Annotated in this window: 102 protein-coding genes and 2 riboswitches (2 of these 104 only partly in view); of the genes, 47 read left to right on the forward strand and 55 right to left on the reverse strand. The window is 70.6% G+C overall.

Going from position 1 to position 114,625, the window contains the following annotated elements:
• The 5 genes from sdhA to trpS all read left to right on the forward strand — a co-directional run.
• Positions 1–232, forward strand: partial view of a succinate dehydrogenase flavoprotein subunit gene (gene sdhA, locus RWH44_RS02075; RefSeq protein ID WP_298874361.1) — the end only. It extends 1,598 nt beyond the left edge of the window; 232 of the gene's 1,830 nt are visible here — the last part of the coding sequence; the start codon falls outside the window, past its left edge; it ends in the stop codon at positions 230–232.
• A gap of 1 nt (position 233) precedes the next feature.
• The gene (locus tag RWH44_RS02080; protein WP_058623471.1) at positions 234–1,019 is read left to right on the forward strand and encodes a succinate dehydrogenase iron-sulfur subunit; all 786 of its coding nucleotides are present in this window, start codon (positions 234–236) and stop codon (positions 1,017–1,019) included.
• A gap of 247 nt (positions 1,020–1,266) precedes the next feature.
• Positions 1,267–2,466 carry a YihY/virulence factor BrkB family protein gene (locus RWH44_RS02085; protein ID WP_316003283.1) on the forward strand — a complete coding sequence of 400 codons (1,200 nt, stop codon included), beginning with the start codon at positions 1,267–1,269 and terminating at the stop codon, positions 2,464–2,466.
• A 46-nt stretch (positions 2,467–2,512) separates the two neighbouring features.
• Positions 2,513–3,361 carry an exodeoxyribonuclease III gene (locus tag RWH44_RS02090; protein ID WP_316003284.1) on the forward strand — a complete coding sequence of 283 codons (849 nt, stop codon included), beginning with the start codon at positions 2,513–2,515 and terminating at the stop codon, positions 3,359–3,361.
• A 217-nt stretch (positions 3,362–3,578) separates the two neighbouring features.
• Positions 3,579–4,583 (forward strand): tryptophan--tRNA ligase, encoded by a 1,005-nt coding sequence (trpS, locus tag RWH44_RS02095; protein WP_298874353.1) that lies wholly within the window; start codon positions 3,579–3,581, stop codon positions 4,581–4,583.
• 503 nt (positions 4,584–5,086) lie between these two features.
• Here trpS and RWH44_RS02100 read toward each other — a convergent pair.
• Positions 5,087–6,160: a DUF559 domain-containing protein gene (locus RWH44_RS02100; RefSeq protein WP_316003285.1), complete on the reverse strand. Its 1,074-nt coding sequence runs from the start codon at positions 6,158–6,160 to the stop codon at positions 5,087–5,089.
• Here RWH44_RS02100 and RWH44_RS02105 point away from each other — a divergent pair.
• From RWH44_RS02105 to RWH44_RS02145, 9 genes are all read left to right on the forward strand, one after another.
• A complete protein-coding gene (locus RWH44_RS02105) occupies positions 6,086–6,646 on the forward strand; it encodes a GNAT family N-acetyltransferase (protein WP_316003286.1) in 561 nt (186 codons plus the stop codon). The two genes, RWH44_RS02100 and RWH44_RS02105, sit on opposite strands and share 75 nt — an antisense overlap.
• A gap of 48 nt (positions 6,647–6,694) precedes the next feature.
• A complete protein-coding gene (locus RWH44_RS02110; protein WP_316003287.1) occupies positions 6,695–7,558 on the forward strand; it encodes an Fpg/Nei family DNA glycosylase in 864 nt (287 codons plus the stop codon).
• Between the two features lie 223 nt (positions 7,559–7,781).
• Positions 7,782–7,931: riboswitch (FMN riboswitch) on the forward strand.
• Between the two features lie 56 nt (positions 7,932–7,987).
• Positions 7,988–9,061, forward strand: coding sequence for a bifunctional diaminohydroxyphosphoribosylaminopyrimidine deaminase/5-amino-6-(5-phosphoribosylamino)uracil reductase RibD (gene ribD / locus RWH44_RS02115; RefSeq protein ID WP_316003288.1), 1,074 nt, complete (start codon positions 7,988–7,990; stop codon positions 9,059–9,061).
• Positions 9,061–9,717 (forward strand): riboflavin synthase, encoded by a 657-nt coding sequence (locus RWH44_RS02120; protein ID WP_316003289.1) that lies wholly within the window; start codon positions 9,061–9,063, stop codon positions 9,715–9,717. Before ribD ends, RWH44_RS02120 begins: the two co-directional genes overlap by 1 nt.
• Positions 9,714–10,982 (forward strand): GTP cyclohydrolase II, encoded by a 1,269-nt coding sequence (gene ribA, locus RWH44_RS02125; RefSeq protein ID WP_316003290.1) that lies wholly within the window; start codon positions 9,714–9,716, stop codon positions 10,980–10,982. The genes RWH44_RS02120 and ribA overlap by 4 nt, the downstream gene beginning before the upstream one ends.
• Positions 10,982–11,455: a 6,7-dimethyl-8-ribityllumazine synthase gene (ribH, locus tag RWH44_RS02130; RefSeq protein WP_316003291.1), complete on the forward strand. Its 474-nt coding sequence runs from the start codon at positions 10,982–10,984 to the stop codon at positions 11,453–11,455. The genes ribA and ribH overlap by 1 nt, the downstream gene beginning before the upstream one ends.
• Before the next feature lie 405 nt (positions 11,456–11,860).
• Complete coding sequence (locus RWH44_RS02135) at positions 11,861–12,214, forward strand: Fe-S protein (RefSeq protein WP_298874335.1); 354 nt, start codon at positions 11,861–11,863, stop codon at positions 12,212–12,214.
• A 248-nt stretch (positions 12,215–12,462) separates the two neighbouring features.
• Complete coding sequence (locus tag RWH44_RS02140) at positions 12,463–13,917, forward strand: MFS transporter (protein ID WP_298874332.1); 1,455 nt, start codon at positions 12,463–12,465, stop codon at positions 13,915–13,917.
• Between the two features lie 193 nt (positions 13,918–14,110).
• Positions 14,111–15,985, forward strand: coding sequence for an ABC transporter ATP-binding protein (locus RWH44_RS02145; RefSeq protein WP_316003292.1), 1,875 nt, complete (start codon positions 14,111–14,113; stop codon positions 15,983–15,985).
• 361 nt (positions 15,986–16,346) lie between these two features.
• Here the strand turns inward: RWH44_RS02145 and RWH44_RS02150 are convergent, their stop codons facing one another.
• On the reverse strand, positions 16,347–18,236 hold the full coding sequence (locus RWH44_RS02150) for a phosphoenolpyruvate carboxykinase (GTP) (RefSeq protein WP_316003293.1): 1,890 nt from the start codon (positions 18,234–18,236) through the stop codon (positions 16,347–16,349).
• A gap of 117 nt (positions 18,237–18,353) precedes the next feature.
• On the opposite strand from RWH44_RS02150, the gene RWH44_RS02155 reads away from it, so the two are divergent.
• On the forward strand, positions 18,354–19,793 hold the full coding sequence (locus RWH44_RS02155; RefSeq protein ID WP_298874325.1) for an XRE family transcriptional regulator: 1,440 nt from the start codon (positions 18,354–18,356) through the stop codon (positions 19,791–19,793).
• 308 nt (positions 19,794–20,101) lie between these two features.
• Here RWH44_RS02155 and RWH44_RS02160 read toward each other — a convergent pair whose 3' ends face one another.
• Together RWH44_RS02160 and RWH44_RS02165 are read right to left on the reverse strand one after the other, a co-directional pair.
• The gene (locus tag RWH44_RS02160) at positions 20,102–21,574 is read right to left on the reverse strand and encodes an NAD-dependent succinate-semialdehyde dehydrogenase (protein WP_316003294.1); all 1,473 of its coding nucleotides are present in this window, start codon (positions 21,572–21,574) and stop codon (positions 20,102–20,104) included.
• A 369-nt stretch (positions 21,575–21,943) separates the two neighbouring features.
• On the reverse strand, positions 21,944–23,788 hold the full coding sequence (locus RWH44_RS02165; protein ID WP_316003295.1) for an FAD-dependent monooxygenase: 1,845 nt from the start codon (positions 23,786–23,788) through the stop codon (positions 21,944–21,946).
• Between the two features lie 97 nt (positions 23,789–23,885).
• On the opposite strand from RWH44_RS02165, the gene RWH44_RS02170 reads away from it, so the two are divergent.
• Entirely contained in the window at positions 23,886–24,590 is a 705-nt protein-coding gene (locus RWH44_RS02170) for an IclR family transcriptional regulator (RefSeq protein ID WP_316003296.1), read from the forward strand.
• Between the two features lie 203 nt (positions 24,591–24,793).
• On the forward strand, positions 24,794–26,452 hold the full coding sequence (locus tag RWH44_RS02175; RefSeq protein WP_316003297.1) for a thiamine pyrophosphate-binding protein: 1,659 nt from the start codon (positions 24,794–24,796) through the stop codon (positions 26,450–26,452).
• Positions 26,453–26,520: 68 nt separating this feature from the next.
• Here the strand turns inward: RWH44_RS02175 and RWH44_RS02180 are convergent, their stop codons facing one another.
• Positions 26,521–27,903: an MFS transporter gene (locus tag RWH44_RS02180; RefSeq protein ID WP_298874307.1), complete on the reverse strand. Its 1,383-nt coding sequence runs from the start codon at positions 27,901–27,903 to the stop codon at positions 26,521–26,523.
• A 117-nt stretch (positions 27,904–28,020) separates the two neighbouring features.
• Here RWH44_RS02180 and RWH44_RS02185 point away from each other — a divergent pair, with 117 nt between their 5' ends.
• From RWH44_RS02185 to RWH44_RS02210, 6 genes are all read left to right on the forward strand, one after another.
• A complete protein-coding gene (locus tag RWH44_RS02185) occupies positions 28,021–29,547 on the forward strand; it encodes a fumarylacetoacetate hydrolase family protein (RefSeq protein WP_316003298.1) in 1,527 nt (508 codons plus the stop codon).
• Complete coding sequence (locus RWH44_RS02190; protein ID WP_316003299.1) at positions 29,547–30,284, forward strand: GntR family transcriptional regulator; 738 nt, start codon at positions 29,547–29,549, stop codon at positions 30,282–30,284. The genes RWH44_RS02185 and RWH44_RS02190 overlap by 1 nt, the downstream gene beginning before the upstream one ends.
• A gap of 83 nt (positions 30,285–30,367) precedes the next feature.
• A complete protein-coding gene (gene hpaE / locus RWH44_RS02195; protein ID WP_316003300.1) occupies positions 30,368–31,888 on the forward strand; it encodes a 5-carboxymethyl-2-hydroxymuconate semialdehyde dehydrogenase in 1,521 nt (506 codons plus the stop codon).
• Positions 31,889–31,936: 48 nt separating this feature from the next.
• Entirely contained in the window at positions 31,937–33,091 is a 1,155-nt protein-coding gene (hpaD, locus tag RWH44_RS02200; RefSeq protein WP_316003301.1) for a 3,4-dihydroxyphenylacetate 2,3-dioxygenase, read from the forward strand.
• 116 nt (positions 33,092–33,207) lie between these two features.
• Entirely contained in the window at positions 33,208–33,993 is a 786-nt protein-coding gene (locus tag RWH44_RS02205) for a fumarylacetoacetate hydrolase family protein (RefSeq protein WP_316003302.1), read from the forward strand.
• Positions 33,978–34,778, forward strand: coding sequence for an HpcH/HpaI aldolase family protein (locus RWH44_RS02210; protein WP_316003303.1), 801 nt, complete (start codon positions 33,978–33,980; stop codon positions 34,776–34,778). Before RWH44_RS02205 ends, RWH44_RS02210 begins: the two co-directional genes overlap by 16 nt.
• Positions 34,779–34,967: 189 nt before the next feature.
• Here the strand turns inward: RWH44_RS02210 and RWH44_RS02215 are convergent, their stop codons facing one another.
• The 3 genes from RWH44_RS02215 to glyA form a co-directional block, all read right to left on the reverse strand.
• A complete protein-coding gene (locus RWH44_RS02215; RefSeq protein WP_316003304.1) occupies positions 34,968–35,453 on the reverse strand; it encodes a cytochrome C5 in 486 nt (161 codons plus the stop codon).
• Positions 35,454–35,687: 234 nt separating this feature from the next.
• Positions 35,688–36,569 (reverse strand): bifunctional methylenetetrahydrofolate dehydrogenase/methenyltetrahydrofolate cyclohydrolase, encoded by an 882-nt coding sequence (locus RWH44_RS02220; RefSeq protein WP_298874281.1) that lies wholly within the window; start codon positions 36,567–36,569, stop codon positions 35,688–35,690.
• A gap of 378 nt (positions 36,570–36,947) precedes the next feature.
• On the reverse strand, positions 36,948–38,222 hold the full coding sequence (gene glyA / locus RWH44_RS02225; RefSeq protein WP_316003305.1) for a serine hydroxymethyltransferase: 1,275 nt from the start codon (positions 38,220–38,222) through the stop codon (positions 36,948–36,950).
• A gap of 57 nt (positions 38,223–38,279) precedes the next feature.
• Positions 38,280–38,365: riboswitch (ZMP/ZTP riboswitch) on the reverse strand.
• Positions 38,366–38,753: 388 nt separating this feature from the next.
• On the opposite strand from glyA, the gene RWH44_RS02230 reads away from it, so the two are divergent.
• From RWH44_RS02230 to RWH44_RS02240, 3 genes are all read left to right on the forward strand, one after another.
• Positions 38,754–39,140, forward strand: a complete 387-nt coding sequence (locus tag RWH44_RS02230) for a YrdB family protein (protein ID WP_316003306.1) — start codon at positions 38,754–38,756, stop codon at positions 39,138–39,140.
• A 59-nt stretch (positions 39,141–39,199) separates the two neighbouring features.
• Positions 39,200–40,549: an FAD-binding oxidoreductase gene (locus RWH44_RS02235; RefSeq protein ID WP_316003623.1), complete on the forward strand. Its 1,350-nt coding sequence runs from the start codon at positions 39,200–39,202 to the stop codon at positions 40,547–40,549.
• A gap of 124 nt (positions 40,550–40,673) precedes the next feature.
• Complete coding sequence (locus RWH44_RS02240; RefSeq protein WP_316003307.1) at positions 40,674–42,074, forward strand: L,D-transpeptidase family protein; 1,401 nt, start codon at positions 40,674–40,676, stop codon at positions 42,072–42,074.
• Between the two features lie 302 nt (positions 42,075–42,376).
• On the opposite strand, the gene RWH44_RS02245 is transcribed toward RWH44_RS02240, so the two are convergent.
• Together RWH44_RS02245 and RWH44_RS02250 are read right to left on the reverse strand one after the other, a co-directional pair.
• Positions 42,377–44,596, reverse strand: coding sequence for an NADP-dependent isocitrate dehydrogenase (locus RWH44_RS02245; protein WP_316003308.1), 2,220 nt, complete (start codon positions 44,594–44,596; stop codon positions 42,377–42,379).
• Positions 44,597–44,720: 124 nt separating this feature from the next.
• Complete coding sequence (locus RWH44_RS02250) at positions 44,721–45,227, reverse strand: hypothetical protein (protein WP_316003309.1); 507 nt, start codon at positions 45,225–45,227, stop codon at positions 44,721–44,723.
• A 365-nt stretch (positions 45,228–45,592) separates the two neighbouring features.
• On the opposite strand from RWH44_RS02250, the gene RWH44_RS02255 reads away from it, so the two are divergent.
• Positions 45,593–46,045 carry a GNAT family N-acetyltransferase gene (locus RWH44_RS02255; RefSeq protein WP_298871654.1) on the forward strand — a complete coding sequence of 151 codons (453 nt, stop codon included), beginning with the start codon at positions 45,593–45,595 and terminating at the stop codon, positions 46,043–46,045.
• 314 nt (positions 46,046–46,359) lie between these two features.
• Here the strand turns inward: RWH44_RS02255 and RWH44_RS02260 are convergent, their stop codons facing one another.
• From RWH44_RS02260 to RWH44_RS02305, 10 genes are all read right to left on the reverse strand, one after another.
• Positions 46,360–48,177: an ABC transporter ATP-binding protein gene (locus RWH44_RS02260; protein ID WP_316003310.1), complete on the reverse strand. Its 1,818-nt coding sequence runs from the start codon at positions 48,175–48,177 to the stop codon at positions 46,360–46,362.
• On the reverse strand, positions 48,174–50,093 hold the full coding sequence (locus RWH44_RS02265) for an ABC transporter ATP-binding protein (RefSeq protein ID WP_316003311.1): 1,920 nt from the start codon (positions 50,091–50,093) through the stop codon (positions 48,174–48,176). Before RWH44_RS02265 ends, RWH44_RS02260 begins: the two co-directional genes overlap by 4 nt.
• 285 nt (positions 50,094–50,378) lie before the next feature.
• Positions 50,379–50,876: a methylated-DNA--[protein]-cysteine S-methyltransferase gene (locus tag RWH44_RS02270; protein WP_316003312.1), complete on the reverse strand. Its 498-nt coding sequence runs from the start codon at positions 50,874–50,876 to the stop codon at positions 50,379–50,381.
• Positions 50,873–52,681 carry an AlkA N-terminal domain-containing protein gene (locus RWH44_RS02275; RefSeq protein WP_316003313.1) on the reverse strand — a complete coding sequence of 603 codons (1,809 nt, stop codon included), beginning with the start codon at positions 52,679–52,681 and terminating at the stop codon, positions 50,873–50,875. The genes RWH44_RS02270 and RWH44_RS02275 overlap by 4 nt, the downstream gene beginning before the upstream one ends.
• A 288-nt stretch (positions 52,682–52,969) precedes the next feature.
• The gene (locus tag RWH44_RS02280; RefSeq protein WP_316003314.1) at positions 52,970–54,994 is read right to left on the reverse strand and encodes a hypothetical protein; all 2,025 of its coding nucleotides are present in this window, start codon (positions 54,992–54,994) and stop codon (positions 52,970–52,972) included.
• Between the two features lie 97 nt (positions 54,995–55,091).
• Positions 55,092–56,159 carry a glycoside hydrolase family 130 protein gene (locus RWH44_RS02285; RefSeq protein WP_316003315.1) on the reverse strand — a complete coding sequence of 356 codons (1,068 nt, stop codon included), beginning with the start codon at positions 56,157–56,159 and terminating at the stop codon, positions 55,092–55,094.
• A 2-nt stretch (positions 56,160–56,161) separates the two neighbouring features.
• Positions 56,162–56,989: a carbohydrate ABC transporter permease gene (locus RWH44_RS02290; RefSeq protein WP_298871637.1), complete on the reverse strand. Its 828-nt coding sequence runs from the start codon at positions 56,987–56,989 to the stop codon at positions 56,162–56,164.
• The gene (locus tag RWH44_RS02295) at positions 56,986–57,960 is read right to left on the reverse strand and encodes a carbohydrate ABC transporter permease (protein WP_298871635.1); all 975 of its coding nucleotides are present in this window, start codon (positions 57,958–57,960) and stop codon (positions 56,986–56,988) included. Before RWH44_RS02295 ends, RWH44_RS02290 begins: the two co-directional genes overlap by 4 nt.
• Position 57,961: 1 nt before the next feature.
• The gene (locus RWH44_RS02300) at positions 57,962–59,245 is read right to left on the reverse strand and encodes an extracellular solute-binding protein (RefSeq protein ID WP_316003316.1); all 1,284 of its coding nucleotides are present in this window, start codon (positions 59,243–59,245) and stop codon (positions 57,962–57,964) included.
• Between the two features lie 38 nt (positions 59,246–59,283).
• The gene (locus tag RWH44_RS02305; RefSeq protein ID WP_316003317.1) at positions 59,284–60,309 is read right to left on the reverse strand and encodes a LacI family DNA-binding transcriptional regulator; all 1,026 of its coding nucleotides are present in this window, start codon (positions 60,307–60,309) and stop codon (positions 59,284–59,286) included.
• 238 nt (positions 60,310–60,547) lie between these two features.
• Here RWH44_RS02305 and RWH44_RS02310 point away from each other — a divergent pair, with 238 nt between their 5' ends.
• Positions 60,548–61,975, forward strand: coding sequence for a dihydrolipoyl dehydrogenase family protein (locus RWH44_RS02310; RefSeq protein ID WP_316003318.1), 1,428 nt, complete (start codon positions 60,548–60,550; stop codon positions 61,973–61,975).
• A 302-nt stretch (positions 61,976–62,277) separates the two neighbouring features.
• The gene (locus RWH44_RS02315; RefSeq protein ID WP_316003319.1) at positions 62,278–62,793 is read left to right on the forward strand and encodes a DUF1697 domain-containing protein; all 516 of its coding nucleotides are present in this window, start codon (positions 62,278–62,280) and stop codon (positions 62,791–62,793) included.
• A 57-nt stretch (positions 62,794–62,850) separates the two neighbouring features.
• On the opposite strand, the gene RWH44_RS02320 is transcribed toward RWH44_RS02315, so the two are convergent.
• The 5 genes from RWH44_RS02320 to RWH44_RS02340 form a co-directional block, all read right to left on the reverse strand.
• Positions 62,851–63,801 carry a DMT family transporter gene (locus tag RWH44_RS02320; protein WP_316003320.1) on the reverse strand — a complete coding sequence of 317 codons (951 nt, stop codon included), beginning with the start codon at positions 63,799–63,801 and terminating at the stop codon, positions 62,851–62,853.
• Between the two features lie 375 nt (positions 63,802–64,176).
• Positions 64,177–65,787: a bifunctional phosphoribosylaminoimidazolecarboxamide formyltransferase/IMP cyclohydrolase gene (purH, locus tag RWH44_RS02325; RefSeq protein ID WP_316003321.1), complete on the reverse strand. Its 1,611-nt coding sequence runs from the start codon at positions 65,785–65,787 to the stop codon at positions 64,177–64,179.
• A 67-nt stretch (positions 65,788–65,854) separates the two neighbouring features.
• The gene (gene purN, locus RWH44_RS02330) at positions 65,855–66,454 is read right to left on the reverse strand and encodes a phosphoribosylglycinamide formyltransferase (RefSeq protein ID WP_298871615.1); all 600 of its coding nucleotides are present in this window, start codon (positions 66,452–66,454) and stop codon (positions 65,855–65,857) included.
• 201 nt (positions 66,455–66,655) lie between these two features.
• On the reverse strand, positions 66,656–68,128 hold the full coding sequence (locus tag RWH44_RS02335) for a cell division protein PerM (protein ID WP_316003322.1): 1,473 nt from the start codon (positions 68,126–68,128) through the stop codon (positions 66,656–66,658).
• Positions 68,129–68,306: 178 nt separating this feature from the next.
• Entirely contained in the window at positions 68,307–68,744 is a 438-nt protein-coding gene (locus RWH44_RS02340) for a nitroreductase family deazaflavin-dependent oxidoreductase (RefSeq protein WP_103206611.1), read from the reverse strand.
• Between the two features lie 79 nt (positions 68,745–68,823).
• Between RWH44_RS02340 and RWH44_RS02345 the strand changes: the two genes are divergently transcribed.
• Positions 68,824–70,275, forward strand: coding sequence for an NCS2 family permease (locus tag RWH44_RS02345; RefSeq protein WP_316003323.1), 1,452 nt, complete (start codon positions 68,824–68,826; stop codon positions 70,273–70,275).
• 322 nt (positions 70,276–70,597) lie between these two features.
• On the opposite strand, the gene sucD is transcribed toward RWH44_RS02345, so the two are convergent.
• The 12 genes from sucD to RWH44_RS02405 all read right to left on the reverse strand — a co-directional run bounded on the left by sucD (position 70,598) and on the right by RWH44_RS02405 (position 83,909).
• Positions 70,598–71,500 carry a succinate--CoA ligase subunit alpha gene (sucD, locus tag RWH44_RS02350; protein WP_316003324.1) on the reverse strand — a complete coding sequence of 301 codons (903 nt, stop codon included), beginning with the start codon at positions 71,498–71,500 and terminating at the stop codon, positions 70,598–70,600.
• A 19-nt stretch (positions 71,501–71,519) separates the two neighbouring features.
• Positions 71,520–72,683, reverse strand: coding sequence for an ADP-forming succinate--CoA ligase subunit beta (gene sucC / locus RWH44_RS02355; protein ID WP_076674037.1), 1,164 nt, complete (start codon positions 72,681–72,683; stop codon positions 71,520–71,522).
• Between the two features lie 378 nt (positions 72,684–73,061).
• Entirely contained in the window at positions 73,062–73,472 is a 411-nt protein-coding gene (locus RWH44_RS02360; protein WP_316003325.1) for a hypothetical protein, read from the reverse strand.
• A gap of 783 nt (positions 73,473–74,255) precedes the next feature.
• Positions 74,256–76,658 carry a beta-ketoacyl-[acyl-carrier-protein] synthase family protein gene (locus RWH44_RS02365; RefSeq protein WP_316003326.1) on the reverse strand — a complete coding sequence of 801 codons (2,403 nt, stop codon included), beginning with the start codon at positions 76,656–76,658 and terminating at the stop codon, positions 74,256–74,258.
• Complete coding sequence (locus tag RWH44_RS02370; RefSeq protein WP_298871594.1) at positions 76,655–77,635, reverse strand: aminomethyl transferase family protein; 981 nt, start codon at positions 77,633–77,635, stop codon at positions 76,655–76,657. The genes RWH44_RS02365 and RWH44_RS02370 overlap by 4 nt, the downstream gene beginning before the upstream one ends.
• Before the next feature lie 59 nt (positions 77,636–77,694).
• Positions 77,695–79,740 carry a GNAT family N-acetyltransferase gene (locus tag RWH44_RS02375; RefSeq protein ID WP_316003327.1) on the reverse strand — a complete coding sequence of 682 codons (2,046 nt, stop codon included), beginning with the start codon at positions 79,738–79,740 and terminating at the stop codon, positions 77,695–77,697.
• Between the two features lie 9 nt (positions 79,741–79,749).
• Positions 79,750–80,196: a 3-hydroxyacyl-ACP dehydratase FabZ gene (gene fabZ, locus RWH44_RS02380; protein WP_316003328.1), complete on the reverse strand. Its 447-nt coding sequence runs from the start codon at positions 80,194–80,196 to the stop codon at positions 79,750–79,752.
• Complete coding sequence (locus tag RWH44_RS02385; protein ID WP_316003329.1) at positions 80,193–80,477, reverse strand: acyl carrier protein; 285 nt, start codon at positions 80,475–80,477, stop codon at positions 80,193–80,195. Before RWH44_RS02385 ends, fabZ begins: the two co-directional genes overlap by 4 nt.
• 22 nt (positions 80,478–80,499) lie before the next feature.
• Complete coding sequence (locus RWH44_RS02390; protein WP_316003330.1) at positions 80,500–81,237, reverse strand: SDR family NAD(P)-dependent oxidoreductase; 738 nt, start codon at positions 81,235–81,237, stop codon at positions 80,500–80,502.
• Positions 81,227–82,135: an ACP S-malonyltransferase gene (locus RWH44_RS02395; protein ID WP_316003331.1), complete on the reverse strand. Its 909-nt coding sequence runs from the start codon at positions 82,133–82,135 to the stop codon at positions 81,227–81,229. Before RWH44_RS02395 ends, RWH44_RS02390 begins: the two co-directional genes overlap by 11 nt.
• Positions 82,135–83,013, reverse strand: coding sequence for an ABC transporter permease (locus RWH44_RS02400; RefSeq protein WP_316003332.1), 879 nt, complete (start codon positions 83,011–83,013; stop codon positions 82,135–82,137). The genes RWH44_RS02395 and RWH44_RS02400 overlap by 1 nt, the downstream gene beginning before the upstream one ends.
• Positions 83,010–83,909 carry an ABC transporter ATP-binding protein gene (locus RWH44_RS02405; RefSeq protein ID WP_316003333.1) on the reverse strand — a complete coding sequence of 300 codons (900 nt, stop codon included), beginning with the start codon at positions 83,907–83,909 and terminating at the stop codon, positions 83,010–83,012. Before RWH44_RS02405 ends, RWH44_RS02400 begins: the two co-directional genes overlap by 4 nt.
• 382 nt (positions 83,910–84,291) lie before the next feature.
• Between RWH44_RS02405 and RWH44_RS02410 the strand changes: the two genes are divergently transcribed.
• Both RWH44_RS02410 and RWH44_RS02415 read left to right on the forward strand, forming a co-directional pair.
• The gene (locus tag RWH44_RS02410) at positions 84,292–84,714 is read left to right on the forward strand and encodes a helix-turn-helix domain-containing protein (RefSeq protein WP_298871571.1); all 423 of its coding nucleotides are present in this window, start codon (positions 84,292–84,294) and stop codon (positions 84,712–84,714) included.
• Between the two features lie 8 nt (positions 84,715–84,722).
• Positions 84,723–85,151 (forward strand): ImmA/IrrE family metallo-endopeptidase, encoded by a 429-nt coding sequence (locus tag RWH44_RS02415; protein WP_316003334.1) that lies wholly within the window; start codon positions 84,723–84,725, stop codon positions 85,149–85,151.
• A 132-nt stretch (positions 85,152–85,283) separates the two neighbouring features.
• On the opposite strand, the gene RWH44_RS02420 is transcribed toward RWH44_RS02415, so the two are convergent.
• The 4 genes from RWH44_RS02420 to RWH44_RS02435 all read right to left on the reverse strand — a co-directional run bounded on the left by RWH44_RS02420 (position 85,284) and on the right by RWH44_RS02435 (position 87,865).
• Entirely contained in the window at positions 85,284–85,805 is a 522-nt protein-coding gene (locus RWH44_RS02420; protein WP_316003335.1) for a GNAT family N-acetyltransferase, read from the reverse strand.
• A gap of 20 nt (positions 85,806–85,825) precedes the next feature.
• Positions 85,826–86,428, reverse strand: coding sequence for a response regulator transcription factor (locus tag RWH44_RS02425; protein ID WP_298871565.1), 603 nt, complete (start codon positions 86,426–86,428; stop codon positions 85,826–85,828).
• Complete coding sequence (locus tag RWH44_RS02430; protein ID WP_316003336.1) at positions 86,425–87,585, reverse strand: sensor histidine kinase; 1,161 nt, start codon at positions 87,583–87,585, stop codon at positions 86,425–86,427. The genes RWH44_RS02425 and RWH44_RS02430 overlap by 4 nt, the downstream gene beginning before the upstream one ends.
• 64 nt (positions 87,586–87,649) lie before the next feature.
• Positions 87,650–87,865 (reverse strand): hypothetical protein, encoded by a 216-nt coding sequence (locus RWH44_RS02435; protein ID WP_316003337.1) that lies wholly within the window; start codon positions 87,863–87,865, stop codon positions 87,650–87,652.
• Positions 87,866–87,999: 134 nt separating this feature from the next.
• Between RWH44_RS02435 and RWH44_RS02440 the strand changes: the two genes are divergently transcribed.
• From RWH44_RS02440 to RWH44_RS02465, 6 genes are all read left to right on the forward strand, one after another.
• Positions 88,000–89,040 carry a phosphodiester glycosidase family protein gene (locus RWH44_RS02440; protein WP_316003338.1) on the forward strand — a complete coding sequence of 347 codons (1,041 nt, stop codon included), beginning with the start codon at positions 88,000–88,002 and terminating at the stop codon, positions 89,038–89,040.
• A 9-nt stretch (positions 89,041–89,049) separates the two neighbouring features.
• Positions 89,050–90,213 carry a glycosyltransferase gene (locus tag RWH44_RS02445; RefSeq protein ID WP_316003339.1) on the forward strand — a complete coding sequence of 388 codons (1,164 nt, stop codon included), beginning with the start codon at positions 89,050–89,052 and terminating at the stop codon, positions 90,211–90,213.
• Positions 90,210–90,860, forward strand: a complete 651-nt coding sequence (locus RWH44_RS02450) for a DUF4956 domain-containing protein (RefSeq protein WP_316003340.1) — start codon at positions 90,210–90,212, stop codon at positions 90,858–90,860. Before RWH44_RS02445 ends, RWH44_RS02450 begins: the two co-directional genes overlap by 4 nt.
• Positions 90,857–91,699, forward strand: coding sequence for a polyphosphate polymerase domain-containing protein (locus RWH44_RS02455; protein ID WP_316003341.1), 843 nt, complete (start codon positions 90,857–90,859; stop codon positions 91,697–91,699). The genes RWH44_RS02450 and RWH44_RS02455 overlap by 4 nt, the downstream gene beginning before the upstream one ends.
• Complete coding sequence (locus tag RWH44_RS02460) at positions 91,684–93,255, forward strand: carbohydrate-binding domain-containing protein (RefSeq protein ID WP_316003342.1); 1,572 nt, start codon at positions 91,684–91,686, stop codon at positions 93,253–93,255. The genes RWH44_RS02455 and RWH44_RS02460 overlap by 16 nt, the downstream gene beginning before the upstream one ends.
• Positions 93,256–93,494: 239 nt before the next feature.
• A complete protein-coding gene (locus tag RWH44_RS02465) occupies positions 93,495–94,157 on the forward strand; it encodes a hypothetical protein (protein WP_316003343.1) in 663 nt (220 codons plus the stop codon).
• Positions 94,158–94,208: 51 nt separating this feature from the next.
• Here the strand turns inward: RWH44_RS02465 and RWH44_RS02470 are convergent, their stop codons facing one another.
• The 3 genes from RWH44_RS02470 to RWH44_RS02480 form a co-directional block, all read right to left on the reverse strand.
• Positions 94,209–94,517 (reverse strand): putative quinol monooxygenase, encoded by a 309-nt coding sequence (locus RWH44_RS02470; RefSeq protein ID WP_316003344.1) that lies wholly within the window; start codon positions 94,515–94,517, stop codon positions 94,209–94,211.
• Between the two features lie 98 nt (positions 94,518–94,615).
• Entirely contained in the window at positions 94,616–94,981 is a 366-nt protein-coding gene (locus tag RWH44_RS02475) for a hypothetical protein (RefSeq protein WP_316003345.1), read from the reverse strand.
• Positions 94,982–95,037: 56 nt separating this feature from the next.
• Positions 95,038–95,310, reverse strand: a complete 273-nt coding sequence (locus tag RWH44_RS02480; RefSeq protein ID WP_316003346.1) for a hypothetical protein — start codon at positions 95,308–95,310, stop codon at positions 95,038–95,040.
• Positions 95,311–95,520: 210 nt separating this feature from the next.
• Between RWH44_RS02480 and RWH44_RS02485 the strand changes: the two genes are divergently transcribed.
• Positions 95,521–96,021 carry a small multidrug efflux protein gene (locus tag RWH44_RS02485; protein WP_316003347.1) on the forward strand — a complete coding sequence of 167 codons (501 nt, stop codon included), beginning with the start codon at positions 95,521–95,523 and terminating at the stop codon, positions 96,019–96,021.
• An 83-nt stretch (positions 96,022–96,104) separates the two neighbouring features.
• Positions 96,105–96,566: an SRPBCC family protein gene (locus tag RWH44_RS02490; protein ID WP_316003348.1), complete on the forward strand. Its 462-nt coding sequence runs from the start codon at positions 96,105–96,107 to the stop codon at positions 96,564–96,566.
• 41 nt (positions 96,567–96,607) lie between these two features.
• Here the strand turns inward: RWH44_RS02490 and RWH44_RS02495 are convergent, their stop codons facing one another.
• Positions 96,608–98,023 (reverse strand): carboxylesterase/lipase family protein, encoded by a 1,416-nt coding sequence (locus RWH44_RS02495; protein WP_316003349.1) that lies wholly within the window; start codon positions 98,021–98,023, stop codon positions 96,608–96,610.
• A 105-nt stretch (positions 98,024–98,128) separates the two neighbouring features.
• The gene (locus RWH44_RS02500) at positions 98,129–98,425 is read right to left on the reverse strand and encodes a hypothetical protein (protein ID WP_298871541.1); all 297 of its coding nucleotides are present in this window, start codon (positions 98,423–98,425) and stop codon (positions 98,129–98,131) included.
• Positions 98,426–98,572: 147 nt separating this feature from the next.
• Here RWH44_RS02500 and RWH44_RS02505 point away from each other — a divergent pair, with 147 nt between their 5' ends.
• Both RWH44_RS02505 and RWH44_RS02510 read left to right on the forward strand, forming a co-directional pair.
• Positions 98,573–98,782, forward strand: a complete 210-nt coding sequence (locus RWH44_RS02505) for a DUF1653 domain-containing protein (protein ID WP_298871538.1) — start codon at positions 98,573–98,575, stop codon at positions 98,780–98,782.
• A 245-nt stretch (positions 98,783–99,027) separates the two neighbouring features.
• Complete coding sequence (locus RWH44_RS02510; RefSeq protein WP_316003350.1) at positions 99,028–99,429, forward strand: four-helix bundle copper-binding protein; 402 nt, start codon at positions 99,028–99,030, stop codon at positions 99,427–99,429.
• A 47-nt stretch (positions 99,430–99,476) separates the two neighbouring features.
• On the opposite strand, the gene RWH44_RS02515 is transcribed toward RWH44_RS02510, so the two are convergent.
• On the reverse strand, positions 99,477–99,689 hold the full coding sequence (locus RWH44_RS02515; protein ID WP_316003351.1) for a nuclease: 213 nt from the start codon (positions 99,687–99,689) through the stop codon (positions 99,477–99,479).
• A gap of 239 nt (positions 99,690–99,928) precedes the next feature.
• Positions 99,929–100,138, reverse strand: coding sequence for a hypothetical protein (locus RWH44_RS02520; protein WP_316003352.1), 210 nt, complete (start codon positions 100,136–100,138; stop codon positions 99,929–99,931).
• A gap of 268 nt (positions 100,139–100,406) precedes the next feature.
• Between RWH44_RS02520 and RWH44_RS02525 the strand changes: the two genes are divergently transcribed.
• Both RWH44_RS02525 and RWH44_RS02530 read left to right on the forward strand, forming a co-directional pair.
• The gene (locus RWH44_RS02525) at positions 100,407–100,817 is read left to right on the forward strand and encodes a MerR family transcriptional regulator (RefSeq protein WP_316003353.1); all 411 of its coding nucleotides are present in this window, start codon (positions 100,407–100,409) and stop codon (positions 100,815–100,817) included.
• A complete protein-coding gene (locus RWH44_RS02530) occupies positions 100,814–101,218 on the forward strand; it encodes a carboxymuconolactone decarboxylase family protein (RefSeq protein ID WP_316003354.1) in 405 nt (134 codons plus the stop codon). The genes RWH44_RS02525 and RWH44_RS02530 overlap by 4 nt, the downstream gene beginning before the upstream one ends.
• Positions 101,219–101,226: 8 nt before the next feature.
• Here the strand turns inward: RWH44_RS02530 and RWH44_RS02535 are convergent, their stop codons facing one another.
• Both RWH44_RS02535 and RWH44_RS02540 read right to left on the reverse strand, forming a co-directional pair.
• A complete protein-coding gene (locus tag RWH44_RS02535) occupies positions 101,227–101,484 on the reverse strand; it encodes a nuclease (RefSeq protein WP_316003355.1) in 258 nt (85 codons plus the stop codon).
• Positions 101,485–101,609: 125 nt separating this feature from the next.
• Positions 101,610–103,316: an AAA family ATPase gene (locus RWH44_RS02540; protein WP_316003356.1), complete on the reverse strand. Its 1,707-nt coding sequence runs from the start codon at positions 103,314–103,316 to the stop codon at positions 101,610–101,612.
• Between the two features lie 316 nt (positions 103,317–103,632).
• On the opposite strand from RWH44_RS02540, the gene RWH44_RS02545 reads away from it, so the two are divergent.
• From RWH44_RS02545 to RWH44_RS02555, 3 genes are read left to right on the forward strand one after another with little or no spacing between them, the layout of a single operon-like run.
• Positions 103,633–105,021, forward strand: coding sequence for an MFS transporter (locus RWH44_RS02545; RefSeq protein WP_316003357.1), 1,389 nt, complete (start codon positions 103,633–103,635; stop codon positions 105,019–105,021).
• Between the two features lie 5 nt (positions 105,022–105,026).
• Entirely contained in the window at positions 105,027–107,192 is a 2,166-nt protein-coding gene (locus tag RWH44_RS02550; protein WP_437127266.1) for a molybdopterin oxidoreductase family protein, read from the forward strand.
• The gene (locus RWH44_RS02555; protein ID WP_316003359.1) at positions 107,185–108,795 is read left to right on the forward strand and encodes an FAD-dependent oxidoreductase; all 1,611 of its coding nucleotides are present in this window, start codon (positions 107,185–107,187) and stop codon (positions 108,793–108,795) included. The genes RWH44_RS02550 and RWH44_RS02555 overlap by 8 nt, the downstream gene beginning before the upstream one ends.
• A gap of 30 nt (positions 108,796–108,825) precedes the next feature.
• Here RWH44_RS02555 and RWH44_RS02560 read toward each other — a convergent pair whose 3' ends face one another.
• The 5 genes in view from RWH44_RS02560 to nirB are tightly spaced (each overlapping or abutting the next) and all read right to left on the reverse strand, a layout consistent with a single transcriptional unit that may run on beyond the window.
• Positions 108,826–109,512 carry a sirohydrochlorin chelatase gene (locus tag RWH44_RS02560; protein ID WP_316003360.1) on the reverse strand — a complete coding sequence of 229 codons (687 nt, stop codon included), beginning with the start codon at positions 109,510–109,512 and terminating at the stop codon, positions 108,826–108,828.
• Positions 109,509–110,648 (reverse strand): uroporphyrinogen-III synthase, encoded by a 1,140-nt coding sequence (locus tag RWH44_RS02565; protein WP_316003361.1) that lies wholly within the window; start codon positions 110,646–110,648, stop codon positions 109,509–109,511. Before RWH44_RS02565 ends, RWH44_RS02560 begins: the two co-directional genes overlap by 4 nt.
• Positions 110,645–111,907: a uroporphyrinogen-III C-methyltransferase gene (gene cobA, locus RWH44_RS02570; RefSeq protein ID WP_316003362.1), complete on the reverse strand. Its 1,263-nt coding sequence runs from the start codon at positions 111,905–111,907 to the stop codon at positions 110,645–110,647. The genes RWH44_RS02565 and cobA overlap by 4 nt, the downstream gene beginning before the upstream one ends.
• Positions 111,904–112,344: a nitrite reductase small subunit NirD gene (nirD, locus tag RWH44_RS02575; RefSeq protein WP_316003363.1), complete on the reverse strand. Its 441-nt coding sequence runs from the start codon at positions 112,342–112,344 to the stop codon at positions 111,904–111,906. The genes cobA and nirD overlap by 4 nt, the downstream gene beginning before the upstream one ends.
• On the reverse strand, positions 112,341–114,625 hold the 3' portion of the coding sequence (gene nirB / locus RWH44_RS02580) for a nitrite reductase large subunit NirB (RefSeq protein WP_316003364.1). The gene runs 298 nt beyond the window's last position; 2,285 of the gene's 2,583 nt are visible here — the last part of the coding sequence; its start codon lies off the right edge, out of view — the gene reads right to left on this strand; it ends in the stop codon at positions 112,341–112,343. The genes nirD and nirB overlap by 4 nt, the downstream gene beginning before the upstream one ends.

Genomic DNA, 114,625 nt, shown 5'->3' on the forward strand with positions numbered 1-114,625 from the left:
GGTGGTCGTCTACTCGGCGCAGAACCGCGAGGAGAGCCGCGGCGGTCACATGCGCGACGACTTCCCGACGCGCGACGACGAGAACTACATGCAGCACACCATGGCGTACCTGTCGGGCGACCCCCACTCGTCGCACCCCGCCGATCACATCGAACTCGGCTGGAAGCCCGTGGTCTTCACCAAGAACGAGGCCGGGGAGCTGCGCTACCCGCCGCTGGAGAGGAAGTACTGAGATGGCATCCACCGTCATCGAGCAGGTCGACACCTCGGACGAGGTCGAGCAGACTCCTGAGGACACCGGCATCCAGTCGTTCCTCGTCACCTTCAACATCCGCCGCTTCGACCCCGAGGTCGACGACGAGCCGCGCTGGGTCGACTACGACGTGGAGCTGTACTCCACCGACCGCGTGCTCGACGCCCTGCACAAGATCAAGTGGGAGGTCGACGGGTCGCTGTCGTTCCGCCGCTCGTGTGCGCACGGCATCTGCGGCTCGGACGCGATGCGCATCAACGGTCGCAACCGCCTGGCCTGCAAGACGCTGATCAAGGATCTCGACATCTCGCAGCCCATCTACGTCGAGGCGATCAAGGGTCTGCCCCTCGAGAAGGACCTCATCGTCGACATGGAGCCGTTCTTCGCCTCCTACCGCGAGGTGCAGCCGTTCCTGATCTCGAACTCGAAGCCCGAGCCCGGCAAGGAGCGCGTCCAGTCGATCGTCGACCGCGAGGTCTTCGACGACACGACCAAGTGCATCCTCTGCGCCGCGTGCACCTCGTCGTGCCCCGTGTTCTGGACCGACGGGCAGTACTTCGGCCCCGCCGCGATCGTCAACGCGCACCGCTTCATCTTCGACTCGCGCGACGACGCGGGCGATGTGCGCCTCGACATCCTCAACGACAAGGAAGGCGTATGGCGCTGCCGCACGACCTTCAACTGCACCGAGGCGTGCCCCCGCGGCATCGAGGTCACCAAGGCCATCGCCGAGGTCAAGCAGGCCGTGCTGCGCGGCGGTCGCTGACCTCTCCCCCCTCAAACGGCGGGTGCGCTCCGGCGCCCCGCCGTTCGGCGTTCCCGGCATCGCGTGTGCGGGAGCACAGGGTCGCGGGAGCGGCGACGCGGCCGGGGCCGGATCTCGCAGATCGCAGCGAAGGCGGATGCCGCGCGCCCAGCGCTGCGAGAACGGTGCGCTTTCGCGAGCGCGGGGGCGGATGCCGCGAAGCACCGCGGTCCGCGGAGGGGCGGCATCCATTCATTAGGCTCGACGGGTGACCGAGACGCACGCCGACCCACGACCGCTGCCCGCGGTGCGTGACGACGACACGTCGCTGCGCGACCGCCTCGAAGCCGCGCAGAGCGCCGTGCTCGAGCGTCTGGATCAGCCCATCGCCCGGGCCGCGAGGATCGCGCGATGGTTCCCCATCCGGGTCTGGCGGCATTTCCTGCGGCACAACGGGTTCCTGCTCGCCGCGGGGATGAGCTACCAGGGGCTCTTCGCGGTGTTCTCCGCCCTGTACCTCGCATTCGCGGGGGTGGGGATCTGGCTGGGCGGAAGCACGGCCGCGATCGACGGTCTCATCCGCATCATCAACAGCTACGTCCCGGGGCTCATCAGCGAGAACGGCCTCGTCGATCGAGATCAGGTCGAGGCCGTCGCTCAGGACAGCGGACGTCTGCTGACCATCACGGGCATCGTGGCCGTCGTCGTGGTCGTGTGGACGGCGATCGGCTTCGTCACCTTCACCCGGCGGGCCGTCCGCGACACCTTTGGGCTGCCGTTCGACCTGCGCAACTACGTCATGCTCAAGGCGCGCGACTTCCTGGCATCCATTCTGTTCGGGATCTCGCTGCTCGTCGGAGCCCTCCTGGGCTCGATCACCACCGGCGCGGTCGATCTCGTGTTCGGGCTGATCGGGTGGGACCGGGAGACCCTCGGCTGGTCGATCGGAGCACGGCTGGTGTCGCTGGTCGTCGCGTTCGGGATCAACACCGTCGCGCTCGCCTCGCTGTTCCGCTTCCTCACCGGGACGACGTTGACGTGGCGTCGCGCCTGGCCGGGAGCGCTCGTCGGCGCGACGGGGATCGTCGTTCTGCAGGTCGGTGCGGGTTTCCTGTTCGTCTACACGCCGTCGAACCCGCTGCTGGCGACGTTCACGGTGCTCATCGGCTTCTTGCTGTGGTTCCGCTTCATCGGCATCGTCATCCTCGTGGCCGCCGCCTGGATCGCGGTGGCCGCGGGCGATCGCGACGTTCCGCTGCGCTCCCCCGAGGACCGCCGGGCCATGGAGCAGGCCGCGCTGGTCATCGCCGCGCAGGTGGGCGTGCGCGAAGCCGAACGCGCTGTCGCCCTGGCGCGGTGGCCGTGGCGATGGCGGGCTCGGCGGCGTCTCGTCGCCGCGCGGAAGACGCTGGCCCGCGCCGAGGCCGACGTGCCCGCGCCGCGGCGGGTGTCGCTCCTGCCCGACTGACCGCGGGCGATGAGCCGATGTCGGAGGTCGCGATTAGGCTCGTCGGGTGGCTCGTTCCGTGCGTATCGTCTCCGTCAACGTCAATGGCATCCGTGCCGCCGTCCGCAAGGGCATGACCGAGTGGCTAGACGCCTCGGGCGCCGACATCGTCGCCCTCCAAGAGGTCCGGGCGACCGCCGACCAGCTCGCCGAAGCCCTTCCCGGGTGGGAGATCGTCAACGACGAGGCCCTGCAGAAGGGCCGCGCCGGCGTCGCGATCATCAGCCGCCTCCCGGGCGTCGAGACGCGCACGCACCTCGGCCCCGAGCCGCTCGACGCCTCGGGCCGGTGGATCGAGACCGACTTTGACATCGACGGCGAGACCGTCACGATCGTCAGCGCCTACGTGCACAGCGGCGAGGTCGACACCCCCAAGCAAGATGCCAAGTGGCTGTTCCTGGATGCCATGGAGCGTCGCCTCGCCGAACTCAGCGCCGAGCGCGAGCTGGCCCTCGTCGCCGGCGACCTGAACGTGGGACACCGCGAGCTCGACATCAAGAACTGGCGTGGAAACCGCAAGAACGCCGGCTTCCTGCCGCGCGAGCGCGCGTACTTCGATCGCTTCTTCGGCCCCGCCGGCGACGAGGTCGAGGGCGTCGACGGGTCGACCGGCACGGGACTGGGCTGGATCGACGTCGGCCGTCGCGCGATGGGCGAGGTCGACGGTCCGTACACGTTCTGGTCGATGCGCGGGAAGGCGTTCGACACCGACAGCGGCTGGCGCATCGACTACCACGTCGCCACCCCGGCCCTGGCCGAGCGGGTCACCTCCTACCGCGTCGACCGCGCGCCCTCGTACGACACGCGCTGGAGCGACCACTCCCCCGTCATCGTCGACTACACGCTCGGGACCTGACCGTCGCCTAGCGACCGCCGCAGAGCGCCGTCGGGCCGTGCGGACCCCTCGCCCGCAGCCCGGCGCCCGAATCCGTCGTGGTCGTCCGGGGCCTGTTGCCGCCCCGAGGTGGAGCCCGAGCTGTGGTCGGCTTCGATCGATCTCACCCCGGGCACCGGCATCCGCCCGCCCCTCGCCTCGGCGGGTGCGCCCAGCCGACGACGCCTAGGATCGTACGGTGACCACCGAGCGCCTCTACTCAGGAATGCAGCCCTCCGCCGACAGCCTTCAGATCGGCAACTACATCGGGGCTCTGCTGCAGTGGCGCGACCTCCAGGACCAGTACGACGCCTTCTTCTCGGTCGTCGACCTGCACGCCCTGACGCAGCCCGGCGACCCCGCCGAGCGCCGCGAGAAGACCCGCCGCACCGCCGCCCAATACATCGCCGCGGGCATCGAGCCGTCGCGCTCGACGCTGTACGTGCAGTCGCACGTGCCCGCGCACGCGGAGCTGCAGTGGGTGCTGTCGACGCTCACGGGCTTCGGCGAGGCCGGGCGCATGACCCAGTTCAAGGACAAGTCGGCCCGCTACGGCACGGATGCCACGAACGTCGGACTCTTCACCTACCCGGTGCTGATGGCCGCCGACATCCTGCTTTACCAGACCGACGTCGTGCCGGTCGGTGACGACCAGAAGCAGCACATCGAACTGACCCGCGATCTCGCGGAGCGCTTCAACCAGCGCTACGGCCAGACCTTCACGGTGCCCAAGCCGGTCATCCAGCGGGAGACCGCGCGCATCTACGACCTCCAGAACCCGACGTCGAAGATGTCGAAGTCGGCGGAATCCGATGCGGGTGTGCTGTGGCTGCTCGACGACCCGAAGGTCAGCGCCAAGAAGATCATGCGCGCGATGACCGATTCGGAGGGCTCCGTGCGCTTCGACCGCGAGGCCAAGCCGGGCGTGTCCAACCTGCTGGTGATCTACTCGGCCCTCACCGGTCGCGAGATCACCTCGATCGAAGACGAGTACGCCGGCCGCGGGTACGGCGACTTCAAGAAGGGCCTCGCCGAGGTCGTCGTGAACGAGTTCGAGCCGGTGCGCGAACGCGCCCTCGAGCTGCTCGACGACCCGGCGGAGCTCGACCGCGTGCTCGCCGTGAACGCGGGGAAGGCGGCATCCGTCGCCGAGAAGACCCTCTCCGACGTCTACGACCGCATCGGACTGCTGCGCCGCGGCTGATCCGATCCGTTCCACGCCCGCCCCGCTCCCCCGAGCGGCGGCGGGCGTCGGCGTTCCGCCGACCATGCTGGACACGAGCTGCGTGCGATATACCGCGTGTCGCGCGCACAACTCCTGCAATTCGGCGCACCGCGCACGCCACCGCCCGCCTCCTGCACCGAATTGCAGGAGTTCTGCGCATCGAACGACCTGCGCTCGGGGGGCCCGCCCGACGTCGCTCGCGCGCGGCCGAGCGTCCGCCGGTCGTCCCGGCTTCAGCACAACTCCTGCAGATCGGCCCGCAACGCAGGCTCCCAACCACGCCGGCCCCGAATTGCAGGAATTGTGCGGGCAGCGCGACCTCGCGCATGCCTCGTCCGTGTGCCCTTTCGCGCGCTCGGCCCGAAGAACGCGGACGCCGGACCACCTCGGATCCCGCCGACGCGGAGTACGTCGACACCTGAGCCCGCGATGCGGGAATCGCGTGGGGACGGAGCAGGGCCGCGCGGTCCGCGGCCGCGGCGTCAGCGTCGAAGTCGCGGCTTGAGCCCCGCGATCGCCGCACGAACAGCCTCCGGCTTGTACAGGATCTCCTCCGCGATGAGGCGGAGGGTGACGTAACCCGCCGCTGCGGCGGCGCGATCGCGACGACGGTCCTCACGCTGAGCCTCCCAGGACGCGTGATGGGCCTTGCTGTCGCATTCGATGATGAGCCACCCCTCCACGACGAAGTCGACTCGACCCACGTGCGGAATCTGCACCTGCGCTCTCCACCGCAACCCGAGACCGCGGAGCATGAGCCGCACCAGCGTCTCGGGTCCCGACTCTGCCGATGGATCCACGAGGTGCCGCGGGCGCCGGAAGCGGCGCGGGAGCGCACGGAAGATCTTTCCCAGATTCGCCTCGTCGATGAGTCCACGGTTCCAGGCGCTGTCCAGCGACGCGACCAGGCTCCGCGGTGGTTGACACGCTGCCGACTGGACGAGAGCCTCGATGATCGGTGTATGCGTGGCTCGAGGAAGTGCGGTGCTCGACCGCCAGTGGCCCCGTACGTCACTCCCCCGCACCGGCAGGCGACTCGCGACACGATCGAATTGCACGTGCAGGCACCTGACATCGTGCGCGAACACGCCGCGTTCGTGGAGCAGGGACAGGCAATCCAAACGACCCCCGTGCTGTACCGCGCGCAGCACGGGGGCCGATACTCCGGCCGGTAGATACGTGTCCCGTCGTGCGCGCAGCAGATGACCCGCTCGGACCGCCCGTTCGATCTCGCCACGGGTCATTCCTTCGGCACGGAGGTCGCGGAAGGAAGCCGAGGCGGAGGACACGGATCGAGGGTCCTCCACCTGGAGCGGCCACCGTGGGCTCACGACGACTTCTGGGGATAACTTCCCTCCGGGGCGCGAGCGGCACAACTCCTGCAGAACCCGCCGATCGGGCCCGCATTCCTCCTCGACGTACCGAATCGCAGGAGTCGTGCTCGTCGACAGCACCGCCCGGCGGGCGGGTAGCGTGGCCGGATGGAACCCCCGGTCCTGCGCACCGCCCGCCTCGAGCTGTCGGCACCGGGCGACGACGACGTCGCCGCGATCCATGCCGAATGCCAGGATGCCGCGATCCAGCGACTCACGACGGTCCCCTCGCCCTACCTCCCGGCGGACGCCCAGACGTTCGTCGACCTCACGCGCGCCTGGTGGGTGGAAGGGTCCGAGGCGACGTGGGCGATCCGCCTCGAGGGACGACTCGTCGGCATGGTGGGACTCGCGAAGCTGCCGAGCGGCGGGCCGGAGATCGGCTACTGGGTGTCGTCTCGCGTGCGCGGTCATGGCATCGCGACCGAGGCGGCGTGTGCCGTCGTCGACTGGGGATTCGCGCCCGAGCGTCCCGCGATCGAACGGATCGAGTGGCGAGCCGTGGTGGGCAACACGGGCTCGGCGCGTGTCGCCCGCTCGCTGGGGTTCCGCTACGAGGGATTGCTGCGGCGAGCGCACGTCAACTCGCTGGGGCGCTCCGACCTGTGGATCGGCGGGCTGCTGCGCGACGACGACCGCGCACCGGTGCCGTGGGCGGTGCTCGGCTAGCACGCAAGGCCCGGCCCCGATGTCGGAGGGGCGTGGCAGCATGGGCACATGCCGGAGATGCCAGAGGTCGAGGGGCTCGTCGAGTTCCTGCGCGGGCGGATCACGGGGCTGCGCATCGACAAGGCGACCGTGTCGGCGATCAACGCCCTCAAGACGTTCGACCCGCCACTGTCGGCCCTGGTGGGCGCTGCGGTGACCGACGCCCGGCGGCACGGCAAGTTCGTCGACCTCACGACGGATGCCGGCATCCATCTCGTCTTCCATCTCGCCAAGGCGGGGTGGCTCCGGTGGTACGACGCGCTGCCGTCGACGATCATCAAGCCGGGCAAGACCCCCATCGCCCTGCGCGTCGGCTTCGACGACGGGGCGGGATTCGACCTCACCGAGGCGGGCACCAAGAAGTCTTTGGCCGTATACGCGGTCCGCTCGCCCGATGACGTGCCCGGCATCGCGCGCCTCGGGCCCGATCCGCTCGACGACGACTTCGGCCGCGAGCGATTCGGAGCGCTTCTGGCCGGCCGCCGCACGCAGATCAAGGGCGTGCTGCGCGACCAGTCGATCATCGCGGGCGTCGGCAACGCCTACTCCGACGAGATCCTGCACGCGGCGAAGATGTCGCCCTACGCCCTCGCGGCGAACCTGTCCCAGCCCGAGGTCGATCAGCTCTTCGAAGCCATGACGACGACGCTCACCGAAGCGATCGAGGCCGCGCGCGGCAAGCCCCCGGCCGAGCTGAAGGATGCCAAGAGGCGGGGGATGCGCGTGCACGGGCGGCGCGGCGAGGCGTGCCCGGTGTGCGGCGACGAGGTGCGCAGCGTCTTCTTCGCCGACAACTCCCTCGAGTACTGCCCCACGTGCCAGACGGGCGGGAAGCTGCTCGCCGACCGGCGGTTGTCGCGCCTGCTGAAGTGAGGTCGTCCGCGGCCGTCGCCGGGATGCCGGGCCACGGCGTTCCCGACCCCAGCGGGCGCGCGAGGTCGGGGAGGCCCGTCCACGGTTCTGCGGAAGAGGGAAGACGGGCTGGAGCCTCGCCCCGACTGCGGGCGTCTCTGCCGTCGTCCATACCGCAGAACGTCGCCGGATGACGGGGAATGAAACCGCGAACCCCGCGTTGACTACACTTCGAAGAGCAAACAACGTGCTCCGGGGTCGGTGAGAATCCGAACCGGCGGTGATAGTCCGCGAACCCCTCCGCATCACGCGGTGGGGCCGATCCGGTGGAATTCCGGGACCGACGGTGATGCGGGGGTCTCCCCTCGCTAGTCCGGATAGGAGGCAGCACGGACGGCGCGACGCGCCTTCCCGCTGGCCCTGCCCCGACACCGCGGGAAGGACAGGGAAATGGCATCCGCCGTCGAGATCGACGCCATGCGGCGAGCGCTGCAGCTCGCCCGGCGCGGCCCGCGCGGGCTCAATCCGCAGGTCGGTGCCGTCATCCTCTCACCCGCCGGCGAGATCCTCGCCGAGGGACACCACCGCGGCGCCGGGACCCCTCACGCCGAGGTCGACGCGCTTTCTCAGCTGTCTCCCGGAGCGGCGCGCGGAGCCACCGCCGTCGTGACCCTCGAGCCCTGCAATCACACCGGTCGCACCGGCCCCTGCGCCGTCGCCCTGATCGAGGCCGGGGTCGCTCGCGTCGTGTACGCGCTCGACGATCCCACCGACGCCGCGGCCGGAGGGGCCGACCGCCTCCGCGCAGCCGGGATCGACGTCGAGACCCGGATCGAGACGGATGCCGCGCGCTCGCTCATCGCGGACTGGATCCACCTGCAGCGCACCGGTCGACCGCACGTCACGGTGAAGTGGGCGCAGAGCCTCGACGGTCGTGCGGCAGCGGACGACGGCACGAGCCAGTGGATCACCGGCCCCGAGGCCCGTCGCGACGTGCACGCGCGACGCGCGCAGGCGGACGCGATCGTGGCCGGCACGGGCACCGTACGCGCCGACGACCCGGCGCTCACCGCGCGAGCCGCCGACGGCACGTTGCTCGAGGATCAGCCCCGGCCCGTCGTGATCGGCGAGAGCGAAACGGCTCCGGATGCCGCGGTGCGCCGTCACCCGCGCGAACCGCTGTTCTACGCCACCCACGACCTTGCGGCCGTGCTGGCCGATCTCGCCGAGCAGGGCGTCCAGCGCGTGTTCGTCGAGGGCGGCCCGACGCTGGCGAGCGCCTTCGTGCGCGAGGACCTCGCCGACGAGCTGCTCGCCTACGTCGCCCCCGTGCTGCTCGGTGGATCCCGTCTCGCCCTGGGAGATGTCGGGGTGCCGAGCATCGATGCGGCGAGACGGCTGACGGTGGCATCCGTCCAGCCCCTCGGCGATGACCTGCTGATCGTCGCCCGCCCGGTCGAGACCGGGATCCGAAGCCCCGAGACTGTGCCCGCCGCCGCGGGCGAGAACGAAGGAGACGCCTGATGTTCACCGGAATCGTCGAAGAGATCGGCGCCGTCACCGCCGTCGAGCCGTCGGGAGACGGCGTGCGGCTGACGCTGCGCGCCCCGCTGTCGGTGTCGGACGCCGGACACGGCGACTCGATCTCGGTCAGCGGCGTGTGCCTGACGGTCATTGACCAGGGGGATGACTGGTTCACCGCCGACGTCATGAAGCAGACCCTCGACATGTCGACGCTCTCCGACGTGGCGCCCGGTCGCGCCGTCAACCTGGAGCGGGCCACCGCCGCGCACGGGCGTCTCGGCGGCCACATCGTGCAGGGGCACATCGACGGCACGGGCACCGTGCGCGAGGTGCGTCCGGGAGCGCAGTGGAGCGTCGTGCGCGTCGGCATCCCGGTCGAGCTCGCGCCGCTCGTCGTCGACAAGGGCTCGATCGCGATCGACGGCGTCTCGCTCACCGTCAGCGCCGTCAGCCCCGCCGCCGAGGCGGAGCCCTGGCTCGAGGTCTCGCTCATCCCCGAGACGCTCGCGGCCACCACGCTGGGCCGCGCCGAGGCCGGCACGCCCGTCAACCTCGAGACCGACATCCTCGCGCGCCACGTGCGGCGCATGCTCGCCTTCCGTACGACAGAGAACCCCGCGGCCACCGCCGCATCGACCGAGAGGGGCTCCGCATGAGCCTGTCCACCATCCCCGAGGCCCTCGAGGCCCTGCGTCACGGGCGCCCGATCCTGGTCGCCGACGACGAGAACCGCGAGAACGAGGGCGACGTCATCATCTCGGCCCAGCTCGCGACCCCCGAGTGGCTCGCCTGGACCGTGCGGTGGTCGAGCGGCTACGTCTGCGCCCCCATGCCCGGCGAGTGGGCGGACCGCCTCGACCTGCCCCCCATGGTCGAGGTCAACCAGGACGCTCGGGGCACCGCCTACACGGTGAGCGTGGATGCCGCGTCCGGCGTCACCACCGGCATCAGCGCCGCCGACCGCGCGCGCACCCTCAACGTGCTGGCTGATGCGGCATCGGTCCCGACGAGCCTCATCCGCCCCGGTCACGTGCTGCCCCTTCGTGCCGTCGACGGCGGTGTTCGCGAGCGCGCCGGTCACACCGAGGCGGCTGTCGATCTCATGCGTCTCGCGGGTCTCGAGCCCGTGGGCGCGATCGCCGAGGTCGTCGCCGAGGACGGCAGCATGATGCGCCTGCCCGGACTCTTCGAGCTCGGCGAGCGCGACGGCATCCCGGTCATCACCATCGAGCAGCTCATCGCCCACCTGAACGAGACCGACCCGCTGCCGGAGACCGCCGCGCCGAAGCGTCGCGTGAGCCTGCGCGCCGAGTCGAACGTGCCCACCTCGCACGGCACCTTCCGCTTCCTCGCCTACAAGGACCGCATCACCGGCACCGATCACCTGGCGGTCGTCTCCGGCGACCTCACCGAGAGCGCGCCCCTCGTGCGCGTGCACTCCGAGTGCCTGACCGGCGAGGCCTTCGGGTCGCTCAAGTGCGAGTGCGGACCGCAGCTCGAGGCCGCCCTCGACACGATCGACCGCGACGGCGGCATCGTCATCTACATGCGCGGTCACGAGGGTCGCGGCATCGGCCTCATCAACAAGCTGCGCGCCTACAACCTGCAGGAGCGCGGCATGGACACGGTGGATGCCAACCTGGCCCTGGGACTCCCCGCCGACGCTCGCGATTACGCCGCCGCCGCCGGCATCCTGACCGATCTCGGTGTCGACAAGGTGCGCCTGCTCACCAACAACACCGACAAGGTCGCGCAGCTGCGCGGTTTCGGTCTCGACGTCGTCGAGCAGGTGCCGCTCCTCGTGGGCGTCGGCCCCAACAACCACCAGTACCTCGAGACGAAGCGCGACCGGATGGGTCACATCATCGCCGAGGACGACCTGCGCGACGCCCTCGCGCACATGAAGGAAGAGAGCGTCTGATGGCCGGTAGTGGAGCACCCGAGACCGGGGGTATCGACGCCTCCGGACTGAACGTCGTCGTCATCGCCGGCACCTGGCACGAGGTCATCATCGACGGCCTCATCGCCGGGGCGAAGCGCGTGCTGGATGCCACCGGGGCGACCTATCGCGTCGTGCGCGTGCCGGGTTCGTTCGAGCTGCCCGTGGCGGCCAAGGCCGCGCTCGACGCCGGGGCGGATGCCGTGGTCGCGCTGGGCGTGATCATCCGGGGTGGGACGCCGCACTTCGACTTCGTGTCGTCGGCCGCGACCGATGGCCTGACCCGCGTCGCCCTCGACACCGGCAAGCCGGTCGGCTTCGGCGTGCTCACCCTCGACGACGAGCAGCAGGGTCTGGATCGCGCGGGGCTTCCGGGCTCGAAGGAGGACAAGGGCGAGGAGGCCGCGGATGCCGCGATCCGCACCGCCCTCGTGCTGCGGGAGCTGCGCGGCTGACCTGGGGTGTGCTGTGGGCCCGGCGACCGCCAAGGTCGCCGGGCCCGTTCTCGTCTGCGGCCGGGGTCGGAGGGGGCTGAGCCCGTCGTCACCGGCGGGACGCAGCGGAGGGGGCTGAGCCCGTCGAAGTCACCGGGCACCCCGCGGGCCGGGGCGGACCCTTCGACAAGCTCAGGGACCTCTCCGCGCCAGCGCGAAACCCGCGAACACAGGGGGCTGAGCCCGTCGAAGCCACCGGGACCCGCGGGCCGGGGCGGACCCTTCGACAAGCTCAGGGACCTCCCACCGGGCTCAGGGGCCTTTGCGCGGGGGTCGGCGGCCGATCGCGGCACTCGGGAGCCGGGGCCGCGCGCGGTGAGGGCCTCCTTGCTGGCGACGCGGGCGCGGCATCCTTACCCTGACCGTATGGAGATCCTGCGCAGCGTCGTCGTCCTCGTGCACCTGATCGGCTTCGCGGTGCTGTTCGGCGCGTGGGTCGTCGAGGCGGTGGCCCGGCGCGCGCGCGTGACGCCGCTGATGAACTACGCCCTCGTGATCTCCCTGGTCACCGGTCTCGCGCTGTCGGCACCCTGGGGACTCGACCACGACCTCAACTACGCCAAGATCGGCATCAAGCTCGTCGTTCTGCTCGTGATCGGCGCTCTGCTGGGTATCGGTTCCGCACGCCAGAAGCGCGCCGGCTCGCTCTCCCCCGCGATCTTCTGGCCGATCGGCATCCTGGCTCTGCTCAACGCGGGTCTCGCGGTCATCTGGCACTGACCGCGCGGGAGACGGTCGCTAAGACACGGCGACGGTGCACGGCGCCCACGCACGGCACACGACGGTCGGTGCGCGGGGACGGACCGCGCTCAGCGCGCGCATAGACTGGAGGGTCTAGACGCCCCTCACTCGGGGACGTCGCCGGTGCCTCCGCCCGTGCGCTCTCTCACCACCACCCCCGTGACCGCTGCGCGCCACCGCTGCGCCCCATCCCGGACGCGATTGAAGACTCTTCCCGTCAGGCCCTCATGACCACGTCATCCCCCTCCACCCGCTCGACCCCCGCCGCACCGGCGAACCCCCGCTCGCGTGTCATCACCGCGAGCCTCATCGGCACCACGATCGAGTTCTACGACTTCTACGCGTACGCCACGGCGGCCGTGCTCGTGTTCCCGATCCTCTTCTTCCCGACCGGCAACGAGACCACCTCGTTGCTGCTGTCGTTCAGCGTCTTCGGCGCCGCCATGGTCGCGCGCCCCCTCGGCGCCGTCGTCTTCGGCCACTTCGGCGACCGCTTCGGTCGCAAGGCGACCCTCGTGGCATCCCTGTTGACGATGGGTGTCGCGACCTTCCTGATCGGACTGCTGCCGACCTTCAACGAGATCGGCGTCTGGGCGGCGATCCTGCTGCTGATCATGCGTCTCGCCCAGGGCTTCGCGCTCGGCGGCGAATGGTCGGGCGCAGCGCTGGTGGCCACCGAGAACGCCCCGAAGGGCAAGCGCGCCCTGTTCGGCACGTTCCCGCAGCTCGGCGCCCCCATCGGCTTCATCATCGCCAACGGCATCTTCCTCATCATCAACTTCGCCCTGCCGCACCCCGACGGCACCGCGCAGCGCTCCGCGGAATTCCTCGCGTGGGGCTGGCGCGTGCCGTTCCTCTTCTCGGCCGTGATGGTGATCGTCGGCCTCTGGGTGCGTCTCAAGCTCGTCGAGAGCGAGTCGTTCGCGAAGGCGGAGAAGAGCGGCGTGATCCGCAAGTTCCCGCTGGGCGAGGTGATCCGCCGCAACTGGAAGCAGCTGATCCTCGGCACGTTCATCATGCTGGCGACCTACGTGCTCTTCTACCTCATGACGAGCTTCACCCTCTCGTACGGCACCAAGCCCACCGCCGAGACCGCGGCCGCTGCGGCCGAGAAGGCCGGTACGGCATTCGACGCGGCCGCGTACGTTCCGGGCCTGGGCTTCGGCTACACCGACTTCGTCATCATGCAGATCATCGGCGTGGTGTTCTTCGGTGTCTTCACGATGCTGTCGGGCCCCCTCGCGGACCGTTTCGGCCGCAAGCGCCTGCTCATCGGCGTGACCCTCGCGATCATCGTGTTCGGCTTGACGTTCGCCTTCTTCCTTCTCCCCCAGGCCGACGCGACGCTCACCCACGTCTACGTGCAGGCGTTCCTGATCATCGGATTCCTGCTCATGGGCTCGACCTTCGGTCCCATGGGTGCCGTGCTGCCCGAGCTGTTCCCCACGAACACGCGCTACACGGGCTCGGCGATCTCGTACAACGTCTCGTCGATCCTGGGCGCGGCCCTCGCGCCGATCGTCGCCGTCGCGTTGTGGGCCGCCGGCGACGGCAACCCCTGGCTGGTCGGTGTCTACCTGTCGGCGATGGGCGTGCTGACCCTCATCGCGCTCGTGCTCTCGCCCGAGACGAAAGACGTCGACTACGACGACAACATCGCCGCGGGAGCGACCGCGCCGTAACGCGGTCCGGTTCGCGACGACGGATGCCACGGGGCCTCGGCCTCGTGGCATCCGTCGTCTCCGCGGGCGCACGCACGGCTCCTCCCCACGGGCGCTTCGGCGCGGGTTCTCCCCCCTTCCACCGCGCGAGGGCGAAGCGCATAGCGACGGAAGGTACGGTCGAAGTACCCCGATCCCTTTCCCGAGGATGAGCATGTCTTCACCCGCTCCCGCGCGCGGTCGGCGCGGCCGCCGCGCCCCCGAAGGTCCGCGCGCGTCGTTCCGTCAGCTGCTGCCCTTCCTGCTCGAGCACAAGCGCACGCTCGCCGTGGTCGCGGTGCTCAGCGTCCTCGGAGCGGCGGCGACGCTCGCCCAGCCGCTGCTGGTCGGCCAGGTCATCACGCGCGTGCAGAACAGCGTCCCGCTCGGCGCCCTCGTCTGGCTGCTGGTCGCGTTCGTCGTGCTCTCGTCGGTGATCTCCGGCTTCCAGCACTACCTGCTCCAGCGCACCGGCACCGCGGTCGTCTACTCGTCGCGGCGGCGCCTGATCGCCCGCATCCTGCGCCTGCCCATCAGCGAGTTCGACGCGCGTCGCACCGGCGACCTCGTCTCGCGCGTGGGCACCGACACGACGCTCCTGTACGCCGTGCTCACGCAGGGGTTCGCGGATGCCGTGGGCAATGCGCTCATTCTGCTCGGCGCCATGATCGCAATGGCGTTCATCGATCCCCTCCTGCTCGTGCTCATCGTGGTGGTCGTCGGAGCATCGCTCGGTGTCGTGGTGCTGCTCAGCACGCGCATCCGCGCGGCATCCGCGGTGCAGCAGGAGAAGGTCGGCGAGCTGTCGTCGGGTGTCGAGCGCGCGGTGGGGTCGATCCGCACCATCCGCGCGTCCGGCGCGACCGAGCGCGAGACCGCCGCCGTGACCGAGAACGCCACCGCCGCGTACGAGGCGGGAGTCCGTATCGCCCGCGTGTCGGCGCTGATCGTGCCCATCGCCTTCGTCGCCCTGCAGGTCTCTCTGCTCGTCGTGCTGGGCGTCGGCGGATACCGCGTGGCATCCGGGGCCATCGACGTCGCCTCTCTGGTCACGTTCGTGATCTTCCTGTTCCTGCTCGTGCAGCCGCTCGCCTCGGCCATCGGCGCGATCACCTCGGTCAACCAGGCCCTGGGTGCTCTCGGGCGCATCCAGGAGGTCCTCGACCTCCCGCTCGAGCAGGACGGCGACCGAGCGGGCACCGTGCAGCCCGAACCCGATGCGGCCGCGATCGAATTCCGCGGCGTGCGGTTCCGCTACCCCGACCACGTCGTCAGAGCCCGCGAGGCGGCGGCGAAAGAGGCGCAGTCCGTGCTCGCCGAGGTGCACCTCGACGCCGCCGCGCCGGACGCCCCGGCCGACGAGGCCGACCGCGAGGTGCTGCGCGGGGTGTCGTTCACGGTGCCGCACGGCGCGCGGGTCGCATTGGTGGGCCCTTCGGGGGCGGGGAAGAGCACGATCCTCTCCCTCGTCGAGCGCTTCTACGACCCCACCTCGGGGGCGATCCTCGTCGACGGCGTCGATGTGCGCGATCTCGCGCGCGACGATCTACGCGCGCGCTTCGGCTACGTCGAGCAGGACGCCCCGACCCTGGCCGGCACGATCGCCGACAACCTGCGCCTGGCTTCGCCCGAGGCGTCGGACGCCGAGTGCGAGCGCGTGCTGCGCGCCGTGAACCTCGGTGACGTGCTGGAGCGCAACCCGCTCGGCGTCGACGCCCCCGTCGGCGAAGACGGCGTGATGCTCTCCGGCGGAGAACGCCAGCGCCTGGCGATCGCGCGGTCCCTGCTGGCCGCTCCCCCGGTGCTGCTGCTCGACGAATCGACCTCGTCGCTCGACGGTGTGAACGAACAGCGCATGCGCGAGGCGATCGACGCCGTGGCCGCCGACCGGACGCTGCTGGTGATCGCGCATCGCCTCTCGACCGTCGTCGACAGCGACCTGATCGTGGTGCTCGAGAACGGCCGCGTCGTCGGCCAGGGCACGCACAGCGAGCTCGTGGCATCCACTCCCCTGTACCGCGACCTGGCGAAGCACCAGTTGTTGGTGTGACGTGTGGCGCGGTTCCCGTGCGGTGCCGCGCCGCACAGAGCCGCGGTGTGCGGTGTCGCAGCGCACCGGAGCTGCGCCGCACGGACCCGCAGTGTGCGGTGTCGCAGCGCACGGGGCTGCGCCGCACGGGGCCGCGCGCAGGAGGGGGTGCCCCGCCCTTCGAGAAACGCTCGCTGTGCTGAGAAACGCGCACTGCGGGCGTTCCTCGCTAGAGCGGGCGTTTATCGGCGTGGGGGCGCGGGCGGACCCGCCCCACGCCGGGAGCGGACACACCGACGCCCCTCCCGCGCGCCAAGAACGGGAGGGGCGTCGATTCCGGGGCTCGCCCGCTGCGCGAAACGGCGCGCGAGGCGAGCCGGTCTCAGGGGCGCTGCAGGCGGTAGCGCAGCGACGCCAACTCGGCGCGCAGGGCGGCCGGGAGGTGCGAGCCGAAGGTGTCGTAGAACTCCTCGGTGAGGTCGGCCTCGGCCAGCCACGACTCGCGGTCGATCGCGAAGAGCTCCTCGAGGTCGGCGGCGGGCAGGTCGAGGCCCGTCAGGTCGAGGTCCTCGGTGCGCGGCAGGCGTCCGATCGGGCTGTCCACGGCATCCACCTGTCCGTCGACGCGGCGGATGATCCAGTCGATGACGCGGGCGTTGTCGCCGAAACCGGGCCAGAGGAAACGACCGTCGTCGCCTTTGCGGAACCAGTTCACCTGGAAGATGCGCGGCGCGCGGTCGAACCGCAGCTTCTGGCCCACCTTGAGCCAGTGGCCGAAGTAGTCGCCCATGTTGTATCCGCAGAACGGGAGCATCGCGAAGGGATCGCGGCGGAGTTCGCCGACGGTGCCCTCCTGAGCGGCCGTCTTCTCGCTCGAGACGGTCGAGCCGAGGAACACCCCGTGCGACCAGTCGGTGGCCTCGAGCACGAGGGGGACGTTGGTGGCCCGGCGTCCGCCGAACAGGATGACGTCGAGGGGAACGCCCTCGGGGGCCTCCCAGTCCTCGGCGATCTGGGGGCACTGCGCGGCACCGACGGTGAAGCGCGAGTTGGGGTGCGCGGCGGGGCGGCCCGACGCGGGCGTCCAGGGCTTCCCCTCCCAGTCGATGAGGTGCGGGGGCGCCTCGTCGGTCAGCCCCTCCCACCACACGTCGCCGTCGGGACGCAGCGCCACGTTGGTGAAGATCGTGTTGCCCCACAGCGTCTCGATCGCCGTGACGTTGGTGGATTCGCCGGTGCCGGGGGCGACGCCGAAGAAACCGGCCTCCGGGTTGATGGCCCAGAGGCGCCCGTCGTCGCCGGGGCGGATCCAGGTGATGTCGTCGCCGAGGGTCTCCACGCGCCAGCCGGGGATCGTCGGGCGGAGCATCGCGAGGTTCGTCTTGCCGCACGCCGAGGGGAACGCGGCGGCCACGTGGTACGCCTTGCCCTTCGGGTCGATGACGCGGATGAGCAGCATGTGCTCGGCGAGCCAGCCTTCGTCGCGACCGATCACCGACGCGATGCGCAGGGCGAAGCACTTCTTCGCCAGGATCGCGTTGCCGCCGTATCCCGAACCGAACGACCAGACCTCGAGCGTGTCGGGGAAGTGCACGATGTACTTCTCGTCGTTGCAGGGCCACTCGACGTCGGCCTGGCCCGGCGCCAGCGGCGCGCCCACCGAGTGGACGGTCTTGACCCACGGCGCACCCTGCGCGATCTGCTCGGTGACGGCCGTGCCGACCCGCGTCATCACACCGATGGATGCCACCGCGTAGGCGCTGTCGGTGATCTGCACGCCGATGTGGCTGAGGGGGCCGCCGACGGCGCCCATCGAGAACGGCACGACGTACATCGTGCGACCGCGCATCGAGCCGTCGAAGACGCCGTCGAGCGTCGCGCGGATCTCGGCCGGAGCGATCCAGTTGTTGGTGGGCCCGGCGTCCTCTTCGCGCTCCGAGGCGATGTAGGTGCGCGACTCCAGGCGCGCGACGTCGCCGGGGTGGGAGCGGGCCAGGTACGAGCCCGGGCGCCACTCGGGGTTGAGCTTGATGAGCTTGCCCTCGTCGACCATCTCGCGCAGCAGCGCGTCGTTCTCGGCCGCGGAACCGTCGACCCAGTGGATGCGGTCGGGCTTCGTCAGGGCGGCGACCTGGTCGACCCAGGCGGTGAGAGCGGCGAGGCCGGGACCGTCGACGGCCGGCTTCACGCCGTGACCGGGGCGGGCGGGGGCGGGGGCGACCGCGGCGGCGCGGCCGGTGGAGCGGGAAGCGAAGATGTCGGCGAGAGCCATGTCGTTCTCCTCGGTTGAGAGCGAATTCGGTGTTCTCCCCCATCATGAGCGCCTCCACCCCGGTCTTTCGGAGGATATTGCGTGTAAGAAACCCCCTTCTTTCGATATGGTCAAGGAATGGCCTCGTCCTTCGAACTCACCACGCTCGGTCATCGCATCCGGCATCATCGGCTCGCTCGGGGATACACCCTCGACGAACTGGGCGCCCTCGTCGGCGTGGCCGGGAGCCAGCTGAGCCTCATCGAGAACGGCAAGCGCGAGCCCAAGCTCTCCCTCCTGCAGGAGATCGCGCGCGCGACCGAGACCGAGGTCACCGAGCTGCTCTCCCGAGAACCCCCGAACCGGCGCGCGGCGCTGGAGATCGAGCTCGAACGGGCGCAGACCAGCCCGTTCTTCCGCCAGCTCGGCATCCCGCCCGTCAAGGTGACCAAAGGGACCAGCGACGAGACCATCGAGGCCGTGCTCGGCCTCCATCGCGAACTGCTCAGGCGCGAGCGCGCGACGATCGCGAGCCCAGAGGAGGCGCGTCGCGCCAACACCGAGCTGCGCCTGCGCATGCGGGAGACCGCGAACCACCTCCCCGAGATCGAGCGCCTCGCCGAGAAGCAGCTCAAGGCCGCGGGCCACTCGACGGGAGCCCTGACCCACCGCACGGTCAGCATCATGGCCGAGCAACTGGGCTTCGAGCTGATCTACGTCGCCGACCTGCCGCACTCGGCGCGTTCGGTCACCGACCTGGAGCACGGGCGCATCTACCTGCCGCCCGCCTCGATCCCCGGCGGCCACGGCCTGCGGTCGATGGCGCTGCAGGCGATGGCCCACCGCCTGCTCGGACACCGCCCGCCCACCGACTACGCCGACTTCCTGCAGCAGCGCCTCGAGATCAACTACTACGCCGCATGCTGCCTCATGCCCGAGACCAGCTCCGTGGCGTTCCTGACGCAGGCGAAGAAGGACCGCAACCTCGCCGTCGAGGACTTCCGCGACGCGTTCGGCGTCACTCACGAAGCGGCCGCGATGCGCATGACCAACCTCATGACGACGCACCTCGGCATCCGTCTGCACTTCCTGCGCGTCGACGGCGACGGCGCGATCTCGCGCGTGTACGAGAACGACGGGCTTCCCCTGCCCACCGACGTCACCGGCAGCGTCGAGGGGCAGGTGGTGTGCAAGAAGTTCTCGGCGCGCTCCGCCTTCGCCGAGCACAACCGCACCACCGAGCACTACCAGTACACCGACACCCCCGCCGGGACGTTCTGGTGCTCGACCCAGACGGGCACGACCAGCGACGGCGATTTCTCGATCACCGTGGGCGTTCCCTTCGACGACGCCCGGTGGTTCCGCGGACGCGAGACCGCCAAGCGCGGCATCTCGCACTGCCCCGACGAATCGTGCTGCCGTCGTCCCGACACGGAGGCCGCCGAGCGCTGGCAGGGCAAGGCCTGGCCGAGCGCGCGGGTGCACCGCCACATGTTCTCGCCGCTGCCGCGGGGCATGTTCCCCGGCGTCGACGACGCCGAGGTCTTCGCGTTCCTCGACCGGCACGCGGACGGCTGAGCGTCCGCGGAGCCGGCGCAACTCCTGCAGGATCCGTGGATCGCAGCTGAGAGAGGCGCAAACGGACGGCATTGCAGGAGTTGTGCACGGATGACCGCCGAGAAGCCCCCTGATGTCGGCACCCCGGCGAACCCGAACACGCGGCGAACCTGCAGCACAACTCCTGCAGGGCTGACGGGATGGAGCCAAACGGGAGCCGAACCGTCGGATCTGCAGGAGTTGTGCACAGACGACCGCACCGGATGCCACGACCCCGGGCCCTCGTGGGGCGCCGGGGTCGTGGCATCCGGTGTCTTCGGCTCAGTCGGTCAGGCGTAGGGGTTCGCCGTCAGCGTGTACTTCGTCTGCAGGTACTCGTGGATGCCCTCGTCGCCGCCCTCGCGGCCGAGTCCCGACTGCTTCCAGCCGCCGAAGGGGGCGGCGGCGTTGGAGACGACGCCGACGTTGAGGCCCATCATCCCGGTCTCGAGCTTGTCGATCATGCGCTGACCGCGCGCGAGCGACTCGGTGAAGACGTAGGAGACGAGGCCGTACTCGGTGTCGTTCGCCAGGCGCACGGCGTCGTCTTCGTCGTCGAAGGGGATGATCGCGAGCACGGGTCCGAAGATCTCCTCGCGGAGGATGTCACTGCCGGGCTTCACGTCGGACACGACGGTCGGCTCGAAGAACGTGCCGGGTCCGTCGATGGGCGATCCGCCCGTGGTGACGGTGGCGCCGCGCTCGACGGCATCCCCCACCAGGGTCTTGGCCTTGTCGACGGCGCGGTCGTCGATGAGGGGGCCGATCTGCACGCCCTCCTCGGTGCCGCGGCCGATCTTCATGCCCTGCACGCGCTCGGTGACACGTCGGGTGAACTCCTCGACGACGCTGCGCTGCACGATGAAGCGGTTGGCCGCGGTGCAGGCCTGTCCGATGTTGCGGAACTTCGCGAGCATCGCACCCTCGACCGCCTTGTCGAGGTCTGCGTCGTCGAAGACGACGAACGGCGCGTTGCCGCCGAGCTCCATCGAGGTGCGCAGGACGCCCGGAGCGGCCTGCTGCAGCAGCTTCACGCCGACCGGGGTGGACCCGGTGAATGAGAGCTTGCGCAGGCGCGGGTCGGAGATGATGCGCTCCGAGACCGGGCCGGTGTTGGTGGTCGTGACGACGTTGACGACGCCGGCGGGGAGCCCGGCATCCTGCAGGATCTGGGCGAAGAAGAGGGTCGTCAGCGGCGTGAGGGTGGCGGGCTTGATGACGACCGTGCAGCCGGCGGCGAGCGCGGGGGCGATCTTGCGGGTGGCCATCGCGAGGGGGAAGTTCCACGGGGTGATGAGGTAGCAGGGCCCCACGGGGTGCTGTGAGACGATCATGCGGCCGGTGCCCTCGGGGTTGGCGCCGTAGCGGCCCTGCGTGTGCGCGGTGACCTCGCTGAACCAGCGGAGGAACTCGCCGCCGTAGCCGACCTCTCCGCGGGCCTCGGCGAGGGGCTTGCCCATCTCGAGCGTCATCAGCAGCGCGATGTCTTCCTTGCGCTCCTGGAGCAGGTCGAACGCGCGGCGGAGGATCTCGGCGCGCTCACGCGACGGCGTGGCCGCCCACGACGGGAACGCCTCGGCCGCGGCATCCATCGCCGCCACGCCGTCGTCGATCGACGCGTCGGCGATCTCGAGCAGGACGTCACCGGTGGCGGGGTCGTTCACGGCGACGGTCTTGCCGCCCTCGGCCGAGCGCCATTCCCCGTTGATCAGCAGACCGGTGGGTACGGATGCCAGCAGCTCGCTCTCGCGCGGATCGGTCATGTGTCCTCCTGGATCGGGGCGGGGTGTCCCGCCCATTCTCGTCAGCACGCGAAGCGGTGCCGATATACGTCGTGTACAAAGCAGATGCAGGGATTGCCATCGTGGACACCGAGGGACGTCGCACGGCTGCCGGCGCCCCCGCCGCGCCGTCGTGAGGCCCCGCCGCGCCGCTCGGCGCCGCGCCGCTCGACGCCGCACTGCCACGCTCGGCGCCGCACTGCCCCGCGCGGCGCCGCACTGCCCCGCTCGGCGCCGCACTGCCCGGCGATAAACGCCATCCCTGTGCGGAAACGCGGCAACGCTGCGTGTCTCGCGAGGATCGGCGTTTATCGCGAGGTTCGGCGACCGCGCGGAGCAGCACCGGGCGCGTCAGTTCGCCTCAGCCACCGCGGGCACCGCCATCACCCCGGACAGGAAGCGCTCCAGGCCGGCGGGGTCGCGGAGGGGCAGCACGTGCGCGACGTACTGGTCGGGGCGCACGAGCACCACCGCCCCCTCGGCGTCGATGCCCCGCTCGGCGAAGATGTCGGCGCTCGTCCACGCCGAGGGCGCGGCGGCGAACACCTTCTCGAGGTCGGTCAGCCCCAGCGGCCCCGACTGCGGGCGGAAGAGCGCGGGCACGTCGACGACGTCCTCCCAGCGCCCGGGGAAGATCGCCTTCACGTCGAACACCGCGTCGAGGTCCGCCCCGGCGGGGGTGAAGCGCTCGACGATCGGCAGCGCGGCCTCGGCCCACTCCCGCAGCGCCGAGCCCTCGGCATCCGCGAAGGCGTAGATCCTCCAGCGCCCGTCGGCCTTCGCGTGATGACCGAGGTGCACGGCGTTGCCGTCGCATACCCGCACGACCTCGACGCTGTGGAAGCGTCTCCCGACGGGGAAACCGGATGCCAGCTCCTGCGTGGGCGCGTCGGAGACCAGGGCCGAGGGCGCGTACCGCGTGCCGAAGCCGGAGGGGAACTCCGCGGTGGCGAGGTAGTAGGTCGCGAGCTCGTCGGGGTCGGTGATCTCGCCGGGCTTGCGCGCCATGAGCGACGACCACTCGCGGTCGAAGTCGATGAGCTGCTGCGCGACCGGGCGGCGCTCGTCGTCGTAGGTGCGCAGGAGCGACGCGGGCGCGAGCCCGGTGAGCACGTGGCCGAGCTTCCAGCCGAGGTTGAAGCCGTCCTGCATCGAGACGTTCATGCCCTGGCCCGCCTTGGCGCTGTGGGTGTGGCACGCGTCGCCGGTGAGGAAGACCCGCGGGCCGTCGAGGTCGTCGACGAACTGGTCGGTCACCCGGTGCCCGACCTCGTAGACGCTGGACCACGCGACCTGCTTCACGTCGATCGAGTAGGGGTGCAGGATCTCGTTCGCCCGGCGGATGACCTCCTCGATCGGCGTCTGCCGCACGCGATGGTCGTCGTCCTCCGCCACCTCGCCGAGGTCGATGTACATGCGGCTGAGATATCCGCCCTCACGAGGGATGTGCAGGATGTTCCCCGCCGCCGCGTTGATCGCGCACTTGATGCGCCAGTCGGGGAAGTCGGTCTCGACCAGCACGTCCATCACGCCCCACGCGTGGCGGGCGGCCGCGCCGACGTGCGTCCGGCCGATCGCCTGGCGCACGCCGCTGCGGGCGCCGTCGCATCCCACGACGTACCGCGCGACGATCGTGCGCTCGCCCTCCGCGGTGCCGACGCGCACCTCGACGTCGTCGGCGCGCACCTTCAGGCCGAGGAACTCGACGCCGTAGTCGGGGGTGATCCGCGCCGGTCCGTGCGCCGCGGCCTCGGCGAAGTAGTCGAGCACGCGCGCCTGGTTGACGATGAGGTGCGGGAACTCGCTGATCTTCAGGCCGTAGTCCTCCGTGCGGGTCGTGCGCATGATCCGATCGGGGTTCTCGGGGTCGGGTACCCAGAAGTTCATCCAGCCGATGTTGTACGCCTCGGCCGTGATGTGGTCGGCGAAACCGAAGGCCTGGAACGTCTCGACGCTGCGGGGTTGGATGCCGTCCGCCTGACCGAGCGCGAGCCGCCCGTCGCGCTTCTCGATGAGGCGCGTCGTGAGCTGCGGGAACTGCGACATCTGCGCGGCGAGCAGCATGCCGGCCGGGCCGGAGCCGACGATGAGCACGTCGACCTCGTCGGGCAGTTCGGCGGGCCGATCGAGACCCGTGCCCGCGGCGTTCTGCACGCGCGGGTCGCCCGAGACGTAGCCGTGGTGGTGGAACTGCATCGTTTCTCCTGACGTCGATGTCGGGGTTGCCTCGGCAGTCGTCGTGTTCTATATTCGAACACAGCGTTCTGCTATCGAACGAGAGGCTAGCCGCTCCATGCCCGCACGGCAAGACTCCTCCCCCGCCTCGCAGACGCTTAGCCGTGGCATCCGCCTGCTCGAACACCTCGCCGACGCCCGCACGCCGCTCACGATCGACGAGCTCGCGCAGCGCGTCGACCTGCACCGCTCCGTCGCCTACCGGCTGCTCCGCACCCTCGAGGACCACGGGCTGGTGACGAGGGATGCCGCGGGCGCGGTGCGCCTGGGAACGGGACTCGCAGCTCTCGCCGCGGGCGTCGCCGCCGACCTGCAGGCCGAGGCCCTCCCCGAACTCACCGCGGCGGCGAACGACCTCGGCATGACGTGCTTCCTCGTCGTGCTCGACCACGACGAATGCGTCACGCTCACGAGCGTCGAGCCCCGCCACGCGGTCACTGCGGTGGCGCAGCGGCCGGGGGCGCGGCATCCGGTCACCCGGGGAGCCCCGGGACGCGCGATCCTCGCGCAACTGCCGCCGCGGAGGTGGCCGGATGCCGTCGACGCCCGCCTCGCGGCCGAGGTGGCGGATGCCGCGGAGCGCGGATGGGCGACGAGTCACGACGAGGTCGTCCCGTCGCTGCGCGCGGTTGCGGTCGCGTTGTCGGTGCAGGGTCGCGAGCCCGCGGCCGTGGCGGCGGTCCACGTGAGCAGCGATCTCAGCGACGCCGCGATCGCGGAGCGGCTTGCGGCTGCGGCGGAGGCGATTCGCGGGACGCTCTGACCACCGCCTCCCCCGCGCGAGTCGCCACGATCTGTCGCCTCCCCACCCGCTGAAGCGACGAATGTTGGCGACTCGCGCCCCTATACTCGATCCCGTCAGGCGCACGAGGTCGTGCGTCGCTGCTCGAAAAAAGGGCACGTAGCGGAGTCCCCGCGAGACACATACGGCATCCATCCCGTTCGTCTCGAAAGGCCTTCTTCGCCATGCCCACCGTCTCCGCGCACGTCGCGCACACCCTCGCCCGCCACATCGACACCGTCTTCGGCGTCATGGGCAACGGCAACGCCTACTTCCTCGACGCGCTCGGGCGCGACACCGGCTCGGGCTTCGTCGCCGTACGGCACGAAGCGGCCGGAGTGGTCGCCGCCGACGCGCACTATCGCGCCTGCGGACGTCTCGCCGCCGCCACCGCGACCTACGGCGCGGGCTTCACCAACACCCTCACCGCGCTGGCGGAGGCCGTGCAGGCGCGCACGCCGCTCGTGCTGATCGTGGGCGACGAGCCGACCTCGGGCCCCCGGCCGTGGGGCGTCGATCAGATCGCCCTCGCCGCGGCGGTCGGCGCGCGCACCTACACGGTCGGCCACCGCGACGCGGCGGCGACGATCGTCATCGCGATCGAGCACGCCCTCACCTATCGCCTTCCCGTGGTCATCGGCATCCCGTACGACGTCGCGACCCGTGAGGCCGGACCGATCCCGGATGCCACGGCCCCCGGCGCCGAGCCCCAGGTGACGCCGGAGCACCCCCCTCTCGGCGCCTACGCCGACGCGGTCATCGACCAGATCGCCGACGCCTTGGCCACCGCGGAGCGGCCGCTGCTGCTCGGCGGACGCGGTGCGTGGCTCGCCGGGGCGGGCGCCGCCCTCGACGACATCGCCGCTCTGACCGGCGCCCTCACCACCACCAGCGCCCTGGGCCGCGGTCTGTTCTCCGACTCCGCGCGCGACCTCGGCGTGGCGGGCGGCTTCGGCGCGCCCGGCGCGATGGAGCTCGTGCGTCGTGCCGATGTCGCCGTCGTCTTCGGCGCGGGACTGAACCAGTTCACGATGCGGTTCGGCGAGCTCTTCGCCCCCGGCACGCGCGTCTTCCAGGTCGACCTCGCGCCGACCGCGACGCACCCGCACATCGGCGGGTACGTGCGAGGGGATGCCGCCGACGTCGCCGCCGAGATCGGGCGCCGTCTGCGCGATCGCGGGGCGACCCCCTCGTCGTGGGGACGCGGCCTCGACCTCGTCGCGGCACGGCGCCAGCCCGAGGGACACGGCCGCGGCCCCGACGGACGCCTCGATCCTCGCACCGCGGCCGCGCGCATCGCAGAGCTGCTGCCCGAGGACCGGGTGGTCGTCTCCGACGGTGGGCACTTCCTCGGCTGGTCGAACATGTACTGGCCGGTGGCCTCGCCCGACCGCATGATCATGGTCGGAACGGCCTACCAGTCGATCGGCCTCGGCTTCCCGAGCGTCCCGGGGGCCGCGGTCGCCCGCCCCGACTCGACCATCGTGCTGACGACCGGCGACGGCGGCGGGCTCATGGCCCTCGCCGACCTCGAGACGGCGATCCGTGTCGCCGGGGGCCGTGGCATCGCCGTGGTCTGGAACGACGCGCAGTACGGCGCCGAGGTGCTCAACTACGGCGTCAAGGGTCTGCACCCCGACCCCATGCTCATCCCCCAGGTCGACTTCGCCGCCGTCGCGCGCGGATTCGGCGCCGAGGGCGTGGTGGTCGAGTCCGTCGACGACCTCGAGGGCCTGGCATCCTGGGTCGCCCGCGGGGTCGAGGAGCGGCGGTTCCTTATGCTCGACCTGCGCGTCAGCGCGGCCGTGGTGGCGCCGTTCTGGGAAGAGATCGCCGCCCGCTGAGCGCGCGGGGGTGCGCAGACGAACGACCCCGCCGCACCGGAGCGCGACGGGGCCGTTCGACCCGCGACTCAGACCTTCGACAGCCCCCGCACCGGGCTGACCGCCTGCTCGGCCTCGTGGTCGGGACCGAGCGGGATACCGCTGCGGTCGCGCAGCAGCAGAGTGGCGATCGCGCCGAGCACGACCATGCCCGCGAGGTACCAGGTGACCGAGGTCGTCGACCCGGTCGCCTTGACCAGTGCCTCGGCGATCGTCGGGGCGAACGCGCCGCCCAGGATCGCGCCGAGCGCGTACGAGATCGACACCCCCGAGAAGCGGATGGATGCCGGGAACAGCTCGGCGTACAGCGCCGCCTGGGGTCCGTAGGTGAGACCGAGGCCCACCGTCAGCACGACGAGGCCGAGGGTGAGCAGGGCGATGTTCGCGGTGTTCACGAGCGGGAACAGCAGGAACACGCCCACCAGCAGCGCCGCCCAGCCGACGAGGTAGGTGGTGCGCCGACCAATGACGTCGCCGATCCACCCGCCGATCCACGTGAAGACGAGCCACGACACCGCCGAGATCGTCACGGCGCCGAGCACGTCGGCGGTCGCCAGGCCCACCGGGCCGTCGGGGTTGGTCGCGTAGCGCTGGATGTACCCGCCGGTGGTCATGTACCCCACCGCGTTGTTGCCGGCGAACACGAACGCGGCGATGATCACGAGCAGCGCGTGCGTGCGGAACAGCTGCACGATCGGCATCCGCGTCTTCTCCTTGCGCTCGGCGAGCTCGACGAACACCGGGCTCTCCTCGACCTTCCGCCGCACGTAGAAGCCGATGAGGATCAGCACGAACGACAGCAGGAACGGCACGCGCCAGCCCCACGCGAGGAACGCGTCACCGGGGGCGACCACGGCCATGAGACCGAGCATGCCGCTCGCGAGCAGCAGGCCGAGGGGCACACCGAGCTGCGGCGAGGCCCCGAAGAGGCTGCGCTTGGTCTTGGGGGCGTGCTCGACGGCCATGAGCACCGCGCCACCCCACTCGCCGCCCGCCGAGATGCCCTGCAGCACGCGCAGCAGGATCAGCAGCACGGGAGCAGCGACCCCGATCACCTCGTAGGTCGGCAGCACGCCGATCAGGGTCGTCGAGGCGCCCATGAGGATCAGCGTGATCATCAGCACGACGCGGCGGCCGTACTTGTCGCCGAGGTGCCCGGCCAGGAACGCACCGAGGGGCCGGAACAGGAAGCTCAGACCCACCGTCAGGAACGACAGGATCTGCGCGATACCGGGGCCGGCGGGGGCGAAGAACAGCTGGCCGAAGACGAGACCCGCGGCCGAGGCGTAGAGGAAGAAGTCGTACCACTCGACGGTGGTGCCGACCACCGTGGCGAAGACCACGCGGCGGCGATCGGCGGAGGTCGAGATGGTGCCGGTCGGCGTGAAACCCGGCGGCTGGGAACGGGACATGGGGGCTCCTTCGAGACGTCATCGTCGTGGCCCCGGACGTCGTCGTCGGTGACGAAGCACGTGTTGCTGGGGCGTTCGTCATCGTATACGATTTCAAATACGACGCAAGGGAGCTTCATGAACGACACCACCGACCCCCGGTTCACCGTCCTCGGCGGGCGCCCGGGCAAGATCGTGGCCGTCCATCTCTCGTACGGCTCGCGCGCCGATCAGCGCGGACGCCGCCCGGCGTCCCCGTCGTACTTCTTCAAGCCGTCGAGCTCGCTCGCCCCCTCGGGCGCCGAGATCGTGCGCCCCGCCGGCACCGAACTCCTGGCGTTCGAGGGAGAGATCGCGCTCGTCATCGGCGAGCCCGCCCGATGGGTGACCCCGGATGCCGCGTGGTCGCACGTGGCATCCGTCACCGCCGCAAACGACTTCGGCCTCTACGACCTCCGCGCGAACGACAAGGGCTCGAACGTGCGCTCCAAGGGCGGCGACGGCTACACGCCCCTCGGCCCCGCGCTCATCGACGCCCGCCAGGTCGACCCCACCGCCCTGCGCCTGCGCACGTGGGTGGACGGCGAGCTCGTGCAGGACGACACCACGGCCCGGCTCATCTTCTCGCTCGCCCAGATCGTCGCCGACCTCTCGCAGCACTTCACTCTCGAGACCGGAGACGTCATCCTCACGGGCACGCCCGCGGGCTCCTCGGTCGTCATGCCCGGCCAGGTCGTCGAGGTGCAGGTGGATGCCGAAAACCACTCGACCGGGCGCCTGCGCACCACGGTGGTCGAGGGCGAACGATCCTTCGACGCCGCGGTCGGCTCGCTCCCCGCGGTCGACGACACCCAGCGCACCGAGGCGTGGGGCTCGGCCGAGGCGGCGGCCGCCGGGGCCCTCGCCGCAGCACGCGATCACGCGGAAACAGCGCCGCGCGCCGCCGAACAGCCTGTTCCCGCCGACGCCTCCCCCCTCTCCCCCACCCTGCGCGACAAGCTCTCGCGCGTCCCGGTCGCCGCCCTCAGCGGACAGCTGCGCAAGCGCGGCCTGAACGACGTCACGATCGACGGCGTGCACGCCCTCACCCTGGGCAGCCGCTTCGTCGGCACCGCCCGCACGCTCCGCTTCCTCCCCCACCGCGAAGACCTCTTCGCGGCGCGCGGCGGCGGTCAGAACGCCCAGAAGCGCGCGTTCGACGCGGTGGAGGAGGGCGAGGTCCTGGTCATCGAGGCCCGCGGCGAGCGCGGCTCGGGCACGCTCGGCGACATCCTCGCGATCCGCGCCCACGCGCGGGGCGCCGCGGCGATCGTCACCGACGGCGGAGTGCGCGATGCCGAGGCCGTGGCCGCGGTCGGCATCCCGGTGTTCACGGCCGGTCCGCACCCGGCGGTCCTGGGTCGGCGGCACGTGCCCTGGGAGACCGACGTGGCCGTCGGCTGCGGCGGCACCACCGTCGAGCCCGGCGACATCCTCGTCGGCGACGGCGACGGTGTGATCGTCATCCCGCCCGCGATGGCCGAGGAGGTGGTCGACGCCGCCCTCGCCCAAGAGGAGGAAGACGCGTGGATCGCCCGGCAGGTGGCATCCGGTCACCCCGTCGAGGGACTGTTCCCGATGAACGCGGAGTGGCGCGCCCGCTTCGAGAACGAGAGGCAGAACTGATGGATGCCGCCACCCCCGCGACGCCGATCGGCTCGCGCGCCGCGCAGCCCACGTCAGCCCCCGCGAGCGCGCAGAGCAAGTCGCAGCAGGCGTACCGCTGGATCAAAGACCGCATCGCCTCGCAGGAGTTCACCCCCGGCTACCGCCTGGTGCTCGGCACCATCGCCGGCGAGCTCGACATGAGCGTCGTGCCCGTGCGCGAGGCGATCCGCCAGCTCGAGGCCGAGGGCCTGGTGATGTTCGAGCGCAACGTCGGCGCGCGCGTCTCGATGGTCGACGACACCGCCTACCGCTTCAGCATGCAGGCGCTGAGCCTGCTCGAAGGCGCCGCGACCGCTCTGTCGGCGCGGGCGCTCACCGTCGACGACGTGCGCCGCGCCCGTCAGGTGAACGAGCTGATGGTCGAGACGCTAGAGCACTTCGACCCGCGCGCCTTCACGGCGCTCAACCAGGAGTTCCACTCGATCCTCTTCGAGAGATGCGCCAACCCGCGCATGCTCGAACTCGTCCGGGCCGAGTGGGCGCGCCTCGGACACCTGCGCGACTCGACGTTCAGCTTCGTCCCCGGCCGCGCCGCCGAGTCGGTGCGCGAGCACGAGAACATCCTGGTGCTCATCGAGACGGGCGCCCCGCTCGCCGAGATCGAGAAGGTCTCGCGCCGCCACCGCTCGGCCACCCTCGACGCCTACATGATCCACGAGCACCCCGACGAGGTGCTCGGCCTGCCCGCTTTCTGACCCCGGATGCCGCCCACCCCCGCGACGTCGCCGTCACGGAGCCGAGGTCCCGGCATCCACCCCTCTTCACCGAAGGAGCACTCATGACCACTCCGCTGACCACTGCCCGCCGCATCCCGGCCGATCTGCCCGAGCGCATCCGGCACTACATCGGCGGACGCTTCGTCGACTCGGTCGACGGCGACACGTTCGACGTGCTCGACCCCGTGACCAACCAGACCTACGTCACGGCCGCGGCCGGCAAGAAGGCCGACGTCGACCTGGCCGTCGCCGCCGCGCGGACGGCGTTCACCGAGGGGCCGTGGCCGCGCATGCTCCCCCGCGAACGCTCGCGCGTGCTGCACCGCATCGCCGACATCGTCGAATCGCGCGACGAGCGCTTGGCCGAGCTCGAGTCCTTCGACTCGGGGCTGCCGATCACCCAGGCGCTCGGGCAGGCCCGCCGCGCGGCGGAGAACTTCCGCTTCTTCGCCGACCTGATCGTCGCCCAGACCGACGACGCGTTCAAGGTGCCCGGACGCCAGCTCAACTACGTCAACCGCAAGCCGATCGGCGTCGCGGGCCTCATCACGCCGTGGAACACGCCCTTCATGCTCGAGTCGTGGAAGCTGGGGCCCGCGCTCGCGACCGGCAACACCGTGGTGCTCAAGCCCGCCGAGTTCACTCCGCTGTCGGCGTCGCTGTGGGCCGGGATCTTCGAGGAGGCGGGCCTTCCCGAGGGCGTGTTCAACCTCGTCAACGGTCTCGGCGAAGACGCCGGCGACGCGCTCGTGAAGCACCCCGACGTGCCGCTCATCTCCTTCACCGGCGAGAGCAGCACCGGGCAGCTCATCTTCGCGAACGCCGCGCCCTTCTTGAAGGGGCTCTCCATGGAGCTCGGCGGCAAGAGCCCCGCGATCGTGTTCGCGGATGCCGACCTGGATGCCGCGATCGACGCGACCATCTTCGGCGTCTTCTCGCTCAACGGCGAGCGTTGCACCGCGGGCAGCCGCATCCTGGTCGAGCGCTCGGTGTACGACGCGTTCGTCGAGCGCTACGCCGCGCAGGCCGATCGCGTGAAGGTCGGCTACCCCGACGACCCGGCGACCGAGGTCGGTGCCCTCGTTCACCCCGAGCACTACGCCAAGGTCATGTCGTATGTCGAGCTCGGCAAGACCGAGGGGCGCCTGGTCGCCGGCGGCGGCCGACCCGACGAGTTCCCCGAGGGCAACTTCGTGCGCCCCACCGTGTTCGCCGACGTCGCCCCCGACGCCCGCATCTTCCAGGAGGAGATCTTCGGCCCGGTCGTGGCGATCACCCCCTTCGACACGGATGCCGAGGCGCTCGCCCTCGCGAACGACACCCGGTACGGCCTCGCCGCCTACGTCTGGACCAACGACCTGAAGCGCGCGCACCTCTTCGCGCAGAACGTCGAGGCAGGCATGGTGTGGCTGAACTCCAACAACGTCCGGGACCTCCGCACCCCCTTCGGCGGGGTGAAGGCCTCGGGCCTCGGGCACGAGGGCGGGTACCGCTCGATCGACTTCTACACCGACCAGCAGGCCGTGCACATCACCCTCGGCGGCGCCCACAATCCCACCTTCGGCAAGGCGCCGGCGCACTGACGCCGGCCGACCCCCGAGACGCCGACACACACGCAAGGACGCGAACCCATGGCAAAGCACACCGAAGAACAGAAGACCTCCTCCGGATTCTGGGTGACCCAGGAGGCCCCCATCGTCTCCGACGACCCCATCCCCACCCCCTCCTCCCCCGCGCCCGACATCCTGCGCTGCGCGTACATGGAGCTCGTGGTCACCGACCTCGCGGCATCCCGGGTCTTCTACGTCGACGTGCTGGGCCTGCACGTCACCGAGGAGGACGACGAGGCGATCTACCTCCGCTCGACCGAGGAGTTCATCCACCACAACCTGGTGCTGCGCCGAGGCGATGCCGCCGCCGTCGCCGCGTTCTCCTACCGCGTGCGCTCGGCCGACGACCTCGACAAGGCCGTCGCGTTCTACGAGGAGCTCGGTTGCGACGTGCGCCGCGAGCCGAACGGCTTCACCAAGGGCATCGGCAACTCGGTGCGCGTGGTCGACCCGCTCGGCTTCCCGTACGAGTTCTTCTTCGACACCGAGCACCAGGAGCGTCTGTCGTGGCGCTACGACCTGCACTCCCCCGGTGAGCTCGTGCGTCTCGACCACTTCAACCAGATCACCCCCGACGTGCCCCGCGCGGTGAACTTCATGCAGTCGCTGGGCTTCCGCGTCACCGAGGACATCCAGGACGAAGAGGGCACGGTCTACGCCGCCTGGATGCGCCGCAAGCCCACCGTGCACGACACCGCCATGACCGGCGGTGACGGCCCGCGCATGCATCACGTGTGCTTCGCCACGCACGAGAAGCACAACATCCTCGCGATCTGCGACAAGCTCGGCGCCCTCCGCCGATCGGATGCCATCGAGCGCGGCCCCGGCCGCCACGGCGTCTCGAACGCGTTCTACCTGTATCTGCGCGACCCCGACGGCCACCGCGTCGAGATCTACACGCAGGACTACTACACCGGCGACCCCGACAACCCCGTCATCACCTGGGACGTCCACGACAACCAGCGCCGCGACTGGTGGGGCAACCCCGTCGTGCCCTCCTGGTACACCGACGGCTCCCTCGTGCTCGACCTCGACGGCAACCCCCAGCCCGTCCGCGCCCGCGAGGACTCCAGCGAGATGGCCGTGACCATCGGCGCCGACGGCTTCAGCTACACCCGCGCCCCCGAGCCCGCGGCATCCGCCCCCGCCGAGTTCAAGCTCGGCAACCAGCTCTGACCCCCCTCCGACCGGACGATGTCCCACTTATGGCTGGTTGAGCCCCTCGCAACCGACCACGATCGGGACACGCACCGCCATAAGTGGGACGAGGGTCGTCATGTGGAGAGGAACACATGCTCACCGAACAGCAGATCGACGCCATCGCCGCCGAACTCGCCGAGGCCGACCGGGCGCACGCGGTCATACCGCGCATCACCGCGCGGTATCCGGATGCCACGGTCGACGACTCGTACCGCATCCAGGGCCGTTGGCGCGATACGCAGCTCGCCGCCGGTCGCACCCTGGTGGGGCGCAAAATCGGCCTGACCTCCAAGGCGATGCAGCAGGCCACCGGCATCACCGAGCCCGACTACGGCGTCATGTTCGACGACACCGTGTACCGCTCGGGAGATGAGATCCCCGTCGCGCTGTTCTCCAACGTGCGCATCGAGGTCGAGCTGGCCTTCGTGCTGAAGACCCCGCTCGAGGGACCCGACTGCACGCTGGATGACGCCCTCACCGCGATCGACTACGCCGTCCCCGCCCTCGAGGTGCTCAACTCGCACATCGAGCTCGAGGGGCGCACGATCGTCGACACCATCAGCGACAACGCCGCCTACGGCGCGATGGTGCTCGGCGACGTGCACAAGCGGCCCGACGAGATCGACCTGCGGTGGGTGCCCGGCGTGCTGAGCCGCAACGGCGAGATCGAGGAGACCGGCGTCGCCGCGGGCGTCCTCGGCCACCCCGCGACGGGCGTCGCGTGGCTGGCCAACAAGTTCCACCAGCACGGCGCGCGGCTGGAGGCGGGCGAGATCATCCTGGCAGGATCGTTCACACGCCCGATGTGGGTGGCGCAGGGCGACGACGTGCTGTGCGACTACGGACCGATGGGAACGATCTCGTGCCGCTTCGTCTGAGCCCCACCTTCCGGGCCGCCCTCGCGGCATCCGGTCGTCCTCTGGCCGGCATGTGGGTGTGCTCGGGCAGCGCGACGGTGACCGAGATCGCGGCGGGCTCGGGCCTGGACTGGCTGCTCATCGACATGGAGCATTCCGCGCTCTCGATCGAGACGGTCCTGGTGCAGCTGCAGGTGGCCGCCGCCTACCCCGTGACCCCGGTCGTGCGCGTGCCGTGGAACGACCCCGTGCTCATCAAGCAGGTGCTCGACGCGGGTGCGCAGAATCTCATCGTGCCGATGGTCTCCTCCGCCGCTGAAGCCCGCGCCGCCGTCGCCGCCACGCGCTACCCGCCCGCCGGTGTCCGCGGGGTCGGCAGCGCCCTCGCCCGCAGTGCCCGCTGGAACCGCGTCGACGGGTACCTCGCCGACGCCGCCGACCACGTGTCGCTCACCGTGCAGATCGAGACGACGGCGGGCGTCGCCGCCGCCGCCGAGATCACGGCCGTCGAGGGGGTGGATGCCGTCTTCGTCGGCCCCAGCGACCTGTCGGCATCCATGGGGCTCCTGGGACAGCAGTCGCACCCCGACGTGGTCGCCGCCGTGCACGCCGTCTTCGCCGCCTGCCGGGATGCCGGGACCCCGGTCGGCGTGAACGCCTTCGACCCCGCGGTGGCCGAGGCGTATCTCGACGCCGGGGCGGACTTCGTGGCGGTCGGCGCCGACGTCGCGCTGCTGGCTCGCGCCTCCGAGGCACTCGCCGCGCGCTTCGTCACCGCGCGCGGGGAGCAGCGCGACAGTTACTGACGCAGCCCCGGCAGCGCGACCGCGTACCGAACTCCGGTGTTCCAGGCGCCGGTCGCGCGCTTTTGCCGCCCGGGCCCGGTGCGGCGCCCCATTCTCCGGAGTTCGGCACGCGCCACTCGCGGCGGGCGACACCCGGGAAACGCCGACGGGCCGGACGATCTCTCGCCCGGCCCGTCGTCGTATCGAGGATCAGTCCTCGTCGTCGTCTTCCTCATCGTCGTCATCGCCGATGATCTCGATGTCCTCGATCTCGAGCTCGGGCGTGAGCTGCACGTGCACCAGGGCGTCGGGGAACGAGGTCTGTCCGGCGAAAACCACGATGATCGCGTCGGCGAACACGCCCACGCCGATGGCCTCGAGGTCGGTGCGCAGGTCGACGTCGGCATCGAGCTCTCCGTCGTCGAGGGCGTCTTCGATGTCGCTCGCGACCTCTTCGACGATCGCACGCCAACGCTCCTCGCCGACCGAGAGGATGTCCTTCAGGCCGGTCATGATCGCGTCGAGGTCGGGCTCGTCTTCCTCATCGATCTCGGGGTCGAGGTCGACCTCGACCTCGACGCCGGCGGCATCGAGGTGGCCCGCACCGATGACGCTGTCTTCGTCGATCTGGGCGTCGTCGAGAAGGCCGCTCTCGGTGACGCGGCGGAGGAGGTCGTTCAGCACGGACTCAGTCATGTACAAACTCTGACACGTCCGGAGGGCTCTCGCCTCCCCCATTGCGGGCGACGCTCCGTGTGTTCAGCCGGCGGCAGGTCGTGGTTCACCGATCGACGGTGGCGCGGGGGCGGATCGCGCACGGCCTCGGCCCGGCGTGCGCCGTATCCGAGTTGGGGTGCAATCCGAGGCGTCACCGCACGGGCAGGCCCCCGCGTTCGTTCCCGCGGCGGGACCGCCGGGTCGGCGGCCGTGTCAGGCCGACGCGCGCTCCGCCGCCTCCACGACGTTCGTCATCAGCAACGCCACGGTCATCGGGCCTACGCCCCCCGGGTTGGGCGAGAGGAAACCGGCGACCTCGGCCACGTCGGGGTGCACGTCGCCGTACACGCGCGACTTCCCCGTCTCGGGGTCGGTCTCGCGCGTGACCCCGACGTCGAGAACGGCGGCGCCGGGCTTGACGTCTTCCGCGCGGACGATGTGCTTGACGCCCGCGGCCGCGACGATCACGTCGGCCTGGCGCAGGTGCGTCGCGAGGTCGGCCGTGCCGGTGTGGGTCAGCGTGACGGTCGCGTTGATCTCGCGACGGGTCAGCAGCAGGCCGATGGAGCGGCCGATCGTGACGCCCCGGCCCACGACCACGACCTCCTTGCCTGTGAGGTCGTAGTCGTTGCGGAGCAGCAGCTCGATCACGCCGCGCGGCGTGCAGGGCAGCGGGGTGTGGATGGGCGCGTTGACGTTGAGCACGAGGCGACCGAGGTTGGTGGGGTGCAGGCCGTCGGCATCCTTCGCCGGATCGATGCGCTCGAGGATCGCGTCCGTGTCGATGTGCTTCGGCAGCGGCAGCTGCACGATATAGCCGTGACACGCGGGGTCGGCGTTGAGGCCGTCGATGACCGCCTCGACCTCCTCCTGCGTCGCTTCGGCGGGCAGCTCGACCTGGATCGAGTTCATGCCGATCGCCTCGGACTGCTTGTGCTTCATGCCGACGTAGAGCTGCGAGGCGGGATCGGCTCCCACGAGCACCGTCGCGATGCCCGGGACGATGCCGCGCTCGCGCAGAGCGGCCACCCGCTCGGTGAGCTCGGCCTTGATCGCCGCCGATGCGGCCTTACCGTCGAGAATCGTCGCCGTCATGGCATCCCTCGTTCTGTGTCTGTCGTTGGTGTCGTGTCCGTGCCGCCGCGGCGCTGTACCGCAGCCGCGCTGTGCCGCCGCCGCGCTGTGCCGCCGCCGCGCTGTGCCGCCGCCGCGCTGTGCCGCCGCCGCGCTGTGCCGCCGCCGGCCCCGCGATAAACGCCGATCCTGTCGAGACACGCGGCGTCGCACCGTGTCTCGGCAGAATGAGCGTTTATCGCGGCTCTATGCCACGCACATGCCGGGCCGCGGACCCGCGCGGCGGAAGCCGGGCACCGGATGCCGGGGCGGATGCCGCGACCCCGGCGCCGCGCGACGCCGGATGCCGGATGCCGGGACGAGACCGCGAGAGAACCGCGACCCCGCCCCGGCCGGGGCTCACTGCTTGAGGTCGGGGTACAGCGGGAAGGCGTCGGCCAGCGTCGCGACGCGCGCGCGCAGGGCCTCGACGTCGGCGCCGGGGATCAGCGCGAGCGCGATGATGTCGGCCACCTCGGTGAACTCCGCATCGCCGAAGCCTCGGGTCGCGAGCGCCGGGGTGCCGATGCGCAGGCCCGAGGTCACCATCGGCGGGCGCGGGTCGTTCGGCACCGCGTTGCGGTTGACGGTGATGTGGATGTCGTGCAGCAGGTCTTCGGCCTGCTTGCCGTCGATCTCGGCCTCGCGCAGGTCGACGAGCACGAGGTGCACGTCGGTGCCGCCCGAGCGCACGGCGATGCCGGCGTTCTTGACGTCGTCCTGGGTGAGGCGGTCGGCGAGGATCGAGGCGCCGCGGAGTGTGCGCTCCTGACGTTCCTTGAACTCCGGCGTCATCGCGAGCTTGAAGGCCGTGGCCTTCGCGGCGATGACGTGCATGAGCGGGCCACCCTGCTGTCCGGGGAAGACCGCGGTGTTGATCTTCTTGGCCAGGTCGGCGTCGTTGGTGAGGATGAGGCCCGAGCGGGGGCCGCCGATCGTCTTGTGCACGGTGGTCGAGACGACGTGCGCGTGGGGGATGGGCGAGGGGTGCACGCCCGCTGCCACGAGACCGGCGAAGTGCGCCATGTCGACCCAGAGCAGAGCGCCCACCTCGTCGGCGATCGCGCGGAAGGCGGCGAAGTCGAGCTGACGGGGGTACGCCGACCAGCCGGCGATGATGACCTTCGGCTTGTGCTCGACGGCGAGGCGACGCACCTCGTCCATGTCGATGACGCTGGTCTCGGGGTCGACGCCGTAGGCGACGATGTCGTACAGGCGGCCCGAGAAGTTGATCTTCATGCCGTGGGTGAGGTGGCCGCCCTGGTCGAGGGCGAGGCCGAGCAGCGTGTCGCCGGGGCGGGCGATCGCGTGCAGCACGGCGGCGTTCGCCGAGGCGCCGGAGTGCGGCTGGACGTTGGCGAACCCGGCACCGAAGAGCTCCTTGGCGCGCTCGATCGCCAGCGACTCGGCGACGTCGACCTCTTCGCATCCGCCGTAGTAGCGGCGACCCGGGTAGCCCTCGGCGTACTTGTTGGTGAGCACCGAGCCCTGCGACTGCAGCACCGAGACGGGCACGAAGTTCTCGGAGGCGATCATCTCGAGATAGCCGCGCTGGCGGTCGAGCTCGCGCTCGAGCACCTGGGCGATCTCGGGGTCGACCTCCGAGAGCGGGGCGTTGAAGTACGGATCGGTCATGCGATCTCCTTGACGATGGTTCCGGATGCCGCAGACTCGGCGAGTCCGCGGAGATACCGCATCGACCCAGGCGTGCGGTCGAATACCGTCAAGCGGTCGCTCCCCGGTGGTGTCCCACCTCAACGCCAGTCGCGACGGTGCCACTTTAGCGTGTAAAGCCCGCCCGGCCCCGCGTGTCTCGGCATCCACCGTTCCTCCACAGGTTCCGCGCGAAGCAGAGGCGGCTGCAGTCGTCGGAGCCGCCGGGGTCCGCGCGGGTCCGGTCCCTTCGACAGGCTCAGGGACCTTCGACAGACTCAGGGACCTCCGGCAGGCTCAGGGACCTCCGACAGGCTCAGGGACCTCCGACTGGCTCAGGGACCTCCGACGGGCTCAGGGACCTCCGACGGGCTCAGGGACCTCCGACAGGCTCAGGGACCCTGGACGGGCTCAGCGACCTTCGACAGCCCCGGGGACCTCGGTCGCGGCGCGGTCGGCTCGACACCGAGCCATCCCGGATGCCGACTTCCCTCACCCGCGTAAAATGGCGGCGTGACCGACTCCCCCCACGTCCGCGCTCAGGCGCCCCTCGCTCCCGGCATGCGCCCGCGGCCGTCGGCGGTCGAGATCGGCAGCGTCGTCTGCGGCCTCTTCGCCTTCGTCACCCTCGCGATCTGGGGCTTCACCGCGTGGCCCCTGCCGTGGAACATCGTCGCCGGCATCGGCGCCCCCGCCCTGGCCGTGCTCGTGTGGGCGCTGTTCGTCTCGCCCCGCGCGGTTCTCGCCGTGCACCCCTTCATCCGCGCGATCGTCGAGCTGTTCGTCTACGCCGCCGCGACCATCGCCTGGTGGAGCATGGGACAGGCCTGGATCGGGCTCGGCTTCGCGATCATCGCCGTCACGTTCGGCGCTCTGAACGGCCGCCGGCGCCTGGGGTGACCCCCGAGACGGCGGGCCCCTCGCCGTCCCCGCACGCGCGGGGCGCGGGCGAGGACGCTCTGGCGCTGCTGCGGGCCGAGCTCGGCGCGCGCGTCGACACCTCCCCCGCGGCCCTCGACGCGGCTCGAGCCGACAAGTCGGGCCATGCCGCCCAGGGACTTCCGCTCGCGGTCGTGAACGCGGCATCCGTCGCCGACGTGCAGGCGGTGATGCGCATCGCCACCGCCACCCGCACCCCCGTCGTGCCGCGCGGAGCGGGGACGGGGCTCGCCGGCGGAGCCAACACGGGCGGCGGCGAGATCAGCCTGTCGGTGCGGGCCATGGACCGCGTGCTCGAGGTGCGCCCCGACGATCTGCTGGCCGTCGTCGAACCCGGCATCCTGAACGCGGATCTCAACGCCCAGCTCGAAGCCCACGGCGTCTGGTGGGCACCCGACCCCGCGAGTCGGGCCATCTCGACGGTCGGCGGCAACATCGCCACCGGGGCCGGCGGGCTGCTCTGCGCGAAGTACGGCGTCGTGCGCGACGCGGTGCTGGGCGTCGATCTCGTGCTCGCCGACGGGCGCCTCCTGCACCTCGGACACCGCAGCGTCAAAGGTGTGACCGGGCTCGACCTCACCTCCCTCGTGATCGGGTCCGAGGGCACGCTCGGCGTGGTCGTCGGCGCGACCCTCAAGCTCCGCCGCCTGGTCGAGGGCGAGCGCGTGACACTCACCGCCCTCTTCGACGGCGTGCGCGCCGCCGCCGTCGCGTGCTCCGCGGTCACGGCATCCGGAGTCCAGCCCGCGATCATGGAGCTGATGGATGCCACGAGCCTGGCCGCAGCGCACCGTCTGCTCGCGCTGCCCGTCCCGCCCGCGGGGGCTGCGCAGGTGACGATCCAGACCGACGGCCCCGCCGCGACCGACGAGGCACGGGAGATCGCCGCAGTGCTGCAGGCCGCGGGCGGACGCGTGTCGGTTGCCACCGACGCCGCCGAGGGCGAGGACCTGCTCGCCGTGCGGCGCGCGATGCACCCCGCGATGGAGACGCTGGGCACGACGCTCATCGAAGACGTCTCGGTCCCGCGCAGCGCGCTCCCCGACATGTTCGACGAGATCGCGCGCATCGAGCGCCGGTACGGTCTGGTCATCCCCGCCGTCGCCCACGCGGGTGACGGCAACCTGCATCCGAATTTCGTGTTCGACGGACCCGAGGTCCCCCCGGTGGTGTGGGAGGCGGCGGAGGAGCTGTTCCGCGCGGCGCTCGCCCTCGGCGGCACCCTCACCGGAGAGCACGGCATCGGCGTCCTCAAGCGGCGCTGGCTCGCCGACGAGCTCGGAGAGGACCAGTGGGCACTGCAACGCGACATCGCCCGCGTCTTCGACCCGCACGGCATCCTGAATCCGGGCAAGGTCTTCGCCCCCTGAGCCGTCGTTCGCGGGCCGAACGGCCGCGTCACGTCGGCGGCGTGATCAGACCGTGATATTGCTCAAGGCAGACGCGCAGCGCGCGCCCTTAGCATGGGAAGACTGACTTCCGGGGGGTTTGACTATGACCGACGGCGCACCTGGCACCGACGGCGCGACGTACGCCTGGGCTCCCGCCGAGCCCAAGCCGCGCAAGAACCGCTCCGGCCTGTGGATCGGCATCCCCGCCGGCGCCACGGCCGTGGCCCTCATCGCCGCCTCGCTCGTGCTGATCGCCCCCGGCGCCTCCGTCGCCGGCGTGCAGATCGGCGGCCTGACGGCCGGAGCCGCAGCCCAGGCCATCGAGTCGCGCCTCGCGCAGACGTCGGTCACCGTCGAGAGCCCCGCGGGCGAGGTCGTCGTCACCGGCGCCGACCTCGGCGCGACCGTCGACGCGGCCGCCCTGGCCGACAAGGCGTTCGCCGACAACCCGATGTGGAAGCCCGCGTCGTGGTTCCCCGAGGGAACGGGCGTGACGGTGCAGATCGACGAGGCCGAGGCCGCCGCCGTGCTGCGCGACAAGGCTCCCGGCGCCTACCGCGCTCCCGTCGACGCGACCGTCGCCTACGACGCCGGATCGCAGGCGTACGTCACGACCCCCGCCGAGGCCGGCGAGGGCATCGACGTGGCCACCGTCGCCGCGGCCCTGCAGTCGGCGTTCGACGCCGGCACCGCCTCCACCACGGTCGAGGCCACGCTCGTGCCCGTCGACGCCCCCGTCTCCACCGACGAGGCCGCCGCCGCGGTCGGCACGCTCAACGGCATCCTCGATTCGGCCGGCTTCTACATCGGCGACGAGCGCACCGTCACCGTCGACCGCGCCACCGCCGCGTCGTGGCTCACCGTCACGCCCGACGGCAAGGGCGCCTTCGCGATCTCGGCCGACGAGGCCGCCATCCAGAACGTGGTCGGGGGCCTCACCGCGGCCGTCGACCGCGGCGCCGTCAACGCCGACGTGATCGTCGACACCGGCGGCGAGGTCATCCACACGATCACCGAGGGCCAGACCGGACGCACGCTCGGCGACACCGCCGGCATCGCCGCGGCCTTCGCCACGCAGCTCGCCGAGGGCAACGGGCGCTACGCCCTGACCGTGGCCGAGACGCCGTTCGAGACGACCAAGACCGAGCGGCGCATCGACGTCAACCTCAGCACCCAGACCACCACGCTCTGGCAGAACGGGCAGGTGTACCGCACCTACACGATCTCCTCCGGCGCGGGCGACCACGCCACCCACACCGGCGAGTTCCGCATCGGCTGGAAGACCGCCATGCAGGACATGGGCTGCGTCCCGGGCTACGACTACTGCACGAAGGACGTCCCCTGGGTCGCCTACTTCAACGGCGACGAGGGCTTCCACGGCACCTACTGGCACAACAACTTCGGCACGCCCATGAGCCACGGCTGCATCAACATGACCATCGCCCAGGCGAAGGAACTGTACGACTGGGCCTACCGCGGCACCGAGGTGTCGGTCCACTACTGAGTTCGGACCCTACGGAGGGGCGGATGCTTCGGCATCCGCCCCTCTGTCTTTCGTCACGGCAGGCCGGCGTCATCGCGTCCTGCGTCGCCCCACTGCGACGACGTCTGCCCTGCGACCTGCCCCGACACCCCGCTTCCGGGGCCCCGGGCGCATAACTCCTGCAAAACGGCCCGACCGGGCCCTCCGCAGCGACCGAGAGCCGCGGATTGCAGGAGTTGTGCCACGCCGACGAGCCGAGTCGCGGCCCGGACGTGCAGAAGGGGCGGATGCCGTGTGGCATCCGCCCCTTCTGGGTCTCAGGCTCAGCGCAGGGCGTCGACCACGGCGTTCAGCGTGGCGGAGGGGCGCATGACCTTCTCGACGAGCGCGGCGTCGGGACGGTAGTAGCCGCCGATCTCGGCGTGGTGACCCTGGACCGCGTTGAGCTCGGCGACGATCGTCTGCTCCTCCGAAGCCAGCTTCTCGGCGACCGGGCCGAAGACGGCGGCGAGGTCGGCATCCGTCGACTGCTGCGCCAGCTCCTGCGCCCAGTACAGGGCGAGGTAGAAGTGGCTGCCGCGGTTGTCGATCGTGCCGAGCGCACGGCCGGGCGACTTGTCGTTCTCGAGGAACGTGCCGGTCGCGGCGTCGAGCGTCTGCGCGAGCACACGGGCGCGGTCGTTGCCCGTGGTGTCGGCGAGGTGCTCGAGCGAGGCCGCGAGCGCGAAGAACTCACCCAGCGAGTCCCAGCGGAGGTAGTCCTCCTCGACGAGCTGCTGCACGTGCTTGGGGGCGGAGCCACCGGCTCCGGTCTCGAACAGGCCGCCGCCCGCGAGCAGCGGGACGATCGAGAGCATCTTGGCGCTCGTGCCCACCTCGAGGATCGGGAACAGGTCGGTGAGGTAGTCGCGCAGCACGTTGCCGGTGACCGAGATGGTGTCTTCGCCCCGACGGATGCGCTCGAGCGAGTAGCGGGTGGCATCGGCGGGCGCGAGGATCTCGATCGTGAGGCCCTCGGTGTCGTGGTCGGCGAGGTACTCGTGCACCTTGGCGATGAGGTTGCGGTCGTGGGCGCGGCTCTCGTCGAGCCAGAACACGGCCGGAACACCGGTGGCGCGAGCGCGCGTGACGGCGAGCTTCACCCAGTCGCGGACCGCGACGTCCTTGGTCTGCGTCGCGCGCCAGATGTCGCCCGCCTCGACCTCGTGCTCGAGCAGCACGTCGCCGTTCGACGCCACGACCTGCACGCGGCCGGCCGCGGGGATCTCGAAGGTCTTGTCGTGGCTGCCGTACTCCTCGGCCGCCTGCGCCATCAGACCGACGTTGGGGACCGAGCCGATGGTGGCCGGGTCGAGCGGACCGTTCGCGATCACGTCTTCGATCGTGGCCTGGTACACACCGGCGTACGAGGAGTCGGGGATGACCGCGAGGGTGTCGTCCTCTCCCCCGTCGGCGCCCCACAGCTTGCCGCCGTTGCGGATCAACGCGGGCATCGACGCGTCGACGATCACGTCGCTCGGCACGTGCAGGTTGGTGATGCCCTTGTCGCTGTTCACGTACGACAGGCGGGGGCCGGATGCCAGAGCCTCGCGGATCTCCGCGGCGATGGCGTCGCCGCCCTCGACGTTCGACAGACCCGCGAGGATCGAGCCGAGGCCGTCGTTGGGGGTGAGCCCGGCGGCCGCGAGGGCATCGCCGTGACGGTCGAAGACGTCGGCGAAGAACGCCTTCACGACGTGACCGAAGATGATCGGGTCGCTGACCTTCATCATCGTGGCCTTGAGGTGCACCGAGTACAGCACGTCGTCGGCCTTGGCCTCGGCGAGCGTGTCGGCGAGGAACGCGTCGAGCGCCGCGGCCGAGAGGAAGGTGGCATCCACGATCTCGCCCTGCAGGACCTTGAGGCCCTCCTTCAGCGTGGTCGTGCCGCCGTCGGCGGCCACGTGCTGGATCGTGAGCACGTCGTCCTCGGCGATGACCACCGACTTCTCGTTGGAGCGGAAGTCGTCGTGACCGAGGGTCGCGACGCGGGTCTTCGAGCCCTCGCCGAACGCCTTGTTGCGGTGCGGGTGCTTCTTCGCGTAGTTCTTCACGGCCAGGGGCGCGCGGCGGTCGCTGTTGCCCTCGCGCAGCACCGGGTTGACGGCCGAGCCCTTGATGCGGTCGTACCGCGCGCGGATGTCTTTCTCTTCGACGCTCGACGCCTCGTCGGGGTAGTCGGGGATGTCGTAGCCCTGCGACTGCAGCTCGGCGATCGCGGCCTTGAGCTGGGGGATGGATGCCGAGATGTTCGGCAGCTTGATGATGTTCGCCTCGGGCAGCGTCGCGAGACCGCCGAGCTCGGCGAGGGCGTCGCCCACCTGCTGCTCCGGGGTCAGACGCTGCGGGAAGGCCGCGAGGATGCGGCCGGCGAGCGAGATGTCGCGGGTTTCGACGTCGACACCCGCCTGCTTCGTGACGGCCTGCACGATGGGCAGGAACGACGCGGTGGCGAGAGCCGGCGCCTCGTCGGTGTACGTGTAGATGATGGTGGAATCGGGCACGTCAGATCTCTCCGTAGAGGCGGCCAGGGTTGCGTTTCAGCCTATCGCACGTGGGCAAAGTCTCTTGATGTCGAGATAGTTCGCGGCATCCGCCGTCCCCGTCCGGAGGCCGACGCGCGTGCCGTCAGCGGAGCAGACCGTGCTCGCGTGCCGTCTTGGGATGACCGATGTTCTCGCGCGGGAGGTCCACCGAGCGGGTCCAGCCCGGCCCGTCGACGGGGATGCCGCGCGCGATCAGGCGGTCGATGACCGCGTCGACCGCGCCGGTGATCACCGGTGCGAGCTCGTCGCCGGCGAGCATGGATGCCGTCACCTCGGCATCCTCCCCCGACGGCGCGGCGTGGACCACGACGATGGCCTTCACGGACAGCGGGCCGATGCGCTTGGTGATCAGCGTGAGGCCGGTGCCGTTCAGGATGGTGTCGCCGATCACACTGCCGCGGCGCAGTACAACGACACCGTCTGGAGCCTCCGCGAGGGTGAAACCCTCGGCGCGGAGGGCGTCGGCCACGTCCTCGATCGCCTGAGGCGCGATGTCGGGCGCGACCACGAAGCGGCACGCCGCACGGATCTTGTGCGCACCGAAGAGGGAGTCCCGCCACCGGGGCGGGTTCCGTGGAGCGGCGGTCATGCGGGCCACCCCGCCGCCAGGTCTGCTTCGAGGCGCTCCACGTCGCTCACCCATTCGTCCAACGCCTGCCACACGGCATCCTGGATCGTGTTCATCCGCGTCATCCTCGTCGACCGATCCGCGTGCGCGGACGCACAGGCGGACCGAGCGTCGCCCGACCAGTCCGCGCGCATTCCACCAGCCTAAGCAGGGGCATACGCCGCGGGCGAGCTGGAGCGCCGAATCGGCGCCCCCGGTGTGGACGCGCCCGGGGTTCGCTGCGCGGGCATGGGCCCTCCAGCGGGGACCACCGCGGACCCGCCCGGGGACGCATGCGCGGGCATGGGCCCTTTGGGCCGGGACGACGGTGCCGCTAGCCTGGGCCCATGGCTGACCTGCGTCTCGTCGAACTGTCCGCCGCCACGATCGTGGCCGTGAACAACCTCTCGCTCAAGCCCGGCCAGGAGCAATTCCTGGCACCGGTCAGCTACGGCATCGCCGCGACCGTGATGAACCCGTCGACGTCGTGGCAGCGTGTGGTGCTCGACGGCGACGAGGTCGTCGGTTTCGTCAGCGCCAACTTCGACAGCGAGGCGCCCGAAGAGCACTTCCGCTCCGTGCTGTGGCGCATCAACGTCGACGCCGACGACCAGGGCCGCGGCGTGGGCAGCTTCGCGCTCAGCCAGCTCATCGACGAGGCGCGCCGTCGCGGCATGGACCACGTCGACGTCATCTACGAACCCGGCGTCGGCGGCCCCGAGGCCTTCTTCCAGCGGGTGGGCTTCGAGCCGGTCGACGAGACGGAGTACGGCGAGGTCATCGCGCGCGTTCGCGTGTGAGGGTAAAGAACGCTGCTTCTCGGGTGAGCTTCGAGCTCTCGAGCGCTCCTGGCGCGCGCTGTTTCCTCCCGTGTCTCCATGACCGGACCGTGGTTCTCCATCCCCTTCGGAGTCGCACTCGCGGCCTAGAGCCTCGTTCAGCTGGGCTCAGACCCGCAGTGGTGGAACATCGCCACCACGACCATCCTGCTTTTCGCGGCCGCGGCATCCATTCTGCGCGGCGTCCTGGACCTGCGAGCTCGCCGCCGCACATCGCGTGACTGACGACGGATGCCACGCCCCGGCGGGGACGTGGCATCCTGTGCCTGCGCGGGTCAGACCAGCGACTCGCGCCAGGCGGCGTGCAGCTGCGCGAACTTGCCGGTGCCGGCGATGAGCGCGGCGGGGGTGTCGTCCTCGATGATGCGGCCGTGCTCCATCACCAGCACGCGGTCGGCGATCGCCACCGTCGACAGGCGGTGCGCGATGATGATCGCCGTGCGGTCGGCCAGAAGCGTCTGCAGCGCGTCCTGGATGAGACGCTCGCTCGGGATGTCGAGCGACGCCGTCGCCTCGTCGAGGATCAGCACTGCGGGGTCGGCGAGGAACGCCCGGGCGAACGAGATCAGCTGACGCTGCCCCGCGGAGACCCGGCCACCGCGCTTGTTCACGTCGGTGTCGTAGCCGTCGGGCAGCTTCGAGATGAAGCCGTCGGCCCCCACCGCGCGGGCGGCCGCGCGGATCTCGTCCATCGTGGCGTCGGGCTTGCCGAGCGCGATGTTGTCGGCGACGGTCCCGCTGAACAGGTACGCCTCCTGCGTGACCATGACGATGGCACGCCGAAGATCCTTCGGGTGAAGGCGGCGGAGGTCGACGTCGTCGAGCGTGACGGCGCCCCGCGTGGGGTCGTAGAAGCGCGAGATGAGCTTCGCGAGCGTCGTCTTGCCGGCACCGGTCGTACCGACGAGGGCGATCGTCTGCCCCGCGGGGATGTCGAGCGTGAAGTTCGGCAGGATGACGCGACCCTCGGTGTAGCCGAAGGTGACCTCGTCGAACCGGACGTGACCGCGGGCGCTCCACAGGTCGATCGGATCGGTCGGATCGGGAACCGTCGGCTCCTCCTCCAGCACGCCCGACACCTTCTCGAGCGCCGCCGTCGCCGACTGGTACGAGTTCAAGAAGAACGCGACCTCCTGCAGCGGCGAGAAGAAGTTGCGCACGTACAGCACCGCGGCGGTGAGCACACCGATCTCGAGCGGTCCGGCGATGACGCGACCGCCACCCCACAGCAGCACGACCGCGACGGAGACGGCGGCGACCGCCATGATGCCCGGCTCGAACGTTCCGAAGAGGCGGATGGAGCGCATGTTGACGTCGCGGTAGTCGGCGGCGAGCTTGCCGAACTCGGCGTCGTTGCGGGGCTCTTTGCGGAACGCCTTGACCGCGCGGATGCCCGTCATCGTCTCGACGAACTTGACGATGACCTGGGCGCTGATGACCCGCGACTCGCGGTAGATCACCTGCGAGCGCGTGTAGAACCACCGCATGAGCAGGTACATCGGGATGCCCATGAGCGTGAGGATCAGGCCCGACTGCCAGTCGATGAGGAAGAGCGCACCGAGCGTGAACAGGCCGTAGAGCACGCCCGACACCAGTTCGTTGAGCCCACCGTCGAGCAGTTCGCGGATGGTGTCGAGGTCGCTCGTCTGGCGCGAGATGATGCGCCCCGAGGTGTAGGACTCGTGGAACTCCAGGCTCAGCTTCTGCGTGTGCAGGAAGATGCGCTTGCGCAGGTCGAGCATGATCGCCTGCGTCAGCCGCGCGGCGACGACCACGTACCAGCCGATCAGCACGGCACCGCCGATGCCGGCGAGCAGGTACACCCCGACGACGCCGTAGGTCGGCATCCAATCGCTGCGCTCGATGACGGCCGGCAGCGCGTTGTCGATGCCGTAGGCGATCAGGGCCGGGCCGGCCACGCGCAGCGCCGTCGAGACGACGAGCACGGCCGCGGCGAGCACGAGCTGCCACCGCAGCGGCGAGACGAGCGAGCCCAGCAGGCGGAGGGAGCGCTGGCGGATGGCCTTGCTCTCGGCGCGCGTGTAGTCGGAGCGGTCCTCGCCGCTGGTTCCGGACACGGTCGCGGTGCTCATCGGGTCGCCTCCTTCTCGGTGAGGGCGTCTTCGGTGGGGGTGTCCCCGGATGCCGCGGCCCGGCGCCGGTCGGCATCCGTGAACTCCTCGTCGGGCGCGATGATCGAGATGGCTCCCGTCCGCGCCTCGCGCTCGGCCTCTTCGAGGCTCGAGATGACGTAGCGGTAGTGGTCGCTCTCGCGCAGCAGGTCGGAGTGGGTGCCGACGGCGGTGATGCGCCCGTCCTCGAGCAGAGCGACGCGGTCGGCCAGGGTCACCGTCGAGGGCCGGTGGGCGACGACCAGGGCCGTCGTCTCGCTGAGGACCTCGCGCAGGGCGTCTTCGACGAGGGCCTCGGTGTCGACGTCGAGCGCCGACAGGGGGTCGTCGAGCACGAGCACGGCGGGGCGGGCGGCGACCGCTCGGGCGAGCGCGAGACGCTGACGCTGACCGCCCGAGAGGCTCAGGCCCTCTTCGCCGATGACGGTGTCGACGCCGTCGGGCAGGTCGTGCACGAACTGGGCCTGCGCGACCTGGAGGGCTTCGCGCAGGATCTCCTCCGCCTCGGGCGAGCCGGGGGCGAGGTCTTCGCGCCCGAGGAGCACGTTGTCGCGCACCGTCTGCGAGAACAGGGTCGCGTCCTCGAAGGCCATGCCGACGTGACGCCGCAGCTCGGCGAGCGACAGATCGCGCACGTCGACGCCGTCGAGCAGCACGCGCCCGCCCGTGACGTCGTACAGCCGACCCGGCAGGGTGGTGAGCGTCGTCTTGCCGGACCCGGTCAGTCCGACCAGCGCCATCGTCTCGCCCGGTCGCAGCGTCAGGTCGATGCCGTCGAGCAGGTCGGGCTCGGTCGCGGCGGCATCCTGATACCGGAAGTGGGCGTTCTCGAACGTGAGCTCGCCGCGCGGGACCGCGATCGACCGCGGGTTCTCCGGGTCGACGATCGTGTTCTGCTCGTCGAACACCTCGAAGATGCGGTCGGTCGCGGTGCGCGCGTCGAGCAGGAACGAGAAGAGGAAGCCGATCGATTCCATCGGCCAACGCAGCACCGTCGCCATGGCGAAGAAGGCGACCAGCTCGGCGACCTGCAGCTGGCCGAGCTGTGCGAGCACGATTCCCGCTCCGAGGCACACGGCGAAGGCGATGTCGGGCAGCAGGACGAGCCAGAACCAGATCCAGCCGACCGCGCGGGCCTTGTCGATCTCGGTCTCGCGCAGCGACTCGGCCTGACGGGTGAACTTCTGCAGCGCGTGCTTGCCGCGGCCGAAGGCCTTGAGCACGCGGATGCCGTGGACGCTCTCTTCGACCGACGTCGCGAGGTCGCCGGCCTGGTCCTGGCTCTGGCGGGTCAGGGCGCCATAACGCTTCTCGAAGCGGAAGCCGACGTAGATGACGGGGGCGGAAGTGACGAGGAACAGCGCACCCAGCAGCCAGTGCCACCGGAAGAGCAGGACCGCGCCGATCGCGATCGTCAGCATGTTGACGACGAGGAGGATGACACCGAAAGCGAGCCACCGACGCAGCATGCTGATGTCCTGCATCATGCGCGACAGGAGCTGCCCCGACTGCCAGCGGTCGTGGAAGGCGACGGGAAGGCGCTGCAGGCGCGAGTAGAACGACTGGCGCAGGTCGTACTCGACCTTGGTCGCCGGTGCGAGCACGAACCAGCGGCGCAGCCAGACCATCGCCGCCTCGGCGAGACCCAGTGCGAGCACGGCGAGCGAGCCCCACACGAGAGCGGCCGGGTCGAGCGAGGCGATGGGACCGGCCACGATCTGCTCGAGGACGAGCGGGATGGCGAGCGCGAGCAAGCTCGCGATGAGCGCCGTGACGGCGCCCGCGAGGAGGCGGGGCAGCACCGGCCTCGCGATGGGAAGCAACCGCGCGAGCGCGCGCGGCGTGGAGAGGCGTTTCGGGGTCGTCGAGGTGGTCATGATCCTCATGGGTTCGAAGCGGGCGCCGGGATCGGGCGCGGACAGGGAGGCCGAGGGCGCGACGAGGGTCGTCGTTCCGGGCGGAGCGGGAGCGCCGGAGCGCGGACGCGGGCCCTAGGAGCGTCGGCCGGGACGCGCAGCGACGGAGAACGCGGCGGCCGGGGCGACGGGGGCGTCGATCTGGTCCATGGCATCCTCCTTGATCTGGTGAAGCCATCGCCGGGGGAACGACAGCCCTCCAGACTATCCCTGTGAGAACCCTGAAGGCAAGAGTGTCTTCGCCGCTCAGGCCGCTGCTTCGCGCGCGAGCAGGCTCCGCTTGACCTCGGTGCCCCAGGCGAACCCGCCCATCGTGCCGTCTCCGCGCAGCACGCGATGGCAGGGGACGAACAGAGCGACAGCATTGCGGGCGCAGATGGATGCCGCCGCCCGCACCGCGGTGGGAGAGCCCAGTGCCGCAGCGAAGCCGGTGTAGGTCAACGGGGCGCCGGGCTCGATACGGCGCAGGCCCCGCCACCCGGCGAGCTGCAGGGTCGTACCGTTCTGGGCGACCTCGACGTCGTCGATCGCCGCGAGGTCGCCGCCATAGTACGCCCGGACGGCCTCGGCGGCGGCGGTGTCGCCGTGGATCACCCGGTCGGGCCGACGGTCGGGCCGCAGGCGCGCGAGGACGGCGTCGCGGTCGTCGGTCCACCCCGAGACGATCACGCGATCGTCGGCGTCGGCGAGGATCGCGAAGGCGCCGTCGGGGGTGTCGACGAATTGCAGGGTGGCCGTGGTCATGCGGGGGTCTCGCTTTCTGCGTCGGGGAGCGTGGTCGGTGCGGGCCGGAGCGTCGCGGGGGCGGCCGCCGCGGGCACGGCGCCCGCAGAGACCGATGCCGCAGCGACCGGTGATGCGGGGGCGGCTGCCTGGTGGCGGGCTGCGGCGGCGTGGGAGCCGCGCGGCGTCGGCGCTCCGGACGCGCCGCGCGCGGGCGCCGCGGCATCCGGGTCGGGGGCGTGGTCGTCGACCGCGGCGACGACGTCGTTCGCGACGACGTCGACCACCGCCGCGCGGCGGCTCGGCCGGGCGACCGCCGCCGCGGCCGCCGTCTCGGCGGGAGAGCGCCACGCCTGGGTCACCGGCGCGGCGTACCAGTAGTGCGCCATCGCGTAGCTGCGCCACGGAGCCAGGCGCTGCGACCACGCGGTGAACCCGGCGGGGTCGGAGGGCAGGCCGAGCTGCGCCGCGCCGGCGCGCGCCGCGACGTCGCCGGGGAGGAGCACGTCGGGGTCGCCGAGGACGCGCATGCGCACGTAGTCAGCCGTCCACGGACCGATCCCCCGCATCGCGAGCAGCCGCTCCCTCTGCTCGGCGCCGTCGTCGCCGGGCCCGATCTCGAGCGATCCGTCGGCCAGGGCCCCGGCTGCCTCGACGATGGCGCGCATGCGCGCCGCCGGTCCGCGCAGCACCTCGAGTCCGCGCTCGGCGATCACCGCCGGCGGAGGGAAAAGCGTCATCGGCTCGGGAGCCACGCTCGCGGGCTCGCCGAGCTCCGCGGCGAGCCGCCCCTGCATGGTGCGGGCCGAGGCGACGCTGATCTGCTGGCCGATCATGGCACGCAGCAGCATCTCGTCGGCATCCATCGCCCCCGGCACGCGGACGCCGGGGATCGCCGCGACCGCGGGAGCGAGCTCGGGATGCCGAGCCAGGGCGTCGTCGATCGCGAGCGGATCGGCGTCGAGGTCGAACAAGCGCCTGACCCGCGCGATGAGCGTGCCGAGGTCGGCGAGCGCGGTCAGTCGCGCGCGCAGGCGCAGCTTGTCGTCGTCGGCGCGGCGCACCTCGAACCATGCGGGCCCGCCGGGCAGGCGCACCACGCGTGCGAACGACCGATCGCCGCCCTCCTCGACGCCGGGGATCGCGTGGGCGCGCATCCACCCGAAGAGCCCGACCGTGTCGATGGGCCCCCGCACCGGCAGCGCCAGGTCGATCTCGCCCGCCGCCACCTCGGTGCGCGTGGCGGCGGAACGGCGGGATCGCAACGCGCTGGGCGTCATACCGAAGACCTCGCCGATGGTCTCGCTGAACTGACGGATGCTGGAGAACCCGGCGGAGAAGGCCACGTCGGCCGACGACAGGTCGGTGCCCACCAGCAGGGCCCGCGCGGTGTGGGCGCGATGGGCCCGCGCGAGCGCGAGGGGACCCGCGCCGAGCTCGGCGGAGAGCAGTCGCGTGAGGTGGCGCGAAGAGTAACCGAGACGGCGCGCCAAGCCCGGAACGCCCTCGCGGTCGACCACGCCGTCGGCGATGAGGCGCATGGCGCGCGCCACGACGTCGCCCCGGACGTCCCACAGGGGCGAACCCGGAGCGGCCTCGGGCAGACACCGCTTGCACGCGCGGTAGCCCGCCTCGTGCGCGGCGGCGGAGGTGGCGTAGAAGGTGACGTTCTCTTCCTTCGGGGTGCGCGCGGGACAGCTCGGACGGCAGTAGATGCCCGTCGACCGCACGGCCGTGACGAACTGCCCGTCGAAGCGGCGGTCGCGCGACTGGATCACGCGGTAGCGCTCGGTGAAGCCCGGTGCGTCGGCGGTGGTGGGGGTCATGGCATCCACCCTGCCACCGACCTCCGACATCGGCTGGCGGAAATCGGACACGGCCGTGGCGGCGGGCCGAACGTCTGCTCACGCGGATCCCGAACGCACGCGGTGTCCCGGCGATCGCGGGGCACGACCGTCGCGGTCACCGACTCCGCGCGGCCGCCACCGGGTCGCGGCCACGACCACGGTCGAGCGGCGACCCGGTTGAACCCGCAGCCCCGACCGGGCACCCGCACGTCCCCGGCGGGAACCCGCATGACCCGGCCGGGGCCGCGTGCGTCCGACGCCCCTTCTTCAGCCCGTCGCGACGGCGAACCCGCCCGCCGGCACCACGACCGTGACCGCACCCTTCGCCGACGTCGTGCGCACGAGCGAACCCGAGGCGTCGTAGACGTCGACGGTCGAGACGACGCCGTCGGCGCCGATCGTCGTGGGCTGCGCCCCGGGCGCACTGGAGAGCACCAACTCGCCCCGCGCGTCGCCGCCGAGGACGGTTCGCGAGATCCAGGGACGCACGATCAGACCGTCCAGCGTCAGCGTGCCGCGTTGCACGCGCACGCTCACCTCCGAGCCGTTCACGGGAGCGGTCAGGGCGGCGGGGAGGAGCGCCCCCGGAGCGGGTGAGATCCCCTGCTCGGGGCCCGTGAGTCGAAGGGATCCCCCTCCGCGCCAGCTCGAGTGCGTCTGCGCCCCCGGGGTGCTCCACACCACCGGTTCCACCCAGCGGCGCGTGTCAGAGCTCCCGATGTCCCAGGTCGCGCTCTGCTTCGGCGCGAGGGTGAGACCGTCGCCCGACCAGCTCGACTCCCCGGTCCACGACGACGTCGGGGTGAAGACCGTGCCGTCGGTGCGGGCGGCGTCCTCCGCCTCGACGTACTCGAGGCCGACGCGCGACTCCACCGTGGTCAGCGCGGTGGCGCGCAGCGCCACCGCGGGATGGGCGTCCAGGGCCAACGCCGTCAGGAGGCCGTGGATGGTCGACTCCGCCCCGCTGTTGCGGTTGATCGCGCCGTCGGGCTGCAGCCCGTCGAAGGTCACCCCGGTGGCGGGGTCGTACATCTGCGCTCCGGCGTGATTGGCGCCGAAGAACCACGCCGCCTGCAGGCCCGCGAGTTCTGTGAACGCGGACGAGCCCGTCGCGTCGGCGAGGGCGAGCAGCGATTGCACGCGCGAGTCCGCCCCGTAGGCGATCTGAACCCGGTCGGTGGGACTCGGGTACCAGCCGTTGTCGGGCCCGCCGGCCGTGAGCAGCGTGGTGGTGAATCCCGTGGCATCCGCGATCGCCGGCCTCAAGAGGGCGTCGTCGTCGAACAGGTCGCCGGCCACGGCCAGCGCCGCGGGCATCTGCGCACCCCACGCGTGCCACATCGCGGGCGACTGCGCCCAGGGCAGCACGGCCCCGTAGGGCCACTGGCGGGCGCTCCCGGATGCCATGGCCGCCACGCCCTCTGCGAGCTGACGCGCCGCAGTGGCCGAGCTCTCGTCGCCCGCTCTCACGGCCGCGGCGAGCCCCAGCACCGCTTCGGCGGAGGCGTCGGCTCCGTCGACGATCAACCACGCGGGCACGCGCACGCCGTCCGCGGAAACGTATCGCCCGTAGTTCGACAACACGTCGCGCTCGATCGCGCCGCGCGAGAGCGCAAGTCGGTCTTCGAGGAACGCCGCGAACTCGGGGTCGTCGTCGACGAAGGCGGCGTAGCCCTCCCCCAGGGCCCAGATGGTGCGGGCGGTCCAGTAGCTGGGCCCGGAATCGGAGGGGTCGGGCAGTTCGACGGGTTCGGCCGAGGGGTTCAATTCGCCGTCCGGTTGCATCCAGAGCACGACGTTTCCGGCGGAGGGGCCTACGGTGCTCTGGTGATAGGCGACCGTGCGCAGGAGTTCGTACGCCTTCTCACGGCTGTCGGCGTCTCCGGTCAGCTCCCAGTGGCGCGTGTAGACGACCGCGGCGCGGGTGGTGTCGTCGGCATTGAACGCGCCCTGACCCCAGTCGCCGGTCGTCGGGTCGAGCGGCCCACCGCCCACCCGCTGGAACGTCCCCCCATCGCGTGCGTCAGCGTAGGTCCACGGGGCGAGCAGGGTGGGCTCCTCCTCCATCCGGTAGGTCGAATGGCCGGCGACGTTCGCAGGAGGGGTGACCTCGTCGAGGAGGAAGTCGAGGTGGTCGAGGTTCGTCACCGGCGCTGCAGCGGCGTCCGCCGATGCCACAGCGCGTGGTCCCGCGGTCAGGGGGCCCGCGGTGGCGGGCGCCGCCGTGAGTGGGACGGCGAGGGCGGTGGCACCGACGACGGCCGTGACGCGCGCACTCCATCGTGCGTTCATGGGGGGATCCTTTCGATGGGGGTGAGCGCGACCCCCGCGGGCAGCCCCTCCGCCTGGCGGTGGAGGCGACCATCCCGCGGGGGTCGCGACGGGGGGCTCAGTCGGTGCGCTCGAGCAGGGCGACGCCGATCTTCGAGTCGGCCATGCCGTAGAACACGAAGTGGCGGCCGTCGATCTCCTCGATCGCGGTCGGGAAGACGACGTTGGGCACGATGCCGCTTCGCTCGTCGTCGGTCTCGGGCGCCAGCAGCGGCTCGGGCGTCCGGGCGATCACGCGGCTGGGGTCGTCGGCATCCAGGATCAGGGCTCCCGCGGCGTAGTTCACCTTCTGCTGCTGCGAGAACGCGCTGTCGATCACGCCGGTCACACCGTGGTGCAGCACGAGCCAGCCCTCGGGGATGCGCAACGGCGGCGGTCCCCCGCCGATCTTCACCGCCTCGAACGGGAACGCAGGTCCCGCGACGAACCGGTGCTGCCCCCACAGCGCGAGGTTCGCGAGGTCTTCGCGGACGGATGCCACGGGCACGTAGCTGATCCAGATGGACTGCCGCTCGTCCTCGATGCCGGCCGGCACCCGCACGCCCTGTCCGGCCTTGGTCTCGCCGAGGTCCCACATGGGTCGGTGCAGTACCGCGAACGCCTCGCTGCCGTCGGGGGCCGTGACCGTCTCGGGGAAGAAGACCGTGTCCTTGTTGTGGAACAGGTTCAGGTCCATGTCGAGGTCGTCCTGGTAGCGGAACAGAGCCGGGCCCAGACGCCGCCACTCGCGGAGGTCGTCCGACACGGCCACGGCCGTACGCGGACCGAGCGGGCCGTAGGCGACGTATGTCATGACGTGCAGGCCGAGGGCCTCGATCCACGTCGTGCGCGGGTCTTCGGTGCCGGCGTTGTCGGCGCCGCGCTCCCACCCGCGGTCGGGCTCGAGCACGACGCCCTCGCGCTCGACGGAGACGGGGATGCCGTCCTCGACGACGACGCGGGCCAGGCCCACGCGCGAGACATTGCCCTCGGCGACCAGACGCGGCAGCAGGTAGAGCTCGCCGTCCGGGCCGCGGCCCGAGGCCGGGTTGAGCACGCCCTCGGCTTCGTCGGCGTTGCCTGGCTCGGGGGTCATCACCACACCCACACGTGTGAGGCGGTAAGGGACGGGGGATTCGGGGGTCATTGTCATCCTTTCACTCCGGATCCGAGGTCATTGGAGGTGAAGTAGCGCTGGAAGATCAGGAACAGCGCCACCGCGGGGGCGGCGAGCACGACGGCGCCCGCCATCATCGCGCCGAAGGGATTGGTCGTGGAGGCTGCGATGGTCGAGATGAAGTTCGCCAGCGACACCGCGAGCGGCTGCATGGTGGCGTCCTTCGTGATGAGGAAGGGCCACAGGAACTCGTTCCACGGACCGATGAAGGTCAGCAGAACCGCCGTGAGCAGCGCAGGACGCACGAGCGGCAGGGCGACGCTCCACAGCAGCCGGAACTCGTTCGCGCCGTCGATCCGCGCGGCATCGAACAACTCCTTCGGCAGCTGCAGGAAGTACTGCCGGAAGATCACGACCGCGGTGGAGTTGATGAAGAACGGCAGGATCATGCCGAGGTAGCTGTCGCTGAGGCCGTAGTCTCGCGCGATCATGACGTACAGCGGGATCATCAGCAGCTGGAACGGGATCACCTGAACCAGCAGCACGAGGGCGAACGTCGCCGAGCGGCCTCGCCATTTCAGCACCGCCAGCGCGTACCCGGCGAGCACCCCGAACACGATGGTGCCGAGGATCACTCCCCCGGTGAAGATCCCCGAGTTGACGAGGCCCTTCAGCAGGTTGATCCGTCCGTCGATCGCCGTGTAATTCTCGACCGTCAGGTTCGACGGGTGCGGGAACGCGCCCGCGATCGAGGTGTCGGGGCTCGTCTGCAGCGAGCCGACGACCATGTAGTAGAACGGGAACAGGAACGCCAGGGCGCCGAGCGTCAGCACGCCGTACGTGACGACCTTGGTCCTCATGATTCCTCCCTCCCCACGAACCGGCGCTGGAGCGCCGCGATGATCAGCACGAATACGATCAGCACCACGCCGATGGCCGCGGCCACGTCGGGGTTCTGCTGCTCGATGCCCTTCTGGTAGATCAGCAGCACGGGCGAGGTCGATGCCCCGTTGGGGCCGCCGCCGTTGGTGAGCAGGTAGGGCTCGGTGAAGAGGTTGGCGCCGGTGATCGTCGCGAGCAGCACCACGAGGAACGTCGCGGGGCGCACGCCCGGGACGGTCACCGAGAAGAACTGGCGCAGGCGCCCGCCGCCGTCGACCGCGACGGACTCGTACAGCTCTCGCGGGACGTTCTGGAGGGCGGCGAGGTACAGCAGGATGTAGAACCCCAGACCCTTCCACGTCACGAACAGCGCGATCGTGGGCATCGCGAGCGCCGAGTTGACCAACCACGACGGTGTCGGCGCGAGCGGACCGAGGGTGTTGTTGATCAGCCCGTCGTTCGAGAACAGGAACAACCACACCGCGACCACCGCGACGGACGCCGTGACGTAGGGCACGTAGAACGCCACGCGGAAGAACGCGCGAGCCCGTACCACCCGGTCCAAGGCCGTGGCCAGCACGATCGAGAGCACGACCGTCAGCGGGACGTTGATGAGCAGGAAGATCCCGACGTTGCCGAACGACCGCCAGACGGCCGGGTCGCTGAGGGCGGTGACGTAGTTGTCGAGGCCGACGAACGGCCGCTCGACCTGTGCGCCCGGTGCGGTGAAGAAGTAGTCGTGGAACGACATCCACACCGCGAACACGATCGGGTACGCGAAGACGACCGCGATGAAGATCAGGTACGGCGCGGAGAACAGGATGCCGAGCGGCTGCGCCCCGAGGAGGCGGCGCCGCGCCTTACCGGCATCCCCCGCTCCCCCCGCACGACCGGACCGGCCGGGGTCGCCCCCGGTCCGACCGGGCGTGCGGGTGAGATCGGCGGTCATCTCACTTCCCCGCCGCGAGCTGGTCGATCTGCTGCTGGGCGTTGGAGAGGAAGGTGTCCACGTCCTCTTCGCCGAAGATGACCGCTTTGGAGTACTCGTCGCGGAACGCCTGCCAGATCTCGACCGAGCTGACGACGTTGGGCACCTCGACGGTGCGGGCGGCCTGGTCGCCGAACTGCTGGTAGGCCGGGTTGGCGCTGAAGTAGTCGGAGTAGGTGGTGGTCAGGTCGGTGCGCAACGGCATCTGGCCCGTCTCCTCGAGCCAGGTGCCGTCCTGCTCCTGGCTGGTGGCGAACTTCAGCACCTCCCACGCGGTGCCCTTGTTCTGGCACGCGGTGAACAGGCCGACGTTCTTCGCGTCGCTGAAGGTCCACGTCTGGTCGGCCGAGGTGCCCTTCTCGGTCGGCACGGGGACCGAGCCCCAATTGACCTTGTCCTTGTAGACCGACACGGCCCACGGCCCGACGATGGCCATCGCGGCCTTGCCGTCGGCGAATGCGTCGCCCTGGTACTGCTCGTTGCCGGCGAGCCCGTCGGTGTAGATCGTGCGCCAGAAGTCGGCGACGGCCTGACCGTCGGCGTCGTTGAAGGTGGCCTTGCCGTCCTCGACGAGCTGCTTCCCGCCGGTCTGCGCGGCGTACAGGGGGTAGAAGTCGAACCACGACTGGAAGAACTCGCTCGTGGGCGCCGGGTTGATGGCGTAGTCCGAGACGCCCGCCGCCTTCAGCTTCTGCGAGGTGGCGAGGAACTCGTCGTACGTCGACAGCTGCGGGTTCTCGGCGTCGAGACCGGCCTGGGCGAAGAGGTCCTTGTTGTAGAAGATCATCACCGGGTTGCTCTTCCACGGCAGCTGGTAGAAGCCGCCGTCGTCGGAGCGGTACTGGTCGGCGAGGTCGCCGCTGCGCTCGGTGATGTACTGCTCGCCGTCGGGGAAGTCCGACAGGTTCACCAGGCCGCCCTGACGCTGGAATCCCGGGACCGCCGCGGGCGAGGTGTTGAACACCAGGCACGGGGCGTTGCCGGCGGTGATCGCGGCACCGATGACTTCTTCGCTCGACGATCCGGCCGGGATCTCCTGAGCCGTGATCTGCTCGTCGGGGTGGTCGGCGTTCCACGCCTCGACCATCTGCTGACCCCACGAGATCTCCGCCTCATTGTTGGAGTACCAGATGGTGATGGGGCCCTTGGCATCCATTCCGGATGCTGCGCCACCGCCCCCGCTGCACGCGGAGAGGGCGAGGATGCCGGTGGCGGCTACTGCTGTGGCGAGAATGCGTCGTCGCATGTCTTCCTCCTTGTGGGGCGGGCGGGGGCCCGCGGGTGTCAGCTTCGGGTCGGGGGCGCGGTGGAGTCGCGCACGCACAGTTCCGGGTCGGCGAGGGCGAGCGCCTCGGGCACGGCCCCGGCGATGGCCTGCAGCAGAGCGCGGGCCGCGGCCGCTCCCCAGCCCCGCGCGTCGGTGGAGACGCTCGTGAGGGCGGGGAACAGGTGCCGGCCGAGTTCGGTGTCGTCGAACCCGGTGATCGAGAGGTCGCGAGGCACCGACAGGCCGCGGCGCTGCGCCGTGCCGAGCCCCGCGACAGCCATGTTGTCGTTCGAGTACACGATCGCCGTGGGCGGGACCTCGGCGTCGAGCAGGGCCGTGGTGGCCCGCGCCCCGTCGGCCGCGCTGAAGTCGGTCTCGACGGTACGGGCACGGATGCCACGCGCTCGCGCCGCGTCTTCGAACGCGGCCGCGCGGTGGCGTCCGTGCAGCATCGCGAACGGGCCCGCGACGTGCGCGATGTCGGTGTGCCCGAGGTCGGCGACGTGATCGACCGCGAGCCGGATGCCGGCTCCGTCATCGACCGAGACCGAGGTGAAGGGGCTGTCGATATCGGGGACGCCGAGGGTCACCGCGGCGATGCCGAGGCCCGAGACGAGCTCGATGCGCGGATCGTCGGCGCGGAGGTCGGACAGGATCACGCCGTCCACGCGGCGGTCGGCCGCGAGTCCGCGGTAGGTCTCCTCCTCGTGGCGGCCGGGGGTGGCGGCCGCGAGCACGAGCACCTGGCCCGAGACGGAGAATTCATCCTCGACGCCCGCGATGAACGACGGGAAGAAGGGGTCCGCGGCGATGACGTCGGGACTGCGACCGATGACGAGACCGCACGCGAAGGCGCGACCGACGCTCAACGAACGGGCACGCAGGCTGGGGCTCCAGCCCATGTCGGCGGCGACGGTGAGGATGCGCTCACGGGTGTCCGCGGAGACGCCCGGCCGACCGTTCAAGGCGAACGAGACGAGGCCCTTGCTCACGCCGGCGCGGCGCGCGACATCGGCGATGGTGGGTCGCGTGTCGTTCGTCATCCGTCACTCCGTCGTGTGGGCTGTTCCTGAACCGGTTTAGTAACGAAACTCTAAACCGGTTCAGGTCACGGCGTCAAGACTCCGGAGCGATCGCGCACGAGAGAAGAGTGCGGGGTGCAGAACGAATCCGACCCCGGTACAGGGCCCCGGAGCCACCGAGCGCGCACCGAACCGACCGATCCCGCACCGCCCACCGCAACCCCTCCCCGATGTCGGTGGGCGTCGCTAGCGTGAGGGCATGAGCGAACGCGAATACGACCTGATCGTCATCGGTGCGGGCCCCGTGGGCGAGAACGTCGCCGACCGCGCCGTGCAGGCCGGCCTCACCGCCGCCATCGTGGAGTCCGAGCTCGTCGGCGGCGAGTGCTCCTACTGGGCGTGCATGCCGTCGAAGGCGCTGCTGCGCAGTGGCGCGGCCCTGCGTGCGGCGCGCGACGTCGACGGTGCGAAGCAGGCGGTCACGGGCGATCTCGACGTGGCCGCGGTTCTGCGGCGCCGCGACACGATGACGAGCAACTGGGATGACTCGGGCCAGGTGCAGTGGCTGCAGGGGGCCGGCATCGACCTCGTCCGCGGACACGGGCGCCTCACCGGCGAGAAGACCGTGAGCGTCACCGCCGCCGACGGCTCGACGACCGATCTCGTCGCGCGCCACGCGGTCGCGGTGTGCACGGGCTCGGCGGCGCTCCTCCCCGACATCCCCGGCCTCGCCGGCGTCTCGCCCTGGACGAGCCGCGAGGCCACCGCCGTGGAGCAGATCCCCGGCTCGCTGGCCATCATCGGCGGCGGGGTCGTCGGCGCCGAGATGGCCACGGCGTTCCAGAGCCTCGGCGCACAGGTCACGATCATCGCGCGCTCCGGTCTGCTGGGCGGGAACGAGCCGTTCGCCGGCGAGCTGGTCGCCTCCTCCCTCCGCGACCGCGGGGCGACCGTGAAGACGGGGGCGGATGCCACCTCCGCGCGTCGCGACGACGACGGTCGCGTCGTGCTCGAGCTCTCCGACGGCACGACCGTCACCGCCGACGAGGTGCTCGTCGCGACCGGACGCGTCCCGCGCACCGACGATCTCGGGCTGGATGCCGTCGGCCTCACCCCCGGCGAGTGGATCGACGTCGACGACACCCTCCGCGTGCGGGGTTCGGACTGGCTGTACGCGGTCGGAGACGTCAACCACCGTGCGCTCCTGACCCACCAGGGCAAGTACCAGGCGCGGGCCGCGGGCGATGTGATCGCGGCGCGCGCGCAGGGCGACGAGGTCGACGACGCCCCGTGGGGCGCTCACGTCGCCACCGCCGACCACGACGCGGTGCCGCAGGTCACGTTCACCGATCCCGAGGTGGCGTCCGTCGGTCTCACCGCAGCGAAAGCCGAAGACCGGGGCCTGAACGTGAAGGTGCTCGACTACGACCTGGCGAGCATCGCCGGCTCCAGCGAGCAGTCCGACGCATACGTCGGCAAGGCCCGCGCGATCGTCGACCTCGACCGGGGCGTGCTCGTGGGGGCGACCTTCGTCGGCCCCGACATCGCCGAGCTGCTGCACTCCGCGACGATCGCCATCGTCGGCGAAGTGCCCGTGAAGCGCCTCTGGCACGCGGTGCCGTCGTACCCGACGGTCAGCGAGGTGTGGCTGCGGTTGCTCGAGACCCTGGGCCGCGATTCGGCGTGAGCCGCGACCGGAGCGCGGCTCGCAGACGACGGTGAACCGCGCGCCGAGCGCGGTGCGCGGTGCGCGGTGCGCGGTGCGCGGTGCGCGGTGCGCGGTGCGCGGTGCGCGGTGCGCGGTGCGCGGTGCGCGGTGCGCGGTGCGCGGGCGGCCACGCCCCACGCGCAACCCGCAGGCGACGGTGAGCCACGACCCGAGCGCGGTGCGCGAGCGACCGTGACGGGCAGGCGATGAAGGCGTCCGACAGCCCCGACACCTACGCCGCAGGGCTGCCGCATCGGCCGTCTCCGGCATAGGGTCGCACCATGTCACGCATCGTCGCGCTCATCCGCGGGGTCGGCGGTTCCACGGCCCTGAAGATGCCGGCGCTGCGCGAGGCGCTGGCATCCGCCGGTCTGGGAGAGGTCGAGACGCTGCAGGTGGCCGGCAACCTCGTGATCGACGACGGCGGTCGCTCCCCCGACGACCTCGCGACGGTGATCCGCGACACGGTTCGGGGTGCCTTCGGTTTCGATCTGCCCGTCATCGTGCGCACGCATTGCGAATTCGCCGATGCACGGGCGCGCAATCCCTGGGCCGATGCGGCCGAGGGGCGGTGGGTGCAGACGGTGTTCCTCGACCGCGCGCCGACGACACCGCTCGAGCTGCCGCACGGCATTCCCGAAGAAGCGGTGCTCGACGACCGCGAGGTCTTCGTGCGGTATCCCGAGGGAATCGGCGGGTCGAAGCTGCAGGCCGGATGGTTCGAGAAGCGTCTCGGCGTCGTCGGCACCGCGCGGAACAACAACACCGTCGCGAAGCTCATCGAGATGAGTGCGTGAGCGCAGCGCGAGCCGTCGCGCGGGCGAGGCTCGTCGAGATGCGCGCGCGAGCGGAGCTCACCGGGATGAGTGCGTGAGCGCAGGAGCACCGCTCACGCCACGAGACGGCGTGCTCGTGGGTGTGGACGAGCGCTGACGGACCGTCACGGCGATCGCCGCGCACGCGATCACCGCGAGACCCCCCACGACGGTCAGGACGCTCAACTGCTCCCCGAGCAGCAGAGCCGCCCACGCGAGTGAGAGCACCGGTTGAGCGAGCTGCAGCTGGCTGACGCGGGCCATCGGCCCGATGGCGAGTCCGCGGTACCAGGCGACGAAGCCGAGGAACATGCTGACGACGGCCAGGTAAGCGAACGAGCCCCACGCGACCGGATCGGCGGTGACCGGCGTGCGCAGGGCGGAGAAGGCGGTCAGGCCCACCATCATCGGGCTCGACAGCACCAGGGCCCACGAGATCGTCTGCCAGGCGCCGAGTTCGCGCGACAGCACCCCGCCTTCCGCGTACCCGACGGCCGCGGCCGCGACGGCACCGAGGAGCAGCAGGTCGGACACGTGCAGGCCGCCGGATCCCCCGGCGAGGGCGAACGCCACCGCGACGACCGCCCCGACGACGGCGGCGATCCAGAATCCCCGGCCCGGCCTCTCACGCGTGCGCACGACCGCGGCCACCGCGGTGGCGGCCGGGAGGACGGCGATGACGACGGCGCCGTGACTCGCCGGCGCCGAGGTCAGCGCGAGCGACGTCAGCAGCGGGAAGCCCAGCACCACTCCCCCGCCGACGATCGCGAGTCGCGCCGCCTGACCCCGTGTGGGCCGCCGCGACCGGGTGACCGCCAGGGCGACCCCGGCGATCACAGCGGCGACCACCGCACGCCCGGCGCCGACGAACAGCGGATCGAGCTGCGCGACGGCGAGGCGGGTGAAGATCACGGTGAACGAGAACGCGAGCACCCCGACGCCTCCCCACACGAGGCCGCCGCGGGGCACGGCACCGGGCACTGTCTGCATCCGCCCACTCTGCGGGTTCGCGCTGCCGCGTCGCGCGGTCCACTCGCCGTCGCGTGGCATCCCTCGCTCGAAGGCGACCTCGGGTCGCTGCTCCGTGCGTTCCGTTGCTCTCCCTCGGGCGGCGGGCTCGGGTTCGGGGCGCGTTCGTTCGTTTGGGGCGTGATTCGCCCGCCCCAACCGGAGAAAGCCGCCCCGAACCCGACCGAGCACCGCCGGCCCGCCACGCACCGACCCCGAGCACCGCCGGCCCGCCGCGCACCGACCCCGAACAACGCCACCCCCGAACAACGCCACCGCCGAGCACCGCCCCGCGCGGCCGCGCGAACACGACGACGCCGCCGCAACCGAGGCTGCGGCGGCGTCGAGGAGTGCGCGTCAGTGGAAGAAGTGACGCTCCCCCGTGAAGAACATCGTCACACCGGCCGCGCGCGCGGCGTCGATGACCTCGGCATCCCGCACCGAACCTCCGGGCTGGATGATCGCCGAGATGCCCGCGTCGATCAGCACCTGCGGGCCGTCGGCGAAGGGGAAGAACGCGTCGGATGCCGCGATCGAACCGCGGGCGCGGTCGCCCGCACGCTCGACGGCGAGACGGCACGAGTCGACGCGGTTGACCTGGCCCATTCCGATGCCGACCGTGGCCGAGGCCTGGGCGAGCACGATGGCGTTGGACTTCACGGCGCGGCACGACTTCCACGCGAAGATCAGGCTCTCCATGTCGGCCTCGGCGGGGCGCTCGCCCGAGACGAGCTCCCAGTTCTTCGCGACCGACTCGATGTCGTCGGGGAAGCGGTCGGCATCCTGCAGCAGCAAGCCGCCCGAGACCAGGCGCACGTCCATGCGCTCCTGCTGCCAGTCGGTGGGCAGCTGCAGGACGCGCAGGTTCTTCTTCAGCTTGAACACCTCGAGCGCCTCGGGCTCGAAGTCGGGGGCGATGATGACCTCGGTGAAGATGTCGCGGAGGTTCTCGGCCATCTTCAGCGTCACGGTGCGGTTGGCCGCGATCACGCCGCCGAACGCCGAGACGGGGTCGCACTCGTGCGCGCGCAGGTGCGCCGAGGCGATCGGGTCGAGGGCGTTGGGAGCGGCGACGGCGATGCCGCAGGGGTTCGCGTGCTTGATGATCGCGACGGCGGGCTTGACCATGTCGAAGGCCGCGCGAAGCGCCGCATCGGCGTCGACGTAGTTGTTGTACGACATCTCCTTGCCCTGCAGCTGCGTGGCCTGGGCGATACCGTGTCCGCCGACGCGCGTGTAGATCGCCGCGCGCTGGTGCGAGTTCTCGCCGTAGCGCAGAGTCGACAGGCGCTCGGCCTGGATCGTCAGGTGCGCGGGCAGGTCGATGTCGTCGCCCAGCGTCCCCTCGGCGAACCACGTCGACACCGCCGTGTCGTACGCGGCGGTGTGCGAGAACGCACGGGCCGCGAGCTCGCGGCGCTGCACGAGGTTCGTTCCGCCCTGGGTCTGCAGGGCGTCCATGATCGCGGGGTACGACTCGGGCGAGACGACGATGGCGACGTTGGCGTGGTTCTTCGCCGACGCGCGCACCATCGCGGGGCCGCCGATGTCGATCTGCTCGACCACGTCGTCGCCCTCGGCCCCGGATGCCACGGTCTCGACGAACGGGTAGAGGTTCACGACCACGAGCTCGAAGGGACGGATGCCGAGCTCGCCCAGCTGCGCCTCGTGCGAGGCGAGGCGCAGGTCGGCGAGCAGGCCCGCGTGCACGTTCGGGTGCAGCGTCTTCACGCGCCCGTCGAGCGACTCGGGGAACCCGGTCACGGCGGAGACGTCGGTGACCTCGTACCCGGCGTCGCGCAGCAGCGTGGCCGAGCCGCCGGTCGAGACGATCTCGACACCGGCGGCCGCGAGGGCCTCACCGAGGGCGAGAAGACCGGTCTTGTCGCTCACCGACACCAGCGCGCGCCGGATCGGGACGACATCGCGGGGGCGGTAGTCGGCGGGGTCGTGTCGGGGTCCGGCCATGGCGTTCGGCTCCTGTGTCTCGAGTCGGGTTCGATCGCGGCGGACGAGCACCCGCCGCATGGTCAAATCAGGCGGTTCGGGATGCCGAGGCGGCGAGGTCGAGGTCGCCCTCGGCGATGCGGCGCACCACGTCGATCAGCAGTCGTCGTTCGACGGGCTTGATGCGCTCGTGGAGGCTGTCTTCGTCGTCGCCGGGGAGCACGGGGATGCGCTCCTGGGCGAGGATCGGACCGGTGTCGACGCCGGAGTCGACGACGATGACGCTCGCCCCCGTCTGCTCGACGCCCGCGGCGAGCGCGTCGCGCACACCGTGCGCACCGGGGAACTCGGGCAGGTAGGCGGGGTGGGTGTTGATGATGCGCGGCTCCCACGCGGCGACGAGGTCGGCCGGCAGCAGGCGCATCATGCCGCTGAGCACGACGAGGTCGGGGTTCCAGACGGCGAGCTGCTCACCGAGTTCCGCCCCCCACTCCTCGCGCGTCGCGAACGAGCGGAAGGGAACGAGGAAGGTCGGGATGCCGAAGTGCTCGGCGTGCGCGAAGCCCTCGGCCTCGCGATCGGCACCGACCGCGACCACGCGCGCCGGGAAGTCGGGGGCGGCAGCCGCCTCGAGCAGGGCGCGGAGGTTGGAGCCGGCGCCGGAGATGAGGACGGCGACCGTGAGCACGGAGGTCAGTCTACGCAGGTGCGCCGGAGCCCGCCGAGCCCGGGCCCCGGGCTCGCGAGGGCGGGTTCCGGGAGACCCCGCCGAGCGCGGGCGCGGGGCCGGTGCGGACGGGTTCCGACGGGTGCCCGTGGCGCGCCGGGGCGCCCGGCCTCGACGCAGCGCGAGACGACGGAGCCGCTCCGCGCGTATCTCGGGCTCGGCTCAGCGGCGTTGTTCGTCGTCGCCCGGCTCGGCCCAGGCGGCGCGGATGCGCGCCCGCACCTCGTCGTCGCCGGCGGATGTGTCGGCGTCGTCGGGTCCGCCGTAGGCGCGGGGCCACACGTCGTGCGCGATCCCGGTGCCGGGGGCCGACGCGGCCGGGGTGGGACCCGTCGCGTGCTCGTCGCGGTCGAACGGCACCTGTTCGCGCGGCGTGAACGAGAACGCCGGAGAGTCGTCGCGACGCGGGGCGGCGACCTCGGCGCGATCGGAGCCGGCGCCGAAACGCGGGCTCAGCAGAAGGATCGCCAGCCCGACCAGCACCTCGAGCCCGAGCGCCAGGGCCAGCGGACCGGGCTGCGGGCCCGTGTCGGCAAGCCGGCCGGGCCCGATCGCCCCGGCGGAGGCCAGCGCGGCGAGCGCGCCGACCCCACCGGTCAGCACCGCGACGGCGAGGGCCACGATCAGACGCGGCGCGAGCGGTTCGGGCTCGACGGTCGACGGCATCCGTGATCGCAGGATCCACCCGGTCAGCGCACCGACGCCCACCGGCAGCAGCACGAGCAGCAGAAGCCACGACGACGTCGAGTCGGGCACCGCGCCCAGCACCGGGATGCCGGGGAGGGCGCCGACCTGCGTCGCGGCGGGCGTGACGGCGGTGTCGGTGCCGAGCGCGAACCCCGGCCCCGCCGTGAAGGCGACCGCCCACAGCACGAGGGTCGGCAGGTACACGAGCTGGCCGAGGGCGATGACGGTCGCGCCGATGCCGTCGGCGTTGCTGGCCTGGTAGAGCCCGATCACCTGGGTCGATCGCGCGATGAGACCGGCGACCACGACCACGCCGCCGACGGCGACGAGGCCGAGCGTGGTGAGAGCGAGCCCGCGCAGCACGAGCCCGGGCACGGGCGCCCAGGCGGCCGGCATCCGTTCGATCCGATCGCGGACGGCGTCGACGGGTCCGTCATCGCCCACCCGCCAGGCACCGATGACCGCGCCGATGAACGACGGGACGAGGAACAGCAGCGCCGGCAGCAGGATGGCGAGCCACGTCTCGGATGCCACGAGGTCGGCGTTCGCGGTGAGCGCGACGATGCTGGCCACCCCGGTGAACACCAGTGATCCCGACAGCCAGCCGGTGAGCGCTGCGCCGGCCTCCCCCGCGCGGACGCCCGACCGGGCGGCGAAGAGGGCTGTGAAGGCGGCGAACGCCAACGGGGCGAGCGAGAGGGTGAAGGTGGCGAACGACGGGTCGATGCCGGTGGCGGCGAGGTACGCGTCGGGCAGGGTCACCGTCACGGGGACCAGATGTCCGAGATGCCAGACGGCGGCCGAGGCCGGCCACAGCGCGCCCCAGTCGGGGGCTCCCAACCCGAAGACCCACAGCAGGGTGAGGGGGGCGAGCACGACGGCGATGCCGCCCGCGGCGGCCAGGACGGCGTCGAGAGCGGCCAGGAGGGCGACGAGGAGACGATGCATGGGCGAGTGCGACCCTACCCGCGCCGCCCCGGAGCGCCGCTGAGGCGCGGCGGCGATGCGCGTGCACGACGGGGTCCGCGGCGCTCAGCGGTGTCGAACGTCCACGACACGCCGCATCCCGCGCGGCGCAGCGGAGTGTCGTGGACGCTCGACAGGGGCGGCTCAGTCCCCGGGGGACTCAGTCGACCGGCTCGAGGACGAACAGCTCGATGCGCCGCTCGGTCTTCTTCTGGTACTCGTCGTAGTCGGGCCAGACCTCGGTCGCGTAGCCCCACCACTCCTCGCGCTCGGCACCCTCGGCCTGGTGCGCGTCGTACTCCTTCTTCACGTCGCCGTCCTGGAGGGCCACGCGGGGGTTCTTCACGAGGTTGTAGAACCACGCGGGATGCTCCGGAGCACCACCCTTGGATGCCACGACGGCGTACTTGCCGTCGTGCTCGACGCGCATGAGGGCGGTCTTGCGCAGGCCGCCCGTTTTGGCGCCGACGGTGGTGAGGACGATGATGGGAACGCCCCGCATGTCGGCGGACTCCTTGCCCCCCGTGGCTTCGAACGTCTCCGCCTGCTGGCGGGCCCATTCGCTGGTGCTGGGTAGATACTCTCCTGAGAGTGACATAGCTCACACGATACGTCGGCGTCTCCCCCTCCGGTCCAGACCCCTCCCCCTGTTTCCTCCCCTGTTTCCTGGAGCCTTCATGAGCGCTTCCGCTCCCGAGACCACCGCCGCCCCCGCCCCGAAGAACCGTCTCGACCGGTTCTTCGAGATCACCGCCCGCGGCTCCACCGTGAGCGCCGAGGTGCGCGGCGGCGTCGTCACGTTCGTGACGATGGCGTACATCGTCATCCTGAATCCGATCATCCTGTCGGGCACCCCCGACGTGGCCGGCAACGCCCTCGGGTTCCCGCAGGTCGCCGCGGTGACCGCCCTCACGGCGGGTGTGATGACCATGCTGTTCGGTCTGGTGACGCGGATGCCGTTCGCCTTCGCCGCGGGCCTGGGCATCAACTCGTTCCTCGCCGTCGGCATCGTCGGCGAGGTCACCTGGCCCGAGGCGATGGGCCTGGTCGTCATCAACGGCCTCATCATCGTGCTGCTCGCCGTCACGGGCCTGCGCCGCATGATCTTCGAGGCCGTGCCCCTGGCCCTGAAGACCGCGATCACCGTCGGCATCGGCCTGTTCATCGCCTTCATCGGCTTCGTCGACAGCGGCCTCGTCACCTCGACCGGCCTGAACTCGCCGCCGGTCGGCCTGGGCGTCGGCGGGTCGATCGCGACGATCCCCACTGCCCTGTTCGTGCTGACCCTCGTCATCACCGCCGTGCTGCTGGTGCGCAAGGTCAAGGCCGCCCTGTTGATCGGTCTTCTCTCCGGAACGGTGATCGCCGTGATCGTCGAGGCGATCATGGGCCTCGGCGCCAAGGCCGACGGCAACCCCGGCGGCTGGGGCCTGAGCGTGCCGACGCTGCCGTCGCAGTGGGTGAGCCTGCCCGACCTGTCGCTCGTCGGGCAGGTCGACCTCGCCGGATCCTTCGGCCGGATCGGCGCCCTCGCCGCCCTCATGCTCGTCTTCACGCTCGTGTTCACCAACTTCTTCGACGCGATGGGCACGATGACCGGCCTCTCGCGCGAGGCGGGCCTCGCCGCCCCCGACGGCACCTTCCCGCGCCTGCGATCGGCGCTGGTCATCGAGGGCATCGGCGCCGTGGCCGGAGGCGCCACCTCGTCGTCGTCGAACACGGTGTTCATCGAGTCGGGCTCCGGCATCGGCGAGGGCGCGCGCACGGGCCTGGCGAATGTCGTGACCGGTGGACTGTTCCTGCTCGCGATGTTCTTCACGCCGCTGACGAGCATCGTCCCGACCGAGATCGCCGCCGCGGCCCTGGTCATCGTCGGCGCGCTGATGATGGCCCAGATCCGCCACGTCGACCTCAGCGACATGTCGGTGCTGATCCCGGTGTTCCTCACCGTCACCGTCATGCCCCTGACGTACTCGATCGCCAACGGCATCGGCGCGGGCTTCGTCAGCTGGGTGCTGATCCAGGCACTGTCCGGCCGCGCCCGGCGGGTGAGCCCGCTGCTGTGGATCGTCGCCGCCGGCTTCGTCATCTTCTTCGCCCGCGGTCCGGTGGAGGCGCTGCTCGGCTGAGCGTCGCGCTCTTCGGGGGCCCGGATGCCACGGCATCCGGGCCCCTTCTCGTCGCTGCCGCGGTGGCGCGTCGCGCCCCGAACGGCGAGAAGACCCGAGATTCCCCGGATGACCCGCCATGGCGATGAATCGCGGGTGGTCTCGGAAGACCCGCATCATCTCGGCGCCGGGGTCCGCCCGTCGGCCGCCCAGCCGCCGCGGTGGCCGCGAGAGCCTGCGGTCCTGCGCGGGTGGCGGACCGCCGCGCGGGCACCGGAAGCGCGGCCCCGGGCACGCGAAAGGGCCCGGATGCCGTGGCATCCGGACCCTCAGAAGCGGAACGTCAGAGCGCTTCGATGATCTCGCGCATCAGCGACGCGGTCTCGGACGGCGTCTTGCCGACCTTGACGCCGGCGGCCTCGAGGGCCTCCTTCTTCGCCTGAGCGGTACCGGCCGAGCCGGACACGATGGCGCCGGCGTGGCCCATGGTCTTGCCCTCGGGAGCGGTGAAGCCCGCGACGTAGCCGACGACCGGCTTGGTGACGTTGGCCTTGATGAAGTCGGCGGCGCGCTCTTCGGCGTCTCCGCCAATCTCACCGATCATGACGATGGCCTTGGTCTCGGGGTCGGCCTCGAACGCCGCGAGGGCGTCGATGTGCGTGGTGCCGATGACCGGGTCGCCGCCGATGCCGATGGCGGTCGAGAAGCCGAGGTCGCGCAGCTCGAACATCATCTGGTAGGTCAGGGTGCCCGACTTCGACACGAGGCCGATCGGTCCCTTGCCGGTGATGTTCGCGGGGGTGATGCCCACGAGGGCCTCGCCGGGGGTGATGATGCCGGGGCAGTTCGGGCCGATGATGCGGGTCTTCTCGCCCTTCGACTTCGCGTAGGCCCACGCCTCGGCGGTGTCGCCGACGGGCACGCCCTCGGTGATCACGACGAGGAGGGGGATCTCGGCGTCGATGGCCTCGACCATCGCATCCTTCGTGAAGGCGGGGGGCACGAACGCGATCGACACGTCGGCGCCGGTCTCGCGCATGGCCTCTTCGACCGAGGCGTAGACGGGGAGCTCGACGTCGTTGCCGGCGGCATCCTTGTGCGAGACGGTCGTTCCGGCCTTGCGGGCGTTCACGCCACCGACGACCTGCGTGCCGGCCTTGAGCATGAGGGCGGTGTGCTTCGTGCCTTCGCCACCGGTGATGCCCTGGACGATGACCTTGGAGTCCTTGTTGAGGTAGATCGACATTTCTCTCTGTCCCTATCCCTTACGCGTTGGCCAGTTCGGCGGCCTTGTCGGCGCCCTCGTCCATACCGGCGGCGAGGGTGACGAGCGGGTGGTTGGCGGCGGCGAGGATCTCGCGACCCTCTTCGACCTGGTTTCCGTCGAGGCGGACGACCAGCGGCTTGGTCGCGGTGTCGCCCAGGATCTCGAGGGCCTTCACGATGCCCTCGGCCACGGCGACGCACGAGGTGATGCCGCCGAAGACGTTGACGAAGACGCTCTTGACCTGCTCGTCGCCGAGGATGACGTCGAGGCCGGCGGCCATGACGGTCGCCGAGGCGCCACCACCGATGTCGAGGAAGTTGGCGGGCTTGACGCCGCCGTGCTTCTCACCGGCGTAGGCGACGACGTCGAGGGTCGACATGACCAGGCCCGCGCCGTTGCCGATGATGCCGACCTGACCGTCGAGCTTGACGTAGTTGAGGTCGTGCTGCTTGGCCTTGGCCTCGAGCGGGTCAGCGGCGTCCTTGTCTTCGAGCTCTTCGTGCTCGGGGTGACGGAAGCCGGCGTTCTCGTCGAGCGAGACCTTGCCGTCGAGGGCGATGATGTCACCGTCTTCACTCTGGATGAGCGGGTTCACCTCGACGAGAGTGGCGTCCTCGCCCTTGTAGACGTTGAAGAGCTTCACGAACACGTCGGCGACCTTGGGCGCCAGCTCGTCGTCGAACTTCGCGGCCTTGGCGATCTCGAGGGCCTTCTCGGGGGTGATGCCCTCGAGCGGGTCGACCTCGACGCGGGCGAGCGCCTCGGGACGCTCGACGGCGAGCTCCTCGATCTCCATGCCGCCCTCGACGCTGGAGAGCGAGAGGTAAGAGCGGTTGGCGCGGTCGAGCAGCACCGAGAAGTAGAACTCCTTGGCGATGCGGGCGCCGGCGGCGACCATGACGCGCTTGACGACGTGACCCTTGATGTCGAGACCGAGGATGGCCTGGGCCGCCTCGAACGCCTCGTCGGGGTTCTTCGCGACCTTCACGCCGCCGGCTTTGCCGCGGCCTCCGGTCTTGACCTGAGCCTTGACGACGACGACACCACCGAGCTTCTCAGCGGCCGCCTTCGCCTCCTCAGGGGTGTCGGCGATGATGCCGGCGAGCACCGGCACCTCGTACTTTTCGAACAGATCACGTGCCTGGTACTCGTAGAGATCCACGGACAATCCTTCGCTGGGCGATCGGTGGTGGGAGGAGGCGAAAGTCTCTCGATATCAAGAGATCTGCGCCAATCGTCCACCCTACCGGACGGGGGTGAAACCGCCCGACCCTTGTCCCTTCGATGGGAGGGGGTGCGGATGCCGCTGTGCCGGCGGAGCGAGGTGTGAGCAGTGCGACGCGACGATCGACTTCGCGCTCACGTGCCCGCCCGCGTCGTGACCTGATCCGTCCGCTCGCTCCGCCTCGGCCGCGCCGGCTCACTTCTCCGGACTCCGCCCAGCGCACCACGTCGCTTCGGCCTGCGAGGTTCGTTTTTTGAGCCGCGCCGTGAGGCACGAGATGACCGCTTCGGCGAGAGGACCCCCGGGCGTCGAGCCCTATTGGCCGGTCGCCGGGGCACCGCCCCCGCAGCCCTCGGCAACCTTTCGCCCCGGCAGAGGACGCTGCCCGCACCACGAGACGACGATGAGCACGAGGGCCCCGCCCGACAGCAGGCCATCGGCGATGCCCGCCGGGAGCATGAAGATCATGAGAACGAGGGTGACGAGGCACATCACCGCAGTCACGACGAGACCCCATAAACGGTTCCGAAGAATACCGACACCCCCGAGAACCCGAAGGACGCCGAAAATCCCGCTCATGACCATGAGGAGATAGAGGTTGTCTTGGAAGTATCGCAAGGCGAAGTGGAAGTGTTCGCCGATTCCGCTCTCGTCTACGTCCAGCATGACGAGGACCGGCATTGCGAGGAAGGCTCCGACCTCCATCACCGCTCCCTGCGCGATCACGAGCCACGCCGCGACGCGATACTGCGCACTCAGTCGACCTCCGTCATCGAGCAGATCCCGCCCGGGGGGCTGCGGTCGTGCAGTCATGGGAGGAGAGCCGAAGTGGATTGCCGCATACCCGGATGCTAGGGACTGCTCATCTCGTTCCCCCTCGTCGCCTCGCCTCACGCCGTTCATTCCGCGATTCCCCCGCGCCACCTTCATCCATGGGTGAGATGGGCGGGGAGCGCACCTCACTCCCCGGAGAGCATCGCGCGAGATCGGCGCGACACCGCCAGCGACCAGACGTAGCCTCCGTTCGACTCGGATGAGTGAACCCACCAGGATGCGTCGGCGCTGAGCTGCCACCCCGAGCCCGTCGCGAAGGGAATCGGGATGAGGTCGACCCCGAGGAGGGGCACGGGACGGGTGGCCTTCCAGATCGCCTCGGCTTGAGTCCATTGTCGAGCGCTGCGGATGGGCGATGCGCACCACCGACTCGCGGCGCGGAAAGCGGCAGGCCGCTGACGGTCGGTCCGCTCGACGTCGATGCCGCAGGGGAACGCGGATCGACTGACCATCGCACGACCCGGAGTTGCCGTTGTACTCCAGTGCATTCCGCATCCCGGACACACCCACCGTCCGCTCGCCGCGGCGTGGGGTCTACAACGCCCTCCACCCTCGCAAGGCGTCACCTTCACGATCTCTCGCAGGACGCGTGAAGCAGACGGTTCGAGCAATCGGCCGAGCGCGTCGGTTGGAGAGGGACGGGCCTCGACGGACCACACCGCCGCTTTCAGACCCTCAGGCGTCGCGAGACCGAACGACGACGGACTGATAGCTGCCTCCCACCTCGTACGACGAGACGATCGCCCGCCTCGGTAGTGAACGGCCCGGGCTCGCTCGCGCTTTTCGATCGAGGGCGCCGTCGTCCGTCTCCTCGCTCATCCAGAGCGCGTGAGCGACACCGAGCAACGCCGACGAGGCCCCCGCGTCGCCGAAGATCTCCTTGGGTGCCGAGAGGACGGCCGAACTCAGACCGGCATCCCGGACCGCCGTCGTCTCGGTGTCGTCGATCGCAGCGCGACCGCACGCCGCCGAGACGACGACGTCCACGTCGCACGCGGCGACTCCTGCGTCGACCAGAGCACTCCGGAACGACCGCGACCAGCCGTCGCTCGAGGCCTCGAGTCGTCCCGGGCCACTCGCGTCCCCGGTCATGCCGAATCCCTCGATCCATCCCATCGTCTTTTCCTGCGGAGCCGTCGCGGCCGCCTCCAGAAGAACGGCCACGCCGGCTCCGCCGAAGACCTTGCCCGAGTTCCGGAACGGGAGACAGCGTTCCCGCGAGAGGAATCCATCGATACGCGCGTGCGCCGCCAGCATCGCCACGGGCGCCTCGTCCGCCGAGAGCACCATCATCCGGTCCGCCGCTCCGCGCTGGATAAGACGGGTGGCGAAGTGAAGCGCGGAGATGCCGGACGTCCCGCCCGCGCAGATCGTGGCCGTGGGTCCCTGAAGCCTGTTGAGCAGGGCGACGTGGCCACCGGCCGCGTTCATCACGGTATTCGGGAAGAGACGCGTGTTGCCGGACCCTGTCTGGATGAGTTCTCTCTGAAAGGCCTCCACCGTTGACAGGGGGCCCGTTCCGGTGGCGAAAATCAGCCCCGTCCGCGAGGCTTCGTCGCGGCTCAGCTTGCGCTCGCGCAGCAGGTCCGCCACCACGACCGCGGCTCGGCGTCCGAGATTGTCGATGCGTCGCAGCATCTGCGGGTTCACACCGCGCGTGAGGTGCTTCTCCGGGATCTCCGCAACCGGGAAATCGCCATAGCCCTCCAGCGTGACCCGTTGCGTTCCGTACGCCGGCTTCCACGCCCGGAGGAGGGCTCGCACGTCGGCCGAGTCTTTCGCATCCGCCGCGATGGCTGCGGTACCGGTGATGACGACGGGGCGCTCCGTCGACGCAGACGACTCCCCCCGAGCAGCGGGGTCGTCGCGGGTGAGCAGAAGGGATGCGTTGTTGCCGCCGAACGCGAAGGAGTTGGACAGCGCCGCTGACAAAGCACCCGTTCGTCCAGCCGCGGGGACGATATCGAGGCCATGCGGCGCGTCCATCGCATCGGGCGGAACGACCGTCGGGGGGAACACGCTGTCACGAAGCGCGAGCACGGCCGTGACCGCTTCCACGGCTCCGGCAGCGCCGAGCGTGTGCCCGATCATCGACTTGGTGGAGCTGAGGGGAGGCGGGTCGGACGGACGCAGCTGAGCGATGGCCCGCGTCTCCGTGCTGTCGTTCGCGGGTGTGCCCGTGCCGTGTCCGTTCACGTAGTCGACATCGTCGGGCGACAATCCGCCCATGTCGAGCGCGGCTCTCATCGCGCGAAGCGCACCCCGCCCGGTGGGATCCGGAGCGGTGGGGTGGTGCGCGTCCGCGCTGAGGCCATAGCCCCGGACCACGGCGAGAACGGGGATGCCGCGCGCCTGCGCCAAAGCCAGCCTCTCGAGCACGACGACGCCGGCCCCCTCGCCGAGGTTGAGACCGCTGCTGCGCGTGTACGGGGCGCAGTGCAGGGGGTCCAGCGCCTCGAGGCAGGAAAAGCCGCCGAACGAGAAGTAGGCGAGAGGATCGACCCCTCCCGCGATCACGACATCCGCGTGCCCGCTCTCGATGAGTTCCACGCCGTAGGCAATGGCGACCGCCCCCGCAGCGCATGCATTCGACTGCACGGTTCGAGCTCCGGTGTAGCCGAATTGCTCAGCGATGTAGTCCGCGACCGAATGGAGAGGATATTGGCGGAGGAGGCTCGCGTCCGCACGTCGCAACCCCTCTTCGAGCCACTGGCGGTGAAAGGCCTCACCGGAGCGTGCGCCACCCAACGATGTACCGAACGAGATGCCCACGCGCTCCGGTGCATAGTCGGCCGCCGCGAGACGGGCACCGGCGACGGCCTCCTCGGTCGCATCAAGCGCCATGGCATGGCATCGGTCGACCCTACCCCGCCCGGCTCGGCGCGGCACAGCGGCCTTCCAGTCGGAACCCCCGGGCAGTTCCCCCGCGAGTTGCGAGATGAAGCCGTCGGCGTCGACCGACGTCACACGGGAGATGCCGGAAGAACCTGCTGCGATGGCGGCCCAGCTTCGCTGGGCGTCGAGGCCGACAGCCGCGAGCAACCCGACCCCGGTGACGGCGACGTCGGAGGCGATCATCCGATGGTCTCGGTCCAGGAGACGGGCTGGACCGCCGGCCGCGACACTGTTCGGATCGTCCGACCGTCGGCGGTCAGCTCCAGCCCGGGGACGTCGAAGGGGGTATCGAGCAGGGCGAGGGCATAGCCGCCCTCGCCGTCGATATCGGCCGCGCAGAGATGGATGCGACCCACCGTCACCCCGCCGGCCTCGACCGCGCTTCCACGCTCGAGGGAACGGGTCGCTCGAACGGCAACGAGTCGGCGTTCAGGCGGGACGGCGTGACCGGCTCCACGGTACGGGTCTTCGCGACCGACACCCGCCGCCCACCCGGCCCCCGCCTCGGGCACGGTGATGCCGTCGAACTGGTCGGGCACCACCGGATGGTTCACCTCGATCCGCGCCCGGAGGAGAGCCTCGGGGCCGACGAATGCACCCCCGACCTGGGCCAGTCGGGGCCGGAAAACGTCCATGAGCACTCCCGGGCCCACATTTGCGACGACGACGTACCCGTACTCGGCCGTCGTGCCGGTTCGCGCGAGAAGCGCGACCGACGCCCCCGGGATCTCGACGGGCTGCCATTCGTTCAGGAGCAGGGTCGCGATATCGTCTGCGGCGAGTCCACCGACGACTTCCCACGAGCGGGGGCCCTCGATGGCGAGGACTCCCCAGCCGGTGAGGACGTCGACCGTCACATCGTGGATTCCGAGCGAGAGCGCGACCGCGCGCATGTCCTCGCCGGCATCCGGGCGATGCTCCGAAATCACGAGGGTGCGGTCCTCATCGAGAACGGCGAGCACGAAGTCCACGACCCGGCCATCGTCATCGAGCACGAGCGAGTCGACGACCGATCCTGGTTGGGCGAACTCGGTCGGCCGGGCGATGACGTGCGACAGAAGGGCGCCGCGGCCCGCACCTCCGATCGAATGGATGGTCGTGCCGCGCGCGTAGGCGCCCGCGGTTCGACGAAGCGAGAAGTACTCCGAGCTCGTGGACATGATTCTCCTTGAAAGGTCGTCGGTCGAGTTGTCTGCGTCTGCGAAGGGGACGACCGCGGTCATGACGCCTCCCACCGGAAGCGCCACACCGTCGCCGTGGGCTTCGAGGAGAGTCGCGAGTAGGCGGCGATCAGCACGCCCTGCGGGGTGGAGCGGATCAGAATCTCGGGAGAGGCTCCGCACACGGGTGCGAGGTGAAGCCACCCCTGGTCCATCTGGAAACCCGCTTCCCGCGTCCACGTGCGCCACGGTCCCGGGGACACATCCAGGTCGACCCGCCCACCCGCCGCGTCTGCGACCGCGACCCGCTTCACCTTGGCGAGCATCAGGAAGACGACGGCCTCCTGCTTGCGTTCCTCGGCGCGGGCGCTCACCCGCAGGCCCAGATCGGTGGTTCCCTCGAACGTCACCAGGGACCATCCCGCCTCGTCGCATTCTCCGCCCGCCTGAAAGGGGACCCGGGCGTCGTCCGTCGGCCACACCGCACCTCGATCGCCATCCGTGCGATCCGGTTGTGCGCACACCCAGAGCGCCGTCGAGACTGTCGTGAGTGGACCGATCGACCGCCGGGAGGGGAACGGCGACGACACCACGGTGAGGCTGTCGCGAGTCCACTCCACGAGCCCGGCGTCCGGCGCCACCGTGAGCGTTCCTGCGTCCGTCGTCGTACGGATGACGTCGGCCAGGGCGCGCCGCGAGCGCCGCCACGTGTCGATCACTCGACAGTCGCTTTCCGTCCATTCGAAGGCGGAGCGCGCGGCCGCCGTCAACGCCAGGTCGTACCCCGCCGTCCCCTCGCCCGAAAGGCGGACCAGGTGCCCTCCCTCGAGCCGTATCCTTCGTCCCCGAAGACGCGTCGCCGCAACGGTGATTCCCGAAAGTCCGTCGCTCCAGACGACCTCAGCGCCATCGGCCGGCCAAGAGCTCGTCGCGTCAGCGGCCGCCTCGAAGTCCACGCGATCAACGGGCCACCGCCCGCGCACAGCGTGGGCGGAGTGCACCTCCGTGCCGTCGCGCAGGAGAGTGAGGTGCGCGACGCGCAACCCCAGGCGGGGGTAACTCACCACCTCGCTCGCGTCCCGACTCGTCGCTGTCACCCGTACCCCGGACGGGAGGAACTCCACGACGCGCTCCACGTCGCCGTCGTCGATGCGCCAGCTGTCGACAGCCATGTCGACCACCACGGGACGCGAGAGCGGTCGCCGCGGACCCGCGGCCGACGCCCCTGCGACCGGATGCGGGTCGGCGACAACGGGACCGAGGTGAGCCGGATGCGAGACGACGAGGGCACCTCGGTCATCGACGGCCACCGTGAAGTCCCCGACCGCCCTCGACCTCGTGACACGGGTGCGATGCGCACCGTCGTTGTCATCCGGCGGCACGAAACCCGGTGCCGGGGAATCGTTCACAGAGAGTGCCACAAGCGCGGCGTCGTTCACACGGCCGGTCGCGCTGACGAAGAGGCCGGGAAGCTCGAACTCGTAGCGGATCGCGTCGACGCCCTTCGGACGGCGGACGATTCCACTGTTGACGGATTGTGCGCGGGAGCTCCGGATGGAGCGCCAGTTGCGCTGACCCCCACCGAGCGATCGACCTGTCCAGGTGGCCGCATTGTTCATCAGATCAGCCGTCACCCCGGGGAGCACACTGACGAGCTCGACGTAACCGTCCTCATCCGGGGTCATCCCGTCGAGGGCTCTGAACCCCACACGGACGTAAAGAGGAAACGCGCGGGTGTTCGCCGGGTCGACCTCGACACGCAGACCCCGGACTCCTGAGGCGACCAATCGGTCGAAGGAATCGGTGAAAAGGCGCCCCGCCAACATGCCCGTCCGATGGCTCGGCGCGATCACGAACATCCCCGCGAAGAGCTGACCCGCCGGGGCCACCCGACGTCCCGACATCGCCGCGTAACCGATGGTCGCGACGATCTCACCTCGCTCCTCGGCGATCAGGAAGAGACGCACGCCGCGCTCGTGGAACACGCGTCCGAGGACGGCACCCGTCGTGGCGTCGCCAGGCGGGCCGTAGCCGTTCCGGACGAAGAACGCGGCGACTCGGTCGAGGTCGTCCTCCCCGGTCGGTTCGCGGATCTCTGCGGACACGAGGTGCCCTCAGCCCTGACCGCGGGCGATCGCCAGAACGCCGCTCGCGACGACTCCACCGTCGACGGTGATCTCGACGGCGAACTCGGTCAGCGCGCCGATCGATGCCCCCGCTCGCGCCGTGATCTTCATCTGGTCCCCCGGGACGACGAGCGCGCGGAACCTGAACCGCTTGATCGACGCCAGATATCCCAGGACCGGCCCCTGCTCGTCGGACGAGCCGATCAGCCCGCACAGCTGCGCCGCGACCTCGATCATGTGGACGCCCGGGTAGATCGGGTTGCCGGGGAAGTGGCCGGCGAAGACCGGGTCGGAAATGGAGACGTTCTTGGTTCCGACCGCTGAGACCCCGACCTCGAGGTCATCGACACGATCGAGGAGCAGGAGAGGATGCCGGTGCGGAAGCCGCCGTGAGACGTCGACGGGCCCGATCGCGGCCGCGCGTCGAGCCCTCACGGAGTACGCGCCTGTTCGATGAAGTCGGCGATGGTGTTGATCGAACCGAACACGTATTTGTCATCGTCGGTGATGTAGACACCGAAGTTCTCATCGATCAGACTCACGATCTCCAGCGTGTCCAGCGAGTCCAGTTCGAGCCCACGCCCGAAGAGGGGCTGATCGTCGTCGATGAGCATCACGTCGATGGGGAGCCCCAGTCCCTCCGCGATCAGTCCCTTGACCCGATCGTTCACTGCCCGTCGGGCGGCTGCACACTGCATCACTTCTTGGTGTTCCATGTCCACTCTCCGTGAAGAGGTCTCAGGCGGTCAGTCCGCCGTCGACCGAGATGATCTGTCCGGTGATGTACGAAGCGTCATCGCCGAGGAGGAACTGCACGAGGGATGCCACTTCGCGCGGTTGCGCCATCCGACGAAGGGGTACCGCGTCGACGAGCCGCGCGAGATCCCCTCGCGGCATCCGACGGACCATCTCCGTGTCCGTGAAGCCGGGCGCGACCGCGTTGACCCGAAGTCCGGCAGGCGCACCCTCCCGCGCGAGCGCCCGGGTCATCGCGTTGACCGCACCCTTGCTCGCGGCGTAGTTTGCCTGACCTACCTGGCCCCGCAAGCCGGACACGGAACTCATGAAGACCAGGGAGCCCCCGGTCCGCCGCATTGCCTTCATCGACTCTCGAGCGACGAGGAACGAACTCGTCAGATTCGTCTCGACGACGGTGTTCCACGTTGCGAGCGACATCATCGGCGTGAGCCCATCGCGGGTCACTCCAGCGTTCGACACGACTCCCGCCAGTCGAGGATGTCCGACGCGGACCTTGCGGAACAGCTCTCGGACATCCGCCTCGGAGGACACATCAGTCTGCATCGCCGACGCCGAGCCCCCGCGGTCCGCCACCGCCTGCACGACCTGCTCGGCTTCGTCGGCGGCACGTCGGAAGACCACGACGACGTGCCATCCCGCGTCGGCGAGCGTCTCGACGCACGCTCGACCGATGCCACGGGAGCCACCCGTGACGACGACGCTCCGCTCAGGCTGCATGAGCTGCGTTCCGGAAGCCGTCGTCGACGATGGTCGCGCCCTTCGCGACGGCCTCCCCTCGCCACAGACGGGTCAGAGTGTGGCCGTTGCCGAGGATGACGGCACGGCATCCGCTCTCGTTCGCGACCGCGGTGACCAGATCCCATCGCACGGTTTCGCGCACTCCATGTCGCACGTCCTGTTCGATCTCTTCGGCTGTACGGAGGAGCCGCCCCGAGAGGGCCGAGAGCAACGGCGTGCGCGGCTCACGGAACGGCAGGGCCGCCACTTCCGAGGCCCATCGCTCGACGATCGGATCCATGAGCGAGGAGTGGAACCCATGGCTCACGTCGAGGAGACGACAGCGCGAGCCGAATCGCGCTTGCGCTTCGGATATCGCTTCTCGCGGCCCGGAGAGGACGATCTGCCGCGCGCTGTTGATGCAGGCGATGTCCAGCCCCGACGATGCAGCAGCGCGGGCGAGGTCGTCGCGAGCCCGGTCGGAGGTGACCGCGACGGCGAGCATGGCCCCCGCGCCCGGAGCCGAACCCATCAGTTGACCCCGGGCGCGCGCGAGCCGGATGCCGTCGACGAAGGTGAGGGATTCCACGACGATCGCCGCGGCGAGCGCCCCGACGCTGTGGCCCGCGACCCATCGCACATCGGAGGGAGGGCGAGACACGGCCTGCCACGCCCGCATCGCAGCGACGGCGAGCAGAACGATGGCGGGCTGGGCGTACTCGGTCGCGGTCAGGGCGTCGGCGGAGGTGCCCCACATCACCTCCCGCATGTCGAAACCGAGCGCGTCCGCGGATTCATCGAAGGTCGCTCGCGCGGCGGGGTGCCGAGCGAGGAGCTGTCTTCCCATTCCCAGGGTCTGACTCCCCTGGCCGGGGACCGCGAGAAAAGTCCCGTGCATCAGCGGATCCGCCGAGCAAGCTGACGCGCCCCCAGGGCAGCGAACACGACGAAGACCGCGACCATGACACCGGCTGCGAAGCTCGCCGTGACATCGAAGTCGCCGACCTTCGCCGAGATGCCGTAGAACGTCTTGACCGCGTCCACCGCCGGACCGGTGTCGCCGGCGAGTGCTGTCAGCGCCTGCACGGTCATGGGCTCGCGGATCAGCATCGCCGACTGCGCGAACGGGAGCGCATTGATGCCGTTCACGATGGCATCCGGGAGCGTGCCCACGGGGATGTACGCCCCTGCGAGGAAGCCGATGACGGTTCCCACCACGGTCGACAGCGCCGCGAAAGCGCCGGAACTGCGCAAGAAGGTGACGACGAAGCTCGACAACGCCGCGAAGGCCAGGCTCGACAGAGCGACGTATCCGAGCGTCTCCCCCGCCTCGCTCGCGGTCATGATCGAGTCGCCCTGCGTGAGGAGATAGACCTGCCCGAAGACCAGGATGACCAGGGTCATGGCGAGCGAGATGAGAAAACTCGACAGAAGGTACCCCAGGATGAGCTCGACGCGGCGGATGGGCGATACGAGGAAGTCGCCGAAGCGTCCGCTCGCTCGGTCGTCGACGAAGACCGCCAGGGCGGCCAATGCCGTCGTCAGGGTCGTGATCATGGTGATCCCGGCGAATACCCACGCATTCACGAACCAGTGGATGTCCCCGGTCTCCGCGTTGGGAAAGCGCTCCGTCAGATTGTCGACCTGCAGATTCCCGAGGAAGAGCGCATACAGCGCGATGAGGATCAGCGCGGACAGGAGTGAGAAGAACACCCCGGCGCGGTCGCGGAAGAACAGGCGCAGATTGCGGCCCGTGAGGATCGAGACCGTTCTCATGCCGCCCGCCCTCCGGTCACGTTCAGGAAGACGTCGTCCATCGTTCCGTGGCGGAACTCGAAGTCGGTGACCTGTGGCGCCTGAATGAGCTCCCTCGCCTGCTCCACCCGGTCGACGGGTACGCGCACGACGTCGCCGCTGTGCTCGCCGACGACGTCCCGCGCGTCGCACTCGGCCAGGAAAGACGAGACGTCGGGCGTACGTACGGTCAGCACGCTGCGGCTGAAGGAGGACCGGAGGTGGGCCGGAGTTCCCTCGGCCATGATCCGTCCATCGGAGATGATGCACACCTGATCGGCCCGTTCGGTCTCCTCCATGTAGTGGGTCGTCAGGAAGACGGTCGTCGAGTGGTCTGTGCGCAGCTGGCCGATCGCCGACCAGATCTGCTCGCGCGACTGGGGGTCGAGGCCCGCGGTGGGCTCGTCGAGGAAGACGACGCTCGGGCGGTGGACGATTGCGCGCGCGATGTCGGCTCGGCGCTTCTGTCCGCCCGAGAGCACGCCGTATCGACGATCCAGGAAGTCTTCGAGGCCGACGAGCTCCGCCAACTCGCCGATCCTCGCCGAGGCCTCGCGCCGCCGTAGCCCGTAGAAGCCCGCTCTGATCGCCAGGTTCTCTCGGACGGACAACAGCGGGTCCAGGAGCGATTGCTGGAAGACGGCGCCGATCACCTCGCGGACCCCGTACGGGTCTTCCACCGCGTCACGGTCCTGCACCTGGATCGTGCCGGAGGTCGGACGCAGGACCGTCGTGATGCAGCCGATCGTGGTGCTCTTGCCTGCGCCATTCGCTCCGAGGAACGCGAAAAGCGATCCCGTGGGTACATCGAAGGACAGATCTCGAACGGCCTCGAACGTGCCGTAGCTCTTGCGGAGGTGTTTCACCTGAATGGACATGAAGAGCTCCCGCTCGCTATGAGGTGTGACAAGAGACCGAGGACCGGCGGTCGCGCCGCGCGCGAGGGCACCGGCATCAGTCGCCTCGCGAGGTCGGGCACGCATCCCGGCCGGGGACGGCGGTGGCGCACGTGCCCTGGCTCGGGAACATCCGATCGGTGGTCAGCCCCCTCCGCGCCCCCTCCGCGAGGAACTCCCGGACGGGCATGTTCGCCGTTCGGAGCTCGGCGTCGGTCCCTCGCCCGACCTCGGCGTGGCCGTGCTCGAACGAGGCATTCGATCGCCCATTTGTGCGCATGTGTGAATGCTAGCCAGTCATTTTTGACTTCCTCAAGCCATTTCACCCGCTCATCGCGACGAGCCACTCCCCTACGCTGAGCACATGGCTCGCACGAGAAAGACGCCGCACCCGTTCGACAAGCATCTGGGTGCCGCGATCCGGAGTGCGCGGGCGCGACGCGATCTCAACAGGGAGACGCTCGCCGCCCGCACCGGCATCCCTCTGTCCAACCTGAAACGACGCGAAGACGGGGTGAACGAGACGACGGTCTCCGAGCTCGAGCGCATCGCCGCCGCCCTCCGGGTCTCCGCGCGGGACATCGTCGACATGGCCCTGCAGGACTACGGCGCAGACGGACGGACGGGTCCGAGCAGTCCACAGGACGGTCTGCAGAAGCTCCTCGCGTCGGTGTCGGAACCCCCTCGTACCCTCGAGGAAGCGGACGCCGTGATCTATCTCGGCCACGTCGCTCCTGGTCGACGCGACGCCGCCAACACCGACGATCGGATCGCCGCGACGGATTGAGGGGAACGGTGACGGAACTCCTGCGCATCGCACGTCAGCTGGGCGTGAGCGTCTGCGAAGCCCACCTGCCCGAGCCGTACCGAGGCTTCTACGACCACGAACGACGCCGAGTCGTCTACGACGCCCGACTCACTCCCGTCGAACGTTCATGCGTGATCGCGCACGAACTCGGACACGCCTTCCACGATCATCGCGTAGCCGGCGACCTCGAAGCCGAGGCCGCCGCCGACGTCTTCGCCGCCCGGATCCTCATCGACCCCGGGCGTCTCGCTCAGCTCGAGGCCATCGGACTGAGCGGAGCCGAACTCGCCGAGGAGCTCGGCGTCAGCGTCAAGCTGCTCCGCGTCTTCGCGGAGAGTCACGTCACGCGCATGCGGGGCATCGCCTCTTCGCGTCCGCGGCTGGGGCAGGAGCAGTTCCTGCACGCCGTCCGGTGAGCGGCTCGGCCTCGGGGCCGGTCGGCCGTCCGGGGGTCGGCAGCGAGAAGGGTTTCGCCGTCTCTGCCGTGTCCGGCCCACTTATGACGCGGGGGTCCGAACGGGGCGATGCGCCCGGCGCGTGGCCACGAGTCAGCTCACTGCTGCGCGGGACCGCGGCCGCCGCGTCAGATCCACCGCCATCTGCACCCGCCGACCGTGAGCATCGAGCCCGAGCCGACGCTCGACGTCGACCAATCCGCGGTGGAAAGCGGTGACGGGGGCCTCCTCGACGAAGCCCACGGTGGCGTAGAAGGGGGCGTTCCACGGGACGTCCGCATAGGTACGAAGCGTCATCCGCTCGTGGGCACGCTCTCGGGCCACCCGCATCGCGGCGACCAGCAGCCGCCGGCCCCAGCCGCGGCGTGAAGACGTGGGATCGACGGACAACTGTTCGAGATGACACAGTCCCGCGACCTCCGTGACGTGCGCGAATCCGACGACCGTGCCCCCTTCGCCCACGGCGACGAGAACGAACCCCGGCCCCGCCACGCGTGCGGTACCCGCCTCCGCGGCGGGCCAGTCCGCGGGCGCGAGGCGGTCGATGAGCAGACGGTCGGCATCGTTCTCGATCCGCTCGATCGCGCCCGCATCGGCGGACGAGGCTAACCGCACCCCTTCATCCCCGTCGACCATCAGATCCACCCCCGCTCCCGCGCATGGATCGTCGCCTGCTGACGACTCGCGAGCCCGAGCTTTCCGAGCACCGACGAGACGTGGTTGCGCACCGTTCCCGCCGACAGGTGCAGCGCCGCCGCGATCTCGGCGACCGTCTCGCCCCGCGCCCCCGCCCGCAGCACGTCGAGCTCGCGGTCGGTGAGGGGGCTGCGTTCGTCGCTGAGCGCGTCCGCGGCGATCTCGGGGTCGACGTAGCGGCGCCCGGCCGCGACCTCGCGGATGACCGCGGCCACGTCGTCCGCCGGCCGGGATTTCGGCAGGAACCCGTCGACTCCGGCGCTCAATGCCCTCCGCAGCACCCCGGGCCGGGCGTGGCGCGTGACGATCACGCAGCGCGCGGGCACGCGTCGGCGGATGCGGGCCGCGGTGTCGACGCCGTCGAGTCCGGGCATCTCGAGGTCGAGCAGGCACACGTCGGGGCGCAGTCGCTCGGCCTCGGCGAGCGCGGTCTCGCCGTCGCGGCACTCGGCGACGACCTCGAGGTCGTCCTCCAGGCGCAGGAGCGCGGCGAGGGCGGTACGGATCATGTCCTCGTCGTCGGCGATGAGCACGCGGATCATGCGGAGACCCCCTCGGGAACACGGACGGTGAGGCGGAAGCGATCGTCGAGGCGGGTGGCATCCATGGTTCCCCCCACCGCTCCCACCCGCTCGGCGATCCCGGAGAGCCCCGCGCCGTCGCCGACGGGAGACGCCGCGCCGCGCGAATCGTTGTCGACGACGAGCACCCACGCCCCCTCGTGTCGGGAGAGGGAGAGGGATGCCGAGATCCCGCCGCCGTGCTTGAGCACGTTCGTGGTGGACTCCCGCACGATCGGGCCGAGCACGTCGGCGGGGGCGCGGTCGGCGGCGGTGTCGACGAGCAGCTCGACGGTGAGACCGGCGGCGCGAAGCAGGTCGGCGGCGTTGGCGAGTTCGTCGGGCAGCGGCACTCCGCGGAAACGCGCCGCGAGGTCGCGGGTGCCGCGGCGGGCGTCGTCGACGCTCACGCGCGCCGCGCGCACCTGCTCGACCGCGGCCTCGGGGTCGCGCGTCATCATCTTCTCGGCGAGCTCGAGCTGCAGGGCGATGACCTGCAGGTGATGGCCCTGCAGGTCGTGCAGGTCGCCCGCGAGCCGCAGGCGTTCCTGGGCGGCGGCGAGTCGTCCCTCGGCGCGGCGGGCGCGGTCGAGTTCGCGCACGATGTCCCACCACCACAGCGAAGTCGCCGTCAGCACCGGAAGCAGGGCGACGAAGAACGGCAGCGTGAAGACCGCGATGTACCCCTGCGGGTTCACGCGGATCGCCTCGACGAACCACACCACGACGATCACCACGATCGACAGCACCGCGAGCCGGAGGCGCACCCCGCCGGGCCATCGCACGAGACACAGCGTCTGCGCGCCGAAACCGACGCCGAGCAGCACCGACCCGGCCGACACGCCCATCGCGGCCGCCGCGGCGATCCCGAGCGCGACGAGCGGCCACGCGGGGCGGCGGGCGGTGTCGTCGGCGTCGCCGAGGGGCTCGCGGCGATAGCGCACGAGCAGCAGCACGGCGGATGCCGTCGACCCGGCGACCCCGGCCAGATTCAGCACGAGGGCGGCCGGGGTGCCACCGACGAACACCGCGAGCGACCAGATGAGGGCCGCGAAGACGTGGAGGAACAGGATCGACGACGCGGTGTACCACCACGTGACGCGCACGTCGCGGGCGTAGGCGGCGGTGGGGGTGCTCACCCCGGCCACTGTACGGCCGTGACATTCGTCACGGGTGGGCTGCCGTCATCGGACGGCGGCCCGGTCAGCGCGGCGACGGCGCCCCGCCGCTGCGTCGATTGATGGCGTAGATGATCGGCGTGAGCACGGCCAGGATGGCGAGGGCCCCGAGCAGGATGAACGAGGTGTCGTGCTGCATGATCAGCTCGGCGATGATGTATCCGATCGCGGCGGCCAGGGCGCTGTAGAACGCCTTCAGCCACTGACGCGCGGTGGACGGGGTGGCGAGGTGGTCGGTCACGGCGGACTCCTTCGATAGGTGCTGCGAGGCTATCGGGAATCGGATCGATCACTCATGGTCGTCGCATAGCTTTTCTCAGCGGCGGATAGGCACCGCCCCAGGCGCGGTGAGGGCGGGGCGCCTTCTCTGGAGCCATGCACCCCGCAGACCGCTCCCCCGAAACCGACCCGTCCGGCCCGGCACCCGAGGTCGGCACGACCGGCGCCCCGTCCGCCCGCCGGGTGGCCCGTCGCACGTTCCTCGCGGCGGGGCTCGTCGTCGTCCTCGGCGCGGGCGGCGCGGCGTGGTGGGCGGCCGACCGCTTCCTGATCCCCCATGTCGAGGTCACCGACGTCGCCGCCTACGAGGCCGAGCACTCGAGCGTGTCGACGACCACCGACGCCTCCAGCGCCGACGGTGCCACGGCCGCCGTCGCCACCGCGCCCATCATCACCGATTCCACCTTCGACGACGGGTCGACGTCGGTGACCCTGGCGACGATGACCACCGGCACCGGCTCGAGCACGGTCACCTACTACGTCGCCGACGTCATCCTGAGTGACGCCACCGCGCTGCGCTCCGCCTTCGCCAACAACCAGTTCGGCGAGAACATCACGCAGACCACGAGCGAGATCGCCGAGGCCAATGGCGCGGTCTTCGCGATCAACGGCGACTACTACGGCTTCCGCTCCACCGGTATCGAGATCCGCAACGGCGTCGTGTATCGCGACGAGGGCGCCCGCGAGGGCCTGGCGTTCTACACCGACGGGCACGTCGAGGTGTACGACGAGACGCAGACCACGGCCGCCGAGCTGCTGGCATCCGGGGTCTGGAACACGCTCAGCTTCGGGCCGGCGATCGTCGAGGGCGGGCAGGTCGTCGACGGGATCGAGAGCGTCGAGGTCGACACGAATGTCGGCAACCACTCGATCCAGGGCGACCAGCCGCGCACCGCGGTCGGGGTGATCGACGACAACCACCTCGTCTTCGTCGTGGTCGACGGTCGCCAGGAAGGCTACAGCGCGGGAGCGACGCTCCCCGAGCTCGCCGACATCATGCTCTCGCTCGGCGCGACCACCGCCTACAACCTCGACGGAGGCGGCTCGTCGACCATGTACTTCAACGGGCAGGTGGTCAACTCCCCGTCCAACGGCGGCGAGCGCGCCACCAGCGACATCCTCTACGTGGCGGGCTGAGCGGTGTTCGTGCTCATCCCCGCCTACGAGCCGGGCCCGCGCCTGCCGGGGCTCGTGCGCGACCTGCGCGCCGCCGACCCCGACCTCGAGGTGCTCGTGGTCGACGACGGCAGCGGGCCGTCGTTCGAGCCGGTCTTCGCCGCGGTCGGCGATGCCGGCGCACGCGTGCTCACCCACCCCGACAACCGCGGCAAGGGCGCGGCGCTCAAGACGGGCTTCGCCCACATCGCCGCCCACGATCCGGATGCCGACGTGGTCACCGCCGACGCCGACGGGCAGCACACGCCCACCGACGTCTGCCGCGTGGCCGAGGCCCTGCGCACCGACGCCGCCGATGGGCGCAGCGCGCTCGTGCTCGGCGTCCGCGGCTTCGACGGGGCGGTACCCCTGCGCAGCCGCGTGGGCAACGCCGCAGCCCGGGGGCTGTTCCGCCTGGCCACGGGTCGGCGCGTCAGCGACACGCAGACCGGGCTGCGCGGCATCCCCGCGGATCGCCTGGACTGGGTGCTCGGCATCCCGGGTGAGGGCTTCGAGTACGAGCAGCGGATGCTGCTGCGCCTGGGACCGGATGCCGTGGCCGCGCACGAGGTGCCGATCGACACGGTGTACCTCGACCGCAATTCCTCGAGCCACTTCCGCCCCGTGCGCGATTCGCTGCGGGTGCTGCTGCCGGTGCTGCTGTTCGCGTCGTCGTCGCTCGCGGCGTTCGTCGTCGACACGGTGGCGCTGCTCATGCTGCAGGCCCTGACGGGGTGGCTCGTGCCCTCGATCATCGCCGCCCGCGTGCTGTCGGCCACCGCGAACTTCGTCGTCAACCGCCGCGTGGTCTTCCGCGCCGGCGAGGGGCCGATGCTCGGTCAGGCGGTCCGCTACGGCGTCCTGGCCCTCGCACTGCTGGCATCCAACATCGCGTGGATGTCGTTCCTCACCGACAACGGTCTCGCGCTCCTGCCCGCGAAGGTCGTGACCGAGGGGGTGCTGTTCGTCCTCAGCTACGGCGTGCAGCGCTCCCTCGTCTTCCCGCGGACGGATGCCGGGTCCCCGGCGCGCACGCCGATCCCCCGGCCGTCGCCGCCCACCCCCGACACCCCCGGAGGCTTCGACAGGCTCAGCCTCCTCCGCCCCGGAACCCCCGATCCCTCTTCCCCCACCCCCGCAAGGAGCACCCCATGACCACCACCGCCCTGATCCTGGCCGCGGCCGACCTCGTCGCCGCCGTGCTGCTCAGCGCCGTCTACTTCCAGCGCCACCGTCGGCGCGACCTCGTCGTCGCCTTCCTCGGCGTGAACGTCGGCGTGCTGGCGGTGGCCACCGTGCTCGGCACCGCCGAGGTGGCCCTGGGCCTCGGGCTCGGCCTGTTCGGCGTGCTGTCGATCATCCGCCTGCGCTCGAGCGAGATCACGCAGCGAGAGGTGGCGTACTACTTCGCGGCGCTCGCGATCGGTCTCATCTGCGGTCTGCCCGCCGCCGACCTCGCCACCCCCCTGCTGCTGGTCGGACTCATCGTCGCGGTTCTCGCCGTGGCCGACCACCCGCGCGTGCTGTCGCGGGCCCGTCACCAGACGGTGCACCTCGACCGCGCGATCGCCGACGAGACCGAGCTGCGCGCCGAGCTCGAGCGCCTGCTCGGCGCCGACGTGACCGGCGTCACCGTGCAGCAGCTCGACCTGGTCGACGACACGACACTGGTCGACGTTCGCTACCGCGTGCGACCGGCACCGACGGCGGTCGCCGCACCGCGGCCGGCACTCGAGGCCGAGAGGGCCGACCACCGCACCGGCGAGGCGAGCTTCGCCGACCTGATCGGCGGCTCCCGGTGACCGCCCGCGACCGCGCCACGAGCGCCATCGCGGCCCTGCCCGCGGTCGGTCTCGACGCGCTCACGACCGAGGCCGCGCTGCTCACCCGCGTCGACCGCAAGTACGTCGTGCCGATGGATGCCGCGGCATCCCTTCTCCACGACCTCCAGCGCTCCGTCGACGCCCCGGCGGCGCTCGAGATCGAGGGCGAGCGCGAGCTCGCGTACCGCTCGGTGTACTTCGACACCCCCGATCTGCTGAGCTTCCGCCTCGCCGCCCACGGCCGCCGCCGCCGCTTCAAGCTGCGCACGCGCACCTACCTCGACACGGGGGCGGCGTTCCTGGAGATGAAGACGCGCGGAGCGCGCGGCCTCACCCGCAAGGACCGCGACGCCTACGACCTCGACGCCGCCGACCGGCTCACGGCCGAGGCCCGCGACGACGTGGCCGAGGCCCTCGGGGCGATCGGGGTGGAGCCGGCCCGCGCCGACGACCTCGACGCGCGACTGCAGACCCTGTACCGCCGCACCACGCTGCTGCTTCCCGGGGCGATCCCCTCTCGCGCCACGGTCGACCTCGACCTGCGATGGATCGCCGCCGACGGCGGAGGCTTCGCCCTGCCGCGCTTCGCGATCGTCGAGACGAAGTCGCCGGGCCAGGCGGGCGCCCTCGACAGCGCCCTCTGGCGCGCGGGCCACCGTCCGCAGCGCGTCAGCAAGTACGCCACCGGTATGGCGGCGCTGCGCGCCGACCTCCCCCGCAACCGCTGGACCCGGGTGCTCTCGGGCCCCTTCGCCTCACCGGCATCCCTCTCCCCCGCCCGCGCCGCTCGAAAGGACACGCCATGCGCCGCCGCCTGATCCCCCTCGCCCTCCCCCTCGCCCTCGCGGGCCTCGTGCTCGCCGGCTGCGCCGTGACCGCCCAGCCGGGCGCGACCACCTCGTCCGCGTCGGAATCGAGCGTCACCTCGACGACCGAGACCATCGCCGAGGTCGACTCCACGATCCCCGCGGCCGCCGCCGAGCTGCTCTCGGCGAACGCCGACGGCACGGTCGTGCGCGACGACGAGTGGAACCTCGCGGATGCCGAGACCATCACGCTCTCGGGCACCACCGCGTCGAGCGACTCGGCGGGGGTCACCGTCGACGGATCGACCGTCACGGTCACGGCCGCCGGGGTGTACCGCCTGACCGGGACCCTCGACGGGCAGGTGGTCGTCGCCGCCCCCGACGACGCGCAGGTGGTGCTCGTGCTCGACGGCGCCGAGATCGAGAACGTCTCGGGTTCGGCGATCCAGGTGGTCACGGCCGACGACGTCGCGATCAGCCTGGCCGCCGGTTCCACCAACTCCGTCACCGCGACCAGCTCCGCCGACGCCGACGCGAGCGCTGCGATCTACGCCGACAGCGACCTCACCGTCTCCGGCTCCGGATCGCTGACGGTCACCGACACCGGCAACGACGGCATCTCGGCCACCGACGACCTCGCGATCATCGGCGGCACGATCACGGTGGATGCCGCCGACGACGCCCTCCGCGGCAAGGACTCGCTCGTCGTGAAGGACGGCACCCTCACCCTCACCGCGGGCGGCGACGCCCTCAAGAGCGACCAGGAGGACGACGCCACCCGGGGATACGTCTGGATCGCCGGCGGCACGATCGACGCCACCGCGGCCGACGACGGCATCGACGCGTGGACCGACGCGGTCATCACCGGGGGCACCGTGTCCCTCGCGACCGAGGATGACGGCATCCATTCCGAGACGGCGCTGGCCATCGCCGGGGGCGACGTGACGATCACCCGGTCGTACGAGGGGATCGAGTCGGCCGACATCCGCATCGCGGGCGGCGTCGCACGGATCACGTCGTCCGACGACGGCGTCAACGCCTCGGGCAACACCGCTTCCACCGACGGCGGCATGGGCGGCGGCGGCATGCAGGACAGCGGGGAGACCCTCACCGTCTCGGGCGGCACCCTCGTGGTCGACGCCGACGGCGACGGTCTCGACTCCAACGGGACGATCGAGATGACCGGTGGCGACGTCACCGTCTTCGGACCCACCGCGCAGAACAACGGCACCCTCGACTCCAACGGCGGGATCACCGTCACGGGCGGCACCCTCGTCGCGATCGGGAGCACCGGCATGGCCGAGTCGCCCGACGAGTCGTCGGGGCAGGGCTGGCTCGCCGCGACCGTGTCGGGCTCGGCCGGATCGACGGTGCAGATCACGGATGCCGCCGGCACCGTCATCGCCGAGTACACCGCCACGAAGACCTTCGGATCGGTCGTGTTCTCGTCGTCGGCGATCACCGACGGCCAGGCGTACACACTGACCGTGGACGGCGCCTCGACCTCGGTGACCGCGGGCGAGGCCGTCGCGGGCGGGATGGGAGGTGGCATGGGCGGACGACGCTGAGAGATCACGATCGACGGCCGCGGTCCGGGGCTCCTCCCCTCGGATTGCGGCCGTCGCGCGTGCCCCCTGACCGATGTCATGCCCGGTCGTGACACCGCGGCACTGCCGCTCCGGCGCGGATACGAGTGCGATGGGATCATGTCCTCCCCCACCACTGCGCGCACGCCGTTCTGGCGTCGCCCGTTCGCCCTGGACGTTTCGCTGCGCTACCTCGTCTTCCCCCTCAGCGAGGTCCTGCTGTGACGGCCCCGCGCCCCCGTTCCCTGCGCGCGCGGCTCGCCGAACGGCGCGCGAAGGAGGGGGACGGCCGACCGCTCGCGCCGTTCCGGTGGTGGCAGGCGCTGAGCCGCTCGCAGCTGTCACTGTCGATACCGGATGCCACCGGCTCGGCGACGGAGTTCACCGTCGACGTGCATCAGCTCGGCGACCACGCCGACGGCACGGTGCGCGCACGCCTGTATCGCGACGGCGCGCTGGCCTCGGTGTCGCGCCTGCCCGCGCGGTTCGCGGTACCCGGGGGTCACATCGAGGTCGCGGTCGGCACCGTCGGCCTCCGCCGGTGCCACTTCGTCCCGGCGGTGGGCGACGAGCGTCAGCTGGCCCCGCATCCCCGCTCGGCGGAGGGACGCCGGGCCGCCTTCGACCGCGATCATCCGCGTGCGAGCCGGGTGGTCGGCATCCTGTCGCTCGCCGTCGTCATCGTCGGGGCGGCCATCGCGGTCCCGCAGCTGCTCGCGACCCTTTCGCAGATCCCTCTGATCGCCGACTCCCTCGGCTCGTTCACGTCGCCGCTGACCCTTCCGCCCGCGGTGAATGCGGGGGTCACGGTCGTCGTCGTGCTGGCCGGCGTCGAACGGGCGCTGCGTCTGCGATCGTCGTGGCTCGACGACCTCGCCACGTGAGCGGACGGCTCGCGCTCAGCCCCAGAACCCCGGTCGATGCCGCCGCCCGGCTCACGCGGGGTCGACGTCGACCGTGACGAAGTGCCGCAGCTCGAGCGGGCGGGTGAGGAAGCGCTCCTCGTCGGGAAAGGTGACGGGACGCGTGCGCCACTCGGCATCCGCGTAGCCCACGAGCGCGGAGGCGTCGGCCCACGCGCTGACGTACTGCACGCGTCGAGGATCGGCGTCGTCGACGAGCACCTCGTGTCGCACCATCCCGGCATGGGTCGCGGGGAACGTCGACACGAGCTCGCGCAGACGGGCGAGGAACTCCTCGTGCATCCCTTCGCGGACGTGGGCTTCCGAGACGCGGATGATCATGCGTCCGAGGCTAGGACGCGCGGCGCTCCCCCGCCGCCCGATCCCTGCCACGTGGAATTGGATCCCCGACAGACGACAGGATGCCGCGGCCTGAGCGATCAGCTGGTGGTGCCGGAGTCCCCGGTCGAGCCGTCCGTCGAGCCGTCGGTGGATCCGTCGGTCGTTCCGCCGGGACCGCCCTCGCCCATCTGCGGAGGGGTGCCGTCGCCGAAGTCGGGCCGCTCGCCGCCCATCTGCGGCGGAGTGCCGGTGCCGAATCCGGGCATCGTGCCCGAGGTCGCCGCGTTCGCGGCCGAGGCGTTGCCGATCGCGAAACCGGCCCCACCGCCGACGAGCAGGCCGACGACGAGCGCACCGGCGCCGATGCCGGCGACGAGGCGGCGCGTGAGCGGCGGTCGACGCTTCACCTCCGTTTTCTGCGCGTCAGCGGGCGGGGTGGTCGGGACGGGGTCGATCGTGGTCATGCCGCCGAGTGTGGAGCGCGCACCCTCACCTCGCCCTACGCCCGCCTATCGATCGGCTATGCCCGCCGCTCGGGCAGGTCGCGCGGGCGGTCGTCGCCCTCGCCCGTCTGCACCGTGCCGTAGGCGGCGGGCAGATCGGTCGACGACGACGGCGTCCACCCGTAGGCCGCCGATTGCGCGGCACCGGCGTCCACCACCGGACCGAAGGCCGATCGCAGGGCCTCGCGTCCTCTTCTGCCCCGTCGGCGCAGAACGACGATGAGCCGCACGATCACGCCGACGGCGATCGCCGCCCAGAACACCCACTCGATCCAGCCGAACGCCCCCATGCGATGCCCCCTCCTCGCGGCGATGAACCGACGACGATACGCGCCCGAGCTCCCCCGAGGAAAGTCGGCGACGCCCGTGACATTCGTCAGGGGCCCACCGATACATCGTCCCGAGCGGCCGTGACACCACGGCACTGCCGCCGTGCGCGCGTCGCCGATGGGATGGATTCATCGCGGAACACCCCGCGGACTCATCCCCCAGGAGCTTCCATGTCGAACCCCGTCACCGATCTCGTCCTCGGATTCCAAGGCCTCGTCGCCGACGTGCCCGATCTCGTGCAGCCGCTCATCGTCGCGCTCGCGGGCGCCGTGCCCTTCATCGAGGGAGAGGGCGCCGCCGCGATCGGCATCATCGGCGGCATCCACCCGGTCATCGCCGCGCTGGCCGGCGCGGTCGGCAACCTCCTCTGCGTCGCCGTCGTCGTGCTGGCGACCTCGCGCGTCCGCGCTGCCGTCACGACCCGCCGCGGCGCACCCGCGAAGGCTCCGACGGCGCGCCGGGAGAAGTTCGAGAAGGCGTACCACCGGTACGGGACGCCCGGGGTGAGCCTGCTCGGCCCCCTGCTACTGCCCACCCAGTTCACCGCCGCGGCGCTCACCTCGACCGGGGTCTCGCCCGCGCGGGTGATCGGTTGGCAGGCGCTGGCGATCGCGCTGTGGACGGCGGGGATCACCACGATCGCCCTGGGGCTGATTCGCATCGCCGCCTGAGCCGCGAGCCGGGCCCGGGCCGGGGTCAGAGCAACTCCGCCGACCCTGGATCACCCGGACGCGAAAGCGAGGAGGATGACGTCGTGCCCTCCCGTTTCACCCTCCGAACCGACATCGCGGCGAGTCCCGCCGCGGTGTTCGACCTCGCGCGCGACATCGGCGCACACGTCGCCTCGATGCACGGCAGCAGGGAGAGCGCCACTGCCGGCGTCACCGAGGGGCCGATGCAGCTCGGCGACACGGTCACGTTCCGGGCCCGCCACGGGGGCATCTGGTTCACCATGACCGCTCGCATCTCGGAGATGGACGAACCGACACGGTTCGTCGATGAACAGACGCGGGGCCCTTTCCGATCGTTCCGGCACGAGCACCGGTTCGACGAGACTCCCGACGGCGGGACGAGGATGACCGACACCATCGACCTGGCCTCGCCCGTCTTCGGAATCGTTGCCGAGCGCCTGATCCTCGTGCCGTACCTGCGCCGGCTCATCGCCCGACGAAACGCCCACCTCGCGGCATCCTTCGCGGAGGAGGGGATGACGTGAAGAGCGGCCCGACGCACGCGAGATCGCGAGCCGGTCTCCACTCAGCGCATCAACGCCGCCAGCGCCTCGGCACGCGGCAACTCGACGTCGCTCGTCACGGTGTCGTATCGCCGGACGCGCCCGCCGTCCGCGAAGGCGCTCCACCCCGGATCCCCCGTCTCGGCGAAACGGATCCAGTCGGCGTGCATGCGCTGCGCGAGCTCCCGCGGGGCGGCGGGTCCCGTCATCCGCTGGCCGGCCGCGTCGTCCAGGGCGTCGAAGACGAATCCGATCTCGAGCGCGTGTGCCGCGCGCAGGTCGCGCACCGGGCTCTGCCACGCGAACTCGTAGACGAAGGTGGGGGCGGTGCGGGAGCGCGCGACCTCGACGGCGGGCGCGCGCAGGATCAGGTCGGTCAGCACCTGCCCGATCATCTCGCCAGCCAAGGCATCAGGAAGGGCCCGGCGGTAGGCCGCCCACACGCCGCGCGGGAGGCGCTTCGCGAGGGCCAAGACGGCGTACGTGCGCCGCGTGAGCCGGGCGAGCGCCGCGGGCGGGTACCAGAGGCGGTATTCGTCGGTGTTCGTGCCGATCAGCACGGGAACATCGGCCGTGACGAGAGCGCGCCGCGGCGATTCCGGAAGGGTCGCGGGATCGATCGCGGCGGTGAAGCCGGGGGTCCCCCGCAGCGGCGTCGACCGGGCGGCGAGTCGGTCGCGGGCCGCCACGAGCCGCTCCGGCGCGACCTCGCGCAGCGCCGCCGCCGTCGCATCGACACCGAGGGCGCGCGCGATCCCGCGGATCGGCCGCGCCGCGCGCTGGGGAGTCTCGGCGTCGAGGGGGCCGGACTCGATGATCGCCCCGGCGATCAACGGACGCAGGTCGTCGCGCGAGAGCAGGGCGGCCACGACCGCTCCCCCGGCGGACTCCCCGAAGATCGAGATGCGCGCGGGGTCCCCACCGAACCGCGCGATGTTGCGGTGCGTCCAGCGCAGCGCCTCCGCGGCGTCGGCGAGGCCCAGGTTGCGCGGCGCGTCGGGCAGCACCGAGAACCCCTCCGCTCCGAGCCGGTAGTTGGCCGAGACGAACACGACGCCGTCGCGGGCGAACGGGGTGCCGTCGTAGGTGCTGAGCGCCGCCGTGCCCCGCTCGAGCGCACCGCCGTGGAACCACAGCATGACGGCCGCGCCCTCGGCATCCTCCGGTCGCCACACGTTGACGGTGAGCACGTCGTCGCCGGGAATGATCGTGGATGCCAGCAGCTCGCCGGTCGCGCCCGGATACGGCGACTGAGGAGAGGTCGGACCGAACTCCGTAGCTTCGCGCACGGCATCCCAGGGCTCCACCGGCTCTGGCCGCGCGAACCGTCTCGCCCCGGTGGGAGCTGCGGCGTACGGGATGCCGAGGTAGCGCTCGACGCGCTCGGCGGACGATCCGGCGACGGGGCCCGTTTCGGTGACGATGACAGGACGCGACATGCGCCGGAGTCTACGGGCCGCGTCGTGCATCTCTCCCGAGAGGAGCGCCGCACGCTTCCGGATGCCGAAGACACGACGCACACCCCGGCGGATCGCCGGGCGCGATCAGGGGGATGCCGGCATCCCGCGCTTGCGCGCGACTCGGCGCCACCACGGGATCTCGCCCACGGGTTCGCACTGCTCGTCATGCGCCGCGAGGTGCCCCGCCCACAGCGCCTCTGCCACGTCGGCAAGGTCCGGTCCCGCGGCGACGACACGGGCTTCTTCGTCGAACGCCGTCCACACCCCGTCGAGGTCGCGACTGATGTACCCGAACAGTCGGCGCGAGCAGGCGCCCATCACGAAGTCGTCCTCGACCTGCTTCCATGTCGGGGCCTTGGCGGAACGGCGCAGCGAGAACATCTCCCGCTCCTTCGGGTCACAGCGGTGTGTGACTGGAGTCTGCCACTCAGCAAACGCAAAGGATAGAGACGCCCGCGCGAGGCCATCGCACCGCTGGCATACTCGGCTTTCGCGCCGATCACCCGTGAGGCGAGGAACGGAACGCCCATGAACGTCGAACCCGGCATCTACGAACACTTCAAGGGACAGCGATACGAGGTGTTCGGAACGACCCGGCATTCCGAGACCGAAGAGGTCTTCGTCTCGTACCGCAAGCTCTACGACGACTACTCCTACTGGGTGCGCCCTGTCGAGATGTTCACCGGGACGGTCGATCGAGACGGCTACTCGGGGCCGAGGTTCCGGCGAATCGTGTAGCCCGCGTGCAGAAACTCCGCGACGCGCACGAACTCCGTCGGCACTCGCCGATCCGCGCTGAGGCTGCACGCATCGCTGACGTTATGTACGGCCGGTCACGGATGTGGAGCCCCGTACCTTAACACCACCCGATCAACCTGCTGCGAGCACTGTCTCGCGGCCGCGACCCCGCGTAGCATCGCGGTACGCCGGAGTCCCTCCGCGGCATCCGGTCCCTCCGTCACGACGAGCACACGGGAGAAGCAATGGACACGATGGCCATGATGAAGTCGATGGACATGGGCGAGATGACCATGGACATGGATGCCATGCAGGAATGCATGCAGTCGCTCAACGCCTGCGCGATGGCAGCGGCGATGTGCGCCGGCAGCGTGATGATGCACGGCGCCGAGATGGCGACCTGTTGCGCGATGTGCTCGAACATGGTCGAGATGGCTCAGGCGACGATGCACATGATGATGCGTCCGGCCGGGATGAACATGGACGTGATGAACGCCATGATGACCGCCTGCATGACGATGGGCAAGGCCTGCGCCGCCGAGTGCCGCGCTCACGGCGACATGGACGAGATGTGCCGCTACTGCGCGATGGCCTGCGACGACATGGTCATGAAGTGCGAGGCCATGATGGCCTCGATGTCCGCCTGAGTTCCGTTCTTCGCGCGGCCGCTGACGTTTCGTCGGCGGCCGCTCGGCTATGCGGCGCGTGCGGTCGTGAGGATCGCCGACGCGCTGAGCAGCTCCGCAACCGGGTGGTACGCCACGGGCTCCCCCACCGCGATGTCGACGGCAGGTCCGACGACCCGCAGCTCCACGGTCGCGCCAGTGAGCAACGCAACGGCTACCGTCGCGCCATCGGCGTCGACGACGAGGCCGTCCCACCATGCGGAGGGGTTCGAGGCTGCCATGCAGCGCTGGATCGGGTGGACTGTCGACGAGATCGTACGGGACATGGCTTCACCTGCCTTCGGAGTGGTTGGTGAGATGAAGCTACGGGATGCCACGGGAGCGGGCGATCTAGGGCGTAGTGGGGCGTAACACCGGGCACTCGGATGGCCTGCACGTCCGCTTTCTTCCTGCCGCGCGGTCGGCGGCTCGAGGACGTCCTGCGCCGTTGCTCGCCGAATGTCTCTGATTCAAAGCCCGGTCATTGTGCCGAATCACGACCGCGCCGCGCCGCAGCCGAGGCCTCCATCACACCGCACAGCAAGCCGAGCGCGCCCCCGATCATCATCGCGGGGGCGATGACGGAGAGGGCGCTTGCGAAACTCGCGTATCCGACCGCGGCGCCGATCACGACGGGCACCAAGGCGACCGCCACCCGCGTCGCTGGGCGCTGGACGAACGGCAGGGTCATAAGGGAGCGTGTCGCCGCCCAGGTGATCAGACCGAGCGCGGCCCCGATCACGAACCCCGCGGGACCTCCCCACACCATCAGCCCCCATGGAGCTGTCGAGACCGATGCTTCAGGACTCACGACGGCTAACGCGGCCAGAGCCACGCCTCCCAGGCCTGCGGGCGAGGCACGCCAAGAGTGTTCGTGCGCTGGGACGCAGGAAGGCGTGTCGCATGGCCCGACGCTACAGCGTTGACTGTGAGCGCACTCGAACTTCTACGCTGACCGGGTGAGCACCGATGACGCCGGCCTGACGGTCGCGCAGATGGCCCAGACGACCGGGGTGACCGCGCACACCCTGCGCTATTACGAACGCGCGGGGCTCCTACGGCCGGTGGCACGGACCACCGGCAAGCAGCGTCGGTACCGCGACACCGATGTGGAATGGGTGGCGTTCCTGCTGCGACTGCGGCAGACAGGGATGCCGATCGCGCAGATGCGCGAGTACGCCGACCTACGTCATCGCGGAGACGCGACCACGCACAGTCGCCTCGCCCTTCTCGAGGCTCATCAGCGAGCCCTGCATGAGCGGGTCACTGAGCTCCGCGCGCACGAGCGCGCCCTGGACGAGAAGATCGGCGTCTATCGCCGGGCCCTCGACGCGACCGACAGAAACGATGAAGGACGGCAGGATTCATGAGCGAGACGACAGCCCGAGAGCAGCAATTCACCCGCGGCAGGGAGGTCCTGGATGCCGTCGACGGAGAGGCCGGCGCGAAAGTCATCGATGCGCTCGCTGACGTGTCCCCGGAACTGGCTCACCAGGTCGTCGCGTGGGCCTTCGGCGAGATGTACGCACGCCCCGCACTGCAGCCCCGCGATCGACAGCTCGTCACGCTCGGCATCCTGACTGCCCTCGGTGGGTGCGAGCCCCAGCTCGATGTGCACGTGAACGCGGCGCTCAACGTCGGGCTCACCCCGACCGAGATCACCGAGGCGATGCTCCACGCAGCCGTGTACTGCGGCTTCCCGCGCGCGCTGAACGCCACATTCGCGGCGAAGAAGGTCTTCGCGGAGCGTGGCCTGCTGCCCGTGGCTTGAAGTGACTCTCAGGCGGTGCGCGCGGTCGTGAGAATCGCCGACGCACTGACCAGTTCCGCGACCGAGTGACACGCCACCGGCTCCCCCACCGCGATGGCGACGGCAGGTCCCACGGCCCGAAGTCCGACCGTCGCGCCGTTCAGCAGCGCAACGGTCACCGTCGCGCCATCGGCGTCGACCACGAGGCCGTCCCACCACGCGCAAGGGTTCGAGGCTGCGGTGCAGCGCTGGATCGGGTGAATTGTCGACGAGATCGTGCGGGACACGGCTTCACCTGCCTTCGTAGGGGTTGGTGAGACGAAGCTGCGGAATGCCATTGGGTTGGGCGCTCTGGGGCGTAGTGGGGGTGACATCTCAATCTTCCGTCAACCGATTCATATTCGCCTGCAACCTAAAGGACCGAAGAATTCGCGCGTCGAACAAGTTGAACAACTGCAGCCACCTTCTCTTGCAAATCCAGTGGCCACTCATCCCCCGACACCTCTACGACAGCTTTGGCAATAGCCACTTTACTCGGATTCCCCACTCCGACACGGGTCGCCGCTAGCGGATTATCCCAGCGCCCGAACGAACTGAAGTTCGCACCAGATACACTTGGGTGCGCTGCGACGATGGCAGAATTTAGCCGCGCCTCTTCGATGTAATTTTCGATTGTGTACCCGGCTGTCACCCAGGCCAATCCTGTGGAGGGATCCCCCTCTAACTCCTCGATTACACGCGACTTTGCGGCGTTGAGACCCGCTTCCTCGGAACGACGATCCGAGTCGATGAGAACTACCATATATCGATTTAGGCTACGCAAAGAAACAAACTCCTCAACCTCTTCCGCATCCAATGGAGACAGAGCGCTCAGAAGCGAACCCCCGTAGAACATGATCGTGTAATGCGTTCCCTCAACAAACTCAGCAGGCGCCATCTGCTCGATCCAATGCTTGACATATACTCGATCGGATGGCCCTTCAACCCAAATCACGGCGTTGGCTTGCACGAGGTCAGACGGCCTATAGCCCAGATCGGCGCAAATTGAACTTCGCGCACGAGCCGATCCGGCGAATCTCAGCTTAGATTCATTACCCTCTCGCTCGATATGGAAAATTGAACCGATCGAAGAGTCGAGCATGTGCGCCGAGTGGGTCGCAATAAAGTATTGGTTGCTAGTTTCCAAGGCCAGATATTTGAGAAGCTTTCTCTGGAGCACGGGATGAAGGTGAAGCTCCGGCTCCTCGACGCAAAGAACGGCGTCCGTTGTCACAGTGGCTGCCGCCGCCAGGATCACGACTTCGTGGACTCCCGTCCCCATATTCTCGATGGGCAGTGTCTGCCCGCCCTGCGTAACGTGAATAGTCGCGACATCGTGGGGAATATCTATCGATACTGACTGGTCGTCTAGCACGGCGCGAACAAAGTTCTGCAACGCGCGGAAAATCTCCCTGTCGGACAGAGATTCCGTGGATGGACTCTGCAATCGCTGCAGCCGCCGGATGATGTTTGTCCCGTTGAGATCAAAGCTGCCTTCGCCGCCCCCGGATATGGAACGAACTCCATCGACCGTGAGGGCCGGGGGGAGAACCGGACGCCATCCCTCAATCATTCGGAGCACTCTGAAAGCATCCTCCCCGCGCCCACCACCGCCCGACGAGGTGATTGCGATTGACAGTTCTCTCGCTAAAGCCGTGTCGCCAATTTCGTTTGCTATCGCTCTGAGTCCGGCATCGTCAGCAGCGTCATTTAGACCGATGGGCCACCAAAACCCGCCTTCGTTCTCCTCACCGAGAGATAACGAACGATGAGAAAGGAAGCTCATCACGCGCTGCGGTTGGACTTGAACAGAGTTCAAGGACATCCACTCCGCCACATCATCCATCGAAAAGTACACCCAAGCACGGAAAGCCGCGTCGTGGCCGAGCGGCCTGTCCAACGTAGTGAGCGTGGCGTCGTCACCGCGGAGCACCTTACTCACAACTCGGAGAACGTTCGACTTACCAGCGTTATTCTGTCCCACGATTAGGTTGACTTTTCCTGCCGGCTGAATGACCGCCGGTTGAGAGCCAGAGAAGCTTCTGTAGCCGACGAACGCGAGGCCTTGAATGTGATTCATTCGTCCATCATCTCGGATCCGGCCGTACGGGGCGGGATGCTCCACTGGCTATATTGCGTCGACGATCCCTGCTCTAGTGGTCGACCCCGGCCCGCTGAGCGACCGACCATGAGTGCGGAGGCTTACGCCGGCGGGTCCTGCATGTGTAACGCCCACGTAAACTCCCCCTCTCCCCCACCCCCGCCGCGGGTGAAACAACCGTTACCTCCCCGCCCCCGGCCGCGCGGTCCCGGGAAACCCCTCCTCCCTACGCTGGCGACCACGCCCCACCCATGCGGGGCGCTGCACCTCCCCACATCGCCTTCCGGAGGACTCCGTGACCGTCACCGACCCGCGCCCCGAAACCGCAACTCCGCCCGCGGCCGCAACAGAAGTAGCGGAGCTACAACACCGCCCCGGCCGCTGGATCGACAACTGGAACCCCGAGAACGCCACGCAGTGGGCCACAGAGGGCAAGGCCATCGCCTCCCGCAACCTGCGGTGGTCGATCTTCGCCGAGTTCCTCGGGTTCGTCGTGTGGCAGCTGTGGTCGGTCGTGGTCGTGTCGCTGCCGGCGGCAGGCTTCCAGCTGTCCACGGGCGAGATCTTCTGGCTCATCTCGATGCCGAGCCTCGTCGGCGCGACACTGCGCATCCCCTACACGTTCATGGTTCCGCGCTTCGGCGGTCGCAACTGGACGATCGTCTCCGCGGGTCTGCTGCTCATCCCGAGCATCGGCCTCGCCATCGCGGTGTCGAATCCCGCGACCCCGTTCGGCCTGCTGCTCCTGATCGCCGCGTTCGCCGGCTTCGGCGGCGGCAACTTCGCCAGCTCGATGGCGAACATCACGTTCTTCTACCCCGCCGCGCAGAAGGGATACGCGCTCGGACTCAACGCCGCCGGCGGCAACCTCGGCGCCTCGGTCGCGCAGTTCGTCGTTCCGATCGTCATCACCGTCGGAGCCGCCGCCACCCTCAACCTGCCGCTCGCGGGTCTCATCTGGGTGCCGCTGATCCTCGTCGCCATGGTCGGCGCCTACTTCCGCATGGACAACCTCTCCAGCGCCAAGGCCGACATCACGGCATCCCTCGCCGCACTCAAAGAGCCGCACCTGTGGATCATGGCCGTCCTCTACATCGGCACCTTCGGCTCGTTCATCGGCTTCGCCGGCGTCTTCCCGAAGCTCCTCGCCGACACGTTCCCCGACTTCAAGGGGATCACGATCGGCACCGCGACCGTCACCCTCGCCTTCCTGGGCGCCCTCATCGGCTCGCTCGCCCGCCCCTACGGCGGCAAGCTCGCCGACCGCTTCGGCGGTACCGTCATCACGATGGGCGCGTTCACGGTGATGGGTCTCGGCATCCTGGGCGTCATCCTGACCCTGCCGATGCAGAACTTCGCGGTCTTCCTGCTCTGCTTCCTGGTGCTGTTCGCCGCCGCCGGCATGGGCAACGGCTCGACCTACCGCATGATCCCGACGATCTTCGCCCTCCGCTCGAACAACGGGATCGGCGCGCAGCGCAAGGCCGCGGCCGCACTCGGCCTCATCTCGGCCATCGGCGCGTACGGCGGGTTCTTCATCCCGCAGCTGCTCGGCTTCTCGAAGACGACGTTCGGCTCGTACACCCCCGCCCTCGGTTGGTTCGCCCTGGCGTACGTCGCCTTCCTCGCCCTCACCGCCGGTGTGTACCTGCGGATGGCGAAGAAGACCGGCACCCGGATCTGATGACCATGAGCTCCGCCGACACCCACTGCCCCTACTGCGCGCTGCAGTGCGCCATGACCGTGATCCACGACGGGTCCACCACGGTCGCCGGCCGCGACTTCCCCACCAACCGGGGAGGGCTCTGCGCCAAGGGCTGGACGTCGGCGGAGCTCCTGGCATCCCCCCAACGACTCGGGATGCCGTTGACCCGACGGCCCGACGGAACCCTCGCCGAGACCACCTGGGATGAGGCACTGGATGCCGTCGCCGCGGCGTTCCGCGACACGAAAGCCGCGCACGGAGCCGACGCCAACGCCATCTTCGGCGGCGGCGGCCTCACCAACGAGAAGGCCTACCAACTCGGCAAGTTCGCCCGGGTCGCTCTCGGCACCTCGCGCATCGACTACAACGGCCGATTCTGCATGTCGTCGGCGGCAGCGGCATCCAACCGGGCCTTCGGCATGGACCGCGGCCTGCCCTTCCCCGTCACCGACCTCGACGACGCCCGGACCATCCTGCTGCTCGGCTCCAACGTCGCCGCGACCATGCCGCCGTTCCTCGCGCACCTGGCCGGAGCACGGGCGAACGGCGGCCTGATGGTCGTCGATCCGCGCCGCTCCGCCACCGCGCGCCTGACCGAAGACGGGGCCGGCACCCACCTGCAAGCCGCCCCCGGCACCGACTTGCCGCTCCTGCTCGGCCTCACGCACATCGTCATCGCCGAGGGCCTCGCGGACCGCGCGTATATAGAAGAGCGCACGACCGGCTTCGACGCCGTACGCCGATCGGTCGCCGCGTGGTGGCCCGAGCGCACCTCGACTACCACCGGCGTCCCCGTCGCTCAGCTCCGCGAGACCGCCCGCCGCCTCGCCGCGGGACGCACGTACATCCTCACCGGACGCGGCGTCGAACAACACGTCGACGGCACCGCCACCGCGACCGCCGCGATCAACCTCGCCCTCGTGCTCGGGCTCGTCGGCCGCGAGGACTCGGGCTATGGCACCCTCACCGGACAGGGCAACGGCCAGGGCGGGCGCGAGCACGGGCAGAAGGCCGACCAGCTGCCCGGCTACCGCTCCATCCGCGACCCCGAGGCGCGTCGGCACGTCGCCGGGGTGTGGGGCGTCGATCATGACGACCTCCCGGATGCCGGCATCCCGGCGACCGCCCTGCTCGGCGAACTCGGCGGGCCGGTGAAGACTCTGCTCGTCGCCGGGTCGAACGTCGTCGTCTCGGCGCCCGACGTCGAAGCCGTGCGGGCCCGGCTGGAAGCCCTCGACACCCTCATCGTGTGCGACTTCTTCCTGAGCGAGACCGCGGAGCTCGCCGACATCGTGCTCCCCGTGCTCCAGTGGGCCGAGGAGGAGGGCACGATGACCTCGCTCGAGGGCCGGGTGATCCGCCGCCGCCAGGCGCTGCCCGGGCCCGACGGTGCCCGCAGCGAGCTGTGGATCATGGCCGAGATCGCGCGGCGCCTGGGCGCGGCATCCACGTGGTCGACGAATCCGGCCGAGGTGTTCGACGAGCTCGCCCGCGCCTCGGAGGGCGGCATCGCCGACTACTCCGGTCTCTCGCACGCCCTGCTCGACACGGGCATCGAGGCGTACTGGCCGTACCGGTCCGAGAGCACCCCGCGTCCGTTCGCCGAGGGTTTCGCGCATGCCGACGGGCTCGCCAGGCTCGTACCGGTCGAGGCCGCTCCCCCGACGCCCACCGACCGCGGCGGCGACCTGACCCTCGTCACCGGTCGCTACCTGCAGCAATACCAGTCGGGCACCCAGACCCGCCGCGTCTCCGAGCTGAACGGCGCCAGGCCCGAGGCGCAGCTCGAGATCCACCCGGCGACGGCCTCTCGACTCGGCATCCGGGAAGGCGCACTCGTCGCGGTGTCGAACGAACGCGGCACCGTGCGGGCGCGGGCGAGCGTGACGACCGACATCCGCCACGACACCGTCTTCCTGCCCTTCCACTACGCCGGCGACGAGTGCGCGAACCGCCTGACCGAAGCTCGCGTCGACCCGACGTCGGCGATGCCGGAGTTCAAGCGCACGCGCGTGACGGTCGCTCTGGATGCCACGGTGCCGGTCGCGCGACCCACCGCGCACGAGCCGGTCGGGGTCTCAGTCGCGGGTGGACCGATCGATGATGCCGGTCGGGGCGGCGCGTTGACGAAGGAGGGTCTGCATGCCTGAGCGTGTGGTGCTGGTGGGCTACGGCCCCGTCGGGGCGCGGCTGATCGACGGGCTGCTGCCCGCGGTCCGCGACGGGCGCATCGACCTCACCGTCGTAGGCGCCGAGCCCCACGACGTCTACAACCGCGTCCTGCTCGCCGAGTACGCGGTCGGCCGCACCGACCGCGCGGGCCTCGACATGGACGACCGCCGCGTCGCCGAACAAGCCGGCGTGCGGTTCCATCTTGCGACGACGGTGGTGGGCGTTGACCGTCACCGCCGAGTCGTGCGCCTGCACGATGGCATCCCTCTCGACTACGACCGGCTCGTGCTCGCGACCGGCGCCCGCGCGAACGTCCCGACACTCGCCGGGATGGAGCGCGCGCGTCGCGACCGCGCATCCGTCTCGACAGCCCCCGACAACCTCGACCTCGGCGGCGCGCCGCTGCCCCGCGGCGTCGTCGCCCTGCGCGACCTCGCCGACGCCGAGAACGTGCGCGCGGCCGTCTCGGCCGGGCAGCGAATCGTCGTGCTGGGCGCGGGAGTGCTCGGGATGGAGCTCGCGCTGGCCGCCGCCGAGGCCGGAGCCGAAGTGGTGGTGGCATACCACTCCGCCGCCCCGATGAACCGGACGCTCGACGAGAACGGCGGGCGAGTGCTGGCCTCAGCCGCTACCGCGGTCGGGGTGGAGATGGCGCACCACGCGCGCGCCGAGAGCATCCTCCTCCGCCACGACGACCACGGGCACGCGTGGTTCGACGGCCTGGTCTGCGCCGACGGCAAGGTGCTCGCGGGAGACCTGCTCGTGCTGTCGTGCGGAGTCGCGGCGCGGACGGAAGTGGCATCGCTCGCGGGCCTGGCGATCTCGACGGGGATCCTCGTCGACGGGTCCTCGCGCTCGTGGACCGACCCCGACGTCTTCGCGATCGGCGACTGCGCGCACGTCGCCGACCCGGCGGATGCCGACCCCCACGGCCGAGTCCCCGGGGGCCCGAGCGGGCTCGTCGGACCGGGCTGGCGCCAGGCCGACCGCCTTGCCGCGCTGCTGTCGACGGGCGTCGCTGCGGCGGCACCGGGGAGCGTGAACGGTTTCGCTGCGGCATCCCCTGTTCCGGTGCCGGTCGAGCGCCCCGGTGTCGTCATGCTCAAGGCCGAGGGCGTCGACGTCGTGGCCGGCGGAGACGTCGACGCCGACCCCTTCGCGCACGCCCCCGGATGCCACGGCCCCCAGGTCACGATCTGGGCGGACCCCGCGCGGGGTGCCTACGTCAAGCTCGTCACCGTCGAGGGCGTGCTGACCGGCTTCGTCGCGGTCGGGATGCCGCGCACCGGCGCGGAACTGACGCTGCTGTTCGAACGCGGCTCGGAGCTCCCCGCCGACCGCTCGGCGCTGCTCCGGCTCGACGCGCCCGACGCCGGGATGGCCGTCGTCGCCGACCCCTTCGCCGCCGACGCCACCGTGTGCTGGTGCAACGGCGTGAGCGCGGGCGCGATCCGCGAGGCCGCCACGGCCGGAGAGCCCACAATCGCCTGCGTCAAGGCATCCACCCGTGCCGGCACCGGCTGCGGCGGGTGCGTCGGCCGGATCACCGAGCTGCTGGCCCGCGAGACCGTCCCGGCGTGAGTGCCCACCCCGGGCGGGCGGGCTCGGCGCTCAGGACGGGTCGCCGCCGCGGGCCTCGCGCCACCGCTCCCACACCACGGTGGCCACGCGCGGGTCCGCGCCGATCGGGGTCGAGGTCAGATCGGCATCCGCGCTCTCGATGACGCGCGAGAAATGCCCGGGCGCGAGCACGTAGCTCGCCGCGACCGTCCGCCGTCCGTCGGCCCGCGCCGCCGCCACGGCGTCGGGGATCCGCGGCTCGGAGGCCGCGGCGTACGCCGCGACGACGGGGCCCTGCACTCCGGCATCCGCCATCATCGCCGCCATGCCCTCGACGTCGACCACCGCGCCGGGGCGCGTGGAACCGGCGGCCGCGAGGATGACCGTGTCGTCGGGCCCGGCTCCCGCGTCGCGGACGCGGTCGGCGAGGATCTCGGCGAGCAGCCGGTGCGGGCCGAGGGGCCCGGCGACGGGGAGGCCGTCCGCTGCCTCTTGCAGGTCGACCTCGGTGTGGTACCCCGTCGACAGCAGCAGCGGCACGATCACGATGTCGGACGTGCGTTCGCGGGCCTCCTCCACCACGTCGGCGACGAACGGCCCGTGCACGTCGACGTAGGCCTCGAGCACCTCGACGTCGTCGGGGGCGGTGGCACGCAGGATGTCGAGCAACTCGCGGACGACGACGCGTCCTTCTTCGAAGCGCGTCCCGTGGGCGCACGCGATGAGCACAGCGGTCACGAATCCTCCTGGTCGATCACGTCGAGCCGATAGCCGCGCTTGTAGACCGTGCGGATCAGATCGGTGCCGCCCAACGCCTCGCGCGTTCGTGCGACTGCCACCTCCACCGCGTGAGCCGACGCCCCCGCGTTCGTCAGCACCGCGACCAGATCGGCGCGCGTGACGACGGCCCCGGGCTGCATCGCCAGGGCGCGCAGAATCTCCACCCCCGTGCGGGGCAGAGGGGTGAACGTCCCATCGAGCACGATCCCCGCGGAGCGGATGCCGAGCCGGCCGGCCGTGGTCGGGATGAGGGGGGCGTCGGGTCCGCCGTAGTGCGTCACCACGGCGCGGACGAGCGCCCCGAGGCGCCCGCGGTCGGGAACGAGGGGGATGATCCCCGCCTCGATCAGGGGCCCCGCGGTGATGGGACCGACGGCGGCGACGAGCACCTGCCCCCGCGCGGCACGGGATGCCACTCCCTCGAGCGCGTCTGCCCGCTGGGCGGCGAGGATCCATTCGCGGGCCGCGGGCGCCGAGGTGAACAGCACGGCGTCGATCTCTCCGCGCGCGACCTGCTGCGTCGACGCCGCGACGACCTCGGGGTCGGGCGGCGGCCCCCACCGGTAGATCGTCAGGCTCGTCACGCGCGCCCCGGCGGCCTCGAAGGCTTCGTCGAGGCCGTCGGCACCCGAGCCGTGGTGCTGGACCGCGACGTGAAGTCCGTCGACGCCCTCGGCGACGAGGAAGTCGCGCAGCTCCGCCGAGGTCTCGCTCTCGGCCACCCAGTCGGCGTCGAAGCCCGCTTGCTGGATCGACCCGCGTGCCTTGGGCCCGCGCGCGACGATGCGCGCGGCGTCGAGTACGGGAGCGAGGGCGTCGTGGAGTCCCGCCTCGTCGGCCGTCTCCATCCAGGCGCGAAACCCCACGCCGGTGGTGGCGACGACGACGTCGGGTGGGTCGTCGACGAGAGTCCGGGTCTGCGCGATGAGCTCCTCGTCATCGACGTGGGGCACGATCGTCAGCGCCGGGGCCACGCGCACGCGCGCGCCGTGTCGTTCGAGCGCGGCCGACAACTCCCCCGACCGCCGGTCGACGGGAAGCAGCATGGTGCACCCCTGGAGCACCGTGCTGATCGTGCGAGGCGGTGCCGTCACCCGATGCCCTGGGCGCGCGCCGCTGCGAGAGGCTCGACGGCGACATCGGCGGCCGGCTGCGGGAGGAGCAGATCGGCGCGAGCGACGTCGCCGAACACGAGCACCGCGGGATTGGCGAGGCCCTGCGCCTCGGCATCCCGGACGGCCGTTCCGAGAGTCGTGCGGATCGTGCGCTGCGCCGGGGTGTGGCCGTTCTCGACGAAGGCGACGGGGCGCGACGCCGGCGCACCCGCCGCGAGGGCTGCCGCGGTGAAACGGGGAAGCGCGCTCACGCCCATCAACGCCACGACGGTGGCGCGGTCGTCGCGCAGCGCCGCCAGGGTCGCCTCGCCGGGGTGCTCCTGACCGTTCACAACATGAAGGGTACCGGCGACGCCTCGGTGGGTCACCGGCACACCCGCGGCCGCGGGCACCGCGATCGCGCTCGAGATGCCGGGCACGACCTCCACCGGGATGCCGGCGGCACGGCACGCGATGACCTCTTCACCGCCGCGCCCGTAGACGAAGGGGTCGCCGCCTTTCAGCCGCACCACGCGCAGGCCACGGGCCGCCCGGTCGACGAGGATCGCGTTGATCTCATCCTGGGGCACCGGGTGATGATGCGGACGCTTGCCCACGTCGACGAGCTCGACATCGTCGCCGAGCTCGGCGAGCACCCCGGTGGGCCCGAGGCGGTCGTGCACGACGACGTCGGCCTCGGCGAGCAGGGCCCGGGCGCGGACGGTCATCAGGTCGATGGGACCAGGGCCGCCGCCGACGAGCGCCACGCTCCCCACAAGCGGACGACGTCGGCGGCGGAGCGGAAGGGCGCCTTCGGCGAGGCGCTGAGCGATGGCGTCGCGCACGGCGACGGTGCGGCGGGGGTCGGCGCCCGCGGTCGAGACGACGCCGACCATGACGTCGCCGCTCGTGGTCTCGGCGGCCAGGCGCGCGGTGCCCTTTCCCCCGTGCCCGGCGTTGACGCACCACACCCGGCGCGCCTCGGCGGCCTCGACGACCGCCGCGTCGACAGAAGCCGACCCGGTCGCCGTATGGCAGAACCAGGCGTCGTCGAGGTCTTCGGAAGCGAAGAAGCGCGCGTGCCACTCGATGTCGCCCGCGGCGGCGAGCGCCGTGAGTCCCGCGGTGGCGACCGGGGCGACCAGGCGCACGCGGGCGCCGGCGGCACGAAGGCGAGCGATGCGCTTCTCGGCGACGGCACCGCCGCCGACGCAGACGACGAGACGGTCGGCGAGGTCGAGTCCTGCGAGAGCGATCATCGGGGGTCTCCTTGGATGCGGACGAACACGATGCCGTCGGTCACCGCGACCGGGTGCACCCGGACGCTCAACGGTTCCTTGCCCTGCGTGTCGAGACACAGGCCGGTACGCAGGTCGAAGACCTGCTTGTACATCGGGGATGCCACGGTCGGCACTCCCCCGCGATCCCCGACGATCCCGCGCGACAGGATCGCCGCGCCGCTGAAGGGGTCGATCTGGTCGATGGCGAACAGGCGCCCGTCGTAGGTGCGGAACAGCGCGATCTGGCGACCGTCGACGAGGGCGGCCGCCCCGCGCTCGACGAGCAGGTCGTCGACGCGGCAGATGCGGGTCCACTCCTCCGGGACGGCCCCCGCGACCTCGGCCGGCGCGGGCACGCAACCGGGTGTGATGGCCGGGGTCTCGGCATCCATCGTCGTGGTCTCCAGGATCGTCATGAGCGCACCGCCAGTGTCGTCCCGCCGATGAGGACCGCGCCCGAGGCGCGCTCCTCGGCCGTGGCGGGGCGGGGCTGACCGCGCTCGCTCACGTAGGCGAGCGTGGGGTCGGCGGTGCCGGGGGCGTTGACGAAGCTCTGGAAGCGCTTCAGCTTCTCGGGGTCGGCGAGAGTCGCCGCCCACTCGTCCTCGTAGTTGTCGATGTGTGCGGCCATCGCGCGGTCGAGGTCTTCGGCGATGCCGAGCGTGTCGTCGAAGACCACGCCTTTCAGCGCCTCGATGCCCCCCTCGTAGTCCTCCATCCAGGGAGCCGTGCGCTGCAGCCGATCCGCGGTGCGGATGTAGAACATCAGGAAGCGGTCGATGGCGCGCAGCAGTGCGTCGTCGTCGAGTCCCTCGGCGAAGAGCACCGCGTGACGCGGAGTGAAACCGCCGTTGCCGCCGACGTACATGTTCCAGCCGGCCTCGGTCGCGATGACGCCGACGTCTTTGCCGCGGGCCTCGGCGCATTCGCGCGCGCAGCCCGATACGCCGAACTTGATCTTGTGCGGCGAGCGCAGCCCCCGGTAGCGCAACTCGAGCTGCACGGCCATGCCGACCGAGTCCTGCACGCCGTAGCGGCACCACGTCTGCCCGACGCACGACTTCACCGTGCGCAGCGATTTGCCGTACGCCTGTCCCGACTCGAAGCCGGCGTCGACGAGGCGCCGCCAGATGTCGGGTAGCTGCTCGAGCCGGGCGCCGAACATGTCGATGCGCTGGCCGCCGGTGATCTTCGTGTAGAGCCCGAAGTCGCGCGCGACCTCGCCGATGACGACGAGACCCTCGGGAGTGATCTCCCCGCCGGCGATGCGCGGAACGACGCTGTAGGTGCCGTCGCGCTGGATGTTGGCCATGACGTGGTCGTTGGTGTCCTGCATGGTCGCGAGCTCACCGTCGAGCACGTGCTCCGCGTACAGGCTGGCCAAAATGCTCGCGAGCGCCGGCTTGCAGATGTCGCAGCCCCGGCCGGTGCCGAAGCGCTCGACGATCGCGGTGAAGGTCCTGAGCCCCGAGATGCGCACAGCGTCGAAGAGCTGCGCACGGGTGAACGGGAAGTGCTCGCACAGCCCGTTCGAGACCTCCTTCCCGGATGCCGCCAGCTCGGCCTGGACGAGCTTCTTCACGAGCGTGAAGCACGAACCGCACGCCGCTCCCGCTTTGGTGCACGCCTTGACCTCGGCGGCATCCCCGCAGTCGTGATCGGTGACGGCTCCGCGGACGGTGCCCGCGGTGACGCCGTTGCACGAGCAGACGATGGCGTCGTCGGGGAGGTCGCCCTGCGCGGCGGGCGCGAGGCCGTCGGGCAGGAGGTACGCGGCGGGGTCGCCGCCGAGGGCGCGCCCGACGAGCGGTCGGAGCACGCTGTAGGCCGACGCGTCGCCGACCAGGATCCCGCCGAGCAGCGTCTGCGCGTCGTCGCTGAGCACGAGCTTCTTGTACACGCCCGACACCGGGTCGGCGTAGGTGACGTCGAGGGCGTTCGGCGTCTCGGCGAGCGCGTCGCCGAAGCTCGCGACCTCGACGCCGGAGAGCTTGAGTTTGGCGGAGGTGTCGAAGCCGTCGAAGGCGGCCTCGCCCCCGAGCAGCCGAGTGGCGGCGACCTCGGCCATCGCGTAGCCGGGGGCGACCAGGCCGATGCATTGACCGCCGAAACTCGCGACCTCGCCGATCGCGAGGATCGCGGGGTCGGAGGTGCCGCAGCCGGCATCGATGACCACGCCGCCCCGCGGGTCGACGCGGAGGCCGGCGGTGCGGGCCAGCTCGTCGCGGGGGCGGACGCCGACCGTGAAGACGACGATGTCGACGGCCTCCCACGTGCCGTCGCGGAGCTCCAGTCCGCACACGGCTCCGGACATGTCGGCATCCACGCGGGTCGTCACCGAGGAGGTGCGCACGTCGATACCCCGCGCCTCGATCAGGCGCTCCAGCGCCTTGGCCCCGCCCAGATCGAGTTGCGCCGACATCAGACGCTCGTTCGATTGGAGGACGAAGGGGGCGACGCCCTCAGCCTGCAGGGCTCCCGCGGCCTCGAGCCCGAGCAGACCCCCACCGACCACCGCGCCGCGTAGGGGGCGGCCGAGCTGGGCGCGGCGTCGGGCCACCCAGGCCCGGATGCCTTCGACATCGTCGAGGGTGCGGTAGACGAAACAGCCCTCGTGATCGAAGCCGTCCAGTGCCAGGCGGGCGGCGAACGAACCCGTGGCCAGGACGAGTCGGTCGTATCCATGGGTCGCACCGT

It is taken from the genome of Microbacterium phycohabitans, from assembly GCF_032464935.1.
GTDB classification, from domain to species: Bacteria; Actinomycetota; Actinomycetes; order Actinomycetales; family Microbacteriaceae; genus Microbacterium; species Microbacterium phycohabitans.

Excerpts from the sequence above, each read along its gene's own strand:
- RWH44_RS02080 (WP_058623471.1), top strand. The coding sequence starts at position 234 with ATGGCATCCACCGTCATCGAGCAGGTCGACACCTCGGACGAGGTCGAG.
- RWH44_RS02105 (WP_316003286.1), top strand. The coding sequence starts at position 6,086 with ATGGAACCCCCGGTCCTGCGCACCGCCCGCCTCGAGCTGTCGGCACCG.
- RWH44_RS02100 (WP_316003285.1), bottom strand. The coding sequence starts at position 6,160 with ATGGATCGCGGCGACGTCGTCGTCGCCCGGTGCCGACAGCTCGAGGCG.
- RWH44_RS02110 (WP_316003287.1), top strand. The coding sequence starts at position 6,695 with ATGCCGGAGATGCCAGAGGTCGAGGGGCTCGTCGAGTTCCTGCGCGGG.
- ribD (WP_316003288.1), top strand. The coding sequence starts at position 7,988 with ATGGCATCCGCCGTCGAGATCGACGCCATGCGGCGAGCGCTGCAGCTC.
- RWH44_RS02120 (WP_316003289.1), top strand. The coding sequence starts at position 9,061 with ATGTTCACCGGAATCGTCGAAGAGATCGGCGCCGTCACCGCCGTCGAG.
- ribA (WP_316003290.1), top strand. The coding sequence starts at position 9,714 with ATGAGCCTGTCCACCATCCCCGAGGCCCTCGAGGCCCTGCGTCACGGG.
- ribH (WP_316003291.1), top strand. The coding sequence starts at position 10,982 with ATGGCCGGTAGTGGAGCACCCGAGACCGGGGGTATCGACGCCTCCGGA.
- RWH44_RS02135 (WP_298874335.1), top strand. The coding sequence starts at position 11,861 with ATGGAGATCCTGCGCAGCGTCGTCGTCCTCGTGCACCTGATCGGCTTC.
- RWH44_RS02140 (WP_298874332.1), top strand. The coding sequence starts at position 12,463 with ATGACCACGTCATCCCCCTCCACCCGCTCGACCCCCGCCGCACCGGCG.
- RWH44_RS02145 (WP_316003292.1), top strand. The coding sequence starts at position 14,111 with ATGTCTTCACCCGCTCCCGCGCGCGGTCGGCGCGGCCGCCGCGCCCCC.
- RWH44_RS02150 (WP_316003293.1), bottom strand. The coding sequence starts at position 18,236 with ATGGCTCTCGCCGACATCTTCGCTTCCCGCTCCACCGGCCGCGCCGCC.
- RWH44_RS02155 (WP_298874325.1), top strand. The coding sequence starts at position 18,354 with ATGGCCTCGTCCTTCGAACTCACCACGCTCGGTCATCGCATCCGGCAT.
- RWH44_RS02160 (WP_316003294.1), bottom strand. The coding sequence starts at position 21,574 with ATGACCGATCCGCGCGAGAGCGAGCTGCTGGCATCCGTACCCACCGGT.
- RWH44_RS02165 (WP_316003295.1), bottom strand. The coding sequence starts at position 23,788 with ATGCAGTTCCACCACCACGGCTACGTCTCGGGCGACCCGCGCGTGCAG.
- RWH44_RS02170 (WP_316003296.1), top strand. The coding sequence starts at position 23,886 with ATGCCCGCACGGCAAGACTCCTCCCCCGCCTCGCAGACGCTTAGCCGT.
- RWH44_RS02175 (WP_316003297.1), top strand. The coding sequence starts at position 24,794 with ATGCCCACCGTCTCCGCGCACGTCGCGCACACCCTCGCCCGCCACATC.
- RWH44_RS02180 (WP_298874307.1), bottom strand. The coding sequence starts at position 27,903 with ATGTCCCGTTCCCAGCCGCCGGGTTTCACGCCGACCGGCACCATCTCG.
- RWH44_RS02185 (WP_316003298.1), top strand. The coding sequence starts at position 28,021 with ATGAACGACACCACCGACCCCCGGTTCACCGTCCTCGGCGGGCGCCCG.
- RWH44_RS02190 (WP_316003299.1), top strand. The coding sequence starts at position 29,547 with ATGGATGCCGCCACCCCCGCGACGCCGATCGGCTCGCGCGCCGCGCAG.
- hpaE (WP_316003300.1), top strand. The coding sequence starts at position 30,368 with ATGACCACTCCGCTGACCACTGCCCGCCGCATCCCGGCCGATCTGCCC.
- hpaD (WP_316003301.1), top strand. The coding sequence starts at position 31,937 with ATGGCAAAGCACACCGAAGAACAGAAGACCTCCTCCGGATTCTGGGTG.
- RWH44_RS02205 (WP_316003302.1), top strand. The coding sequence starts at position 33,208 with ATGCTCACCGAACAGCAGATCGACGCCATCGCCGCCGAACTCGCCGAG.
- RWH44_RS02215 (WP_316003304.1), bottom strand. The coding sequence starts at position 35,453 with ATGACTGAGTCCGTGCTGAACGACCTCCTCCGCCGCGTCACCGAGAGC.
- RWH44_RS02220 (WP_298874281.1), bottom strand. The coding sequence starts at position 36,569 with ATGACGGCGACGATTCTCGACGGTAAGGCCGCATCGGCGGCGATCAAG.
- glyA (WP_316003305.1), bottom strand. The coding sequence starts at position 38,222 with ATGACCGATCCGTACTTCAACGCCCCGCTCTCGGAGGTCGACCCCGAG.
- RWH44_RS02240 (WP_316003307.1), top strand. The coding sequence starts at position 40,674 with ATGACCGACGGCGCACCTGGCACCGACGGCGCGACGTACGCCTGGGCT.
- RWH44_RS02250 (WP_316003309.1), bottom strand. The coding sequence starts at position 45,227 with ATGACCGCCGCTCCACGGAACCCGCCCCGGTGGCGGGACTCCCTCTTC.
- RWH44_RS02255 (WP_298871654.1), top strand. The coding sequence starts at position 45,593 with ATGGCTGACCTGCGTCTCGTCGAACTGTCCGCCGCCACGATCGTGGCC.
- RWH44_RS02260 (WP_316003310.1), bottom strand. The coding sequence starts at position 48,177 with ATGAGCACCGCGACCGTGTCCGGAACCAGCGGCGAGGACCGCTCCGAC.
- RWH44_RS02265 (WP_316003311.1), bottom strand. The coding sequence starts at position 50,093 with ATGACCACCTCGACGACCCCGAAACGCCTCTCCACGCCGCGCGCGCTC.
- RWH44_RS02270 (WP_316003312.1), bottom strand. The coding sequence starts at position 50,876 with ATGACCACGGCCACCCTGCAATTCGTCGACACCCCCGACGGCGCCTTC.
- RWH44_RS02275 (WP_316003313.1), bottom strand. The coding sequence starts at position 52,681 with ATGACCCCCACCACCGCCGACGCACCGGGCTTCACCGAGCGCTACCGC.
- RWH44_RS02280 (WP_316003314.1), bottom strand. The coding sequence starts at position 54,994 with ATGAACGCACGATGGAGTGCGCGCGTCACGGCCGTCGTCGGTGCCACC.
- RWH44_RS02285 (WP_316003315.1), bottom strand. The coding sequence starts at position 56,159 with ATGACCCCCGAATCCCCCGTCCCTTACCGCCTCACACGTGTGGGTGTG.
- RWH44_RS02290 (WP_298871637.1), bottom strand. The coding sequence starts at position 56,989 with ATGAGGACCAAGGTCGTCACGTACGGCGTGCTGACGCTCGGCGCCCTG.
- RWH44_RS02295 (WP_298871635.1), bottom strand. The coding sequence starts at position 57,960 with ATGACCGCCGATCTCACCCGCACGCCCGGTCGGACCGGGGGCGACCCC.
- RWH44_RS02300 (WP_316003316.1), bottom strand. The coding sequence starts at position 59,245 with ATGCGACGACGCATTCTCGCCACAGCAGTAGCCGCCACCGGCATCCTC.
- RWH44_RS02305 (WP_316003317.1), bottom strand. The coding sequence starts at position 60,309 with ATGACGAACGACACGCGACCCACCATCGCCGATGTCGCGCGCCGCGCC.
- RWH44_RS02310 (WP_316003318.1), top strand. The coding sequence starts at position 60,548 with ATGAGCGAACGCGAATACGACCTGATCGTCATCGGTGCGGGCCCCGTG.
- RWH44_RS02315 (WP_316003319.1), top strand. The coding sequence starts at position 62,278 with ATGTCACGCATCGTCGCGCTCATCCGCGGGGTCGGCGGTTCCACGGCC.
- RWH44_RS02320 (WP_316003320.1), bottom strand. The coding sequence starts at position 63,801 with ATGCAGACAGTGCCCGGTGCCGTGCCCCGCGGCGGCCTCGTGTGGGGA.
- purH (WP_316003321.1), bottom strand. The coding sequence starts at position 65,787 with ATGGCCGGACCCCGACACGACCCCGCCGACTACCGCCCCCGCGATGTC.
- RWH44_RS02335 (WP_316003322.1), bottom strand. The coding sequence starts at position 68,128 with ATGCATCGTCTCCTCGTCGCCCTCCTGGCCGCTCTCGACGCCGTCCTG.
- RWH44_RS02340 (WP_103206611.1), bottom strand. The coding sequence starts at position 68,744 with ATGTCACTCTCAGGAGAGTATCTACCCAGCACCAGCGAATGGGCCCGC.
- RWH44_RS02345 (WP_316003323.1), top strand. The coding sequence starts at position 68,824 with ATGAGCGCTTCCGCTCCCGAGACCACCGCCGCCCCCGCCCCGAAGAAC.
- sucD (WP_316003324.1), bottom strand. The coding sequence starts at position 71,500 with ATGTCGATCTACCTCAACAAGGACTCCAAGGTCATCGTCCAGGGCATC.
- RWH44_RS02365 (WP_316003326.1), bottom strand. The coding sequence starts at position 76,658 with ATGATCGCCTCCGACGTCGCCGTCACCGGGGTCGGGTTGCTCGCGGCT.
- RWH44_RS02370 (WP_298871594.1), bottom strand. The coding sequence starts at position 77,635 with ATGTCCACGAGCTCGGAGTACTTCTCGCTTCGTCGAACCGCGGGCGCC.
- RWH44_RS02385 (WP_316003329.1), bottom strand. The coding sequence starts at position 80,477 with ATGGAACACCAAGAAGTGATGCAGTGTGCAGCCGCCCGACGGGCAGTG.
- RWH44_RS02390 (WP_316003330.1), bottom strand. The coding sequence starts at position 81,237 with ATGCAGCCTGAGCGGAGCGTCGTCGTCACGGGTGGCTCCCGTGGCATC.
- RWH44_RS02395 (WP_316003331.1), bottom strand. The coding sequence starts at position 82,135 with ATGCACGGGACTTTTCTCGCGGTCCCCGGCCAGGGGAGTCAGACCCTG.
- RWH44_RS02400 (WP_316003332.1), bottom strand. The coding sequence starts at position 83,013 with ATGAGAACGGTCTCGATCCTCACGGGCCGCAATCTGCGCCTGTTCTTC.
- RWH44_RS02405 (WP_316003333.1), bottom strand. The coding sequence starts at position 83,909 with ATGTCCATTCAGGTGAAACACCTCCGCAAGAGCTACGGCACGTTCGAG.
- RWH44_RS02410 (WP_298871571.1), top strand. The coding sequence starts at position 84,292 with ATGGCTCGCACGAGAAAGACGCCGCACCCGTTCGACAAGCATCTGGGT.
- RWH44_RS02425 (WP_298871565.1), bottom strand. The coding sequence starts at position 86,428 with ATGATCCGCGTGCTCATCGCCGACGACGAGGACATGATCCGTACCGCC.
- RWH44_RS02440 (WP_316003338.1), top strand. The coding sequence starts at position 88,000 with ATGCACCCCGCAGACCGCTCCCCCGAAACCGACCCGTCCGGCCCGGCA.
- RWH44_RS02450 (WP_316003340.1), top strand. The coding sequence starts at position 90,210 with ATGACCACCACCGCCCTGATCCTGGCCGCGGCCGACCTCGTCGCCGCC.
- RWH44_RS02460 (WP_316003342.1), top strand. The coding sequence starts at position 91,684 with ATGCGCCGCCGCCTGATCCCCCTCGCCCTCCCCCTCGCCCTCGCGGGC.
- RWH44_RS02470 (WP_316003344.1), bottom strand. The coding sequence starts at position 94,517 with ATGATCATCCGCGTCTCGGAAGCCCACGTCCGCGAAGGGATGCACGAG.
- RWH44_RS02475 (WP_316003345.1), bottom strand. The coding sequence starts at position 94,981 with ATGACCACGATCGACCCCGTCCCGACCACCCCGCCCGCTGACGCGCAG.
- RWH44_RS02480 (WP_316003346.1), bottom strand. The coding sequence starts at position 95,310 with ATGGGGGCGTTCGGCTGGATCGAGTGGGTGTTCTGGGCGGCGATCGCC.
- RWH44_RS02485 (WP_316003347.1), top strand. The coding sequence starts at position 95,521 with ATGTCGAACCCCGTCACCGATCTCGTCCTCGGATTCCAAGGCCTCGTC.
- RWH44_RS02495 (WP_316003349.1), bottom strand. The coding sequence starts at position 98,023 with ATGTCGCGTCCTGTCATCGTCACCGAAACGGGCCCCGTCGCCGGATCG.
- RWH44_RS02500 (WP_298871541.1), bottom strand. The coding sequence starts at position 98,425 with ATGTTCTCGCTGCGCCGTTCCGCCAAGGCCCCGACATGGAAGCAGGTC.
- RWH44_RS02505 (WP_298871538.1), top strand. The coding sequence starts at position 98,573 with ATGAACGTCGAACCCGGCATCTACGAACACTTCAAGGGACAGCGATAC.
- RWH44_RS02510 (WP_316003350.1), top strand. The coding sequence starts at position 99,028 with ATGGACACGATGGCCATGATGAAGTCGATGGACATGGGCGAGATGACC.
- RWH44_RS02515 (WP_316003351.1), bottom strand. The coding sequence starts at position 99,689 with ATGGCAGCCTCGAACCCCTCCGCATGGTGGGACGGCCTCGTCGTCGAC.
- RWH44_RS02520 (WP_316003352.1), bottom strand. The coding sequence starts at position 100,138 with ATGACCCTGCCGTTCGTCCAGCGCCCAGCGACGCGGGTGGCGGTCGCC.
- RWH44_RS02530 (WP_316003354.1), top strand. The coding sequence starts at position 100,814 with ATGAGCGAGACGACAGCCCGAGAGCAGCAATTCACCCGCGGCAGGGAG.
- RWH44_RS02540 (WP_316003356.1), bottom strand. The coding sequence starts at position 103,316 with ATGAATCACATTCAAGGCCTCGCGTTCGTCGGCTACAGAAGCTTCTCT.
- RWH44_RS02550 (WP_437127266.1), top strand. The coding sequence starts at position 105,027 with ATGAGCTCCGCCGACACCCACTGCCCCTACTGCGCGCTGCAGTGCGCC.
- RWH44_RS02555 (WP_316003359.1), top strand. The coding sequence starts at position 107,185 with ATGCCTGAGCGTGTGGTGCTGGTGGGCTACGGCCCCGTCGGGGCGCGG.
- cobA (WP_316003362.1), bottom strand. The coding sequence starts at position 111,907 with ATGATCGCTCTCGCAGGACTCGACCTCGCCGACCGTCTCGTCGTCTGC.
- nirD (WP_316003363.1), bottom strand. The coding sequence starts at position 112,344 with ATGACGATCCTGGAGACCACGACGATGGATGCCGAGACCCCGGCCATC.